Origin of the sequence: Lysinibacillus sp. Y5S-8 (assembly GCF_036894365.1) — a bacterium.
GTDB classification, from domain to species: Bacteria; Bacillota; Bacilli; order Bacillales_A; family Planococcaceae; genus Lysinibacillus; species Lysinibacillus fusiformis_D.
The window spans coordinates 3,983,990-4,099,332 of sequence record NZ_CP145889.1 but is presented as its reverse complement, the minus strand read 5'-3'; the positions used below and the strand labels follow the sequence as shown (position 1 = coordinate 4,099,332).

Annotated in this window: 102 protein-coding genes, 3 rRNA genes and 4 riboswitches (2 of these 109 running past the window's edge); of the genes, 84 read left to right on the top strand and 21 right to left on the bottom strand. The window is 38.6% G+C overall.

The window, feature by feature from the left end; translation table 11 throughout:
• From V6670_RS20055 to V6670_RS20045, 3 genes are all read right to left on the bottom strand, one after another.
• Nucleotides 1–644, bottom strand: the 5' portion of a protein-coding gene (locus V6670_RS20055; protein ID WP_036124585.1) for a proline dehydrogenase family protein. 331 nt of this gene lie to the left of the window's left edge; the window shows 644 of its 975 coding nt (coding positions 1–644); it begins with the start codon at nt 642–644; the stop codon falls past the left edge of the window.
• Nucleotides 645–718: 74 nt separating this feature from the next.
• Nucleotides 719–1,471: an iron export ABC transporter permease subunit FetB gene (gene fetB / locus V6670_RS20050; RefSeq protein ID WP_036124583.1), complete on the bottom strand. Its 753-nt coding sequence runs from the start codon at nt 1,469–1,471 to the stop codon at nt 719–721.
• Nucleotides 1,468–2,199, bottom strand: coding sequence for a phosphate ABC transporter ATP-binding protein (locus tag V6670_RS20045; RefSeq protein ID WP_338651944.1), 732 nt, complete (start codon nt 2,197–2,199; stop codon nt 1,468–1,470). Before V6670_RS20045 ends, fetB begins: the two co-directional genes overlap by 4 nt.
• Before the next feature lie 94 nt (nt 2,200–2,293).
• Between V6670_RS20045 and V6670_RS20040 the strand changes: the two genes are divergently transcribed.
• Nucleotides 2,294–2,794, top strand: a complete 501-nt coding sequence (locus V6670_RS20040; protein WP_036124579.1) for a methylated-DNA--[protein]-cysteine S-methyltransferase — start codon at nt 2,294–2,296, stop codon at nt 2,792–2,794.
• Between the two features lie 146 nt (nt 2,795–2,940).
• On the opposite strand, the gene V6670_RS20035 is transcribed toward V6670_RS20040, so the two are convergent.
• Together V6670_RS20035 and V6670_RS20030 are read right to left on the bottom strand one after the other, a co-directional pair.
• On the bottom strand, nt 2,941–4,239 hold the full coding sequence (locus V6670_RS20035) for an ammonium transporter (protein ID WP_338651943.1): 1,299 nt from the start codon (nt 4,237–4,239) through the stop codon (nt 2,941–2,943).
• A 15-nt stretch (nt 4,240–4,254) separates the two neighbouring features.
• Nucleotides 4,255–4,596 carry a P-II family nitrogen regulator gene (locus tag V6670_RS20030; protein ID WP_036124574.1) on the bottom strand — a complete coding sequence of 114 codons (342 nt, stop codon included), beginning with the start codon at nt 4,594–4,596 and terminating at the stop codon, nt 4,255–4,257.
• A gap of 312 nt (nt 4,597–4,908) precedes the next feature.
• Between V6670_RS20030 and V6670_RS20025 the strand changes: the two genes are divergently transcribed.
• From V6670_RS20025 to purD, 31 genes are all read left to right on the top strand, one after another.
• A complete protein-coding gene (locus V6670_RS20025) occupies nt 4,909–6,369 on the top strand; it encodes a nicotinate phosphoribosyltransferase (RefSeq protein WP_338651942.1) in 1,461 nt (486 codons plus the stop codon).
• 21 nt (nt 6,370–6,390) lie between these two features.
• Nucleotides 6,391–7,215, top strand: a complete 825-nt coding sequence (gene nadE / locus V6670_RS20020) for an ammonia-dependent NAD(+) synthetase (protein WP_338651941.1) — start codon at nt 6,391–6,393, stop codon at nt 7,213–7,215.
• Between the two features lie 159 nt (nt 7,216–7,374).
• Entirely contained in the window at nt 7,375–7,695 is a 321-nt protein-coding gene (locus tag V6670_RS20015; protein WP_338651940.1) for an NAD synthetase, read from the top strand.
• 208 nt (nt 7,696–7,903) lie between these two features.
• The gene (locus V6670_RS20010) at nt 7,904–8,551 is read left to right on the top strand and encodes a hypothetical protein (protein ID WP_338651939.1); all 648 of its coding nucleotides are present in this window, start codon (nt 7,904–7,906) and stop codon (nt 8,549–8,551) included.
• A 60-nt stretch (nt 8,552–8,611) separates the two neighbouring features.
• Complete coding sequence (locus V6670_RS20005) at nt 8,612–9,883, top strand: right-handed parallel beta-helix repeat-containing protein (RefSeq protein ID WP_338651938.1); 1,272 nt, start codon at nt 8,612–8,614, stop codon at nt 9,881–9,883.
• Complete coding sequence (locus V6670_RS20000) at nt 9,880–10,332, top strand: nitrous oxide reductase accessory protein NosL (protein WP_338651937.1); 453 nt, start codon at nt 9,880–9,882, stop codon at nt 10,330–10,332. The genes V6670_RS20005 and V6670_RS20000 overlap by 4 nt, the downstream gene beginning before the upstream one ends.
• Entirely contained in the window at nt 10,332–11,132 is an 801-nt protein-coding gene (locus V6670_RS19995; protein WP_338654688.1) for an ABC transporter permease subunit, read from the top strand. Before V6670_RS20000 ends, V6670_RS19995 begins: the two co-directional genes overlap by 1 nt.
• The gene (locus V6670_RS19990) at nt 11,129–11,809 is read left to right on the top strand and encodes an ABC transporter ATP-binding protein (RefSeq protein WP_338651936.1); all 681 of its coding nucleotides are present in this window, start codon (nt 11,129–11,131) and stop codon (nt 11,807–11,809) included. Before V6670_RS19995 ends, V6670_RS19990 begins: the two co-directional genes overlap by 4 nt.
• 195 nt (nt 11,810–12,004) lie before the next feature.
• Nucleotides 12,005–12,949 carry a MoxR family ATPase gene (locus tag V6670_RS19985; protein ID WP_036124558.1) on the top strand — a complete coding sequence of 315 codons (945 nt, stop codon included), beginning with the start codon at nt 12,005–12,007 and terminating at the stop codon, nt 12,947–12,949.
• Nucleotides 12,946–14,127 (top strand): DUF58 domain-containing protein, encoded by a 1,182-nt coding sequence (locus V6670_RS19980; RefSeq protein WP_338651935.1) that lies wholly within the window; start codon nt 12,946–12,948, stop codon nt 14,125–14,127. The genes V6670_RS19985 and V6670_RS19980 overlap by 4 nt, the downstream gene beginning before the upstream one ends.
• Entirely contained in the window at nt 14,124–16,307 is a 2,184-nt protein-coding gene (locus V6670_RS19975; RefSeq protein WP_338651934.1) for a DUF4129 domain-containing transglutaminase family protein, read from the top strand. The genes V6670_RS19980 and V6670_RS19975 overlap by 4 nt, the downstream gene beginning before the upstream one ends.
• Nucleotides 16,308–16,339: 32 nt before the next feature.
• Nucleotides 16,340–16,441, top strand: a riboswitch (purine riboswitch).
• A 156-nt stretch (nt 16,442–16,597) separates the two neighbouring features.
• Nucleotides 16,598–18,151: a glutamine-hydrolyzing GMP synthase gene (gene guaA / locus V6670_RS19970; RefSeq protein WP_036124553.1), complete on the top strand. Its 1,554-nt coding sequence runs from the start codon at nt 16,598–16,600 to the stop codon at nt 18,149–18,151.
• Nucleotides 18,152–18,337: 186 nt separating this feature from the next.
• Nucleotides 18,338–19,006, top strand: a complete 669-nt coding sequence (locus tag V6670_RS19965; RefSeq protein WP_058845186.1) for an MOSC domain-containing protein — start codon at nt 18,338–18,340, stop codon at nt 19,004–19,006.
• 217 nt (nt 19,007–19,223) lie between these two features.
• A riboswitch (purine riboswitch) is annotated at nt 19,224–19,325 on the top strand.
• Nucleotides 19,326–19,451: 126 nt separating this feature from the next.
• Nucleotides 19,452–20,753 (top strand): NCS2 family permease, encoded by a 1,302-nt coding sequence (locus V6670_RS19960; RefSeq protein WP_036124549.1) that lies wholly within the window; start codon nt 19,452–19,454, stop codon nt 20,751–20,753.
• Between the two features lie 487 nt (nt 20,754–21,240).
• Nucleotides 21,241–22,793 (top strand): 16S ribosomal RNA (locus V6670_RS19955).
• 309 nt (nt 22,794–23,102) lie between these two features.
• Nucleotides 23,103–26,030 (top strand): 23S ribosomal RNA (locus V6670_RS19950).
• Nucleotides 26,031–26,216: 186 nt separating this feature from the next.
• Nucleotides 26,217–26,332, top strand: a 5S ribosomal RNA gene (gene rrf, locus V6670_RS19945).
• The 16S, 23S and 5S rRNA genes sit together here, the layout of an rRNA operon.
• Before the next feature lie 120 nt (nt 26,333–26,452).
• A complete protein-coding gene (locus V6670_RS19940) occupies nt 26,453–26,728 on the top strand; it encodes a hypothetical protein (RefSeq protein WP_338651933.1) in 276 nt (91 codons plus the stop codon).
• Between the two features lie 142 nt (nt 26,729–26,870).
• The gene (locus V6670_RS19935) at nt 26,871–27,065 is read left to right on the top strand and encodes an NETI motif-containing protein (RefSeq protein ID WP_036124082.1); all 195 of its coding nucleotides are present in this window, start codon (nt 26,871–26,873) and stop codon (nt 27,063–27,065) included.
• Between the two features lie 93 nt (nt 27,066–27,158).
• Nucleotides 27,159–27,257, top strand: a riboswitch (purine riboswitch).
• A gap of 210 nt (nt 27,258–27,467) precedes the next feature.
• Entirely contained in the window at nt 27,468–27,956 is a 489-nt protein-coding gene (gene purE / locus V6670_RS19930; protein WP_089934991.1) for a 5-(carboxyamino)imidazole ribonucleotide mutase, read from the top strand.
• Nucleotides 27,953–29,077 carry a 5-(carboxyamino)imidazole ribonucleotide synthase gene (purK, locus tag V6670_RS19925; RefSeq protein ID WP_058844205.1) on the top strand — a complete coding sequence of 375 codons (1,125 nt, stop codon included), beginning with the start codon at nt 27,953–27,955 and terminating at the stop codon, nt 29,075–29,077. Before purE ends, purK begins: the two co-directional genes overlap by 4 nt.
• Nucleotides 29,078–29,090: 13 nt before the next feature.
• Entirely contained in the window at nt 29,091–30,386 is a 1,296-nt protein-coding gene (gene purB / locus V6670_RS19920) for an adenylosuccinate lyase (protein WP_089934994.1), read from the top strand.
• Between the two features lie 130 nt (nt 30,387–30,516).
• Nucleotides 30,517–31,227, top strand: coding sequence for a phosphoribosylaminoimidazolesuccinocarboxamide synthase (gene purC / locus V6670_RS19915; protein WP_338651932.1), 711 nt, complete (start codon nt 30,517–30,519; stop codon nt 31,225–31,227).
• A 2-nt stretch (nt 31,228–31,229) separates the two neighbouring features.
• Nucleotides 31,230–31,478 (top strand): phosphoribosylformylglycinamidine synthase subunit PurS, encoded by a 249-nt coding sequence (purS, locus tag V6670_RS19910; protein WP_036124064.1) that lies wholly within the window; start codon nt 31,230–31,232, stop codon nt 31,476–31,478.
• Nucleotides 31,479–31,480: 2 nt separating this feature from the next.
• The gene (purQ, locus tag V6670_RS19905) at nt 31,481–32,164 is read left to right on the top strand and encodes a phosphoribosylformylglycinamidine synthase subunit PurQ (RefSeq protein WP_054611985.1); all 684 of its coding nucleotides are present in this window, start codon (nt 31,481–31,483) and stop codon (nt 32,162–32,164) included.
• Complete coding sequence (gene purL / locus V6670_RS19900) at nt 32,151–34,385, top strand: phosphoribosylformylglycinamidine synthase subunit PurL (protein WP_338651930.1); 2,235 nt, start codon at nt 32,151–32,153, stop codon at nt 34,383–34,385. The genes purQ and purL overlap by 14 nt, the downstream gene beginning before the upstream one ends.
• The gene (gene purF, locus V6670_RS19895; protein WP_058844201.1) at nt 34,361–35,785 is read left to right on the top strand and encodes an amidophosphoribosyltransferase; all 1,425 of its coding nucleotides are present in this window, start codon (nt 34,361–34,363) and stop codon (nt 35,783–35,785) included. The genes purL and purF overlap by 25 nt, the downstream gene beginning before the upstream one ends.
• Nucleotides 35,786–35,877: 92 nt before the next feature.
• Nucleotides 35,878–36,933: a phosphoribosylformylglycinamidine cyclo-ligase gene (gene purM / locus V6670_RS19890; protein WP_338651929.1), complete on the top strand. Its 1,056-nt coding sequence runs from the start codon at nt 35,878–35,880 to the stop codon at nt 36,931–36,933.
• The gene (gene purN, locus V6670_RS19885) at nt 36,933–37,502 is read left to right on the top strand and encodes a phosphoribosylglycinamide formyltransferase (RefSeq protein ID WP_338651928.1); all 570 of its coding nucleotides are present in this window, start codon (nt 36,933–36,935) and stop codon (nt 37,500–37,502) included. The genes purM and purN overlap by 1 nt, the downstream gene beginning before the upstream one ends.
• A gap of 113 nt (nt 37,503–37,615) precedes the next feature.
• Nucleotides 37,616–39,142 carry a bifunctional phosphoribosylaminoimidazolecarboxamide formyltransferase/IMP cyclohydrolase gene (gene purH, locus V6670_RS19880; RefSeq protein ID WP_036123476.1) on the top strand — a complete coding sequence of 509 codons (1,527 nt, stop codon included), beginning with the start codon at nt 37,616–37,618 and terminating at the stop codon, nt 39,140–39,142.
• Between the two features lie 81 nt (nt 39,143–39,223).
• Nucleotides 39,224–40,480 carry a phosphoribosylamine--glycine ligase gene (gene purD / locus V6670_RS19875; RefSeq protein ID WP_338651927.1) on the top strand — a complete coding sequence of 419 codons (1,257 nt, stop codon included), beginning with the start codon at nt 39,224–39,226 and terminating at the stop codon, nt 40,478–40,480.
• Nucleotides 40,481–40,593: 113 nt separating this feature from the next.
• Here the strand turns inward: purD and V6670_RS19870 are convergent, their stop codons facing one another.
• On the bottom strand, nt 40,594–41,022 hold the full coding sequence (locus tag V6670_RS19870; protein WP_230593851.1) for a YgaP-like transmembrane domain: 429 nt from the start codon (nt 41,020–41,022) through the stop codon (nt 40,594–40,596).
• A gap of 196 nt (nt 41,023–41,218) precedes the next feature.
• Between V6670_RS19870 and V6670_RS19865 the strand changes: the two genes are divergently transcribed.
• From V6670_RS19865 to V6670_RS19780, 18 genes are all read left to right on the top strand, one after another.
• Entirely contained in the window at nt 41,219–42,940 is a 1,722-nt protein-coding gene (locus V6670_RS19865; protein ID WP_338651926.1) for an adenine deaminase C-terminal domain-containing protein, read from the top strand.
• Nucleotides 42,941–43,003: 63 nt separating this feature from the next.
• A complete protein-coding gene (locus V6670_RS19860) occupies nt 43,004–44,065 on the top strand; it encodes a DUF3048 domain-containing protein (protein WP_271911029.1) in 1,062 nt (353 codons plus the stop codon).
• A gap of 15 nt (nt 44,066–44,080) precedes the next feature.
• Complete coding sequence (locus tag V6670_RS19855) at nt 44,081–44,401, top strand: YerC/YecD family TrpR-related protein (protein ID WP_004225717.1); 321 nt, start codon at nt 44,081–44,083, stop codon at nt 44,399–44,401.
• A 110-nt stretch (nt 44,402–44,511) separates the two neighbouring features.
• On the top strand, nt 44,512–45,201 hold the full coding sequence (locus tag V6670_RS19850; protein ID WP_338651924.1) for a heptaprenylglyceryl phosphate synthase: 690 nt from the start codon (nt 44,512–44,514) through the stop codon (nt 45,199–45,201).
• Nucleotides 45,202–45,233: 32 nt separating this feature from the next.
• Nucleotides 45,234–47,477: a DNA helicase PcrA gene (pcrA, locus tag V6670_RS19845; protein WP_338651923.1), complete on the top strand. Its 2,244-nt coding sequence runs from the start codon at nt 45,234–45,236 to the stop codon at nt 47,475–47,477.
• A gap of 14 nt (nt 47,478–47,491) precedes the next feature.
• Complete coding sequence (ligA, locus tag V6670_RS19840) at nt 47,492–49,495, top strand: NAD-dependent DNA ligase LigA (protein ID WP_338651922.1); 2,004 nt, start codon at nt 47,492–47,494, stop codon at nt 49,493–49,495.
• A 110-nt stretch (nt 49,496–49,605) separates the two neighbouring features.
• Nucleotides 49,606–50,745 carry a CamS family sex pheromone protein gene (locus V6670_RS19835; protein WP_036123459.1) on the top strand — a complete coding sequence of 380 codons (1,140 nt, stop codon included), beginning with the start codon at nt 49,606–49,608 and terminating at the stop codon, nt 50,743–50,745.
• A gap of 232 nt (nt 50,746–50,977) precedes the next feature.
• Nucleotides 50,978–51,265 (top strand): Asp-tRNA(Asn)/Glu-tRNA(Gln) amidotransferase subunit GatC, encoded by a 288-nt coding sequence (gene gatC, locus V6670_RS19830; protein WP_004225708.1) that lies wholly within the window; start codon nt 50,978–50,980, stop codon nt 51,263–51,265.
• Nucleotides 51,266–51,289: 24 nt separating this feature from the next.
• Nucleotides 51,290–52,753 (top strand): Asp-tRNA(Asn)/Glu-tRNA(Gln) amidotransferase subunit GatA, encoded by a 1,464-nt coding sequence (gene gatA / locus V6670_RS19825; protein WP_338651921.1) that lies wholly within the window; start codon nt 51,290–51,292, stop codon nt 52,751–52,753.
• Between the two features lies 1 nt (nt 52,754).
• On the top strand, nt 52,755–54,182 hold the full coding sequence (gene gatB, locus V6670_RS19820; protein WP_338651920.1) for an Asp-tRNA(Asn)/Glu-tRNA(Gln) amidotransferase subunit GatB: 1,428 nt from the start codon (nt 52,755–52,757) through the stop codon (nt 54,180–54,182).
• Between the two features lie 157 nt (nt 54,183–54,339).
• Nucleotides 54,340–54,903, top strand: coding sequence for a thioredoxin family protein (locus tag V6670_RS19815; RefSeq protein WP_338651919.1), 564 nt, complete (start codon nt 54,340–54,342; stop codon nt 54,901–54,903).
• A 73-nt stretch (nt 54,904–54,976) separates the two neighbouring features.
• The gene (locus tag V6670_RS19810) at nt 54,977–55,891 is read left to right on the top strand and encodes a diacylglycerol kinase (protein WP_036123451.1); all 915 of its coding nucleotides are present in this window, start codon (nt 54,977–54,979) and stop codon (nt 55,889–55,891) included.
• A gap of 559 nt (nt 55,892–56,450) precedes the next feature.
• The gene (locus tag V6670_RS19805; protein WP_338651918.1) at nt 56,451–57,797 is read left to right on the top strand and encodes a cytochrome ubiquinol oxidase subunit I; all 1,347 of its coding nucleotides are present in this window, start codon (nt 56,451–56,453) and stop codon (nt 57,795–57,797) included.
• Nucleotides 57,794–58,819: a cytochrome d ubiquinol oxidase subunit II gene (locus V6670_RS19800; RefSeq protein ID WP_338651917.1), complete on the top strand. Its 1,026-nt coding sequence runs from the start codon at nt 57,794–57,796 to the stop codon at nt 58,817–58,819. Before V6670_RS19805 ends, V6670_RS19800 begins: the two co-directional genes overlap by 4 nt.
• 14 nt (nt 58,820–58,833) lie before the next feature.
• Nucleotides 58,834–58,956 (top strand): hypothetical protein, encoded by a 123-nt coding sequence (locus V6670_RS19795; protein WP_004225690.1) that lies wholly within the window; start codon nt 58,834–58,836, stop codon nt 58,954–58,956.
• A 574-nt stretch (nt 58,957–59,530) separates the two neighbouring features.
• Nucleotides 59,531–60,898 (top strand): 23S rRNA (uracil(1939)-C(5))-methyltransferase RlmD, encoded by a 1,368-nt coding sequence (rlmD, locus tag V6670_RS19790; protein ID WP_338651916.1) that lies wholly within the window; start codon nt 59,531–59,533, stop codon nt 60,896–60,898.
• A 334-nt stretch (nt 60,899–61,232) separates the two neighbouring features.
• Nucleotides 61,233–63,218, top strand: coding sequence for an AraC family transcriptional regulator (locus V6670_RS19785; RefSeq protein ID WP_338651915.1), 1,986 nt, complete (start codon nt 61,233–61,235; stop codon nt 63,216–63,218).
• 689 nt (nt 63,219–63,907) lie between these two features.
• Nucleotides 63,908–64,876, top strand: a complete 969-nt coding sequence (locus V6670_RS19780; protein WP_338651914.1) for a tRNA-dihydrouridine synthase — start codon at nt 63,908–63,910, stop codon at nt 64,874–64,876.
• Nucleotides 64,877–65,019: 143 nt separating this feature from the next.
• Here the strand turns inward: V6670_RS19780 and V6670_RS19775 are convergent, their stop codons facing one another.
• Nucleotides 65,020–65,199 carry a hypothetical protein gene (locus tag V6670_RS19775; RefSeq protein WP_036123441.1) on the bottom strand — a complete coding sequence of 60 codons (180 nt, stop codon included), beginning with the start codon at nt 65,197–65,199 and terminating at the stop codon, nt 65,020–65,022.
• Between the two features lie 332 nt (nt 65,200–65,531).
• Between V6670_RS19775 and V6670_RS19770 the strand changes: the two genes are divergently transcribed.
• From V6670_RS19770 to V6670_RS19745, 6 genes are all read left to right on the top strand, one after another.
• Nucleotides 65,532–67,175, top strand: a complete 1,644-nt coding sequence (locus tag V6670_RS19770) for a glycerol-3-phosphate dehydrogenase/oxidase (RefSeq protein WP_141905457.1) — start codon at nt 65,532–65,534, stop codon at nt 67,173–67,175.
• A gap of 67 nt (nt 67,176–67,242) precedes the next feature.
• Nucleotides 67,243–67,800: a glycerol-3-phosphate responsive antiterminator gene (locus V6670_RS19765; RefSeq protein WP_036123424.1), complete on the top strand. Its 558-nt coding sequence runs from the start codon at nt 67,243–67,245 to the stop codon at nt 67,798–67,800.
• 162 nt (nt 67,801–67,962) lie between these two features.
• Nucleotides 67,963–68,766 carry an MIP/aquaporin family protein gene (locus V6670_RS19760; protein ID WP_141905456.1) on the top strand — a complete coding sequence of 268 codons (804 nt, stop codon included), beginning with the start codon at nt 67,963–67,965 and terminating at the stop codon, nt 68,764–68,766.
• Between the two features lie 19 nt (nt 68,767–68,785).
• Nucleotides 68,786–70,282, top strand: a complete 1,497-nt coding sequence (gene glpK, locus V6670_RS19755) for a glycerol kinase GlpK (protein ID WP_338651913.1) — start codon at nt 68,786–68,788, stop codon at nt 70,280–70,282.
• 456 nt (nt 70,283–70,738) lie between these two features.
• On the top strand, nt 70,739–72,100 hold the full coding sequence (locus V6670_RS19750) for a trypsin-like peptidase domain-containing protein (RefSeq protein ID WP_338651912.1): 1,362 nt from the start codon (nt 70,739–70,741) through the stop codon (nt 72,098–72,100).
• 309 nt (nt 72,101–72,409) lie between these two features.
• Complete coding sequence (locus tag V6670_RS19745) at nt 72,410–73,606, top strand: MFS transporter (protein WP_338651911.1); 1,197 nt, start codon at nt 72,410–72,412, stop codon at nt 73,604–73,606.
• Nucleotides 73,607–73,679: 73 nt separating this feature from the next.
• On the opposite strand, the gene V6670_RS19740 is transcribed toward V6670_RS19745, so the two are convergent.
• Nucleotides 73,680–73,883: an alpha/beta-type small acid-soluble spore protein gene (locus V6670_RS19740; protein ID WP_004225662.1), complete on the bottom strand. Its 204-nt coding sequence runs from the start codon at nt 73,881–73,883 to the stop codon at nt 73,680–73,682.
• A gap of 186 nt (nt 73,884–74,069) precedes the next feature.
• Here V6670_RS19740 and V6670_RS19735 point away from each other — a divergent pair, with 186 nt between their 5' ends.
• From V6670_RS19735 to V6670_RS19725, 3 genes are all read left to right on the top strand, one after another.
• Nucleotides 74,070–74,564, top strand: coding sequence for a DUF1456 family protein (locus tag V6670_RS19735; protein ID WP_036123415.1), 495 nt, complete (start codon nt 74,070–74,072; stop codon nt 74,562–74,564).
• A 141-nt stretch (nt 74,565–74,705) separates the two neighbouring features.
• Nucleotides 74,706–74,900 carry a hypothetical protein gene (locus tag V6670_RS19730; protein WP_036123412.1) on the top strand — a complete coding sequence of 65 codons (195 nt, stop codon included), beginning with the start codon at nt 74,706–74,708 and terminating at the stop codon, nt 74,898–74,900.
• 512 nt (nt 74,901–75,412) lie between these two features.
• Nucleotides 75,413–76,087, top strand: coding sequence for a hypothetical protein (locus V6670_RS19725; protein ID WP_036123410.1), 675 nt, complete (start codon nt 75,413–75,415; stop codon nt 76,085–76,087).
• Nucleotides 76,088–76,143: 56 nt separating this feature from the next.
• Here V6670_RS19725 and V6670_RS19720 read toward each other — a convergent pair whose 3' ends face one another.
• A complete protein-coding gene (locus V6670_RS19720) occupies nt 76,144–77,838 on the bottom strand; it encodes a methyl-accepting chemotaxis protein (protein ID WP_141905451.1) in 1,695 nt (564 codons plus the stop codon).
• A gap of 265 nt (nt 77,839–78,103) precedes the next feature.
• Nucleotides 78,104–79,099 carry a M23 family metallopeptidase gene (locus tag V6670_RS19715; protein ID WP_036123406.1) on the bottom strand — a complete coding sequence of 332 codons (996 nt, stop codon included), beginning with the start codon at nt 79,097–79,099 and terminating at the stop codon, nt 78,104–78,106.
• Between the two features lie 148 nt (nt 79,100–79,247).
• Between V6670_RS19715 and V6670_RS19710 the strand changes: the two genes are divergently transcribed.
• The 3 genes from V6670_RS19710 (at nt 79,248) to V6670_RS19700 (ending at nt 83,978) form a co-directional block, all read left to right on the top strand.
• The gene (locus V6670_RS19710; protein WP_338651910.1) at nt 79,248–81,197 is read left to right on the top strand and encodes a PrkA family serine protein kinase; all 1,950 of its coding nucleotides are present in this window, start codon (nt 79,248–79,250) and stop codon (nt 81,195–81,197) included.
• A gap of 186 nt (nt 81,198–81,383) precedes the next feature.
• Nucleotides 81,384–82,541, top strand: coding sequence for a sporulation protein YhbH (yhbH, locus tag V6670_RS19705; protein ID WP_036123405.1), 1,158 nt, complete (start codon nt 81,384–81,386; stop codon nt 82,539–82,541).
• A 33-nt stretch (nt 82,542–82,574) separates the two neighbouring features.
• On the top strand, nt 82,575–83,978 hold the full coding sequence (locus V6670_RS19700; RefSeq protein ID WP_036123402.1) for a SpoVR family protein: 1,404 nt from the start codon (nt 82,575–82,577) through the stop codon (nt 83,976–83,978).
• A 55-nt stretch (nt 83,979–84,033) separates the two neighbouring features.
• Here the strand turns inward: V6670_RS19700 and V6670_RS19695 are convergent, their stop codons facing one another.
• A complete protein-coding gene (locus V6670_RS19695) occupies nt 84,034–84,453 on the bottom strand; it encodes a hypothetical protein (protein ID WP_101966921.1) in 420 nt (139 codons plus the stop codon).
• A gap of 195 nt (nt 84,454–84,648) precedes the next feature.
• Between V6670_RS19695 and V6670_RS19690 the strand changes: the two genes are divergently transcribed.
• Entirely contained in the window at nt 84,649–85,524 is an 876-nt protein-coding gene (locus V6670_RS19690; protein WP_058844185.1) for a radical SAM/SPASM domain-containing protein, read from the top strand.
• A 30-nt stretch (nt 85,525–85,554) separates the two neighbouring features.
• Here V6670_RS19690 and V6670_RS19685 read toward each other — a convergent pair whose 3' ends face one another.
• On the bottom strand, nt 85,555–85,944 hold the full coding sequence (locus V6670_RS19685; protein WP_004225641.1) for a helix-turn-helix transcriptional regulator: 390 nt from the start codon (nt 85,942–85,944) through the stop codon (nt 85,555–85,557).
• Between the two features lie 213 nt (nt 85,945–86,157).
• Here V6670_RS19685 and V6670_RS19680 point away from each other — a divergent pair, with 213 nt between their 5' ends.
• On the top strand, nt 86,158–86,787 hold the full coding sequence (locus V6670_RS19680) for a hypothetical protein (RefSeq protein WP_338651909.1): 630 nt from the start codon (nt 86,158–86,160) through the stop codon (nt 86,785–86,787).
• A gap of 74 nt (nt 86,788–86,861) precedes the next feature.
• Here the strand turns inward: V6670_RS19680 and V6670_RS19675 are convergent, their stop codons facing one another.
• A complete protein-coding gene (locus V6670_RS19675) occupies nt 86,862–88,535 on the bottom strand; it encodes a ribonuclease J (RefSeq protein ID WP_141905448.1) in 1,674 nt (557 codons plus the stop codon).
• A gap of 287 nt (nt 88,536–88,822) precedes the next feature.
• Nucleotides 88,823–89,317, bottom strand: coding sequence for a L,D-transpeptidase family protein (locus tag V6670_RS19670; RefSeq protein ID WP_141905447.1), 495 nt, complete (start codon nt 89,315–89,317; stop codon nt 88,823–88,825).
• A 994-nt stretch (nt 89,318–90,311) separates the two neighbouring features.
• Between V6670_RS19670 and V6670_RS19665 the strand changes: the two genes are divergently transcribed.
• From V6670_RS19665 to V6670_RS19640, 6 genes are all read left to right on the top strand, one after another.
• Nucleotides 90,312–90,452, top strand: a complete 141-nt coding sequence (locus V6670_RS19665; protein WP_338651908.1) for a hypothetical protein — start codon at nt 90,312–90,314, stop codon at nt 90,450–90,452.
• A 45-nt stretch (nt 90,453–90,497) separates the two neighbouring features.
• Nucleotides 90,498–90,707: a hypothetical protein gene (locus V6670_RS19660; RefSeq protein WP_058843711.1), complete on the top strand. Its 210-nt coding sequence runs from the start codon at nt 90,498–90,500 to the stop codon at nt 90,705–90,707.
• Nucleotides 90,708–90,721: 14 nt separating this feature from the next.
• On the top strand, nt 90,722–90,919 hold the full coding sequence (locus V6670_RS19655) for a hypothetical protein (RefSeq protein WP_036123382.1): 198 nt from the start codon (nt 90,722–90,724) through the stop codon (nt 90,917–90,919).
• 76 nt (nt 90,920–90,995) lie between these two features.
• Nucleotides 90,996–91,184 (top strand): cysteine-rich CWC family protein, encoded by a 189-nt coding sequence (locus V6670_RS19650; protein WP_141905446.1) that lies wholly within the window; start codon nt 90,996–90,998, stop codon nt 91,182–91,184.
• Nucleotides 91,185–91,284: 100 nt separating this feature from the next.
• Nucleotides 91,285–91,869, top strand: a complete 585-nt coding sequence (locus tag V6670_RS19645) for a DUF305 domain-containing protein (protein ID WP_338651907.1) — start codon at nt 91,285–91,287, stop codon at nt 91,867–91,869.
• A 265-nt stretch (nt 91,870–92,134) separates the two neighbouring features.
• Nucleotides 92,135–93,886, top strand: a complete 1,752-nt coding sequence (locus V6670_RS19640) for a protoglobin domain-containing protein (RefSeq protein ID WP_338651906.1) — start codon at nt 92,135–92,137, stop codon at nt 93,884–93,886.
• A gap of 42 nt (nt 93,887–93,928) precedes the next feature.
• Here the strand turns inward: V6670_RS19640 and V6670_RS19635 are convergent, their stop codons facing one another.
• The gene (locus V6670_RS19635; RefSeq protein ID WP_036123370.1) at nt 93,929–94,534 is read right to left on the bottom strand and encodes a metallophosphoesterase family protein; all 606 of its coding nucleotides are present in this window, start codon (nt 94,532–94,534) and stop codon (nt 93,929–93,931) included.
• 238 nt (nt 94,535–94,772) lie between these two features.
• Here V6670_RS19635 and V6670_RS19630 point away from each other — a divergent pair, with 238 nt between their 5' ends.
• From V6670_RS19630 to V6670_RS19590, 9 genes are all read left to right on the top strand, one after another.
• A complete protein-coding gene (locus V6670_RS19630; protein ID WP_082673698.1) occupies nt 94,773–96,269 on the top strand; it encodes a long-chain fatty acid--CoA ligase in 1,497 nt (498 codons plus the stop codon).
• 254 nt (nt 96,270–96,523) lie between these two features.
• Nucleotides 96,524–97,483 (top strand): C39 family peptidase, encoded by a 960-nt coding sequence (locus tag V6670_RS19625; protein WP_338651905.1) that lies wholly within the window; start codon nt 96,524–96,526, stop codon nt 97,481–97,483.
• 59 nt (nt 97,484–97,542) lie between these two features.
• Nucleotides 97,543–98,775 (top strand): hypothetical protein, encoded by a 1,233-nt coding sequence (locus V6670_RS19620; RefSeq protein ID WP_058843706.1) that lies wholly within the window; start codon nt 97,543–97,545, stop codon nt 98,773–98,775.
• Entirely contained in the window at nt 98,772–99,473 is a 702-nt protein-coding gene (locus V6670_RS19615) for an amino acid racemase (RefSeq protein WP_036123362.1), read from the top strand. Before V6670_RS19620 ends, V6670_RS19615 begins: the two co-directional genes overlap by 4 nt.
• 224 nt (nt 99,474–99,697) lie before the next feature.
• Nucleotides 99,698–100,846: a DEAD/DEAH box helicase gene (locus tag V6670_RS19610; protein ID WP_036123358.1), complete on the top strand. Its 1,149-nt coding sequence runs from the start codon at nt 99,698–99,700 to the stop codon at nt 100,844–100,846.
• A gap of 1 nt (nt 100,847) precedes the next feature.
• Nucleotides 100,848–102,077 (top strand): aminopeptidase, encoded by a 1,230-nt coding sequence (locus tag V6670_RS19605; RefSeq protein ID WP_141905441.1) that lies wholly within the window; start codon nt 100,848–100,850, stop codon nt 102,075–102,077.
• Between the two features lie 31 nt (nt 102,078–102,108).
• Nucleotides 102,109–103,011 carry an SGNH/GDSL hydrolase family protein gene (locus V6670_RS19600; RefSeq protein ID WP_338651904.1) on the top strand — a complete coding sequence of 301 codons (903 nt, stop codon included), beginning with the start codon at nt 102,109–102,111 and terminating at the stop codon, nt 103,009–103,011.
• Between the two features lie 142 nt (nt 103,012–103,153).
• Nucleotides 103,154–104,311 (top strand): exonuclease SbcCD subunit D, encoded by a 1,158-nt coding sequence (locus V6670_RS19595; RefSeq protein ID WP_141905439.1) that lies wholly within the window; start codon nt 103,154–103,156, stop codon nt 104,309–104,311.
• Nucleotides 104,308–107,388, top strand: coding sequence for an SMC family ATPase (locus V6670_RS19590; protein ID WP_338651903.1), 3,081 nt, complete (start codon nt 104,308–104,310; stop codon nt 107,386–107,388). The genes V6670_RS19595 and V6670_RS19590 overlap by 4 nt, the downstream gene beginning before the upstream one ends.
• A 41-nt stretch (nt 107,389–107,429) precedes the next feature.
• On the opposite strand, the gene V6670_RS19585 is transcribed toward V6670_RS19590, so the two are convergent.
• The gene (locus V6670_RS19585) at nt 107,430–107,552 is read right to left on the bottom strand and encodes a hypothetical protein (protein ID WP_255358792.1); all 123 of its coding nucleotides are present in this window, start codon (nt 107,550–107,552) and stop codon (nt 107,430–107,432) included.
• Nucleotides 107,553–107,607: 55 nt separating this feature from the next.
• Nucleotides 107,608–107,931 carry a DUF4870 domain-containing protein gene (locus V6670_RS19580; protein WP_036123342.1) on the bottom strand — a complete coding sequence of 108 codons (324 nt, stop codon included), beginning with the start codon at nt 107,929–107,931 and terminating at the stop codon, nt 107,608–107,610.
• 127 nt (nt 107,932–108,058) lie between these two features.
• A riboswitch (TPP riboswitch) is annotated at nt 108,059–108,166 on the top strand.
• Nucleotides 108,167–108,302: 136 nt separating this feature from the next.
• On the opposite strand from V6670_RS19580, the gene thiT reads away from it, so the two are divergent.
• Complete coding sequence (gene thiT / locus V6670_RS19575; RefSeq protein ID WP_141905437.1) at nt 108,303–108,863, top strand: energy-coupled thiamine transporter ThiT; 561 nt, start codon at nt 108,303–108,305, stop codon at nt 108,861–108,863.
• A gap of 161 nt (nt 108,864–109,024) precedes the next feature.
• Complete coding sequence (map, locus tag V6670_RS19570; protein ID WP_036123336.1) at nt 109,025–109,780, top strand: type I methionyl aminopeptidase; 756 nt, start codon at nt 109,025–109,027, stop codon at nt 109,778–109,780.
• A gap of 33 nt (nt 109,781–109,813) precedes the next feature.
• Here the strand turns inward: map and V6670_RS19565 are convergent, their stop codons facing one another.
• Nucleotides 109,814–110,527 (bottom strand): hypothetical protein, encoded by a 714-nt coding sequence (locus V6670_RS19565; protein WP_338651902.1) that lies wholly within the window; start codon nt 110,525–110,527, stop codon nt 109,814–109,816.
• A 198-nt stretch (nt 110,528–110,725) separates the two neighbouring features.
• Between V6670_RS19565 and V6670_RS19560 the strand changes: the two genes are divergently transcribed.
• Nucleotides 110,726–111,550, top strand: coding sequence for a polyphosphate kinase (locus V6670_RS19560; protein ID WP_338651901.1), 825 nt, complete (start codon nt 110,726–110,728; stop codon nt 111,548–111,550).
• 166 nt (nt 111,551–111,716) lie between these two features.
• Nucleotides 111,717–112,304, top strand: a complete 588-nt coding sequence (locus V6670_RS19555; protein ID WP_338651900.1) for a GNAT family protein — start codon at nt 111,717–111,719, stop codon at nt 112,302–112,304.
• A gap of 57 nt (nt 112,305–112,361) precedes the next feature.
• Here V6670_RS19555 and V6670_RS19550 read toward each other — a convergent pair whose 3' ends face one another.
• The 3 genes from V6670_RS19550 to V6670_RS19540 all read right to left on the bottom strand — a co-directional run bounded on the left by V6670_RS19550 (nt 112,362) and on the right by V6670_RS19540 (nt 114,618).
• Nucleotides 112,362–112,922: a carbonic anhydrase gene (locus V6670_RS19550; protein ID WP_141905435.1), complete on the bottom strand. Its 561-nt coding sequence runs from the start codon at nt 112,920–112,922 to the stop codon at nt 112,362–112,364.
• A 179-nt stretch (nt 112,923–113,101) separates the two neighbouring features.
• The gene (locus V6670_RS19545; protein ID WP_255358791.1) at nt 113,102–113,236 is read right to left on the bottom strand and encodes a hypothetical protein; all 135 of its coding nucleotides are present in this window, start codon (nt 113,234–113,236) and stop codon (nt 113,102–113,104) included.
• 140 nt (nt 113,237–113,376) lie between these two features.
• Nucleotides 113,377–114,618, bottom strand: coding sequence for an aminopeptidase (locus tag V6670_RS19540; protein ID WP_338651899.1), 1,242 nt, complete (start codon nt 114,616–114,618; stop codon nt 113,377–113,379).
• Nucleotides 114,619–114,809: 191 nt separating this feature from the next.
• On the opposite strand from V6670_RS19540, the gene motA reads away from it, so the two are divergent.
• Nucleotides 114,810–115,343 carry the 5' portion of a flagellar motor stator protein MotA gene (motA, locus tag V6670_RS19535; protein ID WP_036123322.1) on the top strand. Its footprint extends 270 nt past the window's final position, so 534 of the gene's 804 nt are visible here — the first part of the coding sequence; the start codon lies at nt 114,810–114,812; its stop codon lies off the right edge, out of view.

Genomic DNA, 115,343 nt, shown 5'->3' with positions numbered 1-115,343 from the left:
AATTTGCCGTGTAGCAAGTGATATTCAATCAACTCAATAAAGTTTAAATCAATATCTAATTTATCTTGATAGGCCACTTCTACAGGCTCTTTATAAGCACCTTTTACAATACGTAAACGGTAGTCCTTGAATTTTTCGATATCGTCTTTTGCACGGTAAAAGTAGGATTGAATAACTGTACCAACATTATTAAATGTTTTAGATAACTCTTCTACCATATCAAAGGATGTTTGAAGACGGCCGTAGTCTTCCATATCAAAGTTAACAAATATATCATAAGAAGCGGCTTTTTCTACTATTTCATACAGGTTGTCATAACAAAAATCAACATCAATGTCTAAACCTAATTGAGATGGTTTTAATGAAATATGTGCAGCAACACCGTTCTCATGAATGGCTTCGATTACAGTAAGGATTTTTTCTTTTGCAGCCGTTGCTTCTTCTTTACTTGAAACAAATTCGCCTAGGTTGTCTACCGTACAAGAAATATTATGTGCATTTAGTTCTTTGATGCTTGCAATTGTTTCTTCAATATTTGTACCAGCTACTACACTCTGTGCTCCTAATTTTAGGCCATATTTCTTTGCAGCACTATTTAATAGTTGGTTTTCAGATAACTGGATGAAAAAATCGCGTAATAACATGGTCATTCTCCTAACTGCATTTTCTTTTTAGTATAACATAAATGTTTTAAACTATATTCATTTCAGCTTAACAATTATTTCATATCAAGTATTTGCATACGTTCATTAAATAGCACAGGATAGCTTAAAAAACCAATCATGATGCTGGATAATGTTGCAGTTGTTAAGAGCGCAAAGATGATTAAAAGTTGAAATTGGACAGCATGGATAGGGTCAGCTCCACCAATAATTTGCCCACTCATCATACCTGGTAGCTGTACTAAACCGATTGTTTTTTGGCTTTCTATCGTAGGAATCATACTAGCTTTTACGGCATTAATCAGTTGGCGATGAACGGCTTGTTTTGGCGTGCCACCTAGCGATAAAATTAATTCCATTTGATCTTTATGGCTACTAATTTCAGCTGTAAAACGATTTAAAAATAAAATGGACAGCACCATCGAATTGCCAATTAACATTCCACTAATCGGAATGATATACTGGGCAGTAGCTGGAACAATTTGAAATCCTAGCAAGACACCTTGTGTAACAATTTCTATGACGACAAGTGTCAGTGCTATTTTCCAAGTAATTCCTTTAATACCCACCCCTTTTTTTCGTGCATTTAATGTTGCGACGACAATCATTAGCGCTACCATGAGAAGTATATAACCATAACTATTGGCGTCAAAAACAAATTTTAAAATATAGCCCACAGCAAGCAATTGAACAATGGAACGTAACGTTGCAATGAGCGTATCTTTTTCAAGACCCAACTTTAATGTTTTAGATAATATGAGAGGAATACAGACAAAGATTAGGGTTAAGGATAAGGCTGTAAATGTCATTGATTAACCCCCTGAACAAACGCTGCAACACGTGGATTCGTTGGTGCGTTAAGTAAAGCACTTTTACCAGTTTCAATTAACTCACCATCCATCATAACCCATGTATAGTGACCAATTGTTAATGCTTGTTGCAAATTATGTGTAATCCAAATTATCGTGACATTGTATTTTTTATTAATGGTAGCAATCAATTTTTCAATTTCTTGTACGGATTGACGATCCAGCGCAGATGTAATTTCATCTAATAATAAAATGGAGGATTGATTGATCAGAGTTCGTGCAATGGATACCTTTTGCCGTTGTCCACCAGACAATTCACTTGTTGATTGGTGTAAGAAGCTTTCGTTTAATCCAACATCCTCTAAATATTGGACAGCCTCCTGCTGCGAGAGCTTTTGCCCCTGCAGTGTACGGGGAAGGGCAAGATTATCTAGCACTGTACCTGCTATCATCGGAGCTGCCTGTAAAGCAATACCAACATGTCTCCTTAAAGCTGTGGGCTCATATGTAGAAATAGGCTGATTTTCAACGAGTATATGCCCGTCTGTTGGTGACAGAAGACCATTACATAATTTAAGTAGCGTTGTTTTACCAGCACCAGAAGGACCAACAAGAGTTGTAATTTGCCCTTTTGGAAATGACCCAGTAATTGACTTTAATATTATTTTGTCATTTACTGAAAAATGAACTTGTTGAAAGTGAATGGCAGGCTCATATAACGTATTCATTTATTGAAACTCCTTTGTTATAGTCGGTAAAATAACTGTAGCATGAAATGACTGGAAGATGCAGTTTAAATAGTAGAAAGTAGAGGATTTGGAAATGCAAATATTGTATGTCGATACATTAACGTATACACAAGGGGATATGTATCTAGTGGCTTCAGATAAAGGTCTTGTCTATATAGGAACACCAAATGCATCATTTGAGGAAGTAGAAGTGTGGGCTAAAAAACCTTTTAAAGGGTATGGCTTTGAAGAAAATCCAGAAAAATTACAGCCATATAAGGCTCAGTTAACTGCTTATTTTAACAAGGAGCTTACTGAGTTTGACCTACCTGTCCATGTAAAGGGAACTCCTTTTCAATTAGCCGTTTGGGAAGCCCTAAAAGAATTGCCTTATGGTACAACAACATCCTATGGTAATATCGCACAACGCATTGGTAATCCGAAAGCAGTTAGAGCTGTAGGAACTGCAATTGGTGCAAATCCAATACTAGCGATTATTCCATGCCATCGAGTCATTGGCAAAAATGGTCAATTAACAGGCTTCCGAAGTGGCCTCGCTATGAAACAGTTTTTACTTGAGTTAGAGCAAGTTTAAATTAAGTGAAAGTTGATGAAGGGGGGAGCAATGGGAAGAGCGTTTCGAGCAAAAGAAAACTAACAATAATCCCCAAACTAAAGGCTCACTAAAAAAGAAAAATCTGCCCCATCATCTAGAGATACAGGAGCAGATTTTTCCACTAGCTATACATGTTGTTCTTCTTGGACATTGCTTTGTGATTTACCGAAATGTGTTAAGCGATGAGCAAAGGTTTCTCCTCGTACAGCAGAGCTTTTGAAAATATCTTGGAATTCGTAAGCAGGAGCGCCATGTTCCATTACATCTAAACCAGCAATTTCTTCTTCAGCTGTTACACGTAATGGGATAAATGCTTTGATAATCAATAAGCCTGCTGACACAGATACGCTAACCCAGGCAACTGTTGCGATGACACCGATTGCTTGAATACCCAGTAGACCAAAACCACCGCCATACAATAGGCCTTGACCACCAATGTCAAATAAACCAACTGCCAATGTTCCCCAAATACCACAAATACCGTGAACCGCAATCGCTCCAACAGGATCATCTACTTTTAGCTTCCATTCAAGGAAACGTACACCTTCTACAAGTAATGGCGCGGCGATTAAGCCGATGATGAGGGAGCCTATGATACTGACATTCGCAGCACCAGCCGTAATCCCTACAAGCCCGGCTAATGCACCGTTTAATGTAAGGGAGCCATCAATATGACCGTAACGGAATTTCGTATAGAAAGCGGTAGCAACTACACCAGCAGCTGCTGCAAAGAATGTATTGGAAATAACACTAGGAACAAGTTCAGGATCGGCAGCTAACGTTGAAGCTCCATTAAAGCCGAACCAACCAAACCAAAGTAAAAATACGCCTAAAGCTCCTAATGGAATACTGTGTCCTGTAATTACATTTACTCGGCCATTTTCATATTTACCAAGTCGAGGTCCAACCATAACAGCTGCGACAAATGCTGCGACAGCCCCCGTTAAGTGAACAACTGTAGACCCGGCAAAATCAACAAAGCCTAGATCTGTTAACCAGCCTTGCCCACTCCAAACCCAGTGACCAACAACAGGATAAACAACTAAAGACATAAGTATAATGACTCCGATATAAGCAAAAATATTAGTACGTTCTGCGACAGCGCCAGACAAAATCGTTGCTCCAGTTGCAGCAAACATTGTTTGGAAGATAAAGAAGGAAAGATCATCTACTCCTTTTAAAGCAAAGCCGCTAGTGCCGAAAATACCACCTACTGAGTCGCCGAACATAATGGCGTAACCACATAAAAAATAGACAATGCCACCAAGGGAAATCGTAAGGAAATTCTTCATGATGATATTGACGGCATTTTTCGAGCGGGTAAATCCAGCCTCGACCATAGCAAAACCAGCGTGCATAAAGAATACTAAAATAGTGCCAAGCATCACCCAAATTAAATTAACCGATAATAATACTGCATCCATCTATATCGTCCCCCTTTACTCTACTGCAATCGATCCGACTTCTTTTGTTCGGATACGAATTGCTTGTTCTACTGGATAAATGAAAATCTTTCCGTCCCCGACCTTGCCAGTTGCTGCTTCACGCAATAAAATCTCTACGATGGCATCGATTTTCCCATCGTCCACAATCATTTCCAATTTCAATTTAGGTAAAAATTCAATTTCATACGTATTGCCGCGAAAGAGTCCTGTTCTACCTAACTGACGACCACAGCCGGCAATTTCAGAGACGCTTAAACCTGCAATTCCTTCCTTTGCAAGTCCGTCCCGAACGGCCCCAAAAACTTCAGGACGAATGATTGCTTCAATTTTTTTCATGTGTACCAGCTCCTTGCGTAAATTTAATTTACATGTTAAAGCGGAATAAAAATCAATGCAATTGTTTTTTTAGAATATATGTTACATTACCTCACATACTATATTTCTATTCTCGAAATAGTTTACAGAAAAGGTTTTTATAAAAGGAATGAAAGCGGTACTAAAAAATGTGTCTAAAATGTGAACAGTTCTAAATTTTCTGACTATTTATGTTAGAAAACCTAACATCAAATAGAAGATATGTAAAACGCAAGAATTTGGGTATATAGTGTATACTAGGACTAATTATCAAAGCGGAAGAAGGGGTTTCTTTTGAGATCAAACTATGCAGATGATAGCTTAGCGCTACACACAGACTTATATCAAATTAATATGGCAGAATCCTACTGGGCGGATGGCATACATAATAAAAAAGCAGTTTTTGAATTATATTTTAGAAAATTACCTTTTGGTAATGGCTATGCCATATTTGCTGGGTTAGAGCGAATGCTTGATTATCTAAGTGATTTTCATTTTAGCGAATCCGATATTACCTATTTACGTGAGGAAGTGGGCTACAAGGAGGACTTTATCGAGTATTTGAAAAATATTCGATTCACAGGGGATATGTATTCTATGGTAGAAGGGGAGCTTGTTTTTGCCAATGAACCGATTGTTCGAATTGAAGCTCCATTAGTGGAAGCGCAGCTTATTGAAACGGCATTGCTTAATATTGTTAATTACCAAACATTAATTGCCACAAAGGCAAGCCGTATTAAACAAATTACTAAAAATGAAGTGGCAATGGAATTTGGGACAAGGCGTGCGCAGGAAATGGATGCAGCTATTTGGGGAACTCGTGCTGCGTTTATAGGTGGCTTTGCTTCTACTAGTAATGTTCGTGCAGGTAAACTTTTTAATATTCCTGTCTCTGGTACACACGCACATGCATTAGTACAAGCATATAAAAATGATTATGATGCATTCCATGCCTATGCTAAACGACATCGCGATTGCGTATTTTTAGTAGATACTTACAATACGCTGAAATCAGGTGTGCCAACTGCCATTAAAGTAGCTAAAGAACTAGGAGACAAAATTAATTTTATTGGCGTACGCTTAGATAGTGGAGATATTGCCTTCTTATCAAAAGAAGCTCGTCGCATGTTAGATGCTGCAGGCTTCCATGACGCTAAGATCATTGTTTCAAACGATTTAGATGAATATACAATCTTAAATTTAAAAGCCCAGGGAGCTAAGGTAGATGTTTGGGGAATCGGTACAAAACTTATTACAGCTTATGATCAGCCTGCGTTAGGTGCAGTTTATAAAATGGTTGCCATCGAAAATAGTGAAGGGCAACTAGAAGATACGATAAAAATCTCGGCCAATGCAGAAAAGGTTTCAACGCCAGGACTAAAAAATGTCTATCGTATTATCGATAAAAAAAATGGAAAGGCAGAGGGCGATTATATTACGATGCAAGAAGAAAACCCTCAAGCTGAGGAACGCATTAAAATGTTCCATCCAATCCATACGTTTGTATCAAAGTTTGTCACGAATTTTGAAGCAAAAAATTTACATCAGCATGTCATTAAAAATGGAGTAATCAATTATCAAAATCCTACTTTGGTGGAAATGCGTGATTATGCTGCGAAAAATTTAGAATTGCTGTGGGATGAATATAAACGTGCGATGAATCCTGAAGAGTATCCAGTCGATCTCAGCCAAAAATGCTGGGATAATAAAATGCGTAATATTGAAGAAGTGCACAATATGGTTAAGCGAATGTAAATAAGAGGAGTGACGGGTACAATGACTTTACAACAACAAATTATTGAAGAATTACGTGTATTGCCTACTATTAATGTACAGGAAGAAATACGTAAATCCATTGATTTTTTAAAGGAATATGCACAACACTATAGCTTTGTAAAAGGATTCGTTCTTGGTATTTCTGGTGGTCAAGATTCGACGTTAACAGGAAAACTAGCACAGTTGGCAATTGATGAACTAAATGCAGAGGCTGGGAAAATGAAGTATTCTTTTTTTGCTGTACGTTTACCATATGGCGTGCAGGCTGATGAACAAGATTGTCAGGATGCCATTGATTATATAAAACCAACGAAAATTTACACTGTGAATATAAAAAATGCTGTAGATGCTAGTGTGTTGGCTTTAGCAAATGCAGGCGTTGAGCTGAATGATTTTGTGAAAGGGAATGAAAAAGCTCGTGAGCGTATGAAGGTGCAATATTCAATTGCCGCGATGAATGGGGCAGTTGTGTTAGGAACGGATCATGCTGCGGAGGCTATTACGGGTTTTTATACAAAATTTGGTGATGGTGGAGCGGACTTAATGCCGATTTTTCGTCTAAATAAACGACAAGGTAAGCAACTGTTAGCAGAACTTAAATGTCCTGAGCATCTTTATAAAAAGGTGCCAACAGCGGATTTAGAGGAGAATCGTCCATCATTGCCAGACGAAGTGGCACTTGGTGTATCATATGATCAAATCGATGATTATTTAGAGGGAAAAGAAATTCCTGAAGAACCACGCCGAATCTTAGAAGGATATTATTTGCGTTCTCAACATAAACGTCATATGCCAATTACGATATTTGATGATTTTTGGAAGTAAGATGAGTGAAAAGAGTTATGAAAAAGTGAACTTCGCTTTTGGAAATAGCTCTTTTTTCTCTTTTTTTATGCCATTTGGTTCTATGTTGTTAATTATCAGCATATAATGTCGATATAATTACCTATAAGGATAATAAAATGTAGGGGAGGGTAACTTTTTATGAGGACTTCTAGAGTGAGTGCAACGACAAGCAGTGTTTTTCGGCAAGAAAATCAGTATTTGCATGCTGGGGATATTAGCCATAACTTTGGGCAAAATCCACAAAAGCTATTTAAAAATAGTTTGGAAAAAAATAAAGAGAAGAAGCACAGTTCAATAAATGCACTAAATCAACAGCAGCAACATCAACATACAGCGCCTGTTCATATGGATAGTGCTAGTGATTTACAAATTCGTCGGGAATTAAATGAAACTGCGTTAAAGCTAAGCCGTTTAAGCAAACAAAAGAAGCGACTCAATAGTTACCGTTCTTCCATATAAATAACGAGCTCTCCACATGCATAGTGTGGGGAGTTTTTATATAAGAGTGGAAAAAGAATTGCTCTAAATTCAAAATATTTGAAGTGAAGATGTTCATTGAATGTTCAAGATAATTTTTCCAATTCTTCACTCCGATTTTTAACTAATTTCACAACTAATCTGTAATGTAGAGTATAGCAACAGAAAACTAAATTTGGAGGAAATAGTTGTGAAAAAATTATGGTTACCTGCACTAATATTATTATTTGTACTTGCAGCATGTGGCAGTGAAAAAGCCCAAGTTAAAGAGAAGGAAACGGAGCAAGAGGCTACGAAAAATGAAACAGCAACATTGAAAGAAGATTCTGTCGAGGTTGCTTCGCTAGTAGATTCACGGTTACAAGAGCCAAAGGAAGATACAGTTTGTGAAATGTGTAATATGAAGGTTTACATGAAAGATCACGAGATGGGAGTATTTTCAACACAAGCTATAAAAGAAGATGGGTCCATTGCTTTTTATGACGATATTGGCTGTTTGTTAAACGCGGAGGTTGCCAATGAAGAAAAAAATGAAAAATTTGTCCGTGATTTTGTGACAGAGGATTGGGCAAAGGTTGAAGATGTAACTATTGTGAAAACAGAGTTAAAATCTCCAATGAACTGGGGCTATATTTATTTTGTGAACAAGGCTGAAGCAGATAAATATATCCAAGAAAATTCGAATGCTTACGTTGAAGATCTTCAAAAAATTAAAGATGACGCATTGGAGAGACGTAAGAAGAAAATGATGCAAAAAAAGGCTGAGGAAGAAAATAGTGAATCTGGTTCCATGCATTCGAATGAAATGAATCATGAACAAGAGGGACACAGTCATTAAAGCGTTAGACTAGGGGGCATTCCTCTAGTCTTTTCATGCTGAATGGGGAGGTGAAGAGTGATGAAACAAATCAGTTTTTTCTTTTTGTTTTGTCTATTTACAAGTCAAACGGCATATGCGGAATTTGATATTCAATTTGCTATTGATCAAGCGAAAACTGGAGAGATTATTCATATTCCTGCTGGTCGTTACCAAGGGAATTTTACGGTGAAGAAACCAATTATACTACGCGGAGAAGAGGGGGTTGAGTTGTATTCTTTGAATAATAACCCTGCACTAAAAATTGAACATGTAGCTAATGTCTCTGTAGAAAATATAATGATAAGTGCAAAAAACAAAGGCATTGTAGCCAATGAGGCAGAGAATCTAGAGCTGAGAGAGATAGAGGTAAAAGATGTTCAAGTAGGTATCCATATTCAACGTTCAAAGCATGTTCGAATTCTAGAAAATAGGATTATTGGTAATCAGTCACATTATGCTGAAAAAGGCAATGGGATTGCTGTGTTTAAAAGCGAGGACATTGCCATCGAACAAAATACTATTGAACAAGTGCAAGATGGTATATACGTAGAAGAAGTGAAGCAAATCGATGTTCAACGAAACAAGGTGACGAATAGCCGTTATGGAACACACTTTATGTATTCGAGTGGTGTAGAGGTGCTTTTCAATACGTATTTACATAATGTTACAGGTCTAATGGTCATGATGACTACTGACTTAGAAATAGCCAATAATACAGTCAGTAGCCATAACGATTTCAATAGCTATGGTCTTTTAATGTATGACACTCAGCAAGCAATGATAAGAAAAAATAGCTTTCATAATAATCGAGTAGGTGTAGCATTGCAAAAAAGTTCAGACATTCAAATACAAGAAAATCGCTTTCGAATGAATCAGACCGCATTAGAAGGTACAAAGGTAGAGGATGACTCAATCATAAATGATAATCAGTTTACGGGAAATATATTAACGGCAAGATCAGACCACCAAGGTTTGCGTCTCATTGGCAATTTTTATGATGATTATACTGGGATAGATGTTGCGGGCGATGGTTTCGGGGATGTTCCCTACGTAGCTGTATCGAGCTTTGGACAGTGGATGGTGAGACAACCAGTTTATCAATTTTTTGTAGCATCACCAAGCGTCATGATCTTGACGTCACTAGATCAGCAAATTAATAAAACAGAACAAAATCTACTCGTAGATAATGAACCAAAATTACTTAGCGATATGAGAAAGACGGAGTTTTCGATAAATATCATACAATTGTTAATTGGTCTAGTGGTGTCTATGTGTGGTTTATGGTTTTGGAAAAGAGGAATGCGAATATGACTAGATGGATAACTATTTTTATTTTATGCAGTGCACTATTGGTAGGATGTAGCGATAAAACATATAAACCACGTGAGATTATCAGTGAAACAGATGTTTGTAAAATTTGTAATATGAGTATTGTTCATAATGAATATGCTGGACAGATTGTTTTGAAAAATGGAGACTATGAGATTTTTGATGATATTGGGTGTCTGATGGAATATCTTGAGCTAAATGGTGAGGATGAAGTTGGCGCAGCCTATATTAAAAATAAGGCAAACAATGAATGGATTGACATTTATAAAGCGACATTTGTGTACAACAAAGAGTATTGGACTCCGATGAACTATGGAGTTCTAGCATTTGCGACAAAAGATGAAGCGCAAAAATGGATGACTAATGAAGGAGATGGTCAACTATTGGCTTATCAGGATTTGCTAACGTTTAATTGGGGGATACATGAGTGATGTTTGTGAAAATAGAGCTGAAGCAAATTTTAAGAAGTCGTTGGATGCAACTAGTAGCCTTTCTTTTTACATTTGTTTTTGTAGCAATTATTGTCATTCAACAAATGGCTTTACCTGATATCGAGGGTTTTACACGTCAAACAGCATCATTTTTAAATGTATTATTGTTTCTATTACCATTATTTATTGTAAGCATTGGAAGTATGAGTATAGCTGGTGATATAGAATCTGGTTGGTATTCGTTACTAAAAACCTATCCGATGAAACGACGACAATATATTATAGGCAAATATGTAGCAACATCACTCGCTTTTTTACTGGTTGTATTAGTGGCATTTGGTGTTGTATTAGCATTAGGTGGTTTTTTAGGCGGCGTACGATTACCGTTTGTTTTAGTTACCCTTACGCTATTAAGTATCTTTATTTTTGTATCAATAGGTATTGTACTGGGGGCATTTGCCCAAACAAGGTTATTTGCACTAGCATTATCACTTGTTGTATGGTCCTTTTTTTTATTGCTTATATCTTATGCTTTAATGGCTCTAGGTGCAGTTGTAGCTGGTCATGTTTTACAAAAGCTTACTATCATAACGATACATATAAATCCTGTGGAATGGCTGCGCTTTGGTTATTTTATATTCAGCAATCAAGCTAGTGTGCTTGGTCCAGCGTTTTATGGAGTAACGAAGTTTTATTTGTCGCCATTGGGTCACGTGGTATATGGGATTGTGACGATTTTTTGGATTGTTTTGCCGCTTATGCTTGCTACGAAGTTATTAAAGGAGGACCAGCAACGATGATTCTTTTAGAAGCGAAAAATGTAGCCAATGTCTATGATAATGATAGAGGTTTAAAAGAAGCAACCTTTACATTGCATTCAGGTCGAATTTTAGCGCTGGTTGGAGGCAATGGAGCAGGAAAGAGTACGTTGATTCGACTATTAACGGGTCAAGAAAAGCAAAAGTCTGGGGAAATGATATGGCATAAACCACAGGCAATTCGTTATATGCCTGACGATGTAGATTTTCCTACTATGCTAACTGCCGCTGAAATTTTAGAGTTGTTGGCATCTTTAAAACAAGTAGATAAATATGAACAAGAGCACGTTTTGAAGCGCGTTTCCTTGTGGGACGTTCGCAGGCAACAGGCTAAACAGTTTTCTAAGGGAATGCTACAACGATTAAATCTTGCGCAAAGCTTACTTGGCAGCGGTTCTTTGTTGATCTTAGATGAACCGACTAATGGCCTTGATCCGTTTTGGATAGCGCAGCTGAAAAATATGATGTTGGAGGAAAAGGAGAAAGGGAATACGGTCATATTTTCTACACACTTGCTGTCTTTTGCTGAAGAAATAGCAGATGATATATTAGTTTTGCATGAAGGGAAAATTATTATTTCTGGGACGATAACTGATATTTTTTTACAAGAAGATTCTACATCATTGGAAGAAATATGGTTAAAAAGAATAAAATTGTAACATTCTATTACAGAATGACGTTATATAATAAGGACTAGGCTTGTTTGATAACATTCAAACAAGCCTTCTTTATGAGGATTAATAGTATGTAGCGGTTTCAGATAATTGTTTTAGAAGACAGATTTCGCTATGCTTAGGATAAGTTATCGTGCAATTCACACAATTGCCTGATGGAATGGGAGGCTTTTTTGATTTATGAATTCTCAAATACAGGATGTTTTAGAAAATATAGAAAAAGTAATGATTGGTAAAAGAGAGGTTGCTGAGCTTAGTCTTGTCGCATTATTAGCGAGAGGGCATGTCTTGTTAGAGGATGTACCTGGAGTAGGAAAGACGATGATGGTACGAGCGCTTGCGAAATCCTTTGACGCTCAGTTTAAACGCATTCAATTTACGCCAGATTTATTGCCTTCAGATGTAGTTGGTATATCTATTTATAATCCAAAAACAATGGAGTTTGAATTTCGCCCAGGACCAATTATGGGGGATGTTGTATTAGCAGACGAAATAAACCGTACGTCGCCAAAAACACAATCGGCCTTATTAGAGGGCATGGAGGAGGCATCTGTCACAATTGACGGAAAAACATTGCTAATTAACCAGCCATTTTTTGTTATGGCCACACAAAATCCGATTGAACATGAGGGTACCTATCCTCTACCAGAGGCACAACTGGATCGCTTTTTATTGAAGATAAAAATGGGTTACCCATCTAGAGGGCAGGAAGTAGAAATTTTGCGAAGAGCTGAAAATGGTAAACCAATTGAAAAAATCGAATCAGTGTTATCTGTAACGCAATTAATTGAATTGCAGGAGCTTGTTCAGGGCGTATATGTGGAAGATTCAGTTAAAAATTATATGGTAGAGCTTGCTACCCAAACAAGGGAAAATAGTTATGTTTATTTAGGGGTGAGTCCGCGGGCAACATTAGCGCTAATGAAAGCTTCTCAAGCTTATGCATTTATGAAAGGGCGCAGTTATGTGACACCCGATGATGTTCAATATCTTGTGCCATTTGTCTTTAGCCATCGTTTAGTTTTAAAACCAGATGCACGCTACGATAACGTAGCCGCAGACGAAATAATCAAACGCATTATTGCGAGTACACCTGTTCCGACTAAAAGGTTTGCAGAACAATGAAGAAATGGAAAGGCTTTTTAGAAAAAAGCAAACATTTTCTATTGATTACCTTTTTGATGGTCGTAACATTTAGTTACGCTATGTTCCAAGGAGGATTCGTCAGCTGGTTTGTATTTTTTACGGTTAGTCCATTTTTAGTGTACGCACTCTTGTTCTTTGTAGTGAGAGAAGATATTTTACTTGTAGAGCGTAAAATTGAACCAAATCATATAGAACGAGGGCAATCGGCAAAGGTGTTTATTACGATAGAAAGAAGAACACGTTTCCCATTTGCCTATATCATGATGGAGGAACTTGTAGATAGTGAGGGATTAGTACAGGCTAAAATAGAAAATTCAAATGCCATTAAGTTTGTTGGTTTTAGAAAAAAATTTAGCTGGCATTATGACTTGGAAAAGATGCCTCGTGGAGAGCATCGCTACTTAGGGGTTACAATTGTTTTCTATGATTTCTTTGGCTGGGCAAAAAAGCCTATCATAGCAGAAAAGGAACAAACTATTTTAGTTTATCCGAGAATCAGGGAGATGAAATACGCTACCCTTCAAACGAAATATGATGTTGGCTCTATGATGTCACCCTATTCGATTGTAAAGGACACATCTATGGCTGTTGGGTTAAGAGAGTATGTTCCAGGAGATCGCTTTTCATGGATTCATTGGAAATCATTTGCGAGAACGCAAACCTTACAATCGAAGGAGTTTGAGGATCGACAATCTTCAGAGTTATTGCTCGTACTAGACGCTAAAAAATCTCCAATGTTTGAAGAAAAGGTGGAGTTAGTAGCATCCATGCTACAGATGATTGTTCAAGAACGAGGAGATTTATCTTTTATTTCCGCTGGAGAAATGACGAAAGTATTCCCGGTTATACAAGGTGAAAAGCAATTAGATCAGATTATGTATCATTTAGCCGCTATAAAGCCTACAGAGAATGTCAAATTCAGATTTTATGATCAGCAATCTTTTAAGCAAGTTGCAACATTGCTTTATGTGACAAGTGATGTATCAGAAGAATTACTACATACTCTTGCGAATTTAGTGAAAAGCTGTATTTGTTTTGTAGTGGCAAAACAGCCACCTGTGCAATCTGAGCTTATGATGCGTTATAAACATATTCAAATCGTTTATGTAGATCCAACAGATTTTTATCATTTATTCACGGAGGTGATGAAACCGTGAAACGACCATTAGGGGAATTTATAGAATTAACCATTGCGTATATTATTATATTCTTCATTTTGCGTGAATGGCTTATTCCTATTATGCAATTAACGAATACTGGCGGGATGCAACTCTTCCTTGTGTTTATTGGTTTATCCCTAGCGTTAAGTTTATGCCGAGTGCACCCAATATTATCTGGATTAGTGAAGTTAGGCTATATTACTTGGCTTATTGTCTTCACTTATAGTACAAGCCCCGTTTTTTCAGGAGAAACTTTACCGTTTTTATTGTCTGAGTGGACAGGGAATATGGCCTCTATACTATCAGGGGATTTTGGACAAGTATCAAATGCCTTTAGAACAGTGCTATTTCTTGTATTAATTTGGATGCTTGTTTATTTAATTCACCATTGGGTTTCAGTGCGGAAAAATATATTTTACTTTTTTGCTATGACTGTCTTCTTTATTGCCACATTAGATACGTTTAGTGATTATGATGGTAAAGCGGCTATTGTAAAAGTTATTGTACTTGGATTAATTATGACAGGAGTACTCTTTGTTAAACGTCTATGGCTTCAAGTCGAGACAACGAGTACTATACTGGAGAAATGGAAAATTGTCATTCCGATGCTTGTCTCAGTATTGCTTGTTAGCTCTGTCGCATTCTTTTTACCAAAGACAGGACCAACATGGGCAGATCCAGTGCCATTTATCCAAGGAATTACTGGCCAAGCTGGAAGCGGAACTGGGGAAAAATCAGTTGGCTATGGCCAAGATGATAGTCAGCTCGGAGGCCCATTCCAAGGGGATAATACATTAATTTTCACGGCTTCTTCTCGTGATCGGCATTATTGGCGTATTGAAACAAAAGATACGTATACATCAAAAGGCTGGATTATTTCGGATGGAAACTTTGGCAAAAATGTCTATGAAACAAATACACCTATTCTTACTTCTTTACAAGTAGGATTACCAGAAAATGAGCGACAAATTCAATTAGATATTGCTGTTCCAATGCCATTTTTGATTCAAACTTATGGTTTACTATCTGTTTCGGCTCAAGACGCCACTTTAATTATTCAGGATGAGCAGACTGAAAAAATGACGATAGAGCAGCAGGCGGGTGAATCAAAATCGTTATCAAACTACTCATTGTCTTATAGTGAGCCAGTTTATAGTATGGAGCAGCTTCAATTGTCATATCCTACTACACTTGAAACATTAGATCCTTCATATAATCGTTTTCTACAATTACCAAACCAGCTGCCTCAGCGTGTAAGAGATTTAGCTTCTGATATAACGAAAGGTAAAGCTACGATATACGATCAAATTAAAGCTGTGGAAAGTTACTTTAGAACCAATGGCTTTAGATACGATAAAAATGAAGCGGCAATTCCTGCTGAAAATCAAGATTATGTCGATCAATTTTTATTCGATACTAAAGTAGGCTATTGTGATAATTTCTCCACTTCAATGGTTGTGCTTTTACGTTCACTAGGCATACCAGCAAGATGGGTTAAAGGCTTTGCACCTGGCACAGCAGGACCGATAACAGACGGACTGCGCGAATATCGAATCACGAATGACAATGCGCACTCTTGGGTAGAAGCATATATACCTGGCACGGGTTGGATGGAGTTTGAACCTACCATCGGCTTTACAGGTAATGTGAATATTGATTATGATATACCACTAGATACAGCTGATCAGGAAGAGGTATTGCAGCCAGAAAAAAAACCAGAGCAGCCCCAACCACAAGAAAAGATATCTGAAAAGGAACAGTCTCCATCAACATTTAATTTAGATGCGGTATGGACATGGCTGAAAAAATTCACTTATGTGTGGATTGCCATCGTGGTTTTACTGATCATTATTAGTATTACGTTATACTTACAACGTAAAACATGGATTCCTAAGATGCATGTGCGTGTATATCGCAAAAAGGTAGCGGATTGGTCAAACTTCGATTCTTCTTACCATGTATTGCTGAAGCAATTATCCCGTATTGGATTGCGTAGAAGAGATGGGGAAACATTGCGTGCGTTCGCTGAGCGAGTAGATGCTGCGTTAGAGACAGATGAAATGCAAAAGCTGACAGAGGTATATGAACAACATGTTTATGGAAAAGATAAGGAAGAAGTCGATTTTAGAGAGCTGAAAGAAAGTTGGGAATATTTAATCAATCGCACTATCAGTTGATTTTAATGTGTACAAAGAGTAAAATGAAAAAAATTAAATGCAAGGATTGCTTTCATATAAGTTCGATAATAGGGTTCGGATGTTTCTACGAAATCACCTTAAATGATTTCTCTATGAAGGCGGATGTTTTCGTTAGGTGAAAAGTATAGTAAATCACTTTACTTTGCTACGCATTCGCCTTTATCACTATTCTAGAGCTTATGAACGCGTAGAAAGTTTTTTTACTTTCTTCGCGTTTTTCTTTGAACAAATGAAAATATCCTTTAAAAATAGTAGAAGAGGTGGAAATTTTGACAGCTAGCCCTTTATTAAAAGAGCAAGAAAAAATCGTTGTACTGGACTTCGGTAGCCAATTTAACCAGTTAATTACGCGTCGTATCCGTGAATTTGGTGTTTTCAGTGAATTGCACCCACATACGGTAACTGCGGAAGAAATTAAAGATATGAACGCAACGGGTATTATTTTTTCAGGTGGCCCAAACTCTGTTTATGATGAAAATGCCTTCCATGTGGATCCAGCTATTTTTGAATTAGGTTTACCAATATTAGGTATTTGTTATGGGATGCAATTAATGGCACATACAAATGGCGGTAAAGTTGAAGGTGCTGAAACGCGTGAATATGGTAAAGCGGAAATCAAAGTCACTACTTCAAATAAGTTATTTGGAGACTTACCAACTGAGCAAATCGTGTGGATGAGCCATGGTGACCATGTAACAGAAGTTCCAGCTGGATTTGAAGTAATTGCCACAAGTGCATCTTGTCCGATTGCTGCAATGGCAGATGTAGAACGCAAATTATATGCTGTACAATTCCATCCAGAAGTACGTCACTCTGTTTATGGTAATGACTTACTACGTCAATTCGTATTCGATATTTGTGAGGCAAAAGGCGACTGGTCAATGGCTAACTTCATTGAGCTTGAAATCGCAAAAATTCGTGAAATAGTTGGCGATAAAAAAGTATTATGTGCTCTTTCTGGCGGTGTAGATTCATCAGTTGTAGCAGTTTTAATCCATAAAGCAATCGGCGATCAATTGACTTGTATGTTCGTAGACCACAACTTAAACCGTAAAGGTGAAGTTGAACAAGTAATGAAAACATTCACAGAAGACTTTGATATGAATCTTATTAAAATTGATGCTCGCAAACGTTTCATGGACAAACTTGCAGGTGTATCAGATCCGGAGAAAAAACGTAAAATTATCGGTAATGAATTTATTTACGTATTTGATGAAGAGGCATCGAAGCTTGAAGGTATGGATTTCTTAGCACAAGGTACTCTATACACAGATATCATTGAATCTGGTACTTCAACGGCGCAAACAATCAAATCACACCATAATGTTGGTGGTCTTCCAGAAGATATGCAATTCCAATTAATCGAGCCACTGAAAACGTTATTTAAAGATGAAGTTCGTGCGCTAGGTTTAGAACTTGGTCTTGATGAAAAAATCGTTTGGCGTCAACCATTCCCAGGTCCTGGATTAGGTATTCGTGTACTTGGTGAAGTTACAGAAGAAAAATTAGAAATCGTTCGCGAAGCAGATTTCATTTTACGTGAAGAAATCGCAAATGCTGGTCTTGACCGTGACATCTGGCAATACTTCACGGTATTACCTGATATCCGTTCAGTTGGCGTAATGGGCGATGCACGTACGTATGATTACGCAATCGGTATCCGTGCCGTAACATCTATCGACGGCATGACTTCTGACTGGGCACGTATCCCTTGGGACGTACTAGAGAAAATCTCTGTCCGCATGGTAAACGAAGTAAAACACGTGAACCGCGTGCTGTATGATATTACATCTAAGCCACCAGCAACGATTGAGTGGGAATAACAGCAACTGCCCTAAAAGCCTTGAGAGGTTTTTAGGGTTTTTTGATGTGATCATTTTTAGTCTATTCATAGATTGTATGATTCGAATTATATCAAGGTTAAAGCAGCAATTGCTGGTAAAGTGCTGTATGTAGTAAACTAAATGAATGCAAAAGAATTGTACTATTCAGATTAGGGGGGGATTTAAATGGAGAAAAATAGGCCAATAATTCATACACTTGCTGTTGGAATGCCGAAAGAATTGCTTGATAGTAAAGGACGTTCGATGATTACAGGAATTGAAAAGCAACAAATGCAAGAGGTATATTTGTCATCGCGTGGCTTCGAAGGGGATGATGTGGCAGATAAAAAACATCATGGTGGCCCAGACCGTGCAGTTTGTTTATACCCTGCAGAGCATTACATACAATGGGAACATGAACTTGGAAAACCGTTGCCTACTGCTGCATTTGGTGAAAATTTAACAGTAACGAATATGTTAGAAGCGGATGTTTGTATTGGGGATATTTATAAAATAGGTAATGCCGTCATACAAATCACACAAGGACGTATTCCTTGTAGTACGATTGATAGATATACTGAGGCAACCACATTACTTAAACGTTTAATTGAAACAGGTTATACAGGTTATCTTGCACGCGTACTGGAGGAAGGGTCAATTTGTGCAGATTCAACAATAGAAGTTGTGGAAAAGCATCCTGCGCGTATCTCAGTTTTGTACGGCAATGAAGTGTACTTTAAAAATAAAGATGCGATAGCTATGAAACAAATACAAGCAGTGGATGCATTAGCGGAAGATTGGAAAGAAAAACTAGAAAAAAGGATTCAAATCTTACAAAGTAAAGTGATGAATTAAGTCATAACGTTCAAGGGACGATCCTCTAGAATTCGAAAGAGTTCCAGGGGGTTTTTGCTTTTTATTGATTACAGAAATGTTCAGTACTACGTTTATTTAGCGGTGAATTATTTGAATATGAACATTAAATAAGAATTTTACACGAACTTTCGTATTTATTTTTGTAAAAATGTTCGGAAATGGGGTTGAAATCTAAAAAGTGAAATGATATATTACGAATGTAAATTAAATACGTCGTCGTATAATGTCGGGAATAAGGCCCGTGAGTTTCTACCAAGTTACCGTAAATAACTTGACTACGATTTGGGTTTATCTATGTATAAACACTAATTTATTTCACACACTATGGTGATGAAATATATCGTAGACATGCGACTAGTAGAGTAGTCAGCGTGTCTTTTTTGTTTTCGATATTGAAGACGACCATACGGAGGATTTTTTGATAATGAAAAAATATTTCATGTTCGATGAATTAGGAACTAATTATCGCCGAGAAATAATTGGTGGTATTACAACCTTCCTTGCAATGGCATATATTCTAGCTGTTAACCCAAGTATTCTAGAAAATGCAGGGATGGATAAAGGTGCTGTTTTCGTAGCAACAGCATTAGCAGCAGCAGTCGGTTCTTTGATTATGGGGATTTTCGCTAAGTTCCCAATTTCACTTGCTCCTGGGATGGGATTAAATGCATTCTTCGCATTTACTGTAGTCGGAGCTTATGGTATTCCATGGCAAACTGGTTTAACAGGTGTATTCTTTTCTGGAATTATCTTTATCATTTTATCTTTAACGGGTATTCGTGAAACTGTTATTAACGCCATTCCAGTACAACTTAAATATGCTGTTTCAGCAGGTATTGGTTTATTTATCACATTCGTAGGTTTACAAGGTGCAGGGATTATAGTTGATAGTCCAGCGACATTAGTAACTTTAGGAACTTTTACTGGAGCTACATTACTAGCAGTATTCGGAATCATTCTTTCTGTTATTCTTATCATTAAATTCCGTAGTATTGGTATTTTCTTAGGGATGGTCATTACTGCGGTTATTGGGATGATCACAGGTATCATTGATCCTCCAACAGCAGTTGTTTCGGCTATTCCAAGTGTAGACTCTACATTTATGGTAGCATTGGAACCACTTGGTGACATTGGAACGTTATTTAACGTGAAGTTTTTAGTAGTAGTGTTAACATTCCTGTTTGTAGATTTCTTTGATACAGCAGGTACTTTAATGGCTGTAGCGACACAGGCTGGCTTAGTAAAAGATAATAAATTACCACGAGCAGGGCGTGCCTTAATGGCGGATGCGCTAGCAACGACAATCGGTTCTTTATTTGGTACATCAACAACAACAGCGTATGTAGAGTCAACTTCTGGGGTAGCAGCGGGTGCACGCTCAGGGTTCTCAGCAGTCGTAACTGCAGTACTATTCTTAGTAGCTTTATTCTTCTCACCATTACTAGCTGTTGTAACGCCAGCAGTAACTGCACCAGCTCTAGTAATCGTAGGGGTACTGATGGTATCATCATTACGTCTAATTGATTGGGATAAATTCGAAATAGCAGTACCTGCATTCTTTACAGTATTAATGATGCCACTTGGTTATTCAATTGCTACTGGTATTGCAATCGGTTTTGTATTCTATCCAATTACAATGTTATTAGCTGGTCGTAAAAAAGAAATTCATCCTATGATGTATGGCTTATTCTTTGTCTTCCTTGCGTACTTTATCTGGGTAAGATAGTTAAATATATTTTGAAAGGCACCTCAATTGTTAGGTAAGAAACTAACAATTAGAGGTGCTTTTACATTGACAACAAAAATAACAAGAAACTATTTTGGGGTTTAAGACATTCAAAATAGAGCATAGCCTAAACAAATCAAGTTATTAATTTTCTACATTATATAGAAGAAACTTGATTTCGAATAAATAAGAATAGTTTTACTTCAATGAAACTCTTGCAAACTTATTTTTAAGATGATATATTTAAACACGTTGTTACGAAATAAACGAACAACTAAAAAAATATCAACATAAACAGTTGACATGAAGTTAACATTATGTTAAATTATAAAAAGTTACTTGATGTAACTATTAAATGAACCTTGAAAACTGAACAAGCAAAACGTAATCAATAAAGTTTCAAATAACTAGCTTTGCTTAGTGAACGAAACAAAATTTTGGACATCAAAATGATGCCAGCAAAACAATTTGAGCTATTCAAATTTCTTTTATGGAGAGTTTGATCCTGGCTCAGGACGAACGCTGGCGGCGTGCCTAATACATGCAAGTCGAGCGAACAGAGAAGGAGCTTGCTCCTTCGACGTTAGCGGCGGACGGGTGAGTAACACGTGGGCAACCTACCCTATAGTTTGGGATAACTCCGGGAAACCGGGGCTAATACCGAATAATCTGTTTCACCTCATGGTGAAACACTGAAAGACGGTTTCGGCTGTCGCTATAGGATGGGCCCGCGGCGCATTAGCTAGTTGGTGAGGTAACGGCTCACCAAGGCGACGATGCGTAGCCGACCTGAGAGGGTGATCGGCCACACTGGGACTGAGACACGGCCCAGACTCCTACGGGAGGCAGCAGTAGGGAATCTTCCACAATGGGCGAAAGCCTGATGGAGCAACGCCGCGTGAGTGAAGAAGGATTTCGGTTCGTAAAACTCTGTTGTAAGGGAAGAACAAGTACAGTAGTAACTGGCTGTACCTTGACGGTACCTTATTAGAAAGCCACGGCTAACTACGTGCCAGCAGCCGCGGTAATACGTAGGTGGCAAGCGTTGTCCGGAATTATTGGGCGTAAAGCGCGCGCAGGTGGTTTCTTAAGTCTGATGTGAAAGCCCACGGCTCAACCGTGGAGGGTCATTGGAAACTGGGAGACTTGAGTGCAGAAGAGGATAGTGGAATTCCAAGTGTAGCGGTGAAATGCGTAGAGATTTGGAGGAACACCAGTGGCGAAGGCGACTATCTGGTCTGTAACTGACACTGAGGCGCGAAAGCGTGGGGAGCAAACAGGATTAGATACCCTGGTAGTCCACGCCGTAAACGATGAGTGCTAAGTGTTAGGGGGTTTCCGCCCCTTAGTGCTGCAGCTAACGCATTAAGCACTCCGCCTGGGGAGTACGGTCGCAAGACTGAAACTCAAAGGAATTGACGGGGGCCCGCACAAGCGGTGGAGCATGTGGTTTAATTCGAAGCAACGCGAAGAACCTTACCAGGTCTTGACATCCCGTTGACCACTGTAGAGATATAGTTTCCCCTTCGGGGGCAACGGTGACAGGTGGTGCATGGTTGTCGTCAGCTCGTGTCGTGAGATGTTGGGTTAAGTCCCGCAACGAGCGCAACCCTTGATCTTAGTTGCCATCATTTAGTTGGGCACTCTAAGGTGACTGCCGGTGACAAACCGGAGGAAGGTGGGGATGACGTCAAATCATCATGCCCCTTATGACCTGGGCTACACACGTGCTACAATGGACGATACAAACGGTTGCCAACTCGCGAGAGGGAGCTAATCCGATAAAGTCGTTCTCAGTTCGGATTGTAGGCTGCAACTCGCCTACATGAAGCCGGAATCGCTAGTAATCGCGGATCAGCATGCCGCGGTGAATACGTTCCCGGGCCTTGTACACACCGCCCGTCACACCACGAGAGTTTGTAACACCCGAAGTCGGTGAGGTAACCTTTTTGGAGCCAGCCGCCGAAGGTGGGATAGATGATTGGGGTGAAGTCGTAACAAGGTAGCCGTATCGGAAGGTGCGGCTGGATCACCTCCTTTCTAAGGATTATTTCGGAATACAAACCTAGGGTTTGTAAGATTACGTTTTGCGTTCAGTTTTGAAGGTTCATTCTTTCTTGAATGAAAATCTTCAAAACTTGTTCTTTGAAAACTGGATAAAACGACATTGAAATTGTAACAAACACATTTATTTTTTTAAGTTTTTTTATAGGCTTAATAACATTAAAAGGTTTCAAGACACGAGCAGTTCTAGGAAGCAATCGAGTGAATGAAGGAGCGTACTTGAGTACGTGACTGATTGAACGAGAGAAGCTGACAACGAAATGCGATGTGTATTGAAAGCTGATAGGTTAAGTTATTAAGGGCGCACGGCGAATGCCTTGGCACTAGGAGCCGAAGAAGGACGGCACTAACACCGATATGCTTCGGGGAGCTGTAAGTGAGCTTTGATCCGGAGATTTCCGAATGGGGGAACCCACTACGTTTAATCGCGTAGTATCTTGACGTGAATACATAGCGTCTTGAAGGCAGACCCAGGGAACTGAAACATCTAAGTACCTGGAGGAAGAGAAAGAAAAATCGATTCCCTGAGTAGCGGCGAGCGAAACGGGAAGAGCCCAAACCAAGAGGCTTGCCTCTTGGGGTTGTAGGACACTCAATACGGAGTTACAAAAGAGCGAGTTAGATGAAGCGACTTGGAAAGGTCCGCCAGAGCAGGTAAAAGCCCTGTAGTCGAAAGTTCGTTCTCTCCTGAGTGGATCCTGAGTACGGCGGAACACGTGAAATTCCGTCGGAATCTGGGAGGACCATCTCCCAAGGCTAAATACTACCTAGTGACCGATAGTGAACCAGTACCGTGAGGGAAAGGTGAAAAGCACCCCGGAAGGGGAGTGAAAGAGATCCTGAAACCGTGTGCCTACAAGTAGTTAGAGCCCGTTAATGGGTGATAGCGTGCCTTTTGTAGAATGAACCGGCGAGTTACGATTACGTGCGAGGTTAAGCTTTAGAAGGCGGAGCCGCAGCGAAAGCGAGTCTGAATAGGGCGAAATAGTACGTGGTCGTAGACCCGAAACCAGGTGATCTACCCATGTCCAGGGTGAAGGTAAGGTAACACTTACTGGAGGCCCGAACCCACGCACGTTGAAAAGTGCGGGGATGAGGTGTGGGTAGCGGAGAAATTCCAATCGAACTTGGAGATAGCTGGTTCTCTCCGAAATAGCTTTAGGGCTAGCCTCGTGATGAGAATACTGGAGGTAGAGCACTGTTTGGACTAGGGGGCCATCCCGGTTTACCGAATTCAGACAAACTCCGAATGCCAGATATTTATACACGGGAGTCAGACTGCGAGTGATAAGATCCGTAGTCAAAAGGGAAACAGCCCAGACCACCAGCTAAGGTCCCAAAGTAATCGTTAAGTGGAAAAGGATGTGGCGTTGCACAGACAACCAGGATGTTGGCTTAGAAGCAGCCATCATTTAAAGAGTGCGTAATAGCTCACTGGTCGAGTGACGCTGCGCCGAAAATGTATCGGGGCTAAACGATTCACCGAAGCTGTGGATTGACATCTACGATGTCAGTGGTAGGAGAGCGTTCTAAGTGCGTTGAAGTCAGACCGGAAGGACTGGTGGAGCGCTTAGAAGTGAGAATGCCGGTATGAGTAGCGAAAGACGGGTGAGAATCCCGTCCACCGTATGACTAAGGTTTCCTGAGGAAGGCTCGTCCGCTCAGGGTTAGTCGGGACCTAAGCCGAGGCCGATAGGCGTAGGCGATGGACAACAGGTTGATATTCCTGTACCACCTCCTCACCGTTTGAGAAATGGGGGGACGCAGTAGGATAGGGTAAGCGCGCTGTTGGTTATGCGCGTCCAAGCAGTAAGGCGTGTGTGTAGGCAAATCCGCACACTGTAACGTTGAGCTGTGATGGCGAGTCCGTATGGACGAAGTTCCTGATTTCACACTGCCAAGAAAAGCCTCTATCGAGGTGAGAGGTGCCCGTACCGCAAACCGACACAGGTAGTCGAGGAGAGAATCCTAAGGTGTGCGAGAGAACTCTCGTTAAGGAACTCGGCAAAATGACCCCGTAACTTCGGGAGAAGGGGTGCTCTTGAGCGTGCAAGCGCATGAGAGCCGCAGTGAATAGGCCCAGGCGACTGTTTAGCAAAAACACAGGTCTCTGCAAAACCGTAAGGTGACGTATAGGGGCTGACGCCTGCCCGGTGCTGGAAGGTTAAGAGGAGTGGTTAGCGCAAGCGAAGCTGCGAATTGAAGCCCCAGTAAACGGCGGCCGTAACTATAACGGTCCTAAGGTAGCGAAATTCCTTGTCGGGTAAGTTCCGACCCGCACGAAAGGCGTAACGATCTGGGCACTGTCTCAACGAGAGACTCGGTGAAATTATAGTACCTGTGAAGATGCAGGTTACCCGCGACAGGACGGAAAGACCCCGTGGAGCTTTACTGTAGCCTGATATTGAATTTTGGTACAACTTGTACAGGATAGGTAGGAGCCAGAGATCTCGGAGCGCCAGCTTCGAAGGAGGCGTCGGTGGGATACTACCCTGGTTGTATTGAAATTCTAACCCATGCCCCTTAGCGGGGCAGGAGACAGTGTCAGGCGGACAGTTTGACTGGGGCGGTCGCCTCCTAAAAGGTAACGGAGGCGCCCAAAGGTTCCCTCAGAATGGTTGGAAATCATTCGTAGAGTGTAAAGGCACAAGGGAGCTTGACTGCGAGACCTACAAGTCGAGCAGGGTCGAAAGACGGGCTTAGTGATCCGGTGGTTCCGCATGGAAGGGCCATCGCTCAACGGATAAAAGCTACCCCGGGGATAACAGGCTTATCTCCCCCAAGAGTCCACATCGACGGGGAGGTTTGGCACCTCGATGTCGGCTCATCGCATCCTGGGGCTGTAGTCGGTCCCAAGGGTTGGGCTGTTCGCCCATTAAAGCGGTACGCGAGCTGGGTTCAGAACGTCGTGAGACAGTTCGGTCCCTATCCGTCGTGGGCGTAGGAAATTTGAGAGGAGCTGTCCTTAGTACGAGAGGACCGGGATGGACACACCGCTGGTGTACCAGTTGTCTTGCCAAAGGCATCGCTGGGTAGCTATGTGTGGACGGGATAAGTGCTGAAAGCATCTAAGCATGAAGCCCCCCTCAAGATGAGATTTCCCATTACGCAAGTAAGTAAGATCCCTCAAAGACGATGAGGTAGATAGGTTCGAGGTGGAAGTGTGGTGACACATGGAGCTGACGAATACTAATCGATCGAGGACTTAACCAAAATGTTTGAACCATTCAATGAACCGTTTATCCAGTTTTGAAAGAATAATTTCTTTTATGAAGGGTTTCAAGATACGAGTAGTTCGAGGAAGCAATGGAGAGAGGGAAGGAGCGTACTCAAGTACGTGACTGACTGAACGACAGAAGCTGACGAAGAAATGCGATGTATATTGAAAGCCGACCATAGTCTAGTGATGATGGCAAAGAGGTCACACCCGTTCCCATACCGAACACGGAAGTTAAGCTCTTTAGCGCCGATGGTAGTTGGGGGCTTCCCCCTGTGAGAGTAGGACGTCGCTAGGCAATTTAAAAAGTCATGGATATATTCCATGGCTTTTTTTGTTTTATGAAATATTCATAAAATGCTATAATAAATTAAATTATGTACATATTGATTGATCTTGATTCACAGGAGGAATCAAAATGAGGCGTAACCTTTTTACGGCTATTTCGATCTTGAGTCTACTACTTATATTCTTTCTGTTTGGTTATGATTCAACGAAATGGTATGGGGGCTTTTTTACATTTCTCTATCAAGTCAATATGTTTATGCCCTTTATTTTAGGTGGTTTAGGCATTGTTAGTGCTCTCTTAGGCATTAAAGGTTATCGCATGGTTCTTGTTGTCCTTCACTCATCCCTACTATTATTATTTTTAGGTATCTATTTAAAAGCTTTTTATGGATTTAATGAACCTTAATTGAAACTGCGGATATGAATCTGCAGTTTTTTCTATTGAAAGAACTTCATTATATGTTCTTACATACTTCTTTAAGCAACAAAAGGTATAATGAAATACAAGTAGTAAATATGTAAAACGTGAAGTGGAAAGGAAGAAAAAGTTGGGGAAAAAGCAAATTTGGTATGAGGTACAAGAAAATGAGTCGATTGAGGATTGTTTAGCAAGAATGCAGCAGGATGGTTTCATGGCCATAGGGCGAAAAGAAGAGCCGCTTTTTCATATAGTAGATGGTGAACCAGCCTATTTGCGTCAAAAAATTCAATTTAAAGCTATACCTACTCAAGATACTGAATAAATTTGACCAAAAACCGAACGTTTTTTTTACACTTATAAAAAACGTTCGCATTTTTGCATTGACGATAAGGCAATCCCTTGTTAAAATGTGATAAGGAAAAACAAATAAATCCCACATATATGCTAGAGGATTGGCTCTAGTGTCTCTACCCGGCACCGTAAATGCTGGACTATGCGGGAAAGCACTTTTGGCATATTACGAGAAGATCCTTGTGCAGTTATGTACATGGAGATATTCTTGTCTTACTAAGTCCTCAAGTAAACTGCTTTCACGTGTATATAGTAGAGAGTAGTTTATTTGGGGATTTTCTTTGTAAATAGATAAAAATTGCAGTAGCTATTAATAATAGAGGCTTGCACAATAATTGATCATTTTTCTATCGTTTAAAAGGAGCGACAATTTATGAATCCGAAAATCGGTGTCATTATGGGTAGTTCAAGTGACTGGGAAACAATGAAACATGCATGTGATATTTTAGATGAATTACAAGTACCGTATGAAAAAAAGGTTGTATCTGCACATCGTACACCTGATTTAATGTTTGACTATGCAGAGACAGCTCGTGAGCGAGGACTACAAGTAATTATCGCTGGGGCAGGTGGAGCTGCACATTTACCTGGAATGGTAGCAGCTAAAACAACATTACCTGTCATTGGTGTACCAGTTCAATCACGTGCACTTAACGGACTCGATTCATTATTATCTATCGTTCAAATGCCTGGTGGTGTACCTGTAGCAACTGTAGCGATTGGCAAAGCGGGAGCAACAAACGCAGGATTACTAGCAGCTCAAATTTTGTCAACAACAGATGCTGTGCTTGCTAATAAATTAGATGCTAGACGTGAAGCAACGAAGCAGCAAGTATTAGAAAGCACAGGTGACTTAGTGTGACGAAGATTATTTATCCTGGACAAACGATAGGTATTATAGGCGGAGGACAACTTGGTCGAATGATGGCGCTTGCTGCAAAGGAGTCAGGTTTTAAAGTGGCTGTTCTTGAGCCTGCAATGGACTCGCCGTGTGGGCAGGTAGCTGATATTCGTATTGTAGCTCCATATGATGATGAAGCTGCTTTAGAAGAACTTGCAGAAGTAAGTGATGTTATCACTTATGAATTTGAAAATATTGATTATGAAGGCTTAAAGCGCTTATCACAAATGGCTTATGTTCCTCAAGGAGCAGAGTTGGTACGTATTACACAAAACCGTATAACAGAGAAAGACGCTATTGTGAAGGCGAGTTGCCCAGTAGCACCATATATTGTTGCAAAAACTTATGAAGAATTAGTAGCCAATATTGATTCGATTGGTTATCCTTGTATAGTCAAAACAGCAAGAGGTGGTTATGATGGCAAGGGACAGCAGCTTTTAAAGTCAACTGAAGATTTACCTTTAGCGAAAGAACTATTCACACATTCTCAATGTATTGCAGAAGGTTTTGTTCCTTTCATAAAGGAAGTATCGGTCATTGTTCAAAGAAATGGTCATGGTGAATCGTATTGTCAGCCAGTTGGAGAGAACATTCATGTTCATCATATTCTGCATGAAACAATTGTGCCTGCTCGCATATCTGAAAGCACAGCTCAAGCTGCGGAACGAGAAGCTTTAAAAATTGCAGATTACTTACATTTAGTAGGAACGCTAGCAGTAGAAATGTTTGTGTTAGAAGATGGTAGCATTGTTATTAATGAATTAGCACCAAGACCTCATAATTCTGGTCATTATTCAATAGAAGCGTGTAATGTTTCACAATTCCATCAGCATATTCGTGCTGTTTGTGGTTGGCCATTACGTAAGCCAGAACTTTGGGCACCATCCATTATGGTCAATGTATTAGGGCAGCATGTCGTGCCACTCAGTAACTCAATTGCTAAATATCCTGAATGGTCCATCCATCTTTATGGGAAAGCTGAAGCTAAGGTAAACCGTAAAATGGGCCATGTAACGATTATGACAAAAAGCTTAGAGGAAACACTACAACAAATCGAGAGTTCTGGCATTTGGTCAGAATAGAAGGAGAAACGCGATGATTGAACGTTACACAAGACCCGAAATGGGCGCAATTTGGACAGAACAAAATAAGTACCAAGCTTGGCTAGAGGTTGAAATTTTAGCATGTGAGGCTTGGGCAGAGATAGGCGATATTCCAAAAGAGGATGTTGCTAAAATTCGTGAAAATGCATCATTTGATGTGAATCGCATTTTAGAAATTGAACAAGAAACACGTCATGACGTTGTAGCCTTTACGCGTGCCGTTTCGGAAACACTTGGGGAAGAGCGTAAATGGGTACATTATGGTTTAACTTCTACAGACGTAGTAGACACAGCACTTTCTTATTTAATCAAACAAGCAAATGATATTTTGCGTAAGGACATCGTAAATTTCATTGATATTATTGCGGCTAAGGCAAAAGAGCATAAACATACGGTGATGATGGGACGTACACATGGTGTTCATGCAGAACCAACAACTTTTGGTTTAAAACTTGGTTTATGGTATGAGGAAATGAAGCGTAACCTTGAACGTTTTGAAGCAGCAGCCAAAGTAATTGAAACAGGAAAAATGTCTGGAGCCGTTGGAACATATGCCAATATCGATCCTCGTGTTGAGCAATATGTTTGTGATCAACTAGGTCTTGCTGCATCACCGATTTCAACACAAACTTTACAGCGTGATCGCCATGCGCAGTATTTAGGTGCATTAGCTTTAGTTGCTACATCAATTGAAAAATTCGCAACAGAAATTCGCGGCTTACAGAAATCTGAAACACGTGAAGTAGAAGAAGCTTTTGCAAAAGGGCAAAAGGGCTCTTCCGCAATGCCACATAAACGTAATCCAATCGGTTCTGAAAACATGGTTGGGATGTCTCGTTTAATGCGTGGATATATGGTGACAGCTTATGAAAATGTAGCTTTATGGCATGAACGTGATATTTCTCATTCATCTGCAGAGCGCGTTATTTTACCGGATGCAACAATTACTCTTAACTATATGCTTAATCGCTTCGGTAATATTGTGAAAAACTTAACAGTATTCCCTGAGAACATGAAACGTAACATGGAACGCACATATGGTCTTATTTATTCTCAACGCATCTTATTAGCATTAATCGATAAAGGATTAGTACGTGAGGAAGCTTATGATACAGTACAACCTTTAGCAATGCAGGCATGGGACGAGCAAGTTCAGTTCCGTACATTAGTTGATGCAAGTGAAAAAATCACATCTTATTTAACAAAAGAAGAGCTGGATGAGTGCTTTGATTATAACTACCACTTACAGCATGTTGATATGATTTTTGAACGACTAGGACTTAACTAATATTTATTTAGCCATCTAAAAGTAAATGTTAGAGCCACCAGTAAATGTTTCAGAGTTGAATCGTGGAGACACGATTCAATTCTGATCATTCATAACAAGCGTATCTCATAATATCAGGGGGAAAAACGACATGACTAAAGGTCAACTTTTGTATGAAGGTAAAGCAAAAAAATTGTTCACAACAGAGGAGCCAAATGTGCTACTAGTTGAGTACAAGGATAGTGCAACAGCATTCAATGGCGAAAAAAAAGAAGAAATTGAAGGCAAGGGCATTTTAAATAATCGCATTACTTCATTAATTTTCGAAAAATTACAAGCAAACGGAATTGCGTCACATTTCGTAAAACAATTATCAGATACACAACAACTTGTAAAAAAAGTAGAAATTATTCCGATTGAAGTTGTTGTCCGTAATATTGCCGCAGGAAGTTTAGCAAAACGTCTTGGGCTTGAAGAGGGAACAGCCTTAAAACGACCAATCGTAGAATTTTACTATAAAGATGATGCGTTAGGCGACCCACTCATTACGACAGAACATATTGACGTTCTGGATCTTGCGACACCTACTGAAGTAACTGCCATTTATGATGGAGCACTAGCTGTTAACAAAGTTCTACAGCCAATCTTTGCAGATATCAATGTAACATTAATTGATTTTAAATTAGAGTTTGGCCGTGATATGGATGGCAATGTATTATTGGCAGATGAAATTTCACCAGACACATGCAGACTTTGGGATGCAACTACAAAGCAAAAGTTAGACAAAGATGTTTTTCGTCGAGACCTTGGTAATTTAACTGAAGTTTATACTATTATACTTTCTAGACTCGGAGGCAAATAACAATGAAAAAAGTAAAAATCTATGTAACATTACGTGAGAGCATTCTTGATCCACAAGGCTCTGCAGTACAAGGTTCTTTAGCTAAAATGGGCTACGGTGAGGTAGAAGATTTACGTATCGGTAAATATCTTGAGCTAACTCTTAAAGACTCAGAACGTGACATTGATACTCTAGTAAAAGAAATGTGTGAAAAGGTTTTAACGAACGTTGTAATTGAAGACTACCGTTTTGAAGTCGAGGAGGCTAACTAATCATGAAATTCGCAGTACTCGTATTCCCTGGGTCAAACTGTGACATCGATATGTATCATGCGATTAAAGACGAGCTAGGTGAAGAAGTAGAATATGTATGGCATACAGCAACAGATCTAAGTGGCTTTGATGGCGTATTAGTACCTGGAGGATTCTCCTATGGGGACTACCTTCGTTGTGGTGCAATGGCTAATCAATCTAACATTATGGCAGAGGTTAAGAAAGCAGCAGATGCTGGTAAACCTGTATTAGGTGTATGTAATGGCTTCCAAATTCTGACGGAAGCTGGTTTATTACCAGGGGCTTTACTGCGCAATAAAAACTTAAAATTTATGTGCCGTACAGTACAGCTAAAAGTGGAAAACAACAATACATTATTCACAAATCAATATGAGCAAGGTCAAATCATCAATATTCCAATCGCACATGGTGAAGGTAATTACTACTGTGACGAGGAAACTTTACAATCACTAAAAGATAATAATCAAATCGTATTCACATACTCAGGTGACAATCCAAACGGTTCTTTAGAAGATATCGCAGGGATTATAAACGAGCGCGGCAATGTATTAGGGATGATGCCACACCCAGAGCGAGCTGTTGATGCATTGGTGGGCGGCGCAGACGGTCTAGCAGTATTCAAATCAATTGTGAAGCAGTGGAGGGAAAATCATGTCAACAACTAAGTTTGAGCCAACAGCACAGCAAATTAAGGATGAAAAGCTATACGCTGGTATGGGGATGTCAGACGAAGAATTTGCTATGGTAGAAGGTATTTTAGGACGTCTACCTAACTGGACAGAGACAGGTCTTTTCTCAGTAATGTGGTCTGAGCACTGCTCTTATAAAAATTCAAAGCCAGTACTACGTAAGTTCCCGACAAAAGGGCCACAAGTATTACAAGGGCCAGGTGAAGGTGCGGGTATTGTCGATATTGGTGATGAACAGGCAGTAGTATTTAAAATGGAATCACATAACCATCCATCTGCAATTGAACCTTATCAAGGGGCTGCAACAGGTGTTGGCGGTATTATCCGTGACGTTTTCTCCATGGGTGCACGTCCAATCGCCATGCTAAATTCATTACGTTTTGGTGAATTAAAATCAGCACGTGGTAAATATCTCTTTGAAGAAGTTGTTGCGGGTATCGCAGGTTATGGTAACTGTATCGGAATTCCGACAGTTGGTGGCGAGATTCAATTTGATCCTTGCTATGAAGGTAATCCACTTGTTAATGCAATGTGTGTCGGTTTAATCGACCATCAAGATATTCAACGTGGTATTGCTGCAGGTGTTGGCAATACAGTTATGTACGTCGGTGCGAAAACAGGTCGTGACGGAATTCATGGTGCAACATTTGCCTCTGAGGAATTAACAGAGGAATCAGATAACCAACGTCCAGCAGTACAAGTAGGGGACCCATTCATGGAGAAACTTTTACTTGAAGCATGTTTAGAAGTTGTAAAATCTGATGCTCTAGTTGGTATTCAAGATATGGGTGCAGCTGGTCTTACTTCTTCATCAGCAGAAATGGCTTCAAAAGCGGGTTCTGGTGTAGAAATGAATTTAGACTTAGTGCCTCAACGTGAGACAGGCATGACAGCGTACGAAATGATGTTATCTGAGTCTCAAGAACGTATGTTATTAGTGGTGAAAAAAGGTCGTGAAGATGAAATTAAAGCGATCTTTGATAAATATGATTTAGATGCTGTAGCAATCGGCCGAGTAACGAATGATAAAATGCTTCGCCTTTTACACAAAGGACAAGTAGTGGCAGAAGTACCTGCTGATGCGTTAGCAGAAGATGCTCCTGTTTATCATAAACCATCTGCTGAACCTGCATACTATGCTGAGTTCCAAGCAATCGAGAACGTAGAACCAGTTGTGACGGATTATAAAGAAACTTTAAATGCTTTACTACAAGCACCAACAATTGCTTCTAAAGAGTGGGTGTACGATCAATACGATTATCAAGTACGTACATCAACAGTTGTTAAACCAGGCTCTGACGCTGCCGTTATTCGTGTACGTGGGACAAATAAAGGTTTAGCGATGACAACGGACTGTAACTCTCGCTATATCTATTTAGATCCAGAAGTGGGTGGAGCTATCGCAGTAGCTGAAGCAGCACGTAATATCGTGGCAACGGGTGGTACGCCACTTGCGATTACAGACTGCTTAAACTTTGGTAATCCAGAGAAACCAGAAATCTTCTGGCAAATTGAAAAATCTGCGGATGGTATTTCTGCTGCTTGTACGGCATTAAATGCTCCAGTAATCGGTGGTAACGTTTCTCTTTATAATGAGCGTTCAGGCGAAGCCGTTTATCCAACACCAACAATTGGTATGGTTGGTCTTATCGAAGATTTAGCTCATGTAACTACACAGGATGTAAAAGCTGCAGGAGATCTTGTCTTTGTCATTGGTGAGACAAAAACTGAATTTGGTGGTTCAGAGCTACAAAAACTATTAAATAATGGCGTTATTTCAGGAAAAGCGCCAGCTATAGATTTAGAAGTGGAAGCGGTACGTCAGCAAGCTTTATTAAAGGCGATTAAAGCTGGTCTTGTACAATCTGCCCATGACGTTGCAGAGGGTGGTCTTGCAGTCGCTATTGCTGAGACAACATTCGGTGCAAACGGTCTTGGTGTTGAAGTAACATTAGCAGGATCTGCTACAACTGCATTATTCAGCGAAAGTCAATCTCGTTTTGTTGTAACTGTCAAAGAAGAAAATGCTGCTGCATTTGTAGAAATCATCAAAGATGCTCACAAAATTGGTGTCGTAACAAATGATGCACTTGTTAAAATCAACGGGGACAAAGGTGTGCTTGTAGAAGGTACAGTGGAGGAATTCCGTTCTAATTGGAAAGGAGCAATCCCATGCTTGCTGAACTCAGAGGCTTAAACGAAGAATGTGGGGTGTTTGGTATTTGGGGTAACCCAAGTCCAGCACACCTTAGCTATTACGGGCTACATGCTCTTCAACACCGTGGACAAGAAGGGGCTGGAATTGTCGTTTCAGATGGACAGCATCTTCGCGCGGTGAAAGGCGAAGGACTAGTTAATGATGTTTTCAACGAAGATAAATTAAAAGCAGTCAACGGCAAAGCGGCTATTGCTCATGTTCGTTACACGACTGCTGGTGGTGGCGGTATTGAAAACGTACAGCCACTATTATTCCACTCCTCAACTGGTAGCCTTTCAATTGCCCATAACGGTAACTTAGTCAATGCGACACATTTAAAACAGTATCTAGAGCGTCAAGGAAGCATTTTCCATTCTAGCTCTGATACAGAAGTGCTGGCGCATCTTATTAAGAAAAGCTCGCATTCACCATTCCGTGCAAAGGTGAAAAATGCCCTTTCTCTATTAAAGGGTGCGTATTCTTTCTTAATTATGACAAAGGATGAAATGCTTGTTGCACGTGATCCACATGGTTTACGTCCATTATCTCTTGGAAAGCTTGGAGATGGCTGGGTGGTAGCTTCTGAAACTTGTGCATTTGATTTAATTGGTGCAGAATTCGTTCGTTCTGTGGAGCCAGGAGAGCTCATCATTATTAATGATGAGGGTGTAAAATCGGATCGCTTTGCTGACATGGAAAAGCGCTCGATGTGTGCGATGGAATATGTTTATTTAGCTCGTCCTGATTCAGATATTGATGGCATTAATGTTCATATGGCGCGTAAGCGTATGGGGAAACAACTTGCCCGTGAATGTGCGCATATTGAGGCTGATGTTGTAACGGGTGTACCTGATTCAAGTATTTCAGCAGCGATTGGTTTTGCAGAAGAAAGTGGCATTCCTTATGAATTAGGTCTTATTAAAAACCGCTATGTTGGTCGTACGTTTATTCAGCCAACACAGGAATTACGTGAACGTGGTGTGAAAATGAAACTGTCACCAGTTGTTCAAGTTGTAAAGGGTAAACGTGTAGTAATGGTGGACGATTCAATTGTGCGTGGTACAACATCACGTCGTATTGTCAAAATGTTAAAAGATGCTGGTGCAGCAGAAGTTCATGTTGTGATTTCTTCACCGCCAATGACAAATCCTTGTTATTATGGCATTGATACTTCCACACACGAAGAGCTGATTGCCTCTAGTCATAAAGTAGATGAAATTCGTGATGCAATCGGTGCAGATTCTCTTACGTTCCTTTCTGTTGAGGGCATGGTAGAGACAATTGCACGACCATATGAAGATGACAATCGTGGGCTATGCTTAGCATGCTTTACAGGCAAATATCCAACAGAGATTTTCCCGGATACCATCTTACCACATGAAAAAGAACTATTACGTTAAGAAAAACATCGCAACGGATTGGTGATCGGTAGAAGGCTATACAAAGACTTCTAGGGTACTGAGGCGATTTGGATGATAAGGAGGAACTCTGCGTGTCAAAGGCATATGAACAAGCAGGTGTAAATATTGAAGCGGGTTATGAAGCTGTAAAACGAATGAAGTCTCATGTTGAACGTACGAACCGTTTAGGTGTAATGGGAACGTTCGGTGGCTTTGGTGGCATGTTTGACTTGTCAAAACTAAATCTTAAAGAACCTGTTCTTATTTCAGGGACAGATGGTGTTGGAACAAAGCTAAAACTAGCGTTCATGGTAGATAAGCACGATACGATTGGTGTGGATTGTGTAGCAATGTGTGTCAATGATATTGTTGCTCAAGGAGCAGAGCCACTGTACTTTTTAGATTACGTAGCGCTTGGAAAAGCAGAGCCTGCAAAAATTGAACAAATTGTTAAAGGTGTTGCAGATGGCTGTGTGCAATCTGGTGCAGCACTAATTGGTGGCGAAACTGCGGAAATGCCTGGTCTTTATGAAGAAGACGAATATGATTTAGCAGGGTTTGCAGTAGGTGCTTGTGAAAAGTCTGCCATTGTGACAGGTGAAAAAATCGTTGAAGGCGATGTGCTTATTGGGATTGCATCAAGTGGTGTACATTCAAACGGTTATTCTTTAGTGCGAAAAATTGTCTTTGCAGATCAGCAATATGCGGTGGATGCCATTGTTGAAGGCTATGAAGATTTAGGACCGATCGGGGAAGCTCTTCTCGTGCCAACAAAGCTATATGCTAAGCCAGTATTAGCAGCTTTAAAGGCAGCAGATGTACATGGTTGTGCTCATGTTACTGGTGGAGGTTTCTATGAAAATCTACCGCGTATGATGCCAGAAGGATTAGCAACGGAAATCGACTTAGGTTCTTGGCCAGTATTACGTATCTTTGAATTCCTAAAAGATAAAGGCCAGTTAGAAGATAAAGATTTATATAATGTCTTTAACATGGGGATTGGTTTTGTAATAGCTGTGCCAGCAGCTGAAGCCGAGAAAGTAATGGCAGCAGTAGAAGCAAATGGTGAAAAGGCCTATCCAATCGGACGTGTTATCAAAGGCGATGGAGTAGTGTTTAATGGCTCACATGATGGGAGTTTAGTGTAATGACTGCACCAACAAAAATCGCCGTGTTTGCATCAGGCAGCGGTAGTAATTTTCAAGCCATTCAAGAGGCCATTGGACGTGGAGAACTGCATGCAAAGATTGAACTTGTGGTGACAGATAAGCCCGGTGCGTTTGTAGTGACACGTGCTGAAAATTTCGGGATTCCAGTGTTAGCATTAAATCCAAAAGACTTTGCATCAAAAGCAGCTTATGAGACAGCGATTATCGATGCTTTACATGAATGTGATGTGAAATGGATTGTGCTTGCAGGGTATATGCGTTTAATTAGTGACGTATTATTAGCTGCCTTTCCACAACGAATTGTTAATATCCATCCTTCCTTATTGCCAGCATTCCCCGGGAAGGACGCCATTGGTCAGGCAATCAATCATGGTGTGAAGATTACAGGGGTAACGGTGCATTTTGTTGATGAAGGAATGGATACTGGGCCGATTATCGCACAGGCCGCTGTACCAGTCATTGAAGGAAATCGAGAGGCAACAGAAGCTGAAATTCATAAGCAAGAGCATCTATTATATACAAAGGCTTTACAGCAATTATTACAATAACTGAAGAGGAGTTAGGTCGAGAACCTTACTCAACAAGTAAGACCTAACTCTATTAATCTTATAGAAGCAAGTCAGTTCGTGGTAAGCACGATAAAAATTAGGAGGATATTGTTGTGACAAAACGTGCATTAATCAGTGTTTCCAATAAAGATGGTATTTTAGAATTTGCAAAGGAATTAGTAGCATTAGGTTATGAAATTTTATCAACTGGCGGTACGAAAAAAATGTTACAGGACAATGCAGTGGCTGTAACGGCAGTAGATGAAGTAACGAAGTTCCCAGAAATTTTAGATGGTCGTGTGAAAACATTAAATCCAATGATCCACGGTGGTCTATTAGGAAAGTTTGACGATGCTTCTCATCAAGCACAAATGAATGAGCATGGAATTGAGCCAATTGAGATTGTTTGTGTTAATCTATATCCATTTGTTGAAACAATTTCAAAGCCTAATGTAACATGGGATGATGCAATTGAAAACATTGATATCGGTGGCCCAACAATGTTACGCTCTGCTGCAAAAAACCATCAATATGTAACAGTAATCGTGGACAGCAATGACTATGCAACAGTATTAGAAGAACTAAAAGCAAACGGCGCAACTACAATTGAAACACGTCGTCAATTAGCTGCGAAAGTTTTCCGTCACACAGCCGCTTATGATTCTTATATTTCGAACTACCTGACAGAAGAAGAATTCCCAGAGAGCTTAACGATGACATATGAGTTAAAGCAAAATTTACGCTATGGAGAAAACCCGCACCAAAAAGCGGCTTTCTACCAAAAACGTCTTGGCTCAGACTTCTCATTGGCCTATGCTACACAATTACATGGGAAAGAGTTATCCTACAACAATATTCAAGATGGTAATGCAGCACTACAAATCGTAAAAGAATTTGAAATGCCAGCTGCTGTAGCAGTAAAGCATATGAATCCATGTGGCGTTGGTACAGGTATTACATTAGAGGCAGCATTCGATAAAGCTTATGAAGCAGATTCAACATCTATTTTTGGTGGTATTATCGCGTTAAATATGGAAGTAGATGCAGCAACTGCTGAAAAGTTAAGTCACATTTTCTTAGAAATCATAATTGCACCTGCATTCTCACAAGAAGCGTTAGACATTTTAACGCAAAAGAAAAATATTCGCTTACTAACTATTCCATTTGAGCAAGCAAAACAAGATCAATTCAACGTAGTATCTGTTGAAGGTGGCCTTCTTGTACAAGAGCCGGATCGCTATGGTTTTGGCAATGCAGATATTAAAGTAGTGACAGATCGTGAACCAACAAAACAGGAATGGGAAGCATTACAGCTTGGTTGGTCAGTTGTCAAACATGTTAAATCGAATGCGATTGTTGTAACAGATTCCCAAATGACACTTGGTGTTGGTGCAGGTCAAATGAACCGCGTAGGTGCTGCTAAAATTGCCTTTGAGCAAGCTGGAGAAAAAGCAAAAGGTGCTGCACTAGCATCAGACGCATTTTTCCCAATGAGTGATACTGTTGAAGCAGCAGCAGCGGCAGGGATTACTGCTATTATTCAACCAGGTGGCTCGATTAAAGATCAAGATTCCATTGATAAAGCAAATGAATATGGAATTGCTATGGTATTCACAGGCGTACGCCATTTTAAACACTAATTAATAAAACATATAAGAAACAAAACAGACCGAGATGCTGGTTCATCTCGGTCTTACTTACAAATAGGAGGATTCTCTAAAATGAATGTATTAGTAATCGGAAGCGGCGGTCGTGAGCATGCAATCGCTAAACAATTTAGCATTTCTCCATCGGTTCACAAAGTATTTGTAGCGCCAGGAAATGATGGAATGGGAGGCGAAATAGAAGTTGTAGCTATTGATACAATGGATTTCGCAGGTCTTGCTCAATTTGCCAAGGAAAATGATATTGCGTTAACATTTGTTGGCCCAGAACAGCCACTTGCTGAAGGCATTGTTGATTTCTTTACAGCTAGAGGTTTACGTATTTTTGGCCCTTCAAAGGTTGCAGCTCAAATCGAAAGTAGCAAATCCTATGCGAAAGAAATGATGAACAAATATAATATTCCTACAGCCGAACATGAAACGTTTACTGAAGCAGAAAAAGCGATCGCTTATATTCAAGAACAAGGGGCGCCTATTGTCATTAAAGCAGATGGTTTAGCGGCTGGTAAGGGTGTTGTTGTGGCCATGACAGTGGAAGAAGCAATTAAAGCTGTCGAGGATATGATTGGCAATCAACGCTTTGGTGAATCCTCTTCACGTGTTGTCATTGAAGAATTTTTAGACGGAGAAGAGTTCTCCTTTATGTCCTTTGTACATAAAGGACAAATTTATCCAATGGTTATTGCACAAGACCATAAACGTGCCTATGACGGTGATAAAGGACCAAACACTGGAGGCATGGGTGCATACTCGCCTGTACCACAAATCTCTCAAGAAGTAGTTGATCTTGCATATCATACAATTGTAGAACCTACTGTTAGAGGGATGGATGCTGATGGTGCTTCCTTTACAGGTATTTTATATGCTGGGTTAATTTTAACGAAGAAAGGTCCTCAGGTTATAGAATTTAATGCTCGTTTTGGTGATCCAGAAACGCAAGTAGTGTTACCGCGTATGGTTTCTGATTTTGGGGCATTTATGATGGCTTTAATGGATGAACAGCCATTTGATTTACAATGGTCAGAAGAAGCGATGCTTGGTGTTGTCATTGCAGCAGAAGGCTATCCTGGTGACGTTGAAAAAGGCAAAGCATTACCGAATTTAGAGGCACTTTCCACATCCCATGCAGTATTCCATGCAGGTACAAAATTAGTGGATGGCCAATTTGTTGGTAATGGTGGCCGTGTCCTGTTAGTTGCTGCCAAAGCTCCTACTTTGCAGGAAGCACAGGAAAAGGTATACGCTGGAATTGCTACGGAAACATGGGATCACTTTTTCTTCCGTCAAGATATTGGCTGGCGTACATTTAAGTAATTGTTATTTTCACTAAATTTTAAAATATTTTTAATCATCTTTTGAAACCTCTTGTTGTTTCAAACGTAAGAGGTAAGAGCCGTCTCAATAATAGATTGGGACGGCTCCTTTGACTAAGAAGGATTTTGAGCTTTATTCGTTGAAGAATCGCTACTATTTGAGGAATTTTGAGTTGAAGTGCTGGTGTCAGATTGTTTTGAAGCGGTAGCTTGTGAACCTGAAGATTTACCAGATATAGCAGAGGAAAAATCCTTCATGAGTTTATCGATTTGTTCAGAAGACATAGAATTTTGCCCGCTGAACATACTTTGCATAGAGGTGTTCATGGCATTTTGCATATTGGAGCTTAAGAGCGCCTTAGTTGGACAATATTTAAAGAGTCCCTCAGCCATTTTCATGGCACCTAATGCAATCATTAATCGACCTTTTGTACAATTAGGATCTCTAGAGACTTTAGCGATACCAAATGCTGTCAAACTTGTACCCATTGCAAAACGACAAAATGCATTTTTTTCGCTTAGATTTGCTTGTTGCATCATCATACTTCCTCCTTTAGTCATTGTGGAAAAATTAAGCGAGGTGCACTTTGCTTTATGAAAGTGCTGTGTTACGATTGAAACAAGATGATTGCATAAAGCATAATTTTTATGAAAGTATGCGATTATGCAGTAGTAGTATGTGATTTCAAGTTGGATTTACACAATGAAAAATTACGTAAATTAGGAAGGAGCGAATAGCATGGATCCAGTATGGAAAATAACAAAGTTACGACAGCAATTAGCAGTAATCGATGGGAAAAAGGCACCAGATATCGTGTTGAAAAATGCACGTTATTTGCATAGTATGCTGAAACAATTTGTAGTAGGAAACATTTGGATTTTAGGAGATCGCATTGTCTATGCTGGTGACAGAATGCCTCCTTTATTAGAAGGAACAGAAGTGGTGGATTGTACAGGGAAAACAATTGTACCAGGCTATATTGAACCACACGTCCATCCGTTCCAGCTTTATCATCCACAGTCATTTGCAGATTTTTGTGGTCAGCTTGGAACAACAGCTTTTATTTCCGATAATTTAAGTTTTGTTTTAAATTTAGAAAATAAGAAAGCGTTTTCAATTTTGGATAACTTGAAAAAGCTACCGTTTTCTTTTTATTGGTGGACTCGCTTTGATTCACAAACTGAACTAGAGCAAGAGGAAGAAGTTTTCTCTAATACGTCCATATTGGAATGGCTAGAGCGAAGTGATGTCTTGCTTGGTGGAGAGTTGACAGGCTGGCCTAAGCTGCTGCATGGCGATGATCAAATGCTTTATCGTATGCAAATGGCGAAGGGGCTTGGGAAAAAAATTGAAGGACATTTCCCAGGAGCTTCAGAAAGAACTTTAGCACGCATGAAACTGCTTGGTGCTGATGGGGACCATGAGGCAATGACAGTGGAGGAAGTAGAGCGTCGCATTATGCAGGGCTATGCAGTAACATTACGTTATTCTTCCATTCGTCCAGATTTACCACATCTGCTAAAAGGAATAGTAGAAAAAGAACTTCCTATTTTTGATCATTTAATGATGACAACAGATGGCTCACCACCTTCATTCCATGAGGATGGTGTGATGGATAAATGTATTCAGGCAGCCTTAGATGCAGGAGTATCTCCAATCGATGCCTATCAAATGGCTTCTTATAATGTGGCACGCTATTATAATATGTCTAATTTACATGGGTTTATCGCGACAGGTCGCTTCGCTTCCCTGAATATTTTACAAGATGAATATCATCCTATTCCTGAAAGTGTCTTATCGAAGGGTGTTTGGTTGAAGCGTGATGGAGAACGTGTGCATAAATTTGCATCAGTTGATTATTCTGCAATCCCAGCATTAGATTTAGATTTTTCATTAGATTCACAAGATTTTCAGTTTTCAATGCCCTTTGGTATTCAGTTAGTCAATGATGTTATTACAAAGCCTTATAACTCTTTCATAACTAGAGAAGGGCAACTGGCGAATCATGACGAGTGCTATTTAATGCTCCTTAACCGGGAAGGTAACTGGCATGTGAATACGATGATTAAAGGATTTGCGACAGATGTTCAAGGCTTTGCATCCTCCTATTCAAACACAGGCGATATTTTGCTAATTGGAAAAAACAAAGAAGATATGATCAAAGCTTTCGAAGAAATGAAGGCTAGAAATGGTGGTATTGTCCTAGTCGAAAAAGGAGAAGTGATAGCGGACATCCCATTAACAATCGGTGGACTTTTATATGATGGAGACGTACTTGCATTAACGGAGAAAGAAAATGCTTTAAAACAAGCTTTAGCAGATCGAGGTTATCAATTAGGAGATGCTATTTACACGTTATTATTTTTACAATCCACTCATTTACCATATATTCGTATAACACCAAAAGGGATTTTCGATGTGATGAAGAATAAGTTATTATTACCTGCTGTTATGCGCTAATTAATGAAAGTGTTTCAGCTGTTTAAACAATTGCCGTCATGTGTAAGTGTTCAAAGGAGAGGTATGCTTGTGTTCAAATCAAAGAAATTATGGATTGCAATGGCATTTAGTGCTTTGTTGATCGGTGGATGTTCAAAGGATACACCAAAAGTAAAAGAAGACGATGACTCTATAGTGGAGGAAGAAACGGTTGGGGAGGAGCCTGTTCAACAACCCAAATTCGTGGCTCCACTCACTGGGGAGGCTGTGCTAGAAGAAATTACACAGCGGCCTATTATGGTCACAATTAATAATCATCCAGCAGCACGTCCACAATCTGGATTGGCTGATGCAGATGTCATTTATGAAATGCTTGCGGAAGGCAATGTGACACGCTTTTTAGCAATATACCAAAGTGAGCTACCTGAAAATATTGGTCCAGTTCGAAGTGCACGCTCCTATTTCATTGATATGGCAAAGGGATTTGATGCTTTTTATGTAGCACATGGCTATAGTCCAGAGGCAAAAACGATGCTCGATCATCGTATCGTCGATCATATCAATGGAATGGCTTATGATGGTATACTTTTTAGTCGTTCCAGGGACCGTGTGGCTCCGCATAATTCATATATTACATCCGAAAACATCCTAAAAGGTGCTGAAATGGTAGGCGCTTCAATGAATTACAGTGAAAAAGTACTTCAGACTTTTTATGAACCCGATGAACGTGGTAAAATAGGCATTGAAACAAGTCAAGTTGATATTTACTATGGAAAGAATGAAGATTTCCACAACTCGTATGTGTATGATCATCAAAGTAATCACTATGAACGACAATCGGCTGGCGTGGACACAAAGGATATGTTAACAGGCGAAACAGTATCATTGGCAAATGTACTATTTTTTGAAATGGACCATCAAACCATTGATGATGTTGGTCGCCAAGCAATTGATTTAACGTCTGGTGGAAATGCGTATGTATTTCAAAATGGCTATTTGAGGGAAGTCGAATGGACGAACGTTAATGGAATACCAATGGCTGTAGAGCAATCAGGGGAGCCTGTAAAGCTTGTACCAGGAAAGTCGTGGGTTCATTTCGTACCATCTTCACCAGGGTTACAAGCAATGGTGAAAACGCAGCCTTAAAGGGAGGAAAATTGCATGCAAATCGAAAAAATTCGGGGGCATCAAACAGATCAATTATTTAAAGCCGTGTTAGAGTTGAAAGACATCGAAGAATGCTATAAGTTTTTTGATGATTTATGTACGATTAGTGAAATTCAATCGTTGGCACAACGCTTTGAGGTTGCACATTTATTGCGTTTGAAAAAAACCTATGAATCCATTAAAAAGGAAACAGGAGCAAGTACAGCAACTATTTCACGTGTGCGTCGCTGCTTCGATTATGGGAATGATACATATGATGAAATGTTAGGTCGTTTGTATCCTGATGAAAAACCGTTTCAAGCACCAAAAGAATAGTAGGGAAAGAGGCTGGGTAGAAGTTCTGCTCAGTCTTTTTCATTTTTTTGTCGTGAATCATAAGCTATACTTGTAAACGAATAGATAGAAAATGATAGGTGGTCAATTAAATGGATTATTTAGAATGGAGACATGTGTTCAAGCTAGATCCAGCTAAGGACATCTCAGATGAGGCACTAGAAAAAATTTGTGAGTCAGGCACAGATGTCATTTTAGTAGGTGGTACGGATGATGTGACATTAGATGGCGTATTAGATTTGCTTGTTCGTGTACGTCGTTTTGAGGTACCAATAGCGCTTGAAATTTCTACAATTGATGCGGTAACTCCAGGATATGATTATTATTTTATTCCAACAGTATTAAATAGTGATGATCCAAAATGGATTAAAAATTTACATCATGAGGCCATAAAAGAGTACGGAGATATCATGGTGTGGGAAGAGTTGGTAGCAGAAGGATATTGTATTTTAAATCCTGATTGTAAAGTAGCACAAGTAACAGGTGCGAAAACGGATTTAACGATTGACGATGTAGTGGCCTATGCACGCATGGCGGAAAATTTCTTTAAATTGCCTGTATTTTATGTCGAGTACAGCGGAATGTATGGGAATCTAGAGGTAGTTCGCGCAGTGAAAAACGAGCTGAAACATACGAAGCTCTTTTATGGTGGAGGCATAACATCTGCAAAGCAAGCGGAGGAAATGGCACAGTTTGCAGATACGGTAGTAGTTGGAAATATTATATATGATGATTTAAAAGCTGCACTTGCGACTGTTAAGGCTGTTAAAAATAAGTTATAATTTTAGAACAAATGTTTGTAAGGCGGTGCAAAATGGAACAGTTAACAAAAAATTTACTAGCAGGAATGAATCCTGAACAGGAAAGAGCGGTCAAAACAACTGATGGACCGTTACTCATTATGGCAGGTGCTGGGTCAGGAAAAACACGTGTTTTAACACATCGTATTGCTTATTTAGTGATCGAAAAGGAAGTATATCCATCAAAGATTTTGGCGATTACGTTTACGAATAAAGCAGCACGAGAAATGTGCGAGCGTATTGATGGCGTTCTAGGGAATGGTACCGGCGATAGTATGTGGGTTTCTACTTTCCACTCAATGTGTGTAAGAATTTTACGTCGGAATATCGATCAACTAGGCATATCTCGTAATTTCTCCATTTTAGATTCCACTGATCAGCTATCAGTCATCAAAAATGTGATGAAGGATGAGAATATTGACCCTAAACGTTTTGAGCCACGAGCGATTTTAAATGCGATTAGTGCAGCGAAAAATGAATGTATTACTGCTGACGATTACGCTGGACAAATGAACGATAAAAACCCTTATGAACAAACCGTTGCACGTGTCTATAAAGGCTATGAAAAAAGACTACGCCGCAATCAATCGCTCGATTTTGATGATTTGATTATGACGACGATTACATTGTTTAAACGTGTGCCTGAAGTGCTCGAATACTATCAAAATAAATTTCAATATATTCATGTAGATGAGTACCAAGATACGAATAAATCTCAATATTTACTTGTACAGTTACTGGCAAAGAAATTTAAAAATATTTGTGTTGTAGGGGACTCCGATCAGTCCATCTATCGATGGCGTGGTGCTGACATTGGCAATATCCTATCTTTTGAAAAGGATTATCCTAACGCCAAGGTCATAATGCTTGAGCAAAATTATCGTTCTACTAAACGCATCCTACAGGCGGCAAATGACGTCATTCAAAATAATACAACACGTTACCCAAAAGAACTGCGCACAGAAAATGCAGAGGGTGAAAAAATTGCCTTATATAAAGCTTATAATGAGCAAGAAGAAGCGCAATTTGTTGTACAAACGATTCAGCAATTAATTGAAAAAGAAAATCGTTCATTTGATGACTTTGCTATTTTATATCGTACGAATGCTCAATCACGTGTGATGGAGGAAGTACTTGTTAAATCCAATATGGCCTATCAAATAGTGGGCGGAACAAAGTTCTATGATCGAAAAGAGATTAAAGACTTACTAGCTTATTTACGACTGATTGCCAATAATGATGATGATTTATCACTGGCACGTATTATTAATGAGCCGAAGCGTAGTATTGGAGCTACATCCTTTGAAAAAATGGCACGCTATGCGATTGATCAGGATCGTTCCATTTTTGATGCGATGAATGATCTTGTATTCATGGGTCTAACTGGGAAAGCGGCAAATTCAGCTGAGCAATTTTATGCAATGATTAAAGGCTTTACAGAGATGCAGGATTATTTATCTGTTACTGAAATTGTGGAGCAAGTCATCGATAAATCAGGTTACCGTACAATGCTGCAAAATGAAAAAACAATTGAAGCAGAAAGTCGTCTAGAGAATATTGAAGAGTTTTTATCTGTCACAAAGGCTTTTGAGGAGCGCAGTGATGATAAAAGCTTAATTGCTTTTTTAACAGATTTAGCTCTTATTGCTGATATTGATGCACTAGATAAAGAAGATGCTTCTAAGGGCAATATTATTTTAATGACGATGCATGCCGCTAAAGGCTTAGAATTCCCTATTGTCTTTATTATCGGTATGGAGGAAAATATATTCCCACATTCACGCTCTCTAGACGATCAAGATGAGATGGAAGAGGAACGCCGTCTTATGTATGTTGGCGTGACACGAGCTGAGGAACGTCTCTATTTAACATGTGCACAAAGCCGAACAATTTTTGGTCGTTCAAGCTTTAATAACGCCTCCCGATTCTTAGGTGAAATTTCAGAAGACATTACAGAGTCCATTTCTAAGGCAGGTGCAGAATCAAAGCTACCGTTTGCCACTAATAATCGTTCAACAGCTAAGCGCACGCTTGGTGCTATTCAACAAACACAGCCTGCTACAGCTCGTTTACAAGCAACGGGTGGAGATCAATTTGGCTGGAAGGCTGGAGATAAGGCGATTCATAAAAAATGGGGAACGGGTATGGTAGTCAGTGTAAAAGGTGAAGGTGATAGTACAGAGCTTGATATCGCCTTTCCACAACCAATTGGCATAAAACGATTACTAGCTCAATTTGCACCGATTGAAAAAGCTTAAGCGGAGGAACATAAATGAACGAAATAGAACAGCGTGTAGCGGAGTTAAATAAAATATTGCATGAATATGGTCACGCCTATTATGTGTTAGATAATCCTGTTGTAGCTGATAGTGTATACGATCAATTATTACATGAACTGATCGCATTAGAGGAAGCGAATCCATCACTCATTTATCCCGATTCTCCTACACAGCGTGTTGGTGGAGCAGTGGTTGAGGGCTTTAAAAAAGTAACACATGATTATCCAATGCTTAGTCTTTCAAATGCTTTTAATGAAGCAGATTTACGAGAGTTCGATCGTAAAGTACGTCAGGCAATTGGAGACCAATTTTCTTATGTATGTGAGCTGAAAATAGATGGTTTGGCTATTTCATTGAAATATGAAAATGGCTTGTTTGTACAAGGGGCAACAAGAGGAGATGGTGTTGTAGGCGAAGATATTACAGCCAATTTAAAGACAATCCGAGCGATCCCACTACGTTTAAAAGATCCTGTGACAATCGAAGTACGTGGTGAGGCGTACATGCCAAAAAAATCATTTGAAAAATTAAATACGCAACGTGCTGACAATGGAGAAGAATTATTTGCTAACCCGCGTAATGCGGCTGCTGGCTCACTACGTCAGTTAGACCCAAAAATTGCAGCAAGTCGTCAATTATCAACTTTTATCTATGCTATTGGTGGAGATGGTGAGCTATATGGTATTGATGGGCATGCGGAAATGCTTGATTATTTAGAGGGTCTTGGTTTCCCTTCAAACAAAGAGCGTCAGCGTTGCTCGACAATTGAAGAGGTCATGGCCTTTATAGAGCATTGGACAGAAAACCGTCCGAATTTAGCTTACGAAATTGATGGTATCGTTATCAAAGTAGATCGGTATGCTCAACAAGATGAGCTAGGTTACACCGCCAAAAGTCCACGCTGGGCCATTGCCTACAAATTTCCAGCAGAGGAAGTTGTCACAACATTACTTACTATTGATTTAACCGTAGGACGTACAGGTGTAGTAACACCAACGGCTATTTTAACGCCAGTACAAGTAGCAGGGACGACGGTACAACGTGCATCGTTGCACAATGAAGATTTAATTCGAGATAAGGATATTCGCCTTGGAGATACAGTCATTATTCGAAAAGCTGGTGATATCATTCCTCAAGTGGTAGGTGTGCTAATAGAGCAACGTCCAGAGGACTCAGTCCCTTTTGTCATGCCAAAAAATTGCCCTGTTTGTGATAGTGAATTGATTCGTATTGAAGGTGAAGTAGCTCTACGCTGTGTAAATCCTGCCTGCTTTGCTCAAATTGCGGAAAGTATAAAATACTTTGTTTCTCGCAATGCGATGAACATTGATGGACTTGGAGATAAAGTAGTAGAGCAATTATTGCGTGCAGATTTAATACATGATGTATCTGATTTATATCATTTAACAGTTGAGCAACTTGTAGAACTAGAACGTATGGGCGAAAAATCTGCAACCAATTTAGTGAATGCCATTCAAGCCTCAAAGGAAAACTCAATGGAACGTTTATTAATAGGTTTAGGTATACGTCATGTTGGCGAAAAGGCAGCTAAAATCGTATCAGAGCAATTTGGTTCGATGGAAGCAGTAATGGCAGCAACAGAGGAACAGCTAGTAGCGATTTATGAAATTGGCGATAAAATGGCTTCTTCGTTAGTAGAGTATTTCTCCAATGAAGATGCACGTGCAGTCATTGAGCGTCTTGCTGAGGCAGGCGTGAATATGACGTATAAAGGTAAAAAAGTAGAAGTGGCTATAGGTGATAGTCCCTTTGCAGGTAAAACAATTGTTTTAACTGGTAAACTTGAGCAATTGACACGCAACGAAGCAAAGGCGAAAATAGAAGAGTTAGGTGGTACTGTCACAGGCAGTGTCAGCAAAAAAACAGACCTTGTGATCGCAGGAGCAGATGCAGGCTCTAAACTGACAAAGGCTGAGCAATTAGGTATCGAAGTTTGGAATGAAGACAACTTAATTGAACAACTTAACCTCATCTAATAAGTGCATGACAGCATATCTTTCTCACTGGGAGAATGCGAAACGATTACATCATGGCGTCGAGTGATTCTTCGACCTAAAACTGACTATTAGTAAAGGAGCACTAAATAATGAAGTCTTTTCGACTCATTCCAGCAATCGTAGCTGCTGCAATGCTAGTCGGCTGTGTACCTTCTGACAAGAAGGAAACAGAGCTTACACAGGAAACGCAACAGAAAGAAAAAGCTGAAACAACAATTATCCCAAGCATACAAATTGATGAATCCTATTATAAGACGCTTATTCCTTATAAAGAGAGTGCAAGCAGAGGTCTTGTTGTGTCTAATATTTATACGAAATATGATATGAAGGAAGTTGAATCTGGTTTAATGCGTCTATCTCAAAATGAGTTTGACACGGAAAACTATTACTTCCAAGAAGGTCAATATTTAGCTGAAAGTACGGTGAGCTCTTGGCTTGCCCGTAGTTCACAAACAGAAGATGGATTAAATCCACCGACAACAGACACAATGACACCAGAAGAACGGGCAACGAAGGCTCCCGTTTATTTATCCCACATTGTAGAGCAAAACTACTTAACAAAAACGAATGATAATAAAGTGAAATTAGGCGGAATTTCAATAGGTCTTGCCTTAAACTCTATTTATTATTACCAAAAAGAACAGTATGGCGAATATTACGAAAAACCAATTTCAGAAGCTGAACTTGTTGAGCAAGGAAAAAAAATGGCCGCTGAAATTGTTTCCCGTTTACGTACACGTGAAGAGTTAAAAGATGTACCAATTGTTGTTGGTTTATTTAAGCAGCAAGCTCGCAATCAAATTATTCCAGGGTCATATTTTAGCTATGGTATAGCAAAAGCTGGACAGAACAGTATCGCTGAGTGGGAAGGTATCGATGAAAATTATGTCTTGTTCCCAACTGATGATTCGCAGGATGTTTACCGAGATGTCAGCAATAACTTCAAAATCTTTAAACAAGACGTTGATAAATATTTCTCGAATTATACAAGTGTGATTGGAACAGGCTTCTATCGTAATAAGCAAATACAAAATCTTTCGATTGAAATCCCAATCCAATTTTTCGGTAAAGCAGAAATAATAGGCTTTACGCAATATTTGACGGGTATTCTAATCAATCAATTTGATAATATTCATGTTGAGGTGAGCGTTACTTCTATAAATGGCCCAGAGGCATTAATCATTAAGAAGGCCAATGATAAGGACCCTTACGTGCATGTCTATGATTAATATAGTCAGCCTTTGTGCTGGCTATATTTTTATGTAGATGGCTAGAATTAGAGGGACACAATAGGTAGATAGAGACAACACTTTGTTATAGTAGTGAAAGTTTCTATATTTTTAGTGAAAGTTGTGATTTTTAATATGAAAAATGTTATGATTATTGGCATGGTTAACTTTATTCAACCCTATTGTTATCAATAAAAACAATGAATTGAACCAGTATTCGGAGGTGTGAAAAATGGCTAAATTAACAAAAGAAGAAGTAAAGCACGTGGCAAATTTAGCACGTCTTGCTATTACAGAAGAAGAAGCAGAGAAATTTGCTGAACAGCTTGGAAAAATTACAGACTTTGCGGAGCAGTTAAATGAGCTAGATACAACGAATGTTGAACCAACAACTCACGTTTTACCACTAGTGAATGTAATGCGTGAAGACGTAGCTGTAAAAGGTTTAGACCGTGAAGTAATGATGTTAAACGTAAAAGAACAAGAAGATGGTCAAGTAAAAGTACCAGCTATCATGTAATACTAAAACATAGGAGGATTCCTCATGACGTTATTTGAACGTTCAGCTAAGGAGTTACAAGCGGAAATTAAAGCAGGTAACTTATCAATCGCTGACTTAACGAAAGAAGCATACGAGCGTATTGCAAAGCTTGACAGCGATGTACAAGCATTCCTTGCTTCAAACGAAGAAAAAGCAACTGCACAAGCTGCTGAAATGGATAAAGTCCCATTTGAAAAGCGTGGACCACTGTTTGGTCTTCCAATCGGTGTGAAAGACAACATCGTAACAGAAGGTTTAGAAACAACTTGTGCCTCTAAAATTCTAGAAGGCTTTATGCCAATTTATGATGCCACTGTTGTCAATAAGTTACGTGAAGCTGGCATGATTACAGTTGGTAAATTAAACATGGACGAGTTTGCAATGGGTTCTTCTAACGAAAACTCATACTATAAAACAACAAAAAATCCATGGAACTTAAACCACGTACCAGGGGGATCTTCAGGTGCATCTGCAGCAGCAGTAGCAGCAGGTGAAGTACCATTCTCTCTTGGTTCAGATACAGGTGGTTCAATCCGTCAACCAGCAGCTTACTGTGGTGTTGTAGGGATGAAGCCTACATATGGTCGTGTATCTCGTTTTGGTCTAGTTGCATTTGCCTCTTCTTTAGACCAAATTGGACCAATTACACGCAACGTTGAAGATAATGCGCTATTATTAGAAGCCATCGCAGGCTTAGATCCAAATGATTCTACATCGGCAAACGTAGAGGTACCAAATTACGCTGCAGCGCTTACTGGTGATGTAAAAGGCTTACGTATTGCTGTACCAAAGGAATTCCTTGGTGAAGGTGTTGGCGAGGCAGCACGTCAATCAGTGCTTACTGCATTAGAGGTATTAAAAGGCCTAGGTGCTACTGTAGAAGAAGTATCACTTCCTCATTCAAAATATGCACTTGCTGCATACTATATCCTTTCTTCATCAGAAGCGTCTTCTAACTTATCTCGTTTCGATGGTATCCGTTATGGTTTCCGTGCAGAAAATGTTACAAATTTGATGGACCTTTATAAAGAAACACGTGCACAAGGTTTTGGTGATGAAGTAAAACGCCGCATCATGCTTGGAACTTACTCACTAAGTGCCGGCACGTATGATGCGTATTATAAAAAAGCGCAACAAGCACGTACACTTATCAAAGCAGACTACGACAAGGTATTTGAAGACTTTGATGTTATCATTGGGCCTACATCCCCAACACCAGCATTTAAAATTGGTGAAAACGTCGATGACCCGATGACAATGTATGCGAACGATATTTTAACAATCCCGATGAACTTAGCTGGAGTACCTGCTATTTCAATTCCATGTGGCTTTGAAAACGGACTACCACTTGGTTTACAAATTATTGGTAAATACTTTGATGAAGCAACTATTTACCGTGTAGCTCATGCTTTTGAACAAGCAACAGAGTTCCATAAACAAGTTCCTCAAATGTGGGAGGGAAAATAACATGAACTTTGAAACAGTCATTGGTTTAGAAGTACACGTTGAGTTGAAAACAAACTCAAAAATCTTCTCACCAGCACCAGCTCACTTTGGTGCTGAACCAAATACAAATACAACAGTAATTGATTTAGGGTACCCTGGTGTCCTACCAGTCCTTAACAAAAATGTAGTAGATTTTGCAATGCGTGCTGCACTTGCACTTAATATGGAAATCGAACAAGAAACAAAATTTGACCGTAAAAACTACTTCTATCCAGATAATCCGAAAGCTTATCAAATTTCACAATTCGATAAACCAATCGGTAAAAACGGCTGGATCGATATTGAAGTAGACGGCTATACAAAACGTATCGGTATTACACGTCTTCATATGGAAGAAGATGCTGGTAAACTTTCACATGCTGGGGATCACTCATTAGTTGACTTTAACCGTCAAGGTACACCACTTGTTGAGATTGTTTCTGAGCCAGACATTCGTACACCAAACGAAGCATATGCTTACCTAGAAAAATTAAAATCAATTATTCAATATACAGACGTATCTGATTGTAAGATGGAAGAAGGCTCATTACGTTGTGATGCCAACATTTCTCTTCGTCCGTATGGTCAAGAAGAATTTGGCACAAAAACGGAGCTTAAAAACCTGAACTCCTTCAACTATGTTCGTCGTGGTTTAGAGCATGAGGAATTACGTCAAGCTGATGTATTATTATCAGGCGGTATTATTGAGCAAGAAACACGTCGCTTCGATGAAAAAACAGGTAAAACAATTTTAATGCGTGTGAAAGAGGGAACAGATGATTACCGTTACTTCCCAGAGCCAGACTTAGTTCGTCTTTCGATTGATGATGCATGGCTAGAGAGAGTGAAATCAGAAATTCCTGAGCTTCCAGACGCTCGTAAAAAACGTTATGTAGAAGAATTAGGCTTAACATCATATGATGCAGGAGTTCTTGTTATTTCTAAAGAAATCTCAGACTTCTTCGAGGCAATGATTGTGAACGATGCAGATGCGAAACTTTCTGCTAACTGGCTAATGGGTGATGTTTCAGCTTACTTAAATGCGGAACAAAAAGACCTTAAAGATACTGCATTAACACCAGAAAACCTTGCTGAGATGGTGAAATTAATCACTGACGGAACAATTTCTTCTAAGATCGGTAAAAAAGTATTTGCTGAATTAGTAGAAAACGGTGGTTCTGCACAGGATATTGTGAAGGCGAAAGGTTTAGTTCAAATTTCCGATGAAGGTGCACTGCTAGCTATCGTAACAGAAGTTTTAGATAACAACGCACAATCTATCGAAGACTTTAAAAATGGTAAAGATCGTGCAATTGGCTTCTTAGTTGGTCAAATTATGAAGGCAACAAAAGGTCAAGCCAACCCTCCAATGGTTAATAAATTATTACAACAAGAAATTGCCAAACGATAATACTCGTTGTAACATAATAGCCGAGAGAGCTTTATTGCTCCCTCGGCTATTAATTTTCAAAAATGTAACTAATTTGCAATTTATAACACTTAATAGTTGTTTAAAAAGAGTATTCATAGCAAAATATAGAATAGACAATAATAAGGGGGACGAGCCAATGAAAACTGAACAACAATATTTTCAAGAAGCTATTTCGATACAACAATATATGGAGAACATGACGACGTTGAAAGAAGAGAGCTTCCGTATTTATGATGGTTTTAAAGTGCCAACAAACGATGGCTTCATCGAATTACTAAAAGATAAGCAGCCAAAAATTTTAACCATTACAGAAGATTGGTGCGGAGACGCTATGTTAAACAATCCTATTATTCGTCGTGTTGCTGAAGCGGCAGGGTTAGAAATGCGTACCGTTTTCCGTGATGCTGATACAGAGTTAATTGATCGTTATTTAACAAAAGGTGGTCGTGCTATCCCGATTTATCTGTTGTTAGATGATGCAGGTGAGGTTGTAGGAAAATGGGGACCACGTGCGCCTGAATTACAAGAGTTAGTCGTAACGAAACGAGCGAGTTTACCAGATAAAGAAGATCCAACATTTGAAGAAGCTCAAAAAGCTCTTTATGCAGAAATTCGAGAGGAAAATATCTCGAACCCAACTTACTGGACATATGTCTATGAGGACTTTAAAAAACAGGTAACAAACGCATTACAAAAATAACAAGAGCATTGCAACATTTCAACGTAGAATTTCGTTGAATGAAATAGAATCTTATGAAGCAGGAAGGTATGTTATGAAACGAGCAAGAATCATTTATAATCCTACATCTGGACGCGAAGTATTTAAGAAACATCTACCAGAGGTGTTGGAAAAACTAGAGGTAGCAGGCTATGAGACATCCTGTCATGCAACAACATGTGAGGGAGATGCAACGCTTGCAGCAAAAAATGCGGTAGAGCGTGGTTTTGATATCATCATCGCAGTTGGTGGAGATGGCACATTAAATGAAGTTGTTTCAGGTGTAAGTCCATTTGAAAACCGTCCGAAAGTTGGTCTAATTCCGATGGGCACTACAAATGATTTTGCCCGTGCTGTGCATATTCCTCGAAATATTGATGAGGCTGTAGACATTATAATTCAAGGCGACACATTACCAGTAGACGTGGGTCTCTTAAATGGCGAACGCTATTTCATTAATATTGCTGCTGGGGGACGTATTACAGAACTCACTTATGAAGTACCAAGTAAAATGAAAACAATGCTTGGCCAGTTAGCCTATTATGTAAAGGCAGTAGAAATGATTCCATCCATCAAAGCTTCCCATATGCGTATTGAATATGATGGCGAAGTATTTGATGGGGACGCCATGATGTTCCTATGTGGTTTAACGAATTCAGTAGGTGGCTTTGAAAAACTTGCCCCTGATGCGAGTATTAATGATGGTTACTTTACAGTAATAGTACTGAAAAAAGTAAGCCTTCCAGAGTTTATTCAACTAGCTGCTATGGCATTACGAGGCGAACATTTAAATGACGATCGTGTCATTTATAAAAAAGCCAGCGTTGTCAAAGTCACGACTGAAAACGAAGTCCATCTTAACCTAGATGGCGAATATGGCGGAGACGCACCAGCTACATTTGAAAATCTGAAGCGTCACATTGAAATCTTTGTCCCACTTGCAGATATTCGAGAAGAAGACCGCATTTAATTAATCCAAAAAGCTCATCCTATTTTAGTTGGATGAGCTTTTTGGATTAATTGGGGCATTCTATCTCGTACTTATAAAAGTGAGGGATCTGCATATTAGGAAGTCCTCTAAAGAGAAAAGCTTCACCACTCCCAAAAATATCTACCCCACACACTCCCAAAGTTAACCTTCCCAATAGAAGCCGAAAACCAGAACTGCCACATAAGAATCTCTGCAAACCTACTTAATCCGATTTCTTCCTTTATTAAATTAGAATGGACTAAATTATACGATTTCATCTTTAGAGCTTAGATTGTGAATGAATTTAGAAAAATGTTTGGCAAATGTGCGTATATTAGTTGAACAAAATTTGAAACCTTAATAATAGCCTGAAATTTCGGTCCGTTATTAAGGTTTTATTCGTTGTAATAGTGGAAAATGGGGGTATGGATAAGGGAAAGGAAGTGTTGCCTTTGTATAAGTCACAAGAAAAGAAACTTATATGGATAAGTTTTGGTGTTGCAATTATTATGCTACTTTCCATTCTTGGAAGAATATTTGGAAGTTAGGGGGCAATGAGATGATTAATGAATCAGCAGTCTTTTGGAGTCGAGCATTAACGGAGTTAACATTATCGTTCCATATTATTTATGCAACGATTGGTGTAGGTGTCCCGTTGATGATTATGATTGCTCAATGGACTGGGTATAAAAAGAATGATGAGCATTATATCTTAATGGCGAGACGTTGGGCGCGTGGTTTTGTTATTACTGTGGCCGTAGGTGTTGTAACAGGAACTGCCATTGGCTTACAGCTTTCATTATTGTGGCCTAACTTTATGCAACTTGCTGGTCAAACGATTGCATTACCACTTTTTTTGGAAACGTTTGCATTTTTCTTTGAAGCTATATTTTTAGGGATCTATTTATATACATGGGACCGCTTTGATAGTCAGAAAAAACATATGCTACTATTAATTCCTGTCGCTGTTGGAGCGTCGATGTCAGCGGTCTTCATTACAATTGTTAATGCTTTTATGAATGCACCACAAGGATTTGATATTGTAAACGGAGAACTTGTCAATATTCAACCTTTTTTAGCGATGTTTAACCCGGCCATGCCGACAAAGGTAGCGCATGTACTTGTGACAGCGTATATGACATCGGCATTTGTACTAGCAGCTATTGCGGGATACAGAATGTTAAAAGGCTCTAAGCATGTATACCATAAAAAATCATTGCTTTTACTTATGAAAATTGGCTTGATTTTCTCCATAGCTGCTGCTGTAATTGGAGATTTTTCAGGAAAATACTTAGCTGAATATCAACCCGAAAAACTAGCCGCTGCAGAATGGCATTTTGAAACAGAGGGTAAAGCATCGCTTGTATTATTTGGTGTATTAGATGGAGAAGAAGTAAAATACGCCATTAAAATTCCGTATGCTTTGAGCATTCTTGCACATTTTAATCCTAACGCAGAGGTAATTGGCTTAGATCAATTTGCGGAGGAGGATTTACCACCACTCTATATTCATTATCTCTTTGATATTATGGTGTCCATTGGTATGTTTATGGTGCTAGTTTCATTACTTTATGTTGTAGGGAAAGCACGGGGCTGGCAATTTATTCATTCGCGATGGTATAGATGGATTATTGTTGCGGGAGGACCTCTGTCAATCATTGCCATCGAAGCAGGTTGGTGGCTTGCGGAAGTTGGACGTCAACCATGGATACTGTATGGTCTAATGCGTACACCGGAGGGAGCTACTACGAGTGACCATGTGGATTTAATGATGCTATTGTTCGCAGGTGTTTATGCAGTTTTAGCAGTAGGAAGTATTGTCGTCTTGGTTCGAATGTTTAAAAAGAATCCAATCGAGCGTGAAATTGAAGATCGCCACTCTGAAAAAGGCGGTGACATCCTATGACGTTAGAGGTATTAGGTATTTCCGTATTATGGATTTTTCTATTTGGCTATGTCATTGTCGCATCCATTGATTTTGGTGCAGGCTTCTTCAACGCTTATAGCCTACTAATTGGTAAAAATCATATTTTAACAAATATTATCAAACGTTATTTATCGCCTGTCTGGGAAGTAACCAATGTCTTTTTAGTATTCTTCTTCGTAGGGATCGTTGGATTTTTCCCACAAACTGCTTTTTATTACGGAACGATTTTACTTGTGCCAGTCAGTATTTCGCTTGTACTGTTAGCAATTCGTGGCTCCTACTATGCCTTTGAATCGTACGGCACGCGAGGACATATAGGGTATACGCTGACATACGGTGTGGCAGGTTTATTAATTCCCGCTTCCTTATCTGTTGTTTTTGCCATTGCTGGTGGAGGCTATGTTGATCTGATTGATAGGCAACCTGTGCTAAACTACTGGACTTTATATACAAGTCCATTTGCTTGGAGCATTGTGGTACTGAGCATCGCTGCTGTGCTGTATATTTCAGCCGTATTTTTAACGTGGTATGCTCATAAAGCAAATGACGTAGAAGCGACTAAACTGATGCGAAAATATGCACTTGTTTGGGCAGCACCATTAATGATTAGTGCACTGGGCATTATGTATGAAATGAAATCTATTAACCCAGAAAGTTATAGTCACATGGTGAATTTATGGTGGATGTTTGCGATTTCAGCTGTCTTATTTATTATTACAGTCATGCTCATTGCCATGCGTAAAAAGTACGGACTTGCAGTTGGGCTTCTTATTGCTCAATTTGCTGTAGCCTTCTTTGCATATGGGATAGCACAATATCCATACTTACTGTATCCGTATTTAACAATTTACGATAGTTTTACAAGCACACAAATGGCGGTTGCTTTAGTCATCGCATTTATTTTAGGGCTGTGCCTTCTTCTTCCTTCACTCTATTTATTGATGAAACTATTCTTGTTCAATAAAAACTATGTGACAGGAAAAGAAGACAATCACGCATAGGAGGAAATCAAGGTATGCAAAGTTTCTTAATTTTTTATGCACCTTTTATTGTCGTCATTCTTGGGATCTTGTGTGCATTTTGGTGGGCACCAAGGGATTATCATATTACAAAAGAGCAAGAAAAGAGTCGCGAATAGCGGCTCTTTTCATAGTGTTGATAAAAAAATCATCCATAGAATTTTTACAAAAGGTGAAAAAGGATTTCCATTGCAGGCTACTTGCTTTCCTGTGGGCTCGCCTGTCTCGCTATCCCACGGGAGTCAAGTAACCCTCCACTCCAATCCATAAAAATGTTTCTGTTTAGCAAAGGCTTTCAAATAAAGTGAAGGTATTCATTACTCTTTATGGAGGGGTGTTGTCACTCAGCACTTCTCCACACTGAAAATAAAAGCCGCTCCTTCCTCTAATAATACAAATAATGAGCTATTTTGTTCACCATGTTGCACATGGTTGATTGGAGAGAATGCAGTGAGTGAAGCGGTTCATAAGACGCCCCCTGGAAAGGACGCTGGCAGAGCGGAAATCAACCCCTCACCTTGCCAAAGGCTTTTTCTGCTCTTGACATAAACCTATTTCAGCAACATGAAAAGAGTCGCGAATAGTGGCTCTTTTTTCAAGTTAGTGAGGAGAACAATATAACGGGCAAGTCTTGTTCTTTTTTCATTCGCCAACACATGCTACAATAAGGAGATTGAAATGGAGGATGTACGAATGTCAGTACCCGTGAAAAAAAATGATCGACTTTCAGTTTATATAGAAGATTTAACACATGATGGCAATGGCGTCGCAAAGGTTGATGGCTACCCATTATTTATACAAGGCGCACTTCCGAACGAAACAGCTGAAATACATGTGATGAAAACCTTGAAAAATTATGGCTTTGCAAAAGTTGTAGATATTATTAAGCCATCTTCAGATCGAGTAGTAGCACCCTGTGATTATTTCAAGCAATGTGGTGGCTGTCAACTACAGCATTTATCCTATGAGGGGCAGTTAAAATGGAAAGAAAATATGGTGCGCAATGTGATGCAGCGCATTGGTAAAATTAATGCACCTGTTCTTCCTGTAAAAGGAATGGAAGAGCCTTGGCATTACCGTAATAAAGCGCAAATCCCTTTCTCTGTAAATGAAGAAGGACAAGCGATTGCAGGTTTTTATAAAACAAAAACGCATAGCATTGTAGATATGGATCGCTGCTTAATTCAAACAGGAGAAGCGGACGCCATTCTTGCAGGCTTGAAAAAGGAATTAACGGCGATAGGAATTCGCCCTTACAATGAGCATACACACGAAGGAATGCTGCGACACGTTGTCATTCGTAAAGCACGAGCAACAGGTGAGGTCATGGTTGTCCTTGTAACAAAAAAGAAAAAGTTCCCACAAAAAGAGGCAGCTGTTGCAGTGATTCAAAGATTAGTTCCGAACGTTACGTCGATTATGCAAAATGTGAATAATGAAAAAACCAATGTGATTTTTGGTGATGATACCATCAATCTTTGGGGCAAGGGCATCATTATTGATACAATTGGCGATGTACGTTTTGAGATTTCAGCTCGTTCCTTTTATCAAGTCAACCCAGAGCAAACAGAGGTCCTCTATAAACAAGCATTGGATTATGCTGACTTGCAGGGGGATGAACGCGTCATTGATGCGTATTGTGGCATTGGTACCATCTCTTTATTCCTGGCACAAAAAGCAAAGGCAGTCATGGGAGTGGAGATTGTCCCACAAGCAATTGAAGATGCTAAACGCAACGCAGTACTCAATGGTTTTACAAATACTTATTTTGAGGCTGGCCCAGCAGAGGAAGTTATACCGAGATGGTACAAGGAGGGCAAGGAAGCAGACGTACTAGTAGTCGATCCACCACGCAAAGGCTGCGACGAAGCACTTCTAACTACCATTTTAGAGCAACGACCAAAACGAGTGGTCTATGTATCCTGTAACCCAGCTACACTAGCACGTGACCTTCGCATTTTGGAGGATGGCGGCTATCAAACACAGGAAATTCAGCCAGTAGACATGTTCCCACATTCGACGCATTGTGAAGCTGTTGCTTGGCTTGTACTAGCTGATTAAATTTCAGCTTGTTTTTAACGTAGCTTTTATTAGGATGTGTCTTTGAAATAGCTAATTTAATATTAGTTGAAATACAAAAGCAGACGGTTTAGTAGAGGTGTGATAATACATTTCTAATAGGCCGTCTGCTTTTACTTTTATATTATGAATGAAACGAGCTAAGATTGTAGGTAGTAGCTCTGTTATTGGTTGTTTAGGGTTAAGATGTCGTAGAATATGTGTTTTTTAATTCGGCAACATCTAAATTTGTATTATTTTCCTCAAATCAAAGTTGATAATCATTATCATTTATATTACCATACAAATATGATGTGGATTGAAGGAGTCGAGGTATATGTTGGAAGATGTGGGTTCAACTAATCATTTTACAAAAGAAATGATCGATATGGCTGTTCGGTTATGGACACGCTCATCCATTTCATTAATAGATGTTCGTTACAAGTTGCTTCATCCAGACAAACCGATTCAAAGTTACAGGATGCCGTCTAGTATGCTAGTGTATACCTGTGGTGGAACGGCTAATGTAAAACTGGATCATACACTATATCAATCGGAACGTTTTGGTATTTTTCATGGAGGGAAAGGAACGGAATTATCAATTCATCCTACAAGCAGAAGTCTCGAGACTTACATGGTGCTGTATAGAGCAGAAACTCCGCCATTTTACAAAAGAGAAATTTATCGCTTGTTAGAACATATTAATCCGTTTATACAAACGTATGGATTCTCACCAGGGAATCCCATTTTTTTTATGGAGAAGTTTTTGAATATGAAAGACCATTGGAATCAGGAATCTACGTTACATCAATTTTATTCAAAGATTGCATTGTATCAGATTGTCTATGAGATTTATAATGAGTTGGAAAAGGGAGATATTCTTTTTTTTCAGCCAGATTATGTGGTTTTAGCTAAACAATATCTGGAACGACACTATAGCGAACCTGTGTCCATTCAACAGCTTATTGAAATGCTACCCATTAGTAGGAGCCAGTTAGTTAGGCTTTTTAAAAAACGCGAGCATAAAAGCCTTCAGGAGTATTTGAATGAGATAAGGTTGGATTCAGCCAAGCGGCATTTGCAATATACAAATGCTACTATTCAAGAAATTGCTGTCGGTTGCGGTTTTGTGGACGGAATTAATTTAATCCGAATGTTTAAAAAGTATAACCATATGACGCCAAGTGAGTACCGGATAAAAATGATAACTGATATGGACATTAATGATATTGATAATGATTATCAACCTCAATACAATGAGAGAGAACTAGATCAATTAGTGAAATCTAAGGGAAATGAGGAATTATTAATGTTTGGAAAGACAAGAAACAAGGAAATAATATTGGCGGCAGCCATGAGCTTGATGTTGTTGTTATCAGCATGTACATCGAATGCGCCTGTCAATAATGGAACGTCGGCGAGCCAGTCAGAGACGCAAACACAGACTACATCTAATGCTGAAACTAAGGGGACGCCGCAAACAAGAATTGTGCATACTCTCAAAGGAGATGTGGAAGTACCCGTTAACCCACAGCGGGTCGTTGTCCTGTATTTGATGGGTGACCTGCTTGCTCTAGGAATAAAACCTGTCGGTATTTCCACTCTGGTGGGAGAAGGCGATGCGGCAATCGCTAGTGAATTGGATGGCATCACCACTTTGGGAGATGGGCAACCAAGCCCTGAAGCAGTACTTGCCCTTGATCCTGATCTCATTATTGTTACAACAGATGAAATTTACGACAACCTTCATAAAATTGCCCCTACTCTTTATATACCATATGACTTACCGGTGGAAGAACGTATGGACATTCTAGGGAAAGCATTTGGTAAAGAAGACCAGGCTAAAGAACTTTTGGACAATTTTTATAATAAGGTGGAACTAAGCAAGCAAAAGCTGCAGCAAGCTGGTATTTTAGATAAAACAGTCACAGTTATGGAAAGTAATAAAGGTTCTATGGCTGTCATGGTGGGGATGGGTTACGGACGTGGATCCCAAATTATTTATCAATATTTAGGAATGAAAGCACCTGAGATGGTGCAACAGAAAATAGAAACTTCCAAAAATGATGCGACTAGCATGGATGTCTCCTACGAAGTGTTGCCTCAGTATGCTGGTGATTATGTATTCCGCTCGGCCTTTGAAGGAATGGAAGATTTATCAGACAACCCGATTTGGAATAACATTCCTGCAGTGAAGGAAGGCCGGCTAATCGATATGAGCTTTGGGTTGTTCTTCTACAATGATATCTTTTCGCTAGATAAGCAGCTTGACTTTGTCGTGGATAGCTTGCTGAACACTGTAGAATCTGAGAAACTCCAATAAGTGAAATATCTGTAGGTGATTAATATGATGTCTGTATCTTTAAAATCGAAAAAATATCTGCCTACAGTTTAATCATAGAATAGAATGTTTGATAGGCTCTAAAAAATCCGAAAAGATTTAGAATGTGAAGCGATCGCATGGTCGGAGTTGATTTAATAGAAAAAACATTGATATGACAGGAACAGCCCCCAACAGATAGATAAATAAAAAAGCATCTTCGATTGAATTCGGGTTTAGCTACCTAAACTTCAATTAGGAGGTGCTTTTTCGATGAGTATAAGAGTGAGTTATCCGTATGAAATAAAAGTGAAAGCCATTGATAGGCGACTAGCAGGTATACTAATGAGACAGGTTTTAAATAGGTGGAAACATGGATGGGTTTGTATAAAAATGGAGAAACACATCTATTTAAACAATTTGTCGGTAAATAAAATGCCTTCTTGATCCCTATCTTCTATACTGGGGGACAGTCCCAAAAATATATACTAGTTGCTTTTTGTTTTTTAAAATATCATTTTGAACTGATTTTCGTTAAAATAAGTAGTGTCGATTTTCATAATAGTTTTCCACAAATGATACATGTATTTGATAATAAGGTATTAAGCAACGATATAAATATAACATTTGACTTTATAATTTTTACCTGAGAGTATAGAGTTTTATTCATAGTGAGAGGATTTGGGTTTAACATGATAGATAATTTTTGGCGTGATTTACCACGACCATTTTTTGTGCTGGCACCAATGGAAGATGTGACAGATGTTGTTTTTCGACATGTAGTAAATGAAGCGGGTCGGCCGGATGTGTTTTTTACAGAGTTTACAAATTCGGATAGCTATTGTCATCCAGAGGGACAGAAAAGTGTACGTGGCCGTTTGACTTTTACAGAAGATGAGCAGCCAATGGTGGCACATATTTGGGGGGATAATCCCGACTATTTCCGTCAAATGAGTATTGGTATGGCAGAGCTCGGTTTTAAAGGCATTGATATTAATATGGGTTGCCCTGTACCGAATGTGGCATCAAGAGGAAAAGGGAGTGGCCTTATTCTCCGTCCAGATGTCGCGGCAGAATTGATTCAAGCAGCAAAAGCGGGTGGATTGCCTGTCAGTGTGAAAACCCGTCTTGGCTATAAGGAGATAAATGAGTGGGAGGAGTGGCTAACACATATTTTACAACAAGATATAGCGAACCTTTCGATTCATCTACGAACAAGAAAGGAAATGAGCTTAGTAGATGCGCATTGGGAGCTTATTCCGGAAATCAAAAAGTTACGTGACCGTATTGCACCAAATACGCTACTAACAATCAATGGAGATATTCCTGACCGTCAAACGGGACTACAGCTAGCTGAACAATATGGTATTGATGGCGTGATGATTGGGCGAGGTATTTTTAAAAATCCGTTTGCTTTTGAAAAAGAGCCAAAAGAGCATAGCAGTAAAGAGTATCTTGATCTTTTAAGACTGCAGCTCGATCTGCAAGATCAATATGCGGAAGTACTACCACGTTCCATCACAGGGCTTCATCGCTTTTTCAAAATTTATGTCAAAGGATTCCGTGGAGCTGGTGAATTAAGAAGCCAATTGATGAACACGAAATCAACAGATGAAGTGCGTGTATTGCTAGATAACTTTGAAGCAAATAATATTGAGTGACCTGTAAGCTGGTAAGAATGGAGCATAATTAATAAAAAGCAAGAGTAAGCAATATCCACTCCTTACTCTTGCTTTTTTTCTGGTATAAAGGCTACAAATGAATCTTCCTATTTATTTAAACCTTTATAAGCAAACAGCATTTTTTAGACAAAATCAAATACATCACCAATCAATCTCCCTATGCCTCTAAGTAACCAGAAAAGGACTCTAAAAGGCAAGAGAATGAGTTCAGGTATCCAAACGAGTACATCAAAAATGAAATCTAAAAATGTATAACCGCTGTGGTACTTCTTGCCTTTTCTTCTTTGCCACCAATCCTTCATAAATTCTCAATCCTTTTTAACCGTTACAATTTTTTAATATATTTACGATCAAATGTTTATTAAGTTTCAAATGAACAGTAGAGGCTATCATCTTTTGCTAAAAAACGTTTTTGTTTAGGCATGTGTAGCTACTTTCGTAGCGCATATTTCTTCACATAACAGTATACTGCTAAAACATAAACTTGCCTTTTTCGAATGTGCATATTACAATAAAAAGTAAGTTAATAGCAGGTTTGAGTAACTGAGAGACCATTGAAAACGTATGTACCTAGTGTACATATGCTTTTGATGGTCTTTTTTTATCTTTAAAATGATGAGGGAGGAAATAAAGTATGAGTACAGCTTCTGCGATACAACGACAACAAACAATGGAGGAACTACAAGGCAGGGAGTATGATTTATTAGTAATTGGTGGGGGCATTACAGGATGTGGTATTGCACTAGATGCTATTGCTCGCGGTCTTTCTGTAGCATTAGTGGAAATGCAGGATTTTGCAGCAGGTACCTCTAGCCGTTCGACAAAATTAGTACATGGCGGTTTACGCTATTTAAAGCAATTTGAAATAAAAGAGGTAGCAGAGTTAGGAAAAGAACGTGCCATTGTTTATGAAAATGGTCCACATGTGACAACACCTGTTTGGATGCTGTTACCTTTTCATAAGGGCGGGACATTTGGAAAATACTCTACAAATCTTGGCTTGCGTGTCTATGATTTTTTAGCAGGCGTCAGACGTGCTGAGCGTCGTTATATGTTAAATGCAGTTGAAACCGTTGAGAAGGAGCCATTAGTGAAAACAAAGGGATTACTTGGCGGTGGTATGTATGTGGAATACCGTACGGATGATGCTCGTTTAACGATTGAGGTAGCGAAGGCAGCGATTGAAAAAGGTGCAACATTAATTAATTATATGAAAGCCGAAAACTTCTTATATAATGAACAGCGAAAAATCAATGGCATTGTAGCAAAGGATTTAATAACAGACCGTACAATCGATATTCGTGCAAAGGCAGTGGTTAATGCTGCTGGTCCATGGGTGGATGATGTGCGCACAATTGAAGGGAAGCAGGCAGGTAAGCATTTAATTTTATCAAAAGGTGTGCATATTGTTTTTGATGAATCAAAATTCCCATTAAAACAAGCTGTTTATTTTGATACACCTGATGGTCGCATGGTATTTGCCATTCCTCGTCAAGGTAAGACCTATGTAGGAACAACAGATACATTTTATGAGGGCGATGCTCGTAATATGGATATTTATCAAGAGGATCGCGATTATATAATGAACGCGATTCGTTATATGTTCCCAAATGTAAAGGTGACAGATGCGGATATTGAATCAAGCTGGGCAGGTGTGCGTCCGTTGATTCATGAGGACGGAAAAAATCCGTCTGAAATTTCTCGTAAGGATGAAGTGTGGGTATCACCATCAGGACTTGTAACAATTGCAGGTGGGAAATTAACAGGCTACCGTAAAATGGCTGAAACGGTATTAAATACGATTGCACAGGAACTAGAGCAACAATTTGGCATTCAATCTTCTCCATGTACAACAAAGAAAATACCAATTTCTGGTGGTGATATTGGCGGTTCAAAGAAATTATATGCCTTCTTACATGACCATACAAGATTAGGCAAAAAATTAGGCTTATCCGAAGAAGAGGCTAAATTTTTAACACAGCATTATGGTAGCAATGTAGATATTGTCTTTAACTATGTTAAGGAAGGACATCCAGTTTTACCATCATGGCTGTATGCACAATTAATGTATGGTATTCATCATGAAATGGTCGTTCATCCGAATGACTTTATGGTTCGCCGTACAGGATATATGTTCTTCCAAATGGCCATTGTTAAACAATATAAAGAGGCTATTTTAGATGAAATGGCTAAGCAACTCAACTGGACAGCACAGCAACGTACACAATATGAAGAAGATGTTAAGAAAGAAATAAAACGAGCGACAACTGCGCTATAATGAGGTAGTTACTCTCATAATATAAGGTGAGTATTCACCCTGTATTATAAGGGAAGGAGAGAATGGTATGCATTTTGATAATCAACAGGTAATTCCTGCAGCGCGTACTGTTAAGCAGTTTGACGAAATAATAGCAAGTCCATTCACTTATATTGTCCTATTGGAGGTGCATATTAGCTTATTGATGTCTTTAAAGCGTGAGGCACATCGGCATGGAAAGAAATTAATTATTCATGCTGATTTAATTCATGGTTTAAAAACGGATAATTTTGCAGCGGACTTTTTATGTAATGATGTTCGTCCCGCTGGTATTATTTCAACTCGTTCCAATATGCTAATGAAAGCCAAAGCTCGTGGAATTATGGCTATTCAACGTGTGTTTTTGATTGATACGATTGCTCTTGAAAAAAGTTATTCGATGATTGAAACAGCACAGCCTGATTATATTGAGCTATTACCAGGCATTATTCCGTCTATGATTCAAGAAATCTATGAGCGGACACAAATCCCTGTTATTACAGGTGGCTTAGTGCGTACAGTGGACAATATTGAAGAAGCGTTAACGGGAGGCGCTATCGCCGTTACAACATCTAATAAGAAATTATGGGAAAATTTCAATAAATAGTTGACTCTGTATGTTTTTTTCTCTAAAATGAACTTAAGTTCATAAGCGCGTGGTTAGGAAAAGGAACCCACATTTGTTCATCTACATGTTTTAATGTAGTTTGATTAGATGTGGGTTCCTTTTTGTTTTCTATGGGCTATTATCACAAAGGAGGACTTCACTATGTCTACGTTTACAGCTGAGCTGGTCGGCACAATGATTCTTATTTTATTTGGTGGCGGCGTTGTAGCTGGTACTGTGCTAAACAAATCGAAAGGCTTTGGTGGTGGATGGATCGTTATTACCTTTGCATGGGGGCTTGCTGTTGCAATGGCAGCCTATGCAGTAGGAGGAATCAGCGGTGCTCACCTAAATCCTGCACTAACCATTGCTCTTGCCACGATTGGCAATTTCCCATGGGGAGATGTACCAGCGTATATTGCAGCACAAATGATTGGTGCATTTTTAGGAGCAACGCTTGTTTACTTTATGTATTTACCACATTGGCAGGCAACAGCAGATGCAGATACAAAATTAGCGCCATTTTCCACAATGCCAGCTATTAAACATCCTTTATCAAATCTACTATCTGAAATGATAGGAACATTTATTTTAGTATTAGGCATTTTAGCGTTAGGTACAAATACGATTACAGATGGTTTAAATCCATTTTTAGTTGGTCTGTTAATTATTGTGATTGGGATGGCTTTAGGTGGCCCAACAGGCTATGCGATTAACCCTGCTCGCGATTTAGGTCCACGTATTGCCCATTTTATCTTGCCGATTTCAGGAAAAGGTAATTCTGGTTGGGGATATGCATGGATACCAGTTGTAGGTCCAATTATTGGTGGTACATTTGGTGCTTTGTTTTTCCAACAAATATTTGAAGGGAAAAATAGTATAGCATTTTGGATTGTTGCAGTGATTGTTGTTACTATTTTCATAGGGGCACAATTAACTGTCAAGAATGTTCAAGTTGAAGACTAATTTATTTGGAGGGATTTCTATGTCAGAAAAAAAATATATTTTAGCGTTAGACCAAGGCACAACAAGTTCAAGAGCTATTCTATTTGATGAAAAGGGTAAAATTGTACACACTGCCCAACAAGAATTCCAACAACATTTTCCACAAGCAGGCTGGGTAGAGCATCATGCAGAGGAAATTTGGTCATCTATCCTATCTTGTATTGCAACCGTGTTATCAGAAAAAGGTGTGGATTCAAGCCAAATTGCAGGGATTGGGATTACAAACCAACGCGAAACAACTGTAGTGTGGGATAAACATACTGGCAAACCTGTTTATAACGCAATTGTTTGGCAATCACGTCAAACGAATAATATTTGTGAGCAACTAAAGGAAAGCGGTTACAATGATTTATTCCGTGATAAAACAGGCTTGTTAATCGATGCTTACTTCTCTGGTACAAAAGTGAAGTGGATTTTAGATCATGTTGAGGGAGCACGTGAAAAAGCTGAGGCAGGAGAGTTGCTATTCGGTACAATTGATACATGGCTAATTTGGAAGTTATCGGGTGGGAAAGTACATGTAACAGATTATTCAAATGCTTCTCGTACATTGATGTATAATATCCACGAGTTAAAGTGGGATGAAGAACTTTTAGAAATTTTAACTGTTCCTGCCTCTATGCTGCCAGAAGTACGTCCTTCTTCTGAAATTTATGGCTATACAGAGGAGGCTTTATTCTTTGGCTCTGCTGTCCCAATTGCGGGTGCTGCTGGTGACCAACAAGCAGCATTATTCGGTCAGGCATGTTTTGAAGAAGGAATGGTCAAGAACACATATGGCACAGGCTGCTTTATGTTAATGAACACAGGCGAAAAGGCAGTGAAATCAAATAATGGCTTATTGACAACATTAGCCTGGGGTCTAGATGGGAAAGTAACGTATGCTTTAGAGGGCAGTATTTTTGTAGCAGGTTCAGCGATTCAATGGCTACGTGATGGTTTGCGTATGTTCCGTAATGCGAGTGAATCAGAGCAATATGCAACGCGTGTGGAGTCAACAGATGGAGTTTATGTTGTCCCAGCATTTGTTGGTTTAGGCACACCGTATTGGGATTCTGATGTGCGAGGAGCTGTCTTTGGCTTAACACGTGGGACATCGAAGGAACATTTTGTACGTGCGACACTAGAATCATTAGCTTATCAAACAAAGGATGTATTAGCAGCGATGGAAGCAGATGCTAATATTCCGTTAGCAAAATTGCGTGTAGATGGCGGAGCTGTAGCAAATAATTTCTTAATGCAATTCCAAGCAGATCTATTAAATGTCCCTGTTGATCGCCCAGTTATCAATGAAACAACAGCTTTAGGTGCTGCCTATTTAGCAGGCTTAGCAGTTGGCTATTGGCATTCAACAGAGGAGATCGGTAAGTATTGGAATTTAGATCGTCAATTTACACCAAATATGGGTGACGAGCATCGTGACAATATTTATGCAGGCTGGAAAAAGGCTGTTGCCGCAGCGCAAGTATTTAAGTAAGCAAACCATTTGAGAGGCTGGGATATAACTAGCTTCAATTAATGAGAAATCCGAATTCGGATTTCTCTATTTTTATGTTGTCTCCAGATAGCTCGTAACGAATGTCCAATGAGTCCTCAAATTTTCGATCATTTGAGCGAGGTCTTTCAATGCTAATTCCTTTTCATTTTCTTATATGATTTCTTTTTCAAGTCTGTTTTGCCATTTGCATGAGCTATTGGTGCTCTAGCTACAGATGCTGGTGGCAGGGTTCTTGTTTTTATACAAGCCCTACCATTAGTCATATTTCTGATAAGTATTTCTGTCGATTTTTATTTGAGAAAGGTGAAGAAAACGTCCAATTCTTTATAGAGTTGGGCTTTTTTGTTCGTAAGGAATAGAGGATTTAGAGAGAAATCAGAGAATTGTATATAAGTACCATTATATGTAATGACGTTTTATAGGAGTTGTATGAAGATGGTTGTGACAACGAGACCGTTAAAAATTAAGTATAAAAAGTTAGCTAATCCTTTTCAGGAGTTTATGCAGATCAATCCTCACAATAATGCACTTACGAAGGAAGTGGTCTTTCTACGTTATATTGGTATACCTGATTCTGTCGATCTTTATAAAGAAAATATTTTAAAAATGGATGAGTATTTCGCAAAGCAAAGCGTATTTTATTTACGACTACATAGGCTTGAGGTCATCAATAATAAGAAAGATGCAGATAGACTGTCGGAGCTTTGGAGAGATTGGCAGGCTGCTGCTGATAGTATGCAGTTACTGTATGAGACATCTTTATGCGGTAAATTACCGAATGATCAACTTGAATGGACAAAAAAGCTTAGCTTTAAAAAAATTCTCCATCTTTTTAAAGAACATCAGCCGCATGCTAATGACACGTTACTAAAAAACTTTGCAGTTAAATTTTTATATTGGATGGATTATTATTTACCACAAATTTTTTCTAAGGAAAATCAAGCATCCTTTAAAATTGTTTTTATAGGAGACATTACGCAGCATGAATCATTATTCTTATATTTTTTATCGACACTTGGCTGCGATATATGCTATATGAACCCTAAAGGGGATATCACTAATTTGTATCCTATCATAGCAGCATCATCTACTTTGCAGAGTTGTCGTAATTGCTATGAAAAAGAATTCATAATCCCTAAAATACTCTCGATGAAAAGCATACCATCACAACAACCGACGATTCTCCCAACCCTTAGTACTAGCATGATTACTACAGAAGAGTGTAGTTATGAACAGTTGGCTTCTTTAGCGACGTCTGTTGTGATGATAAAGACATTTGGTGCAGATGGTAAGGTGTTATGTTTTGGTTCTGGAGTTGTTCTCCATCGCGATGGCTATATTTTGACAAACTTGCATGTTGTTGGTGGTGGGAACTATTATTCAGTGCTATATGAAAATGATCCAAACGAGTATATTACCCATCAATTTGTGAAATATCATGACATGCATGATTTGGCTATTTTGAAGGTGGACAGAACAAGTCTACCTTTGCCTGTTAAAATAGAGAGCCAATTAGTTCGCGGGCAAAAAATTGTGGCGATTGGCAGTCCCTTAGGATTATTTAATTCGGTTTCTGATGGGATTGTTTCAGGCTTCCGAGATCTTCGAAAAATGTCTATGATTCAATTTACGGCTGCTATTTCCAACGGCAGTTCTGGTGGTGCCTTATTGGATATGCATGGACGATTGGTCGGTTTGATAACAGCAGGCTTTGATGATGGTCAGAATCTGAACTTAGCTGTACCTGCTCATTTGATTTATCAATTTGCCCAAAACTTTATTGAAGTATCAGGCTAATTTCCACTATTCAACCATTGCTTTTTCATTCGTAATCTTATAGAATGTAGAACGGTATAAATGAACGAAATAAAATTTCCTTTAATACGGTCCAGAGAGGCTGAAAAGGGCTACATGATATTTTTAAGCTAATATCTTTGCTTTGGCATGCCCTTTTGTCCTCTTTGACAGAAGGGCTTTATTTTTGTTCAAATTCCTCTTTTAAAGGAAGTCCCGTGAGGCTTCAAAAGAGAGTGGACAATACGGCTATAATCCATTCACTCGAACACTAAAAGAGATAGACAACTAGAAAACTGGAGGTTAGAAGGAATGGATTATCGTAAAAAAACCGTGGTCGCTTCAGTGGCTGGGTTAACGCTAGAAGGAATGGACATTATGTTTATTTCCTTTGCCATGACAATGATTATTGCAGAATTTAATATTGACCTTGCAACCGGTGGATTGATTTCATCCATCACGAATATTGGAATGCTGATGGGTGGTATTATTTTTGGTGTGTTGGCCGACAAATATGGTCGTGTAAAAGTGTTTACGTATACCATCATATTATTTGCCATCGGAACGGCCTTAACAGGCGTAGCAACAAGTATTGAGCAAGTTTATGTTTATAGATTTATCGCTGGCTTAGGAGCTGGTGGGGAATATGGTATTGGTATGGCACTTGTGGCGGAGGCTTGGCCGAAGAATAAACAAGGAAGAGCTTCTTCGTATGTAAGTGTAGGGGCACAGTATGGGGTGATCTTAGCGGCATTATTAAGTGCCATCATTTTACCAACTTTAGGATGGAGAGCTTTATTCTTCGTCGGTTTATTACCAGTTATTTTTGCCTTTATCGTACGTAAAAATCTTGATGAATCACCAGAATGGGTGGCGTCACAGAATAAACAAAACAACAAGCAAGAGAAAGGGAAACTGGCCCAGTTATTTGCTTCACCACGAATCACGATGACGACTCTTTCGCTGATTTTAATGGCTACTGTTCAAATCGCAGGCTATAATGGCCTCATGATTTGGCTACCATCTATGCTACAAAAATCGCAAGGATTATCAGTTTCCAGCTCAGCTTTGTGGACAATTAGTACCGCTGTCGGCATGATTATTGGCATGCTGACATTTGGTAGATTTATGGATCGTTTTGGTGCAAAGCGTACATTCGGTATCTTTTTATTAGCCTCAGCCTGTGCAGTATTCCTTTATTCCTTTGCAACAGGTGCAGTAGCCATATTATTAGGCGGTGCTGTTGTAGGATTTTTCTCTAACGGAATGTTCGCAGGGTATGGTGCATTAATTAGTAGCTTCTATCCAGTCCAAATTCGCAGTACAGCAACAAATACTATTTTTAACTTTGGTCGAGCAATAGGAGGATTTTCACCAATCTTTGTCGGCTATATTTTACAAAGTTACGATATGACAGTCGTTATGATTTACTTAGCAGCATTGTATTGCATTTCCTTTATCGTCATGCTGACACTTCAGGGAACAGGCAAGGATTTGCAAACGGCTTAATCCTATACATCATGAAAGAACGAATTCCACTTCTTCAAATGGGATTCGTTCTTTTCTTATTAGTTTTATTTAATTATAATAAACCTTTTGAACGTTTCTCAGCGATTTCAACAAGGCGTTTTGTAATTTCTCCTCCAACGGAACCATTTGCGCGAGAAGATGCTTCTGGCCCAAGCTGAACGCCAAATTCTTGTGCAATTTCATATTTCATTTGATTGACAGCTTCGTGTACGCCAGGTACTAGAAGCTTATTTGAACTACGGTTATTGTTAGCCATTGTTCTCACCTCCTTGAGCTTAGAATGGTTGCTTACCAACTTTTCATACATTTAAAAAGAAGGAAACGCACACGCTAAATGCTAATAACAACAACTTGTGGAAAGCCAGCAATAATCAGCAAACTCTCTGTTATAATTAAGCCTGGCTCTTTACTATAGAAGATTGATTAAAGGAGGAACAACAGAATGACGAATAATGATATTTTAATTCGTTTACGCTATGCATTCGATATAAAAAATGTAGATATGGTGGAAATTTTTAAGCTAGGTGGTATGAATTATACGAAAGAAGAAGTATTAAATATGCTCATTAAGATTAATGATGAGGAAGAAGCACCAGAAACATACATTAGTTGTAATAATAAAATGTTGGAAGCTTTTTTAAATGGACTCATTACCTTTAAACGTGGGCCACAGAAGCCAAAGGAAGGACAGGCTGAGGGACCACTACCTGTGTCTGGAAAAGAAAGTCCGAACAATATGCTATTAAAGAAAGTGAAAATTGCCTTATCCTTAACAACTGAGGAGATGCTTGAAATTTTATATGATGGTGGAATTAAGGTGACAAAAGGTGAATTAGGTGCCATTTTAAGAAATCCAAGTCACCGTAATTATAAAGAGTGCGGTGATTCGTTCGTACGTAATTTTTTAAGGGGCTTAACATATAAATATAGAGGGTAACAGACAGATGTTTTAAATCATAAAGTACCATTTTTTTCTTTAAAATTCGTTGACATTTTGTGACGAAATTGTGTACAATAAATTTATCACAAAATGTTCACAAAAAAGATGAAAAATGTTCACAAACAAAGGGGTGCTTGTATGATTTATTTTGACATCTTATTAGTAGCTATTGCATGCGTTACAATGCCTTTTATTGTTGCAGTTATGCTAGATATTTTTTATGCAGAACGAAAAAAAGTTCGTTTTTCATTACGTCGTACTTCATTATGGTATATCGCTATGTTTGCACTATCGTTTATACCATCCGTTTTACTTGTCACACAAAACGTATAATGCAATCAAACACTTAGGGGTAAGTGGAATGAAATAGGCAGCTACAACGCTAATTAAGGTTGTAGCTATTTTTTTATGTTGATATGACAAAAGTATTTTATACCGAAATGGAAGGGTTCAATAAATGACATGGTGAATGAAAACTTCACAATGATGTATTTTCAAGTAAATAAACAATAATAAAAGATGCATTCGATAGTATAAAATACGCAGTATGATTATTGCTGGTATTATTGTTATTGGGATTAGCTGGATTCCGGGAATGCTAGGGGAAGCTTTCAAGTCAATTTATAACAGGTATCACAATTGTCGTGGTGAGCTTACTTGTACCACCATCACAGCATGTCCTTGGTGCAAGCAGTAAAGAAAAATTAAACTATGGAGAGCACGGGTTCATTGAATTTCAATGGATTCGTGTTTTTTATTAGAATGAAAAGCTAGAGTCGAGAATAAAATTGCTAGTACATCAACCTATTTTTTCTAGCAATTATCTTGATAAAGGCGGGGTCTGAATGAAAAATATTTTCTTCATTTTATTAGGAATTGTCTATCTTTTTCTAGCAAATGCAATTGAATTAGCCATCATTAAGCCATTATTTTTTTTAATAGGACTTGCTTTAGTCAGTATAGGTAGTATTCGTTATATAAAAGAACGTTATATTGCTGCACAAACTTTGGTACAAATGACGGAAGCTAGTGAAGAAGAGATAATGGCTATTCCTCATACCCAATGTACATTATCCAATGATGCTTTAAATGCTTTATTGTTAAATGAACAGACAAATACGCTTATTTTTGCACGAAGAGAATCGCTAGATGAAGAGTTGACAATAATAGAGATTCCATTTAACAAAATATATGAAGTGGCCATCATGGAAGACGAAGAGTTTATGATTAGAACAAAGAATCACCTTATGAGTGGGTCTTTACTTGGGGAAGCGGATGAAATAGAGGAAGTGGAGGTGGAGGAAGATACAATTTCACAGCTTTCTTTAAAATTAGTGGTGGATCATTTATCAGAGCCAATTCAAGAATATATGTTTATGGATAATGGTGAAGAGCCAATTTCAAAAGAGGAAGAGGACTACAAGGAAGCTATGGAGCTTTGTGAGAAATGGTTTCAAAAGATAAGCGTAATTATCAAACGTCATGAATTGGAAAGAGTTCCGATCAATCATTGGCAATAATCGAAAAAGCTATCTCGAATTAGAAAAATTTGAGATAGCTTTTGTTGTGTAGTTCGTTAAATTTTAAATTGCTGTAGTTGGGTGTTTAGTTCTTCAGCCATTCCTGCGAGTTGATTTGCACTTCTAGCGATTTCATCCATTGTAGCGGCGGTTTCCTCTACAGTTGCTGTTGTTTGTTCAACACCGGCGGCGGATTCCTGTGAAATAGAAGCCATGTCATCTATAGAGACATTAATGGTTTCCGAATTTTGAGCAAGATGATGTAAATTAGTAGAAATGGTCGTAATATTCTCGATCATATCCTCTACTGCATTTGATATTTGATCAAATGTTTCGTTTGTTTGATCGAGCTGTGCGGTTCCTCTTTTAACTTCTTCATAGCCTGATTGTAGGGCAGAAGTGACATTGCCTGTCTCACCTTGAATACGATGGACGATTGTTGAAATATCCGTGACAGAGAATTGTACTTGTTCAGCGAGCTTGCGAACTTCATCTGCGACAACGGCAAAGCCTTTTCCGTGTTCACCTGCTCGTGCTGCTTCAATCGCTGCATTGAGTGCGAGTAAATTTGTTTGATTTGAAATCTCGTCTATAACTGACACAAGCTTGGAAATTTCGGCGGACTGTTCATTCAAACTTTCAACCTTTTTCACGGAATCTAGCATAATATCATTAATCGCAGCCATTTGTTTAGTTGATTGAACCATTAAGCCTTTACCAGAAACCGTTAAATTTTGGACATGGCTAGAATGTTCTTTTAATTCAACGCCTTCTTGTGTCGTGTCGTGAATACTGCGTTTAAAGGCTGTCATTGTTTCTGCTAAATCACCCGTTGTGGACGCTTGTGTTTCTGTACCTGAAGCAAGCTCTTGCATGGTTACTGTAATTTGCTCTGTACCTGCTTGTACTTCATTCGATGATTGAGCAAGCTCTTCACTACTTGCGGCCACTGTTTCTGAAACGGTGTAGATGGAATGAATCGTTTGTTTTAATTTATTGTTCATTTCATTAGCAGCAAGCATTAACGTGCCGATTTCATCTCGTGTTTTAACTGCTAATGGCTCCAGTTGCAAATTACCATCTGCTAATTCCTTCATACGATTCGCTACAACTTTAACCGGTCTGGAAATGGTACTAGCAGTGATAATAGCAATTAGAATACCAGCTATAGTTAAAATTAAACTGAAAGCAATCCCGATTGTTCGATTTTGAGAGCTTGTTGAAACAACATCATTACCAACGGACGTAATCGCATCGGCACGTTCATCCGCAAGTTCCTCATAACCATTGCGTACTTTTGTCACGAGGGCATGTGTATCCATTAAATTTTCTAAAGCTAATTCTTTATTGCCCTTTTCGTAGATATCAAACACCTCAGTGTTAACAAGATTACTCCAATCACGTGCTATTTCTACTAGCAGAGTACGTTCATCTGATGTTTCATATTCGTCTAGAATAGCATTGTTTTCCTCAGCCATTTGACGATATTCATTAAACGTTTCCTTATATTTTTCATCACCAGTCATTACATAGTTTAAAGCAGCTGACAGTCGCACACTCATAGATAATGCTAAATTTTTACTGGCATTTAAAACAACTAGATCTTCCTTTACTAAATCTTTTGCCTGTCTCTCCATATTTGTATTGGAATTGTAAGTATAGGTTGTAAAGCTCACTACTAAAACTAACAAAAAAATAAATGCACTTAAAATTCGAGCTTTAAGTGTTTTAAACTGTAAAATGCCTTTCATTTCCCCATCCCTTTACTATCTCATTGAGAATTTTATTCAATCATAATTATTATTTTATAACTATTTGTGTAGATTAATAAGGCTTTCGGTAAAAATAGTTAAAAATAGTTTTTTAGTACAACCGTATAATGGGTTCTGGGTTGCCTGTAGTTAAATATATATAGATGTCTAACAACTAATGAATATATTTACGTATAATTTTCCTATATAATAAGAAAAAAGCACCTGTAGCAAAATGCTTCAAGTGCCATGTATTATAAAAGATCTATTGTTTTTGTTTTTTTGCTTGCCGCTCCCATTGCAATAAGGAAGGGTATGGATCAAAAGCCCATTCGGTTCTTCCATTAAATTTGTAAATACCATAATGAAGATGAGGAGGGAATTTTCCTGATGTACCTTCTTTCCCATATCCAGAGCTTCCCACATAGCCAAGCACCGTGCCAGGCTCTACAACGGAGCCTACCTCAATGTCCTTATGATAGCTACCAAGGTGGGCATAATAGTGATAGGAGTTATGATTATCACGAATACCAATACGCCAGCCACCAAATTGATTCCAGCCTTTTACCTCAACAATTCCATAGGAGGTAGATAATACAGGGGTTCCATAACTTGCAAAAATATCGGTTCCTTCATGAATCCGACGTCCACCCCAGCCTCTATTGGCACCCCAAGTACCCCTGTAACTGTAATTCGAACGAATATTGAGTGGGAAGGTATGTGCATCCAGTTCAATTGTTTTAAAATGTCTGTACAGTGTGGAAATCGTAAAAATTTGATTGACTGCCTCTTCACTTCCATAATATTCCCATAATGCTAATTTAAAATCCTCATCAGTCGTGCCGAATTTTCCTAAATAACTAGCCATTGAAAAAATGACATCCTCATCATCCTTTGGACTAGCGATTCCATCATGATTCCCATCAAGGCCCATACCACCGAAATAGCTAATCGTCTCAGGTGAGGTATCTTCCTTTACAGGATTTAATGCGCCTGACCAATATTCATCAGAAAATTGGATAGCCAAATAGCCTTCTCGTTTAGGGATATCTTTACGAACAGATTGGAGATTTCTTTCATACTGATCGATAGCCGCTAAAAAATGCCAAGGAATGAGTAATTCATCAAATTGTACATAATAGGACATACGCTGTTGTAAAGCTTCTTCTTCTGTTAGCTCCTCTTTTGCAAAAGAGGCAGTAGGGTACAGCATCATTCCTAAAAATAAAAATGTGAAAAGAAAAATAAAATGGCGATGCAATGATGGACCTCCTTTCTAACGTTAGAATAACCGAAATTTTTATCTTCATTCAGTAAGCTTAAACAGCCAATAGAACCGCAATCTTTTTATCCATAAAAAAGAAATAATAAGAAGAAACGTCATCAAAGAAAAAGTAATGGGTATCATCATGCGATTAACTTCATACTATGTTATAAATCAAGCCCTGAATGGAGGGAAGGCTATTAACATTTTAGATAAAGTGAAAAACTATCGCGAAGAAGAAAATAGGCTGAAGTGGGAAGGGACATTTGCAGATTATTTAAACATCATTAGGGAAAGACCTGAAGTTGCTCAAACAGCCCATTCACGCGTCTACAATATGATAAAAAGTTCTGGTGTAGAGGAACGCGATGGGCAAAAAATGTACAAATTTTTCGGACAAGAAATTTTTGGGCTTGAAACAGCAATTGAAAGACTGGTGGAGGAATATTTCCATCCAGCAGCGCGCAGGTTAGATGTTAGAAAACGTATTTTATTATTAATGGGACCTGTTAGTGGTGGTAAATCAACAATCGTTACTTTACTGAAGCGTGGATTAGAACAATATTCGCGCACAGATGAGGGCGCGGTTTACGCAATTAAGGGATGTCCTATGCATGAAGATCCATTACATTTAATTCCACATCATTTACGTAATGAATTTTTTGAAGAGTATGGTATAAGAATTGAGGGAAGTTTATCGCCTTTAAATACGATGCGTCTTGAAAAGGAATACGATGGGCGTATTGAAAACGTGATAATTGAACGTATTACTTTTTCAGAAGATAAACGTGTGGGTATCGGAACATTTACACCATCAGATCCTAAATCACAGGATATTGCTGATTTAACAGGAAGTATTGATTTTTCTACCATTGGTGAGTTTGGTTCAGAATCAGATCCCCGAGCATATCGCTTCGACGGGGAACTCAATAAAGCCAATAGGGGTATGATGGAATTCCAGGAGATGCTGAAACTCGATGAAAAATTCTTGTGGAACTTATTATCTCTAACACAGGAAGGAAATTTCAAAGCGGGGAGATTCGCTTTAATTAGTGCAGATGAATTAATCGTTGCTCATACAAACGAAACGGAGTATCGTTCCTTTATTTCGAACAAGAAGAATGAGGCATTACATTCTCGAATTATCGTTATGCCGATACCGTATAACTTAAAAGTTAGTCAGGAAGAGCATATATATCAAAAGATGATAAAAGAGAGTGATATGTCCCACGTCCATATTGCACCGCATGCTTTAAAGGCCGCAGCAATTTTTTCGGTGCTCACTAGATTAGAAGTGCCGAAAAAACAAGGTGTGGATCTGATTAAGAAAATGCGCTTGTACGACGGAGAAAATGTGGAGGGATTTAATTCCGTTGACTTGGAGGAGCTGAAAAAAGAGTTTCCGAGCGAAGGGATGAACGGTATTGATCCACGCTATATCATTAACCGTATTTCTTCTGCTATTATTCGCAAAGAGGTGCCATCGATTAATGCATTAGATGTTTTACGGGCACTGAAGGATGGATTAGATCAGCATGCTTCTATTTCTCAAGAGGATCGCGAAAAATATATGAATTACATTGCGGTTGCACGTAAGGAATATGATGAAATTGCTAAAAATGAAGTACAAAAGGCTTTTGTGTACTCCTATGAAGAATCGGCAAAATCATTGATGAACAATTACCTTGATAATGTAGAGGCATTTTGTAATAAAAATAAGCTATACGATCGATTAACTGGTGAGGAAATGAATCCTGACGAAAAATTAATGCGCTCGATTGAGGAGCAAATTGGTATTTCAGAAAATGCTAAAAAGGCATTTCGTGAGGAAATTCTCATTCGTATTTCTGCTTATGCACGAAAAGGTAAACGATTTGACTACAACTCTCATGAAAGATTGCGAGAAGCGATTCAGAAGAAATTATTTGCAGATTTGAAAGATGTTGTGAAAATTACTACTTCTTCTAAAATGCCAGATGAATCTCAACTGAAGAAAATTAATGAGGTTGTTGCTAGACTGGTTGATGAACATGGCTATAATACAACATCGGCAAATGAGCTGCTGCAATATGTAGGAAGTCTACTCAATCGGTAATTAATTTTCACCTTGATTTGGATTGTTACAAGTCAGATAGGAGTGTCCCATTTTTAGGGCACTCCTTTTACTATCAGGACAAGGGATTAATATAGATGCACAATTCATTTTACGAAAAAAGTTCAAGAATTTGGCTCACAAGCATAGTATAGAAAAAGCGAATTTGATAGATGGGTGAGGATAAAAATGACTGAACACGAAAATAAACGCTTTGTCATCTCTCAGGAAAATTGGTCTCTCCATCGTAAAGGGCACCAGGACCAGCAACGCCATATGGAAAAAGTGAAGGATGCGATTAAGAATAATTTACCCGATTTAGTTAGTGAAGAGAGTATTGTGATGTCTAATGGTCGCGAGGTTATTAAAATACCGATTCGTTCACTTGATGAATATAAAATTCGATATAACTATGATAACTCTAAGCATGTAGGGCAAGGACAAGGGGATAGTAGTGTTGGAGATGTAGTAGCTCGAGATGGCAGTAAAGCAAATCAGGCTCAAGGTAAAGGAAAAGAGGCGGGTGACAAGCCTGGCCAAGATTATTATGAAGCGGAAGTCAGTATTGAGGAAATTCAGAACGTCTTATTTCATGAACTTGAGTTACCTAATTTACAACAAAAAGAAAAAGCAGATATTAAAACCGAAAAAATAGAGTTTAATGATATTCGAAAAAAAGGGCTAATGGGCAATGTTGATAAAAAACGTACGATTTTAAATGCAATAAAGCGCAATGCTATGAAAGGGAAAGCTGAAATTACGCCTATCCATAATGATGATTTACGTTTCAAGACGTGGGATGAGATTGAAAAGCCCGAATCCAAAGCAGTAGTACTTGCCATGATGGATACGAGTGGCTCGATGGGAGCTTTTGAAAAATATTGCGCACGGAGCTTCTTCTTTTGGATGACGAAGTTTTTACGCTCCAAGTATGAAACAGTGGAAATAGAATTTATTGCCCATCATACAGAGGCGAAGGTGGTCACGGAGGAGGAATTTTTCACAAAGGGAGAAAGTGGAGGAACTATTTGTTCGTCAGCTTATAAAAAGGCACTGGAATTGATTGAGGGTAAATATCATCCTTCTCGCTATAATATTTATCCTGTACATTTCTCAGATGGTGAAAATATTTCAATGGATAATGAAAAGTGCTTGAAACTGGTGGGAGAGTTAATGGATGTCTCCAGTATGTTTGGCTATGGTGAGGTGAACCAACATAACCGTTTTTCAACACTTATGTATACTTATAAGAAAATTGATGATCCCAAATTTAGATATCATGTTTTGAGAAAAAAGGGCGATGTATACGATGCCTTAAAGAGCTTTTTCAAAAAAAATGAAGAGTGAGCTCAGCACCACGTTCAAAGGAGGCGGCGTAAAATGGACACGAAAGAGCTTCACCGAGCAATAGATGAAATTACCGAAATTGCCTCAAGCTTTGGCTTAGATTTCTATCCAATGCGTTATGAAATTTGTCCAGCAGATATTATTTATACATTTGGCGCCTACGGTATGCCTACGCGTTTTTCCCATTGGAGCTTTGGAAAACAATTTCATAAAATGAAGCTTCAATATGACTTAGGGCTTAGTCAGATTTATGAGCTTGTGATCAATTCTAATCCATGCTATGCATTTTTATTGGATACCAATACGTTAACTCAAAATAAATTGATTATCGCTCACGTATTAGCACACTGTGATTTCTTTAAAAATAATGTGCGTTTTTCCAATACTAGAAAAGATATGGTAGAGAGCATGACGGCAACGGCCGAACGAATAGCTGGCTATGAAAGAGAATATGGCAAGGATGAGGTTGAGCAGTTTTTAGATGCAGTGTTAGCTATTCAAGAGCATATTGATCCCTCCATTATACGCCCTAAACTATCTTGGAGTGAGGATGAGGAGCTTGAAGATGAAAAAACACCAGCAAAATCACCATACGATGATTTGTGGAGCATCGAAGAAAAAGAAAAAGTGTATAAACCTATTAGACGAAGATTAAAGCAATTTCCACCAAAGCCAGAAAAGGATATCCTGTTATTCCTAGAGGAGTATAGCCGTGAGTTGGAAGACTGGCAACGAGATATATTAACAATGATGCGGGAGGAAATGCTTTATTTTTGGCCACAATTGGAAACGAAAATAATGAATGAGGGATGGGCTTCCTTCTGGCATCAAAGAATCATGCGAGAATTAAAATTAACAACCGCTGAGACAATCGAATTCGCCAAGTTAAATGCAGGGGTTGTCCAGCCGTCCAAAACATCAATTAATCCATATTACCTTGGGATAAAAATTTTTGAGGATATTGAAAATCGCTATAATAACCCTACAGAGGAAATGAAGCGGTTAGGCGTGCAGCCAAACACCGGACGTGAAAAAATCTTTGAGGTAAGAGAGATAGAATCAGATATTTCCTTTATTCGAAACTACCTAACCAAAGATTTGGCAAAGCGAGAAGATTTATATTTGTTCCAAAAGAAAGGGAATGAATATCGTATCACTGATAAGGATCATGAGATGGTACGAGATCAGCTTGTATCGATGCGTGTAAACGGCGGCTTCCCATATATTGTGGTGAAAAATGGCGATTATTTACGTAATGGTGAGCTCTACTTAGTACATGGTTACGAAGGGATGGAGTTAGATCCGCAGTATTTAGAAAATGTATTACCTTATATTTATCAACTATGGGGTCGCCCGGTACATTTAGAAACATACGTGGATAATAAGCCAATGCTCTATTCATATGATGGTACAAAAAATTATAAACGTAATGTCTAATAAAAAACTTCTATCTGTTGACAGCTTGCTCAAACAGATAGAAGTTTTTTAGATCCTACTGCTCACTATCTTCAGTTAACACATCGATGTCCTCTTCATTACTTTCACTATGATTTGAAGATGAATGGATATCGCTATCAATCACTAAGCTATCTCGTACTTTTATTCCTTGCTGGCCACCTGCCTCGTCATTATGATTACCAGCTATACCACTTCTGCCATTTCCGTCAGCAAATTGAGAATGAACATTGCGTGTATGACTACCGTTACTAGCATTTTGTCCACCTTGGTTGGCATTTGTACCTACATCATGATTGATTTGACCTCCACCTTCTGCTCGCTGTTCAAAGTGAAAGTCTGTATTTCCTATATTGAATGTAAAATTAATCGTTATATGATTTTTCCCTTGCTTATTAGAGGATTCCCGCTCAGGTTCGTCAGGTCCAAAAAAATTTTTAGAACTAAAACCAGACATTATTTCTCCTCCTTTCGTTTAATATACTATTAACATATTAGCGCTTCGTAAACCCACTTGTACGTGTAGCCATGTTATCTAGAGAAAAGGTAGGAGTGTCCAGAGGTAAGCTCAACGATTTTTGCTATCTATCCAATAAATTTGTTAAAATGAATGAGATTTGATTATTTAGTGAATGGGAACGGAGAAGCAACGTTGAGAACATTTAAAAAGGTTTATATAGAAATAACGAGTGTTTGTAATTTAGCATGTAGTTTTTGTCCACCTACAGCTCGTGCAAAAGGACTTATAAAAGTCGAACAATTTAATAAAATATTAGACGAAATTCGCCCTCATACCAAATATATTTATTTGCATGTCAAAGGAGAGCCACTTTTACACCCAAGGATCGACCAGCTATTAGATGCCGCCCATGCAAAGGGATTTAAAGTCAATATCACAACAAATGGGACACTTATCAAAAAGAATCGGGAAAAAATATTAGGAAAACCGGCATTACGTCAAATTAATTTCTCATTGCATAGTTTTGATGGGCATGAAGGTTCTGAAAACCGTGAAAAATATTTGGGGGATATTTTGGATTTTGTGCGGGACGCTAGAGAATATAAAACCATCATTTCCTATCGTTTATGGAATTTACAACAGGATCATGTTTCGGATGTTGCAGCACGTCGAAATCGTGAGACATTAGAAATATTAGAAAACGAGTATAACCTTGACTATCACATTGAAGAAAGAGTAGAGCCTGGTAAAGGGGTAAAAATTGCTCCTCATGTTTATTTGAATCAGGATCATGAATTTAAATGGCCGAGCTTGCTTGAGCAAGAGGACGAGGGTAAAGGTTTTTGTCATGCATTGCGTAGTCAAGCAGCTATTCTTGTGGATGGAACAGTTGTACCTTGCTGCTTAGATGGAGAAGGTGTCATTAATTTAGGAAATGTCCATGAGAAATCCTTCTCAGAAATTGTGGAGGGAGAACGTGCCAATAAGATTGTAGATGGCTTCTCACGAAGAGAGGCTGTTGAGGAACTATGCAGAAAATGTGGCTATCGTCAAAAGTTTGGTATGTAGCTATTATTGAAAAGAAGCAGCTCCGATGTGTCATTGACCATTGGAGCTGTTTTTCTTCGATTGGGAATCAATCGTATCTAAAAAATCCTTCGTAATACGAACTACGTATTTTACCTCGTCTAAGTTACGTTCTCTTAATAATGATCGATGAATGTCTAGCATGAGGTTCTTTTCCTCAATATCAGTAACGCCAGATAATTTTTGAAAATTAAAAAGCTCCTCAGGGGTAATATCCAATGCCTTCATAATTGTTTCCAATGTACTAAGGGTAATATTAGATTGTCCGTGTTCGATATTGGAAACGCGTCCTTTACTGAAACCTAACTTCCCTGTTCTTTCAGCGACTTCTTCTTGGCTTAGCCCTTTGGATAATCTAATAATACGGAGTTGTTCACCTACTAGCTTTAAAAAATCTGACATATGATTCACCTCTATGTTAAAAGCTAGTGAAAAATAGTGGAAATGACTATACTATTATAGTGGTATAATAGAGAAAATGTACCGTTAAAATGGTACAATGTTTAATGAGAAATCTTTTATTAGACAAATAGCCTAAATAAGTTACTAGGTAAAAGGCGTTAGTGAAGGTTGCTTTAAGGGTATAAAATGGGACAGGGGATTGGAGGATCAAACATGGTGAAGCATTTTTTTATAGAAGAAGTAGCAAAAATCCAAATGGGTAATAGCATGATGAATGATACAAGTTTTGCGAGAGAAGGCACTCCTTTCATAACCGAAAAAACGCTAATGAAATTAATAATAGAAGATGATTTTAGTCAAGTACCGAGAGTTGATCATACAATGGATTCGCTGACTATGTCACAAGTGCCTGCTAAAAGTATCCTTCTTAACAAAATCAATTTGAAAGAATCCTCAATCTATCAGTGTAAAAAGGCTGTATGTATTGGTCAGGATATTATTGCCATCATCCCTAATGAATCGATAATTGTCAGTGATTATTTATTTCACTTTTTAAAATGGTATCAAGTAAATAATAACGTGTGTAATGTCTATCATATAATAATTGAATTACCACCGATTGATATTCAGCTTCACATAGCACAGCTATTAAACGCTATCCAACATTTATTAGTTAATAAAGATTCTTTAGTAACGGCGATAGAGGGACTCCCACAGTATTTTAATGATATTTCAAAGCAAGTAAAACGGCATTCAAATGACATACATTATGGCTTTGAACAGCTCCAACGGCAATATATTGATATGTTACATATATTTTTTAATGGTGATTTTTTTGAATGATCCTTTTAGTGTTAAGTGATTGAACAAAACAGAAATCGGTGCAAGATGGATCGTTCAATCCTTGCACCGATCAGTTATATTTCAATAATAATTGGTAAAACCATAGGCTTTCGTTTAGTTTGGTTAAATAAATATTGTCCTACTGCTCTTTTGATTTCACGTCGTAGAACATGGATTTGCTGTCTGTTTTCTTCTTGTAGTTCTACAACGATTTCTTTGGTAAGCACATTGACCTTATTCAACAGCTCCTCGAAATCCTTCGCATAAACAAAACCACGGGATATGGTATCAGGTTCTGAAATAAAAGCACCATCTACTTTATTGAGTGTTAAGACGATGACAAGCATTCCGTCTTCTGAAAGCTGCTTGCGATCACGAAGGACAATGCCTTCAACTTCACCTATGCCGATTCCATCAACATACGTATCACCTGCTGGAATTTTACGAGTTTGTCGTGCGTTCGAGTTTTCAATATCAACGACATCGCCGTTTTTCATAATAAAGGTATTCCCTTTTTGGACACCAACCGCTTCTGCTAATAAGCGATGCTGGTGTAGCATGCGGAATTCACCATGAATAGGAATGAAAAATTGTGGCTTCATAAACGTCAGCATGAGCTTCAAATCTTCTTGATGACCATGTCCTGAAACATGCATACCCGTATGGCTGGAAGATCCATAAATAACTTTTGCACCAAGCTGAAACAAATTATCCACAATACGCGAAACACCCTTCTCATTGCCTGGAATGGGGGAGGCCGCTAAAATAACTGTATCATCTGGTAGAATTTTCACTTCACGATGGTTGCCATTTGCTAAACGGGCAAGCGCAGCTAGAGGCTCGCCTTGGCTGCCTGTGCAAAGTACCACGACCTCCTCTGGTGGAAGGTATTTCACTTCTCGTGCATCAATTAACATATCTTCTGGAACAAATAAATAGCCCCGTTCTATCGCTACATCAACAACATTGACCATGCTGCGTCCCAATAAAGCTAACTTCCTATTGGTAGCAATAGCTGCATGTACGATTTGTTGGATACGATTAACGTTTGAAGCAAAGGTGGAAATGATTACTTTCCGTTCAGCATGTAAAAAAGCATCCTCAATATGGTGACCAACAAGCTGTTCAGAAGGTGTCAAACCTGGCCTCTCTGCATTCGTACTTTCCGAGATAAGAACGAGCACTCCTTTTGAACCGATTTCAGCCATTTTATGAATATCGGCAAATTGATTATTAACGGGTGTTAAATCAAATTTAAAATCGCCAGTATGGACTACGTTCCCTTCAGGAGTGCCCATTACGATTCCTAAACAATCAGGTATACTATGATTAGTTCTAAAGAAACTAATATCCATTTGTCCTAAATGTAGAGCGGAGTCAGCGTGAATTTCAATTAAATCGGTTTCTCTTAACAGCTTATGTTCTTTGAGCTTTAATTCGATAAGCCCTAGAGTAAAACGAGTAGCATACACAGGCACATTCAATTTTTTTAATAAATAGGGGATACCACCGATGTGATCTTCATGGCCATGCGTAACAATTAGAGCCTTCACTTTTTCTTTATTTTCCAGTAAATAAGTAATATCAGGAATAATTAAATCAATACCAAGTAAGGTTTCATCTGGAAATTTTGCTCCGCAATCAATAATGATGATGTCATCTGCATATTGTACTACATACATATTTTTTCCAATTTCATTAATGCCACCTAAGGCAAATATGGATAATAACTGTTTACTTGTGGACAACGTATTCCCTCCTATAGCTCTCCTTTAACTATAGGTAGTATAGCTTTTAGCATTTCATCCTATACGAAAACAACAATGCTACTAATTGTATTTCACAAAAAGAGGTAAATCATTGTCTAATTTTGTGGCATATATATAGGGATTGGCTAGAAATCATGCTCAATTTATTCATGATGCGCTTTATCCCTCAAAAAAGGGTGATATTCAATTTGCCTAGACAAGCGAACAGAATTAAACATCACAAGAGGCTATCTATTTTGGTTGACAACTATAGAAAGCCTCTTTCGTTAGGGATGGATCACTACTTCTGTACCAATAGGGACGATACTGGCAAGCTCTTCAACATCTTGATTTTGCATTCGAATACAACCATGCGAAACAGCATGCCCAATAGAGCTAGGATCATTTGTGCCATGAATTCCATAATGTTCTTTAGAGAGACTCATCCACATCGTTCCAAAAGGACCACCAGGGTTTGGAGCTTTATTGATGATAATAAAACTGCCTACTGGTGTTTCATGAAGCATGCGTCCGACTGCGATAGGGTATTGCTTTTGAAGGATATTATTTCTATATAAACGTAGCCAGCGATTATTGGTAGATATTTCGATACGGTAAGGAATTGTATCGGGATTTGGCAAGCCCGGGATGACAATTTGTTGACCAATAAAAAGATGATCAGGCTGGATTCCTGGGTTAGCAGCAATAATGGATGCCAACGGAGTACGATAATCCTGAGCAATTTGAGTCAGTGTTTCTCCAGCTTTAACTGTATGAATCAATTATTATTCCCTCCTCTGCAAAGGTTTATGATTTTACTATATGCTTCAAATGATTTATGTAATTTTAAGGACGCAAGATATTTCAGCTTTTTGATAAAATAAGCGATAACATTGCAGGATCAAGGAGCATATAAAATGAAGGAATTTAAAATTACGTATTTTTTTGATGGATTGCACTATGTTCGAAGATTCATTTATCTTGATTCAGCAAAAAACGCTCACCTCTATAGGTGGTGAGATGAATGCATAAATTGTTCTCTTTGATTTAGTGGGTGTCCAAACACCGACTGAATCAAAATAAAAGCCCTAGCAGATGTCACAGATTTTGAAGAGGAACTTTTCGAGTAAACGTGAAAAAATCTGGACGCAATTATGCTGAGGCGTAATTGACATGTTGTTGAAAAAAGATGATGTCAACGGCAGAAAAAGCAAATTTGCAAGGTGAGAGGTTGATTTCCGTTCCGCCAGCGCCCTTTCCAGGGGGCGTCCGATGAGCCGCTTCACTCACTTGCGCTCGCTCCAGGGTCTCATCTGTGACGCTAAATCCTCTAGGAGTGACGCTGGCTCCACTCCAATCAACCATTCTGCAAAGTGTCTTTACTTTTTTTCATAGTAGTATAGCGATCAAATAGCCCATTATCTGTATTCTTAGAAGGGATAAACTCTTATTTTCAATATGGAGAAGTGATGCGTGACAACACCTCTTCATAAAAAGTAGTGAACACCTTCACTTTATTTGAAAATTTCGCTAAAAAGATAACACTTTTGTGGGTTGGAGTGGAAGGCTACTTGACTCCCATGGGATAGCGAGACAGGCGAGCCTCTAAACGGAGCGGTAGCGGAGGAAGCGGCTCGGCGCTCGCCCACAGGAAAGCAAGTAGCCTGCAACGGAAATCCATTTCTTCCTTTCAATTGACTGTTTTGTTTTTCAACACTAAGGCAATTACGCTGAGGCGTAATTGATATTGAATCACAACAAGAGGCAGAGAAATTAGTGAAAAGTGAACGTGATCAATATATCTCCTTTACGGATAGTAGGGGCATTTACCATGAATTGCACACAAAGTATGTACGAGTGATTCAAATAGCTAAATATTATCGAATTGATAAAGGTGCAAAAGGGAGTGACACATAATCTGTCCAGCTCTACACACATTATAGAGAAAGGAGTGTGACAGAAATGGACATGAGTAAAGTACCACATGAAAAGAAAATGTTTATGAATTTAAATAGCAAGGACAAACCTGACATGGTTGAATCAGATACAATTAGTCTTTTCGATTTGCATGAAGATATGCAAACTGTCGACGCCATTCCAGTAGAGGAGCTCAATAAACGAGTAAAAAGAGAAGGCGATGAATTAATTGAAATGCAGCCAGATGAATTGTAGGAGGTAAAAACGCTATGAATCATGAAAAAGAAGCCCATTTTACATCTGCGGGCACGAATATTAATGAAGTAAAGCAAAAAAATGCAGATGCAGGATTATCCTATAATGAGGTAAAGGCATTGTTAGCTAAAAGTGGAGGGCAGGGGACGGCCATTTATAGTGACACAGATATAGAAGAAGTAAAGCAAGATATACACAAGCACCAACAATAAGCGTAGTAGGAGGAGTAAGTATTGAATGCTCTTCCTTTTTTTATTTTACAATGGTAGGTAAAGGAGGTGCAGGAACATGTCAACTGAAGAAGAGAGATGTCCATTATGTGGGGGAGAAAATCATTGTGGAGTAGAAAAAGGTGAAAAAGAGTGCTGGTGTATGACGGTACGCTTTCCAGAAAAGCTATTAGATGTAGTGCAAACGGAGCAAAGGACATGTATTTGTCCAACATGCTTAGATACATATAAGAAAGAACAAGGATAATGATTACGATGAATGAGGCTGTAAATATGGAGTCATTGGTACAATTGTCTATCGCACAACAACCTAGCGGGCATACATTACTCTGAAAGGAGTGTGTCTTATGGCTAAACCAATTGAACTCAGTAATGTAACAAAGGCATATTTAGAGGAATATCAGCGAATCCTCAAAAAAATGATGCAGGGCATGACCTATGTAACGATTACTTGTAGTATTTCTGAAAATTTTATTAAGCAAATTATCCCTCATCAAGTTGCAGCAATTCAAATGTCCGAAAACGTTTTACGCTATACAACGAATATCCCTGTACAAAATCTCGCATTAGAAATTATTCGAACTCACACAGAAATGGTTGAGAGTCTTGAAGCGATACAAAATCGATGTTGTGTCGTGCAAAATTCAGAGTATGAATTATACGAGTATATGTGTGCTTACAAAGAAATTACAGAAGCTATGTTCAATGCAATGTGTGCACCACCAGTATCTAATAGCATTAATATCAATTATCTACGAGAAATGATTGTCCATCATCAGGGTGGTATACGTCTGGCACAAAATGTGCTGAGATTCTGTATTTGCCAAGAATTAATCCCTATTTTACGTTGTATGATTCAAACGCTTTGTGAGCAACTAGAAGTTATGGAAAAGTTACTAGATAGCTTACAAAAGTGTGATTGCGAATGCTAACACTTTATGTAAAACGCTAAAGTCAGACATGATTTTAGCGTTTTTTCTGTGTAAAAATAGTGTTTAACAGGGAAAATGAGAAATTGTCAATAAAGTGGACAAAAGAATAAGAAGATGTAAAGAATTTTTTGAAAATCTATTTTTGTATTAGTGTTGTTGGTAAAATATATATGTTTTATTAGTTGAAGGTAATGAAGAAAGATCTATAATTCGTTTTAAAATATTGGTAATTTTTATTTACTTTATTACAAAAGGAGTGGTAACAATGTTCAAAAGGAAGAAAATAAATCAAAATTATGATTATTTCTCAGCTGCGAAAAATTCAGATATTGAGGCTAATGAACGCTTTAAAGAAAAGCTAGATTTTCTTGCTTTATCTAGAATTAGAAGAGAATCTGTTGGATTTTTACGCAAAATCTATGAAAATAATCGCCAACAAATACTCGACAATTTTTATGATCGTTTATTGGAAATTCCAGAATTTAACCAAGTTATCAATACGCATTCATCAGTAGAGCGTTTAAAAGGGCTTTTTGATTCACATTTTATAAGCCTATTTGATGATGAATTAGATTTAGATTATGTATTTAAACGACGTAAAATCGCTTATGTACATGCACGAATCGGTGTACTGCCGAACTGGATGATTTCTGCCTATACACTCATTAACCAATTAATCATACCGCTGATTGTCAAAGAGCTATCACGGGATCAAGAAAAAATGCTGGATGTCCTATTGTCTTATGATAGTCTAGTAACGATCGACCAACAGATCATTTTAGAAACCTATATTGAAATTCAGGCTGGCTCTGTTGTAAATGGTTTAGGTGAAATTATTACTTATAATACCCAGCTAGATACGATTAAGGAATTGATTGAATTTCAAGATATTCAGCAACAGGAGATTGTTGCAGCAGATCAATTGATGCACGAGCTAGATGAGAGTATTGAAGAAATCGCCGCATCTGTTGGTGATATTTCAGCCCAAACAAAGCATGCCTTTAAAAAATTAAATCAGGATTTAGAATCGTTACAACAAGTATCATCCATTTTACAAACAACCGATGAAGGTCATAAATCCATGCAGGAGGATATAAAGCGTTTAGTGGAACGTGTCAATAGTGTAGCGAAGCTGATGGAATTAATTAAGAGAATTGCAGATCAAACAAATTTATTGGCTTTAAATGCTTCTATTGAGGCGGCTCGTGCTGGAGAAGCGGGTAAAGGCTTTGCAGTTGTTGCGGAGGAAGTTCGAAAGCTTGCTGATGATACAAGTACATCTGTCAAATCTATACATACAGATATACAGGAGCTACTACATATTACTCATAATATTAGTTCACTAACAACTCAATTTTCACAGGATTTACATCAAGGCGTCACGGATACCTTACATATTTCACAGACGCTTGCAGAGATAAATAAAAGTCTACAGCAGCAAGGAGCTCGCTTTGAGGAAATTGCCACAACGACAAAGGTACAAGCACAATCTGCTACAACTATTTCTGAACGTAACCATACTATCACGGAGAGTATGCAAAAAAGTAAGGTCATCGTTTTTGATATGGGCTCTGCTATCTACAAGTTAAGTAAAATGATTGACGGGTACCGATCAACAACAATTTCTAAAAATTTTATTATTAGTCAGGAGGATATTATTGAATTAGCTATTACAGACCATTTATTATGGCGCTGGAAAATCTATAATCTACTGCTTGGCTTTGAAACAATGACAGAGCAGGATGTTGGCTCACCACAGGAGTCGCGCCTTGGTGAATGGTATTATGGTACAGGAAAAAAGCTACTAGGCGAAGAGCGTGTCTATGTAGAGTTAGAACAACCATTTATTCATGTTCATGATATAGCTAAAAAGGCGGTGCGAGAATATAATATAGGCAATAAAAGGGAGGCTGAAAAATATCTGAAGGAAATTACAGAAGAATCATATATTGTAATTGAAAAACTAAAGGCCTTAAAGGAAATTTTATTGAACGGGAAAAAACAATATATTCACTAGAAATTCGAGAGCAAGCTAATGTCGGGATTAGCTCGCTCTTTTTTATATTTCTGTTGATGAATCAATAGATGGGACACACATAAATGTTACGGTGCGCTGTGTGCTATCATAAAGACACCATTCACGGTGGTCGACAACAGAACCAACATTGACACCATACTGTTTATTTTGTAAGGCAATTGGTTGGCCATAGCGAATACGAATGGGTAGTTTCTTTTGCTGATGATAAAGGCCTGATTCATGACTATGACCAAAGAAAAACAGTGGCTTATGAAAAGGAAGGAATGTTGGCTGCCAGCTTACACTCCATTTAAATTGATGTCCGTGTATTAGTGTCGCACCATCTATCTCTATCGTCTCAGGTAAAGCCTGAAAACGTTCGATGCCAGTGACCTGCGTAATGCGTTCCTCTTGATTACCTCTTATAGAGGGGAAGGTTAGTAATTCTTCAAATTCGCTTTCTACTATGGCTGCCTTTTGTAAAGGTAAGCCAGATAAGGTTTGCGCTTTTTTCTTACTGACGGTGCATTCATATAAATCACCTAAACCAATGATTTTTGCTTCCTCTGCTGTTTGTTGAATATGAGCTAGAACAGCTTTAGTATCTTCTATATTAGAATGTAAATCTCCTAAAAGTGCATAAAGCATGTCAATCCGGCCTTTCCTAAAAATAATCGTACAAATATCATACACCCAATAGAAATTGATAGAAAAGTAAAACGTCTAAGAATATTTCGTTACTTCTACTTCATATTTTGAATGTGTGGAAAAATTGCCATGAAACGCATTGCTTGTTAAAATATAATCATAATTTTCTGAATTTTTAGTAGTTTCATAGTTTCAGACGCTATCCAGCATTAAAAAATGAATTTTTGGAGGGTTTATAATGACGATGTACATGACAGATATTCTTGAAAACTATGCTGTGCAACAACCGAATGCAATTGCAACCTTGTATGATGGAAAAAAGTTGAGCTATCGCGATTTTTATCAACGTGTAGAAAGATTTGCAGCATACTTACAAGAACAGGATTTTGAAAAAGATGATGTGATTGCATTATATACGCTCAATTCAGATTTGTTTTTAATCGCTTATTTAGGTGTCCAACTAGCAGGTTTTATTGTGATGCCTATTAACACTAAATTAGCAGCACCTGAGGTTGATTTTATTTTTAATCATTCACAAGCAAAGGGTCTCATTTATGATGAAAGGCTAGCAGAAGCATTGGAGGATGTTGCCTATACATTCCAACATACGATTGGATTTAAAGAAATGAGAAACATTTTTGAAAATGAGGGATGTGAAAGAAAGCTTGTACAATTAGAGGCCCATGATACAGCAGTGGTCATGTATACTTCTGGGACAACAGGTAAACCAAAGGGCGTCATGCTAACACATCAAAATATCGTGGCTACTGCCGATATTTGGTCTTCTTCAATGAAAATGTCTAGCAAGGACAAGATGTTTATTTGTACACCTTTATTCCATTGTGCTGGCCTGCACGTCTTTGCTATGCCAATGTTCTATCAAGGAGGAACAGTTGTTATCGAAGAAGCATTTTCACCAACAAAAACGTTAGCGCAAATTGCTGCAACTGAAGCGACTATTTTCTTTGGTGTTCCATCCATGTATACCATCATTTTAAATACGCCTGGATTTAAGGAACATAGCTTTCATCATTTACGTTTATTATGTTACGGGGCTGCTCCAATGCCTTATGAGCTCGTAAAGCAAGTGAAAGAGGCATTTTCAAATGTAAAGGTTCAAAATCTCTATGGTCAAACCGAAAATTCACCTGCAGCTACCTCTTTATTAGATAGGGATGCATTAACGAAAATTGGCTCTGTTGGGAAGCCATTAGCTCAGACGGAGGTATGCGTGGTTGATAGTGAAGGAAAGTCAGTACCAGCTGGCGAGGTTGGCGAAATTTGTGTTAAAGGGCCACAAGTAATGAAAGGTTATTTGCGCAATCCAGAGGAAACAGCTAGAACGATAAGAGATGGCTGGCTCTATTCAGGAGATTTAGGACGCTTTGATGAGGAAGGTTATTTATATATTGTAGATCGGAAAAAAGATATGATCATCCGTGGAGGGGAAAATATTTACCCGATTGAAGTGGAAGAAGTGCTATATCAAATGCCAGAAATTTTAGAGGCAGCAGTGATAGGATTACCACATGAAGTATATGGAGAGGTGCCAAAAGCATTTATTGTATTAAAGGAAGGGCAGTCACTCGATGAAAAGGCAATATTATCTTACTGCCAAACAAGACTTGCCAAATATAAAGTACCGTATGAAATTGCATTTTTAGTAGAACTGCCGCGCAATGCTTCAGGTAAGGTGTTAAAGCATACATTACGACCTAAAGTGACGACGATTTAAGTACTATCCACGATGCCTAGGCATAATTGTTAGCCAGTTTTTTCAAGCTTACTCGCAAGTTTCCGTGTACCTGCCGCTTCGCTTTCCATACAAAAAATTATGTGCTGAAATAAGATAAAATAGGAACGATTATGAAAGTATCGTATAATAGAGTCTACGACAAATTGAATAAATAGAATGGAGAAGGGATTACTCTTCCAATTAGAATAGGAGCGGAATTTGTCTTGTGGACGGGGTATAAACGCCTTTTACTTATGGGCATTTTGATTATTATGTTACTTTCGAGCTGTCAGCCATTTTCACAGCAAGAAGCAGAACAAAAAAATCCATTAACTGTTTTAACGGTAGAATTTAATAGCGGGGCACCTATCCCCAATCTCTATGTCACAGTAACAGATGTACAAACGGGTGATGTAGTAGAGGAAGCGATTGGTTCAGAAGAGGGAGAAGCCATATTCGCGAAGCTCAAGGCAGGGCGAGAATATACCATTGCAGCAACAACACTGGAAAATAGTACAACAAACGATGGATATACAACAATCGAGAATTTTACGTATGATACAACGAAGCCATACTATCGATTGCAAACACACTTCTCTAGAGACGAGCAAGAATTAGATGTACCTGTTGTTATGCAAAAGCCAGAGCTTCCACATGGCTGTGAAATAACATCACTCACAGCTGTCTTAAATTATTTTGGAATGAATGTTTCAAAGCTTGAAATGGCTGATAACTATTTACCAAAGCAAAATATACGTACTGTAGACAACCAACGTTTTGGGCCAAATCCACATGAGGCTTTTGCAGGGAATCCGCGTGATAAAGCTCATGGTATGTATGTTTTTGCTGAACCCATTGTTAAGGCGGCAGAGGCAGTCATTGCAGATAGACAAGCTGATTTACGCGTGTCAAATATGAGTAAGGCCTCACAGGACGAGATTTTACAGCTTGTTCGCGAGGGAGTTCCTGTTGTAACATGGGTGACGCTGGATTTATCGTCACCTAAACGAAATGCAAATAGAGGCTGGATTTTTGAAGGTGAGACAACATCACATGAAGCCTATATGAACTTACATGCAGTTGTCTTGACAGGGCATTTAGGGGATAAAGTAGTAGTAATGGATCCATTAAAAGGTTATGTTACATACAATGTCGATCAATTTTTCAAAAGTTATCGGGAATTAGATCAGCAAGCCGTAGCTATTCATAAATAAATTAGCCACAAATCTTTAGTATGTTACACTAATAAAAAAGCAGAAGTGAGTTGAGTAGAATGGCCATTGAGCACGCTTTTTTACCGGTTTTACTTGGGGATGAGATGAATGCTTATGGCATGGCCAGAGCATTTTACGAAGCCTATGGTGTGAAGCCACTTGCATTAAACCATACGAATATGGAAAAAATTCACCAAAGTGATTTACTGACTTTTCGTGAGGTACCGAGACTTCATATAGACGAACGATTTGTTACGGCACTTCAGGCTATTGCGCAGGAATTCGTTGATAAAAAATTACTGCTACTAGCCTGTGATGAATTTTATGTCAAAAAAATAATAGAACATAAAGCGGAATTAGCAGAGGATTTCATTATTCCTTATGTAGATGCCACACTTGCTCAGCAGTTATTAACTCGTGAAAAGATGTATGAGCTTTGTGCACAATATGGTTTTCAATTTCCTGCCATGCATGTCTGCACGGTGAATGATTACGAGGACTACGACATGCCATTTGAGTATCCAATTGTCATAAAGCCCATGAATATGACAAAATATGCTACATGTATTTTTCCTGGTAAGAAAAAAGTATATATTGCGTATGATAAGGATGAAAAGGACAGTATATTCCATGCTATTTATAAGGAATCGGCCTATCGAGATGATCTTATGATTCAACAATATATTCCAGGGGAAGATGCGAATATGCTTGTTGTTAATGCCTATATAGGGCAGGATGGCAAGGCAAAACTTCTTGCGGTGGGCAATCCCATTTTAGAAGAGCATTCTCCAGAAGGGATTGGTCGTTATGTAGCCATCATGACAACCTATCATCAGGAATTAATGGACAATGTAAAGACGTTCCTTGAAGCCATACAATTCCAAGGCTATGCTACATTTGATATGAAATATGATGATCGTGATGGTCAATATAAATTGTTGAGTATTGAATTACATAATGAACTTTCCAATTATTATGTGACAGCCAGTGGCTATAACTTCATGCAGTATGTGGCGGATGATTATGTTCGAGGTAGTAAACAGTCGCTAACATACGTGCAAAACAAGCATCTTTGGACCATTGTACCAAATGGTGTACTTTTCAAATACGTACAAAATGAACAGTTAGTCATTGAAGCGAAAAGTTTGATTCGCCAAGGGATGGCTACAGATTCTATTTTTAGTTATAAGGATATGAATGCGAAACGTTGGTTGAACGTTACGCTTGATAATTTAAGCTTTTATCGCAAATATAAGAAATATTTTAATAACAAAGGTCTGTCAAATATATGAAAAAACAAACTTTAGGTATTATCGGTGGCGTAGGGCCACTTGCAACAATGTTTATTGGAGAAATGATTGTAAGACGTACGAAGGCACAAAAGGATCAGGAGCATTTGCATACGATCATTGATAATGATACAAATATTCCTGACCGTACGGCTTTTATTTTAGATAATAAGAAGGATAATCCAGTTCCAGTCATAATTGAGGATGCTAAAAAATTAGCTTCTGTAGGGGCAAATATGATTGCAATTCCATGCAATACAGCCCATACGTTCTATCATGAAATTGATGAGGGCTCTCCCATTCCTGTATTGAATATGATTCGTGAAACGGCGAAGCGTGCTGCTGATTTAGGAGCAGAGCGTGTTGGAATTTTAGCAACAACAGGAACATTAACATCACGTATGTACCAGGAAGCCTTAGAGGAATATGGCATTACACCAGTTGTTCCAGATAATGAGATGAGAGCCTATGTGATGACCATCATTTATGATTATGTCAAGGCTGGCAAGGATGTTACGTTGGAGGATTGGCAACCAATAGAAGAGGCGATGCTAGCATTAAATTGTGACCGCATTGTCTTAGGCTGTACAGAGCTATCTATTGTTAATAGGGATTTGAAATTAAATGAAATTTATATTGATTCATTAATCGTTTTAGCTGAATGTGCCATTTTGGCTTGTGGCTATGAGCTAGTCGATTAGTCGTTAAATGAATTGAAAAGGATCTGCTTGCTTTTCACGGGTAAGCTACAAGTCTTTAAAGAGTTGTGGTCAAGCTTACTTTTTTCCGTGTTGGGTTAGGCAGATTTTTTATGGAAGGAATCGATGGTTTCCTGAAACGATTGGACAATAGCTTCGTACATATAAAGTAGGAAACGGCGGAGTGTGTTAAACTAGTGTCAAGTAGATAGAAGGTGGGAAATAACATGTCAGTCATTAATTTATTAAAAGAAGAAATACAAGCAAAATGGAATTTTGAAACACCCATGAAAATTCAAGATGAAATGATACCAGCTATGCTTGAAGGCAAAGATATTGTAGCGGAATCGCCAACAGGATCAGGTAAAACATTAGCGTATGTTTTACCATTATTGAATAAAGTGAATGGGGCAAAAAAGCAAACACAAGGACTGATTGTAGCTCCTTCACAAGAGCTTGCGATGCAGATTGTAGAAGTTATCCGTGAATGGACGGCAGGCACAGATATTACAGTTCAACAACTGATTGGTGGTGCCAATTCTGCTCGTCAAATTGAAAAGTTAAAGAAAAAACCAACGATTGTCGTTGGCACACCTGGTCGTTTAAATGAATTAGCACGTGCAGGGAAATTAAAACTAAAAGAAATTGAAACGGTTATTTTAGATGAGTGCGATCAATTACTGAGTCGTGAATACCGTGTTGTCGTCAAATCCTTTATCGAAGGCTCTGCTTTTGGCCGACAAGTCGTTGTTGTTTCGGCTACGATAACGGAGGAAATTGAATTAGTAGCAAGCCGTATGATGTTTGAACCTTTACGTTTTAAAATTAAACCTGAGGATATGTTAAAGGTCGGTAAAGTAGTACATTCTTTTGTGAAAGTAGAAGAACGTGATAAAACAGATTTCCTACGTCGACTCTCACATACAGAAGGCTTGAGAGCACTGGCTTTTGTCAATAATATCGATCAATTATTAATGAAGGAAACAAAATTGCAATACCGCTCAGCGCCAATTGTCACTCTCCATTCTGACATGAAAAAAGAAGAACGAAAAAAAGCGTTAGATGCATTCCGTAAAGGAGATGCGCGTATTTTAATTGCCACAGATATTGCAGCTCGTGGTTTAGATATTGCCGGTTTAACACATGTTATTCATGTTGATGTACCACGAACAATTGAGCAGTATTTACATCGTTCAGGTCGTACAGGTCGTGCGGGCGCAGATGGTGAAGTATTAACGTTATTATCTTATCATGATGAAAAAACGTATAAAAAGTGGACAAGGGAAGTACCAGGCAAGCCTGTGCAAAAAATATGGCATGATGGCAAGCTGATGGAAGGTAATTCTAAAACAATTGGACAAAAGCGAGGGAATTAATATGACGTTTGAAGAAAAATTACAGGCATATGCAGAGCTTGCGGTAAAAGTGGGTGTCAACATCCAACCAGGTCAGTACCTATTAGTCAATACATCGGTAGATGCTTTGGATTTTGTTCGTTTAGTTGTTAAAGAGGCTTATAAGGCTGGCGCAGGACGTGTACATGTGAATTTTTCAGATGACGAAATGGATCGTGCCTATTTTGAACATGCTTCTGACGAGGAGTTTAGTCGCTTCCCTGAATGGGTCGTGAAAATGCGTGATGAGCTTATTGAACGTAAAGGCGCTCTACTATGGATTGATGCAGCAGATCCAGATAATTTGACAGGCATACCAGCAGACAGATTAGCAACCCACCAAAAAGTATCTGGTGCAGCATTGAAAAATTATCGTAATGCCGTCATGAAGGATTTAATTGCTTGGTCCATTGTTGCGGTCCCTTCACCTAAATGGGCAGCAAAGGTATTCCCTCATTTAACAGAAGAGCAGCAAGTACCTGCCTTATGGGAGGCGATCTTTAAAACAGTGCATATTGGGGAAGGCAATGCAGTGGACAATTGGCGTCAGCATATAGCCAATTTAGAATCGCGTGCACAGCTTCTAAATAATAAAAAGTATGCAAAGCTTCACTATACGGCACCGGGTACAGATTTAACAATTGCTCTAGCACCGCAACATAAATGGGTTACGGGTGGCAGTAAAACGCCAGAGGATAATGTCTTTGTTGCCAATATGCCAACTGAAGAAGTGTATACTCTTCCAATGAAGCAAGGTGTAAACGGTTATGTCAGTAATTCAAAGCCATTAGTTTATCAAGGCAATATTATTGATGGCTTTAAATTAACATTTGAAGAGGGCAAAATTATTAAGGCAGAGGCTGAAGTTGGTCATGATTTATTACAAGAACTAATTCAAGTGGATGAAGGCTCAAGCTATTTAGGTGAAGTAGCACTTGTCCCTCACGAATCACCTATTTCAGCGTCAGAGATTTTATACTTCAATACATTGTTCGATGAAAATGCTTCAAACCATTTAGCTATTGGTGAAGCATATCCGACTTGCTTAGAAGGTGGTAGAGACTTAGAAAATGGTCAGCTTGAAGCATTAGGAGCAAATATTTCTGTGACACACGAAGATTTTATGATTGGCAGCGGAGAAATGGACATTGATGGTATTTTACCAGATGGTACGGTAGAGCCTATTTTCCGCAAGGGTAGCTGGGCTTTTTAATCTTTAGTCAGAAAGAAAAGGAGGAGAGCAGATGAGACGATTATGGAGCTTAATCGGTGTGACGATATTATCCATGACATATTGGACTTCATCTGCTTTTGCTCAAACGGAAAGCTACGTGGCGATTGGAGATTCATTAGCTGCAGGTCAAACACCTTATCAAGAAATTGATGTAGGGTATAGTGATTTAATTGCCATGAAATTAAGTTCGATTGGACAATTATCGTTTTATACAAAAGAGCTTGCTTTTCCAGGCTTTACAACAGCGAATGTGTTAGACCGAATTCAATCGGAGGAAGCGCAACATTTATTAGCAAACGCCACACTGATTACAGTGTCAGCAGGTGCCAATGATTTATTGCGTCTTGTTCAGATGAACCCAAGTGCTGGAACTTTAGCTTTTTCACAGTTGCAGACAGATTACGCTTTAAACTTGGCGAGAAAAAATATGACAACGATTTTAGATGAGTTAGTAGAACGTGCACCGAAAGCAAAGGTATATGTCATGGGCTATTATTTTGCCTATCCAACTGTCCATCCGTCGCAAAAAGAAGGAACCAATGCACAGCTAGTTAAATTAAATGCGATTTTACAGCAACAGGCAGAGCATGCAGGAGCAGTTTATGTAGATGTCTATGATGCCTTTGGATTGAATGGAACAAGCTATTTACCAAATAGTGCTGACGTCCACCCGAATGCTGAAGGCTATCGTCAAATGGCTAACTCATTTTTACAGGCTTATAGTGGTAGTGATGCTTTACAGATTTCTTCATCAGAATTACCTAAGGCAAATCCTTTGTCATTTGAGGAAATTGTCAAGCAACAATCATCAGCGAAGCCCCAGAAAGAGAAAGTGACACAACAACAGCCTGCTCGTGTTGCTTACGTTATTCAGGGATTCCCAGGTTATCAAGCTTTTATCAAAAACATCTAAATAATCGTTAGCAAAGGCATCTTACCCAATAAGATGCTTTTTTTCTATGAAAGCCAATATTGGATAGAACTACTAAACTGCTAGAGAGCACTAGAGAGGGAATAGTCATGCTAAAATATAAAGAAGACTAGGAGGTACAACAATGAAAATATTTCATACAGCAGATTGGCACTTAGGAAAACTTGTTCAAGGTGTCTATATGACAGAAGATCAACAGTATATTCTCGAACAATTTATACAAGCGATAGATGAGGAAAAACCAGATGTAATTGTCATAGCAGGTGATCTATATGACCGTTCGATGCCTCCTATAGAGGCAGTCAATTTACTAAATGATGTAGTAGCAAAAATTGTATTAGAGAAGAAGATTCCTGTTTTAGCGGTGGCGGGAAATCATGATAGTGCAGGTCGACTGAATTTCGGTAGTCGTTTAATGAGTGATAGCGGTTTATATATCAAGGGTCAATTTACAAAAAATCATGCACCTATTGTTTTGAATGATCAGCATGGCGAAGTGCATTTCCATCTTGTACCGTATGCAGAGCCGGCTTCTATTCGCAGCATCTTTGAAGAAGAGGGAATCCGCTCTCATCAAGATGCCATGCAAAAAATAGTTGAGTATATCACGCAAGACATGGACTCAAGCAAACGTCATGTTTTTGTTGGACATGCTTTTGTAACGAAGTATGGTGAGGAAGAAGCGAATACAAGTGATTCAGAGCGACCGCTTTCCATAGGGGGCTCAGATTGTGTGAGTGCAGCTTTATTTAAACCCTTTCATTATACAGCACTTGGGCATCTACATAAGGCACATTTTGTCTTAAATGAAACCATTCGCTATGCAGGCTCTCCATTAAAATATTCGTTATCTGAGCATTTACATGAAAAGGGCTTTTTAATCATTGATTTAGATGAGCATGGTAATAGCACAGTAACCAAAAGAAAGCTTGTGCCAAGAAGAGATTTACGAGTAGTAGAAGGTCAATTAGAGGATTTATTAAAGCTCACACCAAGTGAAGATTATGTATTTGTCAGATTGACGGATACAACTTCGGTGTCTTCGCCGATGGAACGCATTCGCAGTGTGTTTCCGCACGCTATGCATGTGGAACGTAAGGTATTACGACAAGAGGTGTCGCGTGAGCTACAAGTTGTAGAAACGGAAAAACTAGAGGATATTGATTTATTCCGTTCTTTCTTTACCGATATTATCGGCATTCAGCCAGATGAAGATACGGAACGCCTTTTCACAGAGATGTTACAGGAATTATTAGATGAGGAGCGAGAAACAGTAAAATGAAGCCATTAAAGTTAACGATTACTGCATTTGGTCCCTATAAAGACACTGAAATAATTGATTTTCAAGAACTAGGGGAACATCGATTGTTTGCTATTTCTGGTAAAACCGGTGCAGGAAAAACAACAATTTTTGATGCCATTTGTTATGCCCTTTACGGATCAGGCAGTGGTGAGGATCGTCAGGATACGGCTTTACTGCGAAGTGGCTTTGCTCATGATGATATTTATACAGCTGTAGAGCTCATGTTTGAAATGCATGGAAGGGTCTATCAAATAATACGACAGCCCGGTCATATTAAAGAAAAAAATAAAACGATTACTGGGAAGAAAATAGAGTTAGCTGAAGTAAAAGAGGGAAAGCTCGATTATAGCATTGTAGAGAAGCAGCAAACGCTTGAAGTCGATAAAAAATTGCAGGAAATAATAGGTCTCACAAAAGATCAATTTAGCCAAATTGTGATGCTACCTCAAGGTGAATTTCGCAAGCTATTAACCTCAGATTCTACAAACAAAGAAGTTATTTTGCGGAAAATCTTTAAAACAGACCGCTTTGGTGTCATGACGAAAAAGCTTGATGCTAAACGAAAAGAGGCAGAGAGTGATCTACAACGTGCCAAACAATTAAAAGAACATTTACTTGGTCAAATTGACGGTGTCTTACCACAACGTTCATCATCGTTATTCACATTGATTGCTGACAAAACGGAAAATTTACATCAACTAAAGCAGGCACTTGATGAGGAGTTTATTTACTATACAAAATGTATTGAGGACGAACAGCTACAATATGAAGAAGCTTATAGCCTTCATCAAAAAGAACAAGAATATTATCGATTAGCTAAAACACTGAATGAGCAATTTGATGAGCAAGCGAATCGACAGCAGCGACTACAAATGCTGTTACAAGAGCAAGACGTATACAGAGCGAAGGAGCAGGAGATTGTTTTAGCAGAACAAGCAGAGCGACTTGTGCTACTTGAACAACAATGCATTGATTTACGTGCTGAACTTAATGTAAAGGAACAAGCTTTTCAGCAAGCACAAGTTAATCATCAGCAAACAGAAGAGCAACTGCAGCGAGCCCAAGAAAAATATAGGGTAGAAGAGGCGAAAGAGCCTGAGCGTCAACAAATTTTGCAGCAGGAATTGCAATTATTAGCGTCATTGCCTAAATTCGAGGCCTATGAAAACAACGTGCAGCAGCTGCAAATAGCTGAGCAATATGTTGAAACAGCAAAAATGGCGGTGGCTGATAACCTGGCGTTATTGGAAAAAGAACAAGAGCAATTGCAGCAATTTTCTCAAACGATGGAAGGCTATGAAAAACAGGTTGAGCCATATGAAAGCTACTTAGAACAGTTACCGAAACTACGCGAACAGGTAGCTTTAGTCAAACAAGCTGAGAAATATAAAAGTGCCGTAGAGTTAGCACAGCAGGACGTAGCTACCTCAGATATTCACTATCAAGAAAGTAAAAAGGCCCTTCTATTATTGCAGCAACGGTGGCTGACAAGTCAGGCTAGTATTTTAGCGGAACAGCTAAAGGAAGGGGAGCCCTGCCCTGTTTGTGGCAGTATGACTCACGAGAAAACACATAAAGAGCAACTGGAAGTTATTGAACTTGCTCAAGTGGAAACATTAAGAGTGAAGGCTTCTTCAGACGAGCGTATGTATCTAGAGAAGGCAGCACTTTTGTCATCTACGCAACAGCTTCTTCAAGATACATATCAGCAGCTAGAAGCACAGCATATTAAACAAGAAGACCGAGCACAGCTCATCGCTACTTTACACAAGACGGAGCAAGAGATTGCGAGCTTAAAAGTTGTCCATCATCAACTAGCAGATATGCGATTTAAGCTAAAGCATCAACGTGATAGAATAGAGCAGCTTAGAAATAAACAGATGGAATTAGAGCAATATTTAGCTGAGCAGATGAAAGAATGGACAAGATTACAAGCGGTTGTAGAAGAACAGCTCAAGCAGATGCCAGCCAATTTACCAACATTACAGCAATTAAAGCAACAACTTACGGATGTTAGTAAACAGAAAATGGACTTGCAAAAAACATGGCAAGAGAGTCAAGAAAATTTGCATGTCGTAAAAGAAGCGACAAGTAATGCAAAACTAACTGTAGAAATCGCCAAACAATCTTTTGAGGAATTACAACTCAAAATGAATGAAAAGCGGCAGCAATTTTCAGCAAGCATGCAGGAAATCGGCTTTGACAGCTATGAGGAATACGCAGCTGCCAAACGGAGTGCGATCCAATTAGAAGCACTTCGCAAAGTATGCAGTGACTATGCTTTACAGGTACATACCCTGAAAATCCAAATAACTGAAGGGGCTATGTATCTTCAAGGGAAAGAGAAGCAAGATTTAGTGGTGATGGAAGCAAAAGTAGAACAACTTCGTACGGCGTATGAGGAAGCATTTAAACGTTTGCAACAGATGAATGGTTTTGCACAAGCCTGCCAAGGCTTTATAAAAAAAGTGGAAGAAACAGCGAGAGAGCTTCAGTTACTTGAACAAGAAGCTGGTCGAGTAAAGGAACTCTATGGATTATTAAACGGACAAAATTCGAAAAAGCTGTCCTTTGAGCGATACATTCAAATTAATTACTTAGACCAAATTACCGATGCCGCTAATATTCGTCTTTATCACTTATCAAATGGTCAATTTGAGCTTAGACGTTCTGATAGACTAGAAAAACATGCGAAGCAAAGTGGGCTTGGGCTTGATGTATATGATGCCTATACGGATCAATTACGTGATGTGAAAACATTATCCGGTGGCGAAAAATTTAATGCTTCCTTAAGTCTTGCTTTAGGAATGGCAGATGTCATTCAAAGCTTCCAAGGGAATATTCATATTGAAACCATGTTTATTGATGAGGGCTTTGGCTCGCTTGATGAGGAATCTTTGAATAAAGCAATTGATACATTAATTGCTTTACAGGATTCTGGTCGTATGATTGGCGTGATTTCTCATGTGCCTGAATTAAAATCAGCGATGCCATCGGTCTTACATGTAGAAAAAACATTGAATGGACATAGTCAAACACATTTTGAAGTGAAATAAATAAAAGGCGTATTTCCAAAACAAGGGAATACGCCTGCTGTTTATTTTTTTCGAGGGGTGGCTGTAGGTGTTGTCCCTTTTTTTGCAGCCATTACTTTTTTTACGATAGGAATAACAATAGGTGCTAATTTTACGGCGGTTTTCACAACATTTGATACTTTCATTCAAAAACAGCTCCTTTTACAATTACTACTACCTGTTTCGCTTAAAAATGAAACATTAACGAATAACACGAACAGCTTGAATAATATTCCATATTACAATTCCTAGTGAGACGATGGCATAAATGGCAAACGAAACGAACCAAATAATCAACATCGTATTATTGCCGGACGTTGGATCCAAATTAAATGTAGAAAAAACAAAGACAATAAAGAACAGGATGCCGAAAACAAAAGGAATTAAATGAGAGATAAGTGCACGAATTGAATGTCTTTTTACGTCACTATCTTTCGTAATAATGTACACAATTAATGGGACGATAAAAGGGGCGAAGAAAATACTTAAATAACTAAAGGCAGATAAAATTTTTTGGTTCTCCATAGTTGTACCTCCTTTTTTAATATTTACGCATGAAAAACAGCAAAGTTTCAAAAAAATAATATATGGAAGAGGTTGTAATCCTTCTATCCTTTGCGTACAATGAGAATGTTCAAATAAATTCAGATGTAACGACCACAAGGGGAGCTGATGATGTCAGCTGAGACTGGGCACGTAATGCCTTGACTCTTTGAACCTGTAAGTTAACGCTTGCGTAGGGATGTGGATAGAAACCGACACTAGTACGATGTGAGGCTCTGTCCTGGCATCGTTTTTTCATTCTTGAGGGAATAAAAAGGTGTCAGAAAGAGACATATCAGCGCATTTCTATTCCTGCTCTTGTATCCTACATCGGAACAAAGGAGAGAATATATATGGATAAAAAAAGACTATTAATGCTTGTGGAGATTGCGATATTTGCAGCAATCGGTCTTGTGCTTGATCAGGTTTCCTTTAAAGTATGGGCACAAGGTGGCTCTGTTAGTCTAGTCATGGTACCTATTATGTTAATAGCATTTCGCTGGGGCTTAGTAGCTGGGCTAACAACTGGATTACTCGTAGGTGTAATGCAAACCATGTTTGGTGCTACGATTGTGCACTGGCTACAAGGATTCCTTGATTATGGTGTTGCTTTCACAGTTGTAGGATTAGCGGCGGTTGTGCGTGGACCCGTGTTGGCGGCTGCCAAAAATGCCAACAAAACAAAAATGGCACTTTACATTATATTAGGTACGGTGCTTGCGGGCTTCTTACGATATGCAGCCCACACGATGGCTGGCGCTGTATTTTTTGCAGAATATGCTGGCGATCAAAATGCATGGATCTATTCCATCATCTATAATGGTACATATATGCTACCAGCAACTATTTTAACGGCAATTGTAGGCGTTCTTTTATTCACAGCTGCTCCACAATTAATGCAAAGAAAAGCATAAAACATGCCCCTCACATTTGTGAAGGGGCCTTTTTGTCGCAAATAACTCTTTTCGCACTTCGCAAAGTAAGGAAGCATACAATATTTAAAGCGTTTATCGTTATACGCATAACAAGTTATGTTATATTAAAGTATAGATATTAGATGAAAGGGACGTTATACATGATTGTAAAAACGCAAGAAGAGATTGAAGCTTTTAAAAAAATAGGACGCATTTGTGCTGAAATTCGTGAAGCGATGAAAGCTGCCACAAAACCAGGTGTTACAACATTGGAGCTAGATGAAATTGCTGGCCGTATGTTTGCAGAGGCTGGTGCGATATCTGGTCCAAAGGGAGAATATGATTTCCCAGGGTATACATGTATTAGTGTCAATGAAGAAGTGGCGCATGGTATCCCCGGAAAACGTGTTATTCAAGAAGGGGATATTGTAAATATCGATGTTTCTGGTTCATTAAATGGCTACTTTGCTGACACTGGTATTTCATTTGTGGTTGGTGATGGCTATGAGGACAAAGAAAAGCTATGTCGCGTTGCCAAAAGCGCCTTTGATCGAGCAATGACAAAGGTAAAGGCTGGGTCTAAATTAAATCAAATTGGTAAGGCGGTTGAACGTGAGGCGAATGCTAATGGCTTAACAGTTATTATGAATTTAACTGGTCATGGCTTAGGTCAATCTTTACATGATGAGCCGAATCACATTTTAAATTACTATGATGCATGGGATTCTACAATTATGAAAGAAGGTATGGTGCTTGCGGTTGAGCCGTTTATCTCAGCGAAGGCAGAGCATATTGTAGAAGCTGGTGATGGTTGGACATTCATTACACCTGATAAATCACTTGTAGCTCAAATTGAACATTCAGTCATTGTAACAAAAGATAAACCGATTATCCTAACATCATTAGACGAAGAATAGAATGCAATGAAATGAAAAATCCTGCTTACCAATTTATTTTTGGTAGGCAGGATTTTTTTTAATAAATAAAATACCAACAAAGAGAACACCACATAAAAAGAAGGCGGCTGTAGTGACAAGTAGCTCATCAAAACCATTATGTAAGGCGATTCCTATATAAGCCCAAATAAAAACACTAGGAAACAAAATATCAAAGTGATGGAAACGGATATGTAGCGCAAGTGCTCCACCTAATGTCAGTAAAATTACTGCCCAAAGAGGCGTACTAAGACCAAAGCCGTTCCAACCATAAGCCGTTAACGTAAAACTGATATTCGTAATAAAAATAAATGTCATCCATGCAAAATAAATGGAGAAAGGAATACGACCCGACATTGCTTTGTCATGAAGAGGGTACGTATTATACAACATAAATAAATACAAGACTAAGAGTAATGTAATGCCAAGTGAAACAATAAATAACTCATGATGCCATACGTATATCATCAATGCTTGCAATATATTTATGCAGCTAAAAAGCGCAGACTGTTTCATAGTTGTCTTTTTGGTATTCATAACTAACCAATAACCGAGTAAAAAATAAATAAGAATCCAAATTACATGACTTACACTAACTGGTGCAAATACTACAGAAAAGCGATTAGCGATTTCTAGCATAGATTGACCGTTGATATTCACGAAAAAGGATGAAAAGGTTAGGATGAGTGAGACAAGATAAGAAATTGTCATCAAGATAAACCGAGGCATGTTTTCCTCTCCCTTCGTGTTAGATTTTATAGGGAAAAGACAAATAAGTATAGTGCTGTCACTATTTTTATTATAACGGAAATTTCCAACAATGTATCGTGTTGTTTTGCTCGTAATATCTACAATTTACCATCTCAATAGGCATCCATATATTTCTTTAGTACAATAAGAATATCCAACCAAAAGGAGTGAAGTTTCATGGCACAAAATTTGAAAAACCTAGACCTATCCATTGAACTAGATAAAAAGATGTATAAAAAGAAATTAAAAGTACTCCAATATGAAATGTTAAATGCACAACAGTTTTTATTAAAAAACAAATTAGGTTTAATCTTAGTATTTGAAGGAATGGATGCTGCTGGTAAAGGTGGCGCGATCAAACGATTGATTGAACGTGTAGATCCACGCGGTTATGTGGTACACCCTATCTCAGCTCCACAGCCACATGAATTACGCTATAACTATTTACAAAGATTCTGGAGAAAATTACCGCAGCATGGACAAATCGCTATTTTCGACCGCTCATGGTATGGACGTGTACTAGTAGAGCGTATCGAAGGCTTTGCAACAAAGGATGAATGGTCTCGTGCGTATGAAGAAATTAATAATTTCGAGAAAATTTTAACTGCGGGAGATTACATAATTATTAAGTTTTGGCTTCATGTTTCAGATGAAGAGCAATTAAAACGCTTTAAAGAACGTGAAGAAAACCCTTATAAATCTTGGAAGCTAACAGAAGAGGATTGGCGAAATCGAGAAAAATCACCACAATATATTGAAGCGGCGAATGCAATGTTTGACAAGACAGATAAAAAGGATGCTCCATGGATTTTAGTTGCTGGAGACGATAAAAAACATGCGCGTGTTCAGGTGCTTCAAGAAACAATTGCACATATTGAACGTGAGGCTCAAAAACGTGGTCTTCATTTAACAAATGTATTAGCTAATGGTCAGCTAGAGGATGCTGATTCCTCCAGTTTAGAAATAATAAATGAGAAAAAGCAAGAACAAAAAACAAAATAATAAAATGGTGCTGCTGTAACAATAAGACATGAGCTGTTTTAGTTGTAGCAGCATCTTTTTTTACATACAATGAAATAAAACTAGGGTTTACAATCATTAGATTGTAGCCAATGTGAACAGAGAATGAGAAATGTACTGATATTTATTGGAAGGCTAGTGTGGAGAAATGGTGCTTAAAATTTGGAATTTATTAAAAAAAAAGGGTGGGAATGTGGTAACGATAAAGGGGGAAAAATGCTACATCCGCACATTCCAAGAAAAAGATGCACGAAGTTTATCGGGTCTCGTAAGCCGCAATAAATACTTTTGGTCTGTATACGAGCCACTACAAAAACCTGAATATTATACAGTTGATGCTCAATATAAAAAAATCCAAGAGAGTCTCTATTTAATGGAGTCAAAACGAGAATTTACTTTTGGTATTTTTGAGCATGGGACAAATAATCTAATAGGGCATATTGCACTTTATGCTGTAAAACGCTTACCGTACTCAAGTGCATTTGTTGGCTATGCGATGGATGAAATCTATGTGGGCAAGGGAATCGTCACAGAGGCTGTAAATATGGTGGTGAGATTCGCATTCGATCAAATTGGTTTACACCGTGTAGAGGCGTATGTCTCTACACAAAATAACCCCTCTATGCGCGTATTAGAGAAGGCTGGATTTCAACAAGAGGGTCTGCTAAGGAGGCTATTGTATATCAATGGCCGATGGGTAGATCATTATATGTATGCGCGTTTAGAGGATGAATAGAAAAACAAGTGCCTATCCTTCACGAGAGTGAGATGGGCACTTGTTTTTTATTAGCTATTATTTGCTACCGTCTTCAATTAAATCAAGATGACCTGTATTCGGATCAATGATTAAACCATGAACAGGAACGTCTTTCACCATTAATGGGTGATTACGAATCGTATCGACACTTTTCTTAACACTTGTTGCTACGTCACCGAAACCACGTAAAAATTCTTTTAAATCAAAACCAGAATATTCCAACATTTTGATTGTTTCTGGATCAATACCTCTTGTCACCATTTCACTAAGCATAGCATCAGGGTCAACTGCACTCATTCCGCAGTCATAATGTCCAACGACATACACTTCATCAGCTTGTAGGCCATAGACAGCCACTAATAAACTACGCATAACTGCACCGAAAGGATGGCTCACTAATGCGCCAGCACTTTTCACTATTTTTACATCGCCATTCCGCAAATTCATAGCTTTTGGTAAAAGCTCTACAAGACGAGTATCCATACAAGATAAAACAACAATACGTTTATCAGGATATTTTGTAGTGATGAATGGTTCGTATTTCTTTTCATGTACAAACTCTTTATTAAACTCTAAAATATCTTGTAACATTGTCATGAATATTGCTCCCTTCCTTACAAAAAATATTTTAGAGCAAAACGTTCAATATGCAAACAATAAAGACTTTTTTCAGATAATTTTTACAATAAAGAAGCAGTTTCCTACGCTTTAATAGATGAAAATAACTTGTAAGTGATAAAAAAACAGCTACCATTGCAGTAGCTGTTTTTTATACATTAATATTCTTCGTTTGGCTTTGGATCTACAGTTACTGAAGACTTGCTATCTAAACCAACTTGTAGGTAGTGGATGAAGAATCCCGTTGAAATTAATAAAACTGCTGAAAAGCCAAGAACAGTTGTAATGAACATTATTAGAGCTCCTCTCTACTTAAATGATCTACTAAACTTCCCTAAAACAATTATACAATAGGTTACTAGGAAAATCTAAGGATAATTTATGACAACCTTAACATACTTAGCCTAGAATACTATTAGTAGGAATGGATTATTTAGATTGCCCAATTTCCATCGCGGAATATTGGGTCTATTTGATCATCATGAGTAATTCCATCTATATTCATCTTGTCCGATCCAATCATAAAGTCTACATGTGTCAAGCTTTGGTTAAGACCATGTGCACTTAATTCCTCAGAAGTCATTTCTTTACCACCCTCAATGCAAAATGCGTAGGCACTGCCAATGGCTAAATGATTCGAGGCATTTTCATCGAATAATGTATTGTAAAATAATAAATTAGATTGTGAAATAGGTGATTGATGTGGAACTAATGCTATTTCACCAAGATAATGAGCACCTTCATCTGTTTCAATAAGGGAAGCTAAAATTTCTTGTCCCTGCTCTGCCTTCACGTCAATGATACGACCATCCTTAAATGTTAAAGTGAAATGATCGATAATATTGCCTCCGTAGCTTAATGGCTTAGTACTGGAAACATACCCATTAACACCTGTTTTTAAAGGGGCTGTAAAAATTTCTTCTGTAGGCATATTGGCCATAAATGCTTGGCCCTGTGTATTAATACTACTGCCACCTGTCCACACATGATGTGTAGGTAACTCAATAGTTAGGTCAGTGCCTGGAGCAGTATAGTGGAGCGACTTATATTGCTTCGCATTTAAATAATCAGCTTTGCTATGTAATTCCTGATCGTGAGTATGCCAAGCTTCTATAGAATGTTCAACGTCAATACGTGTCGCTGCAAAGATGGCTTCCCATAATGCATCCATTTGTTGTTCCTCTTGTAAGTGAGGGAATACCTTTGCTGCCCAGGCTTTAGATGGAGCAGCGATAACTGACCAACTAAATTTATCAGACTGTAGCGATTGATAATAGTTTGCTAATGCTTTACCAGATGCTTTTTGGAAGGCCATGATTCTGTCACGCTCTATACCTTTTAGTAAATCTGGATTTTGTGAGCTAATGCTTAAGAAAGCGGCTCCGTGTTCAACCAACCATTCACGCTCTTGTACTTTCCATGGCGGGAAGAAATCAAATGAGTCTTTTGGTGCTCCCTCATAACGAGCACGTACAAGCTCGTCATCCGATAAATCGACAAATACCTGTTTTGCACCATTTTTATAAGCTATTTTGGTAATTATTTGCGCCAATTTTAGGTTATCAGTCGAACAGCTTATATAAAGATACTGATCTTTTTGGATATTTACTCCTACTTTCACAGCTAATTCGGCATATTTTAGTAATTTTGTGTTAAATGATAATAACAAATTCATATCCCCTTTCGATATAAGACAGTTTAGTGTAATATTCTTAATTCAATATAATCAAAAATGGTCGAAATGTGAATAAAAAGCATTAATTACATCGAAAAATAAGTGAAATACATTTATACTAGGAATATATATATTTAAAATATGGAAAAACAGACGAAAATAACAGTAATAGTAGATTTGGAGGTTCTAGGATGGATAAATCGTCGATTATAGGGTTAATACTTGCCTTAGTAGCACTATTAACGGGGATGGTGATGAAGGGTGTAAGCTTAAGTGCATTTTATAACCCTGCAGCCATTCTAATTATCATTTTTGGTACTATTTCAGCAGTAACAATTGCCTTTCCAATGCAAGAGTTAAAGCGCGTACCGAAGCTATTTAAAATTCTTTTTAAAGAAACGAAATTAGCGAATGATATAGAAATTATTAAAATGTTTTCACAATGGGCTGACTTAGCTCGTCGTGAAGGACTATTAGCACTTGAAAGCAAGGCTTCTGAAATTGAAGATCCATTTTTAAAAAATGGTCTTACATTAGCAATTGATGGTCAAAATGCTGACTACATCCGTGATGTACTAACGGAAGAAGTGGAAGCAATGGAAGAGCGTCATGCTAGTGGGTCTGCTATTTTTACGCAAGCAGGTACATATGCACCAACTTTAGGGGTTCTTGGTGCAGTAGTAGGGTTAATCGCCGCATTGGCTGATATGAACGATATCGAAAAG

What these genes read in the sequence shown, in the direction of transcription:
- V6670_RS19660 (WP_058843711.1), top strand. Translation starts at nt 90,498, where the DNA reads ATGGACATGAGTAAAGTACCACATGAAAAGAAAATGTTTATGAATTTA.
- purS (WP_036124064.1), top strand. Translation starts at nt 31,230, where the DNA reads ATGAAAAAAGTAAAAATCTATGTAACATTACGTGAGAGCATTCTTGAT.
- purN (WP_338651928.1), top strand. Translation starts at nt 36,933, where the DNA reads ATGACTGCACCAACAAAAATCGCCGTGTTTGCATCAGGCAGCGGTAGT.
- ligA (WP_338651922.1), top strand. Translation starts at nt 47,492, where the DNA reads ATGAACGAAATAGAACAGCGTGTAGCGGAGTTAAATAAAATATTGCAT.
- V6670_RS19805 (WP_338651918.1), top strand. Translation starts at nt 56,451, where the DNA reads ATGATTAATGAATCAGCAGTCTTTTGGAGTCGAGCATTAACGGAGTTA.
- V6670_RS19585 (WP_255358792.1), bottom strand. Translation starts at nt 107,552, where the DNA reads ATGAAAGTATCAAATGTTGTGAAAACCGCCGTAAAATTAGCACCTATT.
- V6670_RS19630 (WP_082673698.1), top strand. Translation starts at nt 94,773, where the DNA reads ATGACGATGTACATGACAGATATTCTTGAAAACTATGCTGTGCAACAA.
- purQ (WP_054611985.1), top strand. Translation starts at nt 31,481, where the DNA reads ATGAAATTCGCAGTACTCGTATTCCCTGGGTCAAACTGTGACATCGAT.
- V6670_RS19800 (WP_338651917.1), top strand. Translation starts at nt 57,794, where the DNA reads ATGACGTTAGAGGTATTAGGTATTTCCGTATTATGGATTTTTCTATTT.
- V6670_RS19725 (WP_036123410.1), top strand. Translation starts at nt 75,413, where the DNA reads ATGAAAAATATTTTCTTCATTTTATTAGGAATTGTCTATCTTTTTCTA.
- V6670_RS19580 (WP_036123342.1), bottom strand. Translation starts at nt 107,931, where the DNA reads ATGGAGAACCAAAAAATTTTATCTGCCTTTAGTTATTTAAGTATTTTC.
- V6670_RS19850 (WP_338651924.1), top strand. Translation starts at nt 44,512, where the DNA reads ATGGATTATTTAGAATGGAGACATGTGTTCAAGCTAGATCCAGCTAAG.
- purD (WP_338651927.1), top strand. Translation starts at nt 39,224, where the DNA reads ATGAATGTATTAGTAATCGGAAGCGGCGGTCGTGAGCATGCAATCGCT.
- V6670_RS19610 (WP_036123358.1), top strand. Translation starts at nt 99,698, where the DNA reads ATGTCAGTCATTAATTTATTAAAAGAAGAAATACAAGCAAAATGGAAT.
- V6670_RS19870 (WP_230593851.1), bottom strand. Translation starts at nt 41,022, where the DNA reads ATGATGATGCAACAAGCAAATCTAAGCGAAAAAAATGCATTTTGTCGT.
- V6670_RS19865 (WP_338651926.1), top strand. Translation starts at nt 41,219, where the DNA reads ATGGATCCAGTATGGAAAATAACAAAGTTACGACAGCAATTAGCAGTA.
- V6670_RS19540 (WP_338651899.1), bottom strand. Translation starts at nt 114,618, where the DNA reads ATGAATTTGTTATTATCATTTAACACAAAATTACTAAAATATGCCGAA.
- V6670_RS20015 (WP_338651940.1), top strand. Translation starts at nt 7,375, where the DNA reads ATGAGGACTTCTAGAGTGAGTGCAACGACAAGCAGTGTTTTTCGGCAA.
- V6670_RS19600 (WP_338651904.1), top strand. Translation starts at nt 102,109, where the DNA reads ATGAGACGATTATGGAGCTTAATCGGTGTGACGATATTATCCATGACA.
- V6670_RS19735 (WP_036123415.1), top strand. Translation starts at nt 74,070, where the DNA reads ATGACGAATAATGATATTTTAATTCGTTTACGCTATGCATTCGATATA.
- glpK (WP_338651913.1), top strand. Translation starts at nt 68,786, where the DNA reads ATGTCAGAAAAAAAATATATTTTAGCGTTAGACCAAGGCACAACAAGT.
- V6670_RS19640 (WP_338651906.1), top strand. Translation starts at nt 92,135, where the DNA reads ATGTTCAAAAGGAAGAAAATAAATCAAAATTATGATTATTTCTCAGCT.
- V6670_RS19740 (WP_004225662.1), bottom strand. Translation starts at nt 73,883, where the DNA reads ATGGCTAACAATAACCGTAGTTCAAATAAGCTTCTAGTACCTGGCGTA.
- V6670_RS19655 (WP_036123382.1), top strand. Translation starts at nt 90,722, where the DNA reads ATGAATCATGAAAAAGAAGCCCATTTTACATCTGCGGGCACGAATATT.
- V6670_RS19760 (WP_141905456.1), top strand. Translation starts at nt 67,963, where the DNA reads ATGTCTACGTTTACAGCTGAGCTGGTCGGCACAATGATTCTTATTTTA.
- V6670_RS19615 (WP_036123362.1), top strand. Translation starts at nt 98,772, where the DNA reads ATGAAAAAACAAACTTTAGGTATTATCGGTGGCGTAGGGCCACTTGCA.
- V6670_RS19795 (WP_004225690.1), top strand. Translation starts at nt 58,834, where the DNA reads ATGCAAAGTTTCTTAATTTTTTATGCACCTTTTATTGTCGTCATTCTT.
- V6670_RS19555 (WP_338651900.1), top strand. Translation starts at nt 111,717, where the DNA reads ATGGTGCTTAAAATTTGGAATTTATTAAAAAAAAAGGGTGGGAATGTG.
- purC (WP_338651932.1), top strand. Translation starts at nt 30,517, where the DNA reads ATGACTAAAGGTCAACTTTTGTATGAAGGTAAAGCAAAAAAATTGTTC.
- V6670_RS19860 (WP_271911029.1), top strand. Translation starts at nt 43,004, where the DNA reads ATGCTTGTGTTCAAATCAAAGAAATTATGGATTGCAATGGCATTTAGT.
- purL (WP_338651930.1), top strand. Translation starts at nt 32,151, where the DNA reads ATGTCAACAACTAAGTTTGAGCCAACAGCACAGCAAATTAAGGATGAA.
- V6670_RS19695 (WP_101966921.1), bottom strand. Translation starts at nt 84,453, where the DNA reads ATGTCTGGTTTTAGTTCTAAAAATTTTTTTGGACCTGACGAACCTGAG.
- V6670_RS19980 (WP_338651935.1), top strand. Translation starts at nt 12,946, where the DNA reads ATGAAGAAATGGAAAGGCTTTTTAGAAAAAAGCAAACATTTTCTATTG.
- purB (WP_089934994.1), top strand. Translation starts at nt 29,091, where the DNA reads ATGATTGAACGTTACACAAGACCCGAAATGGGCGCAATTTGGACAGAA.
- V6670_RS19605 (WP_141905441.1), top strand. Translation starts at nt 100,848, where the DNA reads ATGACGTTTGAAGAAAAATTACAGGCATATGCAGAGCTTGCGGTAAAA.
- V6670_RS19995 (WP_338654688.1), top strand. Translation starts at nt 10,332, where the DNA reads ATGTTTGTGAAAATAGAGCTGAAGCAAATTTTAAGAAGTCGTTGGATG.
- V6670_RS19835 (WP_036123459.1), top strand. Translation starts at nt 49,606, where the DNA reads ATGAAGTCTTTTCGACTCATTCCAGCAATCGTAGCTGCTGCAATGCTA.
- V6670_RS19745 (WP_338651911.1), top strand. Translation starts at nt 72,410, where the DNA reads ATGGATTATCGTAAAAAAACCGTGGTCGCTTCAGTGGCTGGGTTAACG.
- pcrA (WP_338651923.1), top strand. Translation starts at nt 45,234, where the DNA reads ATGGAACAGTTAACAAAAAATTTACTAGCAGGAATGAATCCTGAACAG.
- V6670_RS19550 (WP_141905435.1), bottom strand. Translation starts at nt 112,922, where the DNA reads ATGACAATGTTACAAGATATTTTAGAGTTTAATAAAGAGTTTGTACAT.
- V6670_RS19770 (WP_141905457.1), top strand. Translation starts at nt 65,532, where the DNA reads ATGAGTACAGCTTCTGCGATACAACGACAACAAACAATGGAGGAACTA.
- yhbH (WP_036123405.1), top strand. Translation starts at nt 81,384, where the DNA reads ATGACTGAACACGAAAATAAACGCTTTGTCATCTCTCAGGAAAATTGG.
- V6670_RS19765 (WP_036123424.1), top strand. Translation starts at nt 67,243, where the DNA reads ATGCATTTTGATAATCAACAGGTAATTCCTGCAGCGCGTACTGTTAAG.
- map (WP_036123336.1), top strand. Translation starts at nt 109,025, where the DNA reads ATGATTGTAAAAACGCAAGAAGAGATTGAAGCTTTTAAAAAAATAGGA.
- V6670_RS19620 (WP_058843706.1), top strand. Translation starts at nt 97,543, where the DNA reads ATGGCCATTGAGCACGCTTTTTTACCGGTTTTACTTGGGGATGAGATG.
- V6670_RS20000 (WP_338651937.1), top strand. Translation starts at nt 9,880, where the DNA reads ATGACTAGATGGATAACTATTTTTATTTTATGCAGTGCACTATTGGTA.
- V6670_RS19700 (WP_036123402.1), top strand. Translation starts at nt 82,575, where the DNA reads ATGGACACGAAAGAGCTTCACCGAGCAATAGATGAAATTACCGAAATT.
- V6670_RS19730 (WP_036123412.1), top strand. Translation starts at nt 74,706, where the DNA reads ATGATTTATTTTGACATCTTATTAGTAGCTATTGCATGCGTTACAATG.
- V6670_RS19720 (WP_141905451.1), bottom strand. Translation starts at nt 77,838, where the DNA reads ATGAAAGGCATTTTACAGTTTAAAACACTTAAAGCTCGAATTTTAAGT.
- V6670_RS19680 (WP_338651909.1), top strand. Translation starts at nt 86,158, where the DNA reads ATGGTGAAGCATTTTTTTATAGAAGAAGTAGCAAAAATCCAAATGGGT.
- V6670_RS19750 (WP_338651912.1), top strand. Translation starts at nt 70,739, where the DNA reads ATGGTTGTGACAACGAGACCGTTAAAAATTAAGTATAAAAAGTTAGCT.
- fetB (WP_036124583.1), bottom strand. Translation starts at nt 1,471, where the DNA reads ATGACATTTACAGCCTTATCCTTAACCCTAATCTTTGTCTGTATTCCT.
- rlmD (WP_338651916.1), top strand. Translation starts at nt 59,531, where the DNA reads ATGTCAGTACCCGTGAAAAAAAATGATCGACTTTCAGTTTATATAGAA.
- gatA (WP_338651921.1), top strand. Translation starts at nt 51,290, where the DNA reads ATGACGTTATTTGAACGTTCAGCTAAGGAGTTACAAGCGGAAATTAAA.
- V6670_RS19985 (WP_036124558.1), top strand. Translation starts at nt 12,005, where the DNA reads ATGAATTCTCAAATACAGGATGTTTTAGAAAATATAGAAAAAGTAATG.
- V6670_RS19645 (WP_338651907.1), top strand. Translation starts at nt 91,285, where the DNA reads ATGGCTAAACCAATTGAACTCAGTAATGTAACAAAGGCATATTTAGAG.
- V6670_RS19940 (WP_338651933.1), top strand. Translation starts at nt 26,453, where the DNA reads ATGAGGCGTAACCTTTTTACGGCTATTTCGATCTTGAGTCTACTACTT.
- V6670_RS19635 (WP_036123370.1), bottom strand. Translation starts at nt 94,534, where the DNA reads ATGCTTTATGCACTTTTAGGAGATTTACATTCTAATATAGAAGATACT.
- gatB (WP_338651920.1), top strand. Translation starts at nt 52,755, where the DNA reads ATGAACTTTGAAACAGTCATTGGTTTAGAAGTACACGTTGAGTTGAAA.
- V6670_RS20045 (WP_338651944.1), bottom strand. Translation starts at nt 2,199, where the DNA reads ATGAATACGTTATATGAGCCTGCCATTCACTTTCAACAAGTTCATTTT.
- V6670_RS19965 (WP_058845186.1), top strand. Translation starts at nt 18,338, where the DNA reads ATGGAGAAAAATAGGCCAATAATTCATACACTTGCTGTTGGAATGCCG.
- V6670_RS19775 (WP_036123441.1), bottom strand. Translation starts at nt 65,199, where the DNA reads ATGAAGGATTGGTGGCAAAGAAGAAAAGGCAAGAAGTACCACAGCGGT.
- V6670_RS19545 (WP_255358791.1), bottom strand. Translation starts at nt 113,236, where the DNA reads ATGTTCATTACAACTGTTCTTGGCTTTTCAGCAGTTTTATTAATTTCA.
- V6670_RS19710 (WP_338651910.1), top strand. Translation starts at nt 79,248, where the DNA reads ATGCGATTAACTTCATACTATGTTATAAATCAAGCCCTGAATGGAGGG.
- V6670_RS19815 (WP_338651919.1), top strand. Translation starts at nt 54,340, where the DNA reads ATGAAAACTGAACAACAATATTTTCAAGAAGCTATTTCGATACAACAA.
- V6670_RS19960 (WP_036124549.1), top strand. Translation starts at nt 19,452, where the DNA reads ATGAAAAAATATTTCATGTTCGATGAATTAGGAACTAATTATCGCCGA.
- V6670_RS19565 (WP_338651902.1), bottom strand. Translation starts at nt 110,527, where the DNA reads ATGCCTCGGTTTATCTTGATGACAATTTCTTATCTTGTCTCACTCATC.
- V6670_RS20030 (WP_036124574.1), bottom strand. Translation starts at nt 4,596, where the DNA reads ATGAAAAAAATTGAAGCAATCATTCGTCCTGAAGTTTTTGGGGCCGTT.
- V6670_RS19625 (WP_338651905.1), top strand. Translation starts at nt 96,524, where the DNA reads ATGGGCATTTTGATTATTATGTTACTTTCGAGCTGTCAGCCATTTTCA.
- V6670_RS19810 (WP_036123451.1), top strand. Translation starts at nt 54,977, where the DNA reads ATGAAACGAGCAAGAATCATTTATAATCCTACATCTGGACGCGAAGTA.
- purE (WP_089934991.1), top strand. Translation starts at nt 27,468, where the DNA reads ATGAATCCGAAAATCGGTGTCATTATGGGTAGTTCAAGTGACTGGGAA.
- V6670_RS19990 (WP_338651936.1), top strand. Translation starts at nt 11,129, where the DNA reads ATGATTCTTTTAGAAGCGAAAAATGTAGCCAATGTCTATGATAATGAT.
- V6670_RS20005 (WP_338651938.1), top strand. Translation starts at nt 8,612, where the DNA reads ATGAAACAAATCAGTTTTTTCTTTTTGTTTTGTCTATTTACAAGTCAA.
- V6670_RS19560 (WP_338651901.1), top strand. Translation starts at nt 110,726, where the DNA reads ATGGCACAAAATTTGAAAAACCTAGACCTATCCATTGAACTAGATAAA.
- V6670_RS19780 (WP_338651914.1), top strand. Translation starts at nt 63,908, where the DNA reads ATGATAGATAATTTTTGGCGTGATTTACCACGACCATTTTTTGTGCTG.
- V6670_RS19785 (WP_338651915.1), top strand. Translation starts at nt 61,233, where the DNA reads ATGTTGGAAGATGTGGGTTCAACTAATCATTTTACAAAAGAAATGATC.
- V6670_RS19595 (WP_141905439.1), top strand. Translation starts at nt 103,154, where the DNA reads ATGAAAATATTTCATACAGCAGATTGGCACTTAGGAAAACTTGTTCAA.
- V6670_RS19650 (WP_141905446.1), top strand. Translation starts at nt 90,996, where the DNA reads ATGTCAACTGAAGAAGAGAGATGTCCATTATGTGGGGGAGAAAATCAT.
- V6670_RS19855 (WP_004225717.1), top strand. Translation starts at nt 44,081, where the DNA reads ATGCAAATCGAAAAAATTCGGGGGCATCAAACAGATCAATTATTTAAA.
- purF (WP_058844201.1), top strand. Translation starts at nt 34,361, where the DNA reads ATGCTTGCTGAACTCAGAGGCTTAAACGAAGAATGTGGGGTGTTTGGT.
- gatC (WP_004225708.1), top strand. Translation starts at nt 50,978, where the DNA reads ATGGCTAAATTAACAAAAGAAGAAGTAAAGCACGTGGCAAATTTAGCA.
- V6670_RS20035 (WP_338651943.1), bottom strand. Translation starts at nt 4,239, where the DNA reads ATGGATGCAGTATTATTATCGGTTAATTTAATTTGGGTGATGCTTGGC.
- thiT (WP_141905437.1), top strand. Translation starts at nt 108,303, where the DNA reads ATGGATAAAAAAAGACTATTAATGCTTGTGGAGATTGCGATATTTGCA.
- V6670_RS20040 (WP_036124579.1), top strand. Translation starts at nt 2,294, where the DNA reads ATGCAAATATTGTATGTCGATACATTAACGTATACACAAGGGGATATG.
- V6670_RS19685 (WP_004225641.1), bottom strand. Translation starts at nt 85,944, where the DNA reads ATGTCAGATTTTTTAAAGCTAGTAGGTGAACAACTCCGTATTATTAGA.
- V6670_RS19590 (WP_338651903.1), top strand. Translation starts at nt 104,308, where the DNA reads ATGAAGCCATTAAAGTTAACGATTACTGCATTTGGTCCCTATAAAGAC.
- nadE (WP_338651941.1), top strand. Translation starts at nt 6,391, where the DNA reads ATGACTTTACAACAACAAATTATTGAAGAATTACGTGTATTGCCTACT.